Origin of the sequence: Rathayibacter sp. AY1F8, from assembly GCF_002932165.1 — a bacterium.
Lineage (GTDB): Bacteria > Actinomycetota > Actinomycetes > Actinomycetales > Microbacteriaceae > Rathayibacter.
Genome location: NZ_PSVB01000006.1, coordinates 1 through 113,123, shown reverse-complemented (window position 1 = coordinate 113,123; position 113,123 = coordinate 1). Strand labels below are relative to the sequence as shown.

Sequence of the window (113,123 nt, the reverse complement as noted above, 5' to 3'; positions counted from 1 at the left end):
CGCCTCACCGGGGCGTGCCGATTCCGCTCCCGGCGCGCGGCTTGGCATGATGTCGGGATGACCGCTCCCTTCCCCCGAGCCCGCGAGTCCCGTCCCGGCTACGACACGGCCGAGGTCGACTCCTTCCTCGCGTCGGCGCGCGAGGCCTACTCGCAGCTCTCCGGGGGACCGGCGGACCTCCGCGCCGCCGACCTGCGCCACACCGCGTTCACCCTGCGCAAGGGCGGCTACTCCGCCCCCCATGTCGATGCGGCGCTCGAGCGCCTCGAGGACGCCTTCGCCCTGCGGGAGCGCCAGTACGCGATCGCGGCCCGGGGCGAGGAGGCGTGGCTCGCGGACGCGCGGTCGACCGCCCAGGAGATCGTGAACCGGCTGGCCCGCGCTCCCCGCGAGCGGTTCACCCGGGCCGGCGCTCTCACGACGGGCTACAACATCCGCCAGGTCGACGCCTTCGCCGACCGGATCTCCGGGTACTTCCGCGACGGATCGGTGCTGACCGTGGACGACGTGCGGACCGTCTCCTTCGCCCCGCAGCGCGGCGGGTACGCCGAGGCGCAGGTCGACCTGCTGCTCGACACGGTCGTCGACGTGATGCTGGCGGTCCGCTGACCGGAGCCGGATCTGCTGGCCGATCAGGTCATCGTCCGTTATGCTTTCGTAATCGTGGCTCAGCATCCTCAGACCTCCGTCGCCCACACGCCCGCGAACCGCACCAGCGGTCGCCCGGCGGTCCCGCACCAGACCCCGGTGCGGCGCTCCTGGGCTCGGATCCCGGTGACGGTGCTGGCCTTCACGGCGTCGATCGCGTTCGCCATGGTGAACGTCGTCGATCCGTCCAGCGGCGCGGTCGCCTCCCCCTACTACCAGGCCCCGGCGCGCTTCAACGGCGACTCCGCGCAGCGGCTCGTCGTCGCGGACGCCGTCGAGCGGACCGTCCAGCGCGACTCGTTCGGCGCCGAGGCGAAGCCGACGCCCACTCCGACCCCGACGCCCACTCCGACCGAGACTCAGACCGCTTCCGCGACCGTCGACGAGGAGGAGTCGGGCTCCGCCGAGGCCGAGACCGCCGCTCCCGTCCAGCGCGCCGCCGCTCCGGATCCCGGATCCGCGAAGGCGATCGCCTACGACATGATCGTGCAGCGCGGCTGGGCCGACAGCGAGTACGACTGCCTCGTCCTCCTCTGGAACCGCGAGTCCGGCTGGAACGTCTACGCCGAGAACAAGTCCAGCGGTGCCTACGGCATCCCGCAGGCACTCCCCGGCAGCAAGATGGCGTCGGCCGGCTCCGACTGGGCGACCAACGCGAGCACCCAGATCACCTGGGGCCTCGGCTACATCTCCGGCCGCTACGGCTCGCCCTGCGGCGCCTGGGCCCACTCCGAGTCGGTCGGCTGGTACTGATCGTTCCCCTCCGCTCGGCACCGCGTCCGGCGGGCTGAGGCTCTCGCTACCCTGGTGCCGTGGATTACGCGCTGCTCGGGGTCGTCGGGATCATCACGGTCGTCACCGTCGCGCGGTTCTCGAGCCGCCTCGGGATCGCCGCACCGCTGCTCCTGGTCGTCATCGGTATCGGCGCGTCCTACCTCCCCGGGGTCCCGGACATCGAGGTCGAGCCTGAGCTGATCCTCGCGGGCGTGCTGCCGCCGCTGCTGTACTCGGCCGCGATCCAGGTGCCCCTCACCGACTTCCGGCGGAACCTGCGCTCGATCTTCGGGCTCTCGGTGCTGCTGGTCGTCGTGACCGCCCTCGTGGTCGGCGGCTTCCTCTACCTCGTGTTCCCCGATCTGAGCCTGCCCGCAGCGATCGCTCTGGGCGCCGTCGTGAGCCCGACCGACGCGGTGGCCGCGACCTCGATCGGCAAGAAGCTCGGACTCCCGCCCCGCCTGGTGACGGTGCTCGAGGGCGAGAGCCTCGTGAACGACGCGTCGGCGCTGGTGCTGCTGCGCGCCGCGACGGCTGCGGCGGCCGTGGTCGGCGCCTCCGTCACGACCGACGCGATCGACGTGGGCGAGGTGGGGGTCCTCTTCGTCTACTCCGTCCTGATGGCGATCGTCCTCGGACTGGTGATGGGCGTGCTCACCGTCTTCGTGCGCTCGAAGCTGCGGGACCCGGTGCTCGACACCGCCGTGTCCTTCGCCGTGCCGTTCCTGGCCTACATCCCGGCCGAGGAGCTGGGCGCGTCCGGGGTGCTCGCCGTCGTGGTCACCGGGATCTACACGGGGCACAACAGCGCGCGCTTCCTCTCGCCGCAGTCGCGGATCAGCGAGCGGGTGAACTGGCGGACGGCGCAGTTCCTGCTCGAGAACGGCGTCTTCCTGCTCATGGGCGCCGAGATCAAGGCGATCGTCTCCGGGGTCGTGGACCCGGGCGAGTTCGGAGTGGGCACCGCGGTGCTGCTGGGTCTGGCCACCGTGGTCATCCTGATCGTGCTGCGGGCCCTCTTCGTATGGCCGCTGCTCCTGTGGCTGCGCAGCTCCGGTCGGCGGGCGGAGCGGATCAACCGGCGGCTGGCGGTGGGCCTGATGCGACTGCGCAACAGCGCCACCAGCGACGAGCGCTTCCGGCGGCGGCAGGTGCGAGCGGAACGGCTCTACCTCCGGCGCGAGACCGACCTGGCCGCGACCACGAGCGAGGCGTTCGGCTGGCGCGGCGGTGTCGTCCTGTCCTGGTCCGGGATGCGCGGCGTGGTCACGCTCGCCGCGGCCCAGTCGCTGCCGGACGAGACTCCCTACCGCTCCCAGCTGATCCTGATCGCCTTCACCGTCGCCGTCGTGACGCTGCTCCTGCAGGGTGCGACGCTCCCGACGCTGATCCGGCTCACCGGCATCCAGGGCACCGACGGAGAGGCCGACCGCCGCGAGCTCGCGACGCTGCTCGACGAGGTCGCGGCCACGGGCATCCAGGCCCTGCCCGAGGCGGTGGCGGAGCTGCCCGACGGCGAGGCGGGCGAGCGAGTGCTCGAGCGCGTGCGCCGCGACACTCTGACCCGCTCGCAGGTGGCGTGGGAGCAGGTCGGCCGCGCGGAGGACGCGCCGCTCGGCCCGCACGCGCAGTACCTGCGGCTGCGCCGAGCGGTCCTGCTCGCCGAGCGGGAGGCGCTGCTGGACGCCCGGGGGCGCGGGGTCTACTCCTCGCGGACGCTGCGGCGGGCGCAGCTGATGCTCGACGCCGAGGAGACCCGGCTCGAGATGGACGACAGCTCCCACTGACGGGAGGGGCACGGCGGCGGCCTCCTAGACTGGGGGGATGCCGCGCAGCAACAGACCCCGGGGCGGCCGCCGTGACGACGACGACGAGCAGCGCGACCTCTCGCAGATGCTCGCCGGCTTCCGGCGCACCGAGTTTCACGCCGGCCGGGAGTGGAACGTCCAGCCCGTCTCCGCAGCGCGGGCCGTGAAGACCTACCTCTGCCCGGGCTGCGGGCTCACCATCGACATCGGCCAGCCGCACCTGGTCACCTGGCGGGCCGACGGTGCGCTCGGCGACGCGGCCGACCTGGCCGGCCGCCGTCATTGGCACACGCACTGTTGGAGAATCCGAGGAGCACGATGACCCACGAGATCCGCGGAGGCGTCGTCCTCCCCGCCCGCCGCGAGGACATCGAGCTGCACACGGCCGACGGGCTGACCCTTGTCGGGGAGCTCGCGCTGCCCCTGGAGCGCGAGCCGGTCGCGACCCTGGTCACCCTGCATCCGCTGCCCACCCACGGCGGCTTCATGGACTCGCACATCCTGCGGAAGGCCGCCGCCCGCCTGCCCGCGCTCGCCGACCTGGCGGTCCTCCGCTTCAACACCCGCGGCACCACGTCGCCGCGCGGCACGAGCGAGGGCGCGTTCGGACACGGCACCGAGGAGCGCGCCGACGTCGCCGCAGCCCTGGCGCTCGTCGCGGACCGCGGACTGCCGCACCCCTGGCTGGTCGGCTGGTCCTTCGGCACCGAGCTCGCGCTGAAGTGGGGGAGGGAGCACCCCGTCGAGGGAGCGATCCTGCTCTCGCCGCCGCTGCACCGCACGAGCGCGGAGGAGGTCGCCGCCTGGGGCGAGGACGGCCGCCCGCTCGTGGCGCTCGTCCCGGAGTTCGACGACTACCTGCGGCCGGAGGCGGCCGCCGAGCGCTTCGCGAGCGTGCCGCAGCTGGACCTCGTCGCTGTGGAGGGCGGGAAGCACCTCTGGGTCGGCGAGGCGCAGACCCGGCGCGTCCTCGACGAGATCGTGCGGGTGGTCGCGCCCGCCTCGTCCCCGCTGCCGACGGAGTGGGCGGGTGAGCTCGGCTGAGCCCGCCCGCGCGGCGGCCGCCTAGCGGCCGGACGAGCCGCCGTCGGAGCCGCTGCCGTCAGGGCCGCTGCCGTCGGAGCCGTCGCCGTCGCTGTCGTCCGCGAGTCCGTCGATGTGCCCGATGAGCCCGCGCAGTCCGGACACGTAGCCGGCGATCGCGTCGCGCTCGGTGCGGATCTCGTCGAGGCGCCGCTCGGCGGTGTCCATCAGCTCGCGGCTGCGGCGCTCCGCGTCCGCGACGAGCTTCTGCGCCTGGTCGCGCGCGTCGTCGAGGAGGGCGTCGGAGTCGTCCTGGGCCTTCCGGCGCAGTCGCGTCGTGTCGTCGAGGGCGTCGCTGCGGAGGGCGTCCGCCTCGAGGCGCTTGTCGTTCGCGCGTCGGATGGCGTCGGCGAGCTGCAGGTTCGACTCGTCGAGGTAGCGCTGGGTCTGCGCGACGGCCTCCTGGTGGCGGAGCAGGTCGTCGCGGTCGGCCTCCTCGCGGCGCGCGGCGAGCTCGACCACCAGGTCGATCCGGGCCTGCTCGACCTCGCGCGAGAGCGCAGCGGCCTCGTCGGCGGACGCGGCGCGCAGGCCCGCCAGCTCGGCGTCGAGCACGGCGACGGCCTCGGCGCGCTCCTGGGTGAGCCGGGTGCGCTGGTCGGCGATCTCGCGCGCGCCCTCGGCGCGGACTGCGGCGACCTCGGCGTCGAGCGCGGCGCGGGTCGAGAGCACCTCGGCCTCGACCGCCGCGCGCGCCTGGGCGACCTCGGCCTCGACGGCCGCCCGGAGCCGGTCCACCTCGGAGGCGACCTCGGCCCGCAGGAGCTCGTTGGCCTGGGCGAGGCGGGCGGCCTCGGCGCGGGCGACCTCGATCTCGCGGGCGGCGACGGCGCGCATCTCCGCGGCCTCGCGCTCGGCTTCGGAGCGGATCGCGGCGGCCTCGCGCTTCGCGGTGGCGCGGGTCTCGGCGGCCTCGGTCGCCACGGTGCCGCGGATCGCGGCGGCCTCGCGGACGGCGTCCTGCGTCATCACGTCGCGGTCGTCGGCGGCCTTGCCGAGCGTCGCCGCGGCCTGCGCCTCGGACTCGTCGCGGGTCCGGTCAGCACGGCGGCGCGCCTCGGTCACCAGGCGCTCGGCCTCGTCGCGCGCCTCCTGGAGGATGCGGTCGCCGTCGTCGCGGGTGGAGCGGCGGAGGGCGGAGGCGTCGTTCTCGGCCTGGGCGATGATCCGCTCGGACTGCTCCTCGGCCACGCGCAGGGTGTGCTCGAGCTTGGCGCCCAGGCCGGCGTAGGTGGGAGTGCCGACCTGCTGCAGCTCCTTCTCGAGGCCCTCGATCCGGGAGGACAGGCGCTTCACCTCGCGGCCGCTCTCGGCCGCCTGGGTGTTCGAGTGGATGAGCTCGCGGCGCAGGCCCTGGACGGCCTTGTCGACCTCGTCCCGGTCGTAGCCACGGAACACCTGGGTGAATTCGGCCTCGTCGTTCGCCACGTCGTCTCCTTCAGAGCAGGACCGCGGTGGGGCTCGCGGCACTGGGAAAGTGTATTCAGCAGGGAGGCCGCGGCCGGGGCGACACCCGCACCGCGCGCCGCTCGGGCCGCACTCTCGGCTTATCCCGGGCATCGGAGCGAGGGCATCGGCTATCGTGGACTGTCTTTGTCTGTTGCCGTCGCGCCCCGGTCCGGCTGCGTACCCCGAGCCGGCCCCGGCCGTCACCCCGATCCGGCAACGCAGGAGGAGTACTTTCGTGCGGTTCGTCTTCGCCATCATCGCCACCGTCATCGCTGCCGCGATGATCGTGCTCGGCATAGGTCAGCGGACGGTCTGGGCTCCTCCGGAGTCCCTCACCTCCGAGACCGCACTCGACTCCTCCGCTCCCTACGCGGTCATCGACGGCAGCACCCTGGGCGCCAACCCGGGCCGCCAGACGATCACGGTCGAGGGCAGCGGCGACCTCGTCGTCGCCTACGCACCGACCACCGACGTGCTGGGCTGGGTGGGCGGCTCGAGCTACGACGCCATCGGCTACGAGCGCGCCGACGACACCCTCACCTCCGCGGAGGAGACGGGGGAGCGCGTCCAGCTCTCCTCCGACGTCGAGACCGCCGACGCGGCGGTCGTCGATCCGCGCGGCTCCGACCTCTGGCTCGAGGAGTTCGAGGGGAGCGGCAGCGTGACCCTGGCGCTCGACGTGCCGGTGGACGTCTCCATCCTCATCGCGAGCGACGGCACCGCGCCGGCAGCCGACTCCGTGCGCGTCAGCTGGCCCGTGGACACCGCGACGCCCCTCGCCGGCCCGCTGCTGCTCGGAGGAGCCGTGTTCCTCCTCCTCGGCCTCGTCCTCTACATCTGGGCCTTCGTCCACCTGCGCCGCCAGCACGGCCCGCGCCGGAAGGGACCGCAGGGCCGGATCCCCCGCGGTGCCCGCCGTCCCCGGCCGCGTGCCGGGATCCAGGCCTCCACGGCGTCGCCGGCGCCCTCGCGCCGCCGGATGGCCCTGGTGCTGCCCGTCGTCCTCGGGACGACCGTCCTCCTCTCCGGCTGCAGCTCCGACTACTGGCCTGATCTCGCCGCGGGCGCGAGCGAGGCGCCGACCGCGTCCGCCACGGCGACCGCGGGGGCAGAGCCGGTCTCGGCCGAGCCGACCCCCGTGGTCACCACGCAGCAGGCGGAGGCCGTCGTCGCCGAGGTCGCCGACGTCGCGTCGCGCGCCGACGCCGCCCGGGACGCCGGGATCCTCGCCGAGCGCTTCCAGGGCGAGGCGCTCACCGAGCGCACCACCAACTACGACGTCGTCGCCAAGGGCGGGACGATCGACCCGCCGCAGACGATCCCGGCCTCCCCGGTGAGCCTGGTGCTCCCGCAGGACACGGAGTCGTGGCCGCGCCTGGTGACCGCCGTCGTGCAGAACTCGACGGACTCCACCCAGGCCCCGATCGCGCTGATGATGAGCCAGGCGAGCCCGCGCGTCGACTACAAGGTCGACTACGCCATCTCGCTCGAGGCCAACGCGCGCATCCCCGACGTCGCGCCCGTCACCGTCGGCACGTCGATCGTGGCGCCCGACTCGCGCCTGATGAAGCTCGCCCCGCAGTCGGTCGGCTCCGCGTACGCGGACGTGCTCGCCAACGGCGACTCGAGCCAGTACGCCGAGCTCTTCGCGGCCGACGGCGACACCCTCCGGGGGCAGGTCGGCGTCGACAAGAAGAACGCCGACCGCGAGGCGCTGCCGGACACCGCCTCGATCGAGTTCTCGAACGCCGCCGGCACGTCGCCGACGATCGCGCTCGCGACGAACGACTCGGGGGCCCTCGTCGCGGCGAGCATCGCCGAGACGTCGACCGTCCGCCCCACTGCCGAGGGCTCGACCGTCTCGACCTCCGGCGCCTCGCAGACCCTGCTGGGCACGGACAAGTCGACGACCGGCATCGAGACCACCTACGGATACCAACTGCTGTTCTACGTACCGCCCGTCGGATCGGAGGAGAAGATCGTGATGCTCGGATGGAGCCAGGGACTCGTCTCGGTGGTGCAGCTGCCGTGAGCACCGTCCCGCCCCTGCCCGGAAACCTCCGCGGCGCCGTCGACCTCTCGTCGCTGGTGAACCGCCGCACCCCGCCCGCCGCCTCCGCCGGCGCCCCGGCCGCGCCCGCCGCTCCCGGAGGCGCGCCCGGCGCGAATCCGCTGCTGCTGACCGCCGGCGACGCCGAGTTCGACCAGGTGGTCCAGCTCTCGTCGCGCGTGCCGGTGATCGTCGACCTGCGCGGCTCCTGGTCGGACCAGAGCCAGAGCATGACCGCGCTGCTCGAGAAGGTCGTCGTCTCGTACGCCGGCGCGTTCGTGCTCGTCGGGGTCGACGTGGAGTCGAGCCCGCAGCTGGCGCAGGCGTTCCAGGTGCAGTCCGTGCCGACGGTCGCCGCGATCATCGGCGGCCGCCCGGTGCCCCTGTTCAGCGGCCTCGTCGCCGAGGAGCAGCTGCGCGACCTGCTCGAGCAGGTCCTCCAGCTCGCCGCTCAGAACGGTGTGACGGGCACGGTGCCGGTGGAGGGAGCCGCTCCCGCCGAGGGCGCGGAGCCCGAGACGGAGCCGCTGCCGCCGCACCACCAGGAGGCCTACGACGCGATCGACCGGGGCGACTACGCCGCGGCGATCACCGAGTACGAGACCGCCATCGCGCAGAACCCGCGCGACGACCTCGCGGTCGCCGGTCTCGCTCAGGTGCGGCTGCTGGCCCGCCTCCAGGGCCGCACGCTCGACGACATCCGCTCGACCGCCGCGGCGGAGCCGTCGAACCTCGACGCGCAGCTCGCCGTCGCCGACCTCGACGTCTCGGGTGGCCACGTCGAGGACGCCTTCGACCGACTGCTCTCGATGTTCCCGCGCCTCGACGCCGAGGGGAAGGCCGCCGTCCGCGCTCGTCTCCTGGAGCTCTTCGAGATCGTCGGCCAGACCGACCCGCGCGTCACCAAGGCTCGGGCCCGGCTCACCGGCCTCCTCTACTGACGCCGGCCGGAACGCCGAGAGGCCGCCCGCTCGCGACGATCGTCGCGGCGGGCGGCCTCTTCCGTGCGGGGACCGATCAGTCGGCGGGTCGCAGGTAGAGCACGGCCAGCGGGGGCAGGACCAGCTCGGCGGAAGCCGGGCGGCCGGCCCACGGCTCCTCGCGAGCCTCGACCGCTCCGAAGTTCCCGACTCCGCTGCCGCCGTAGATCTCGGCGTCCGTATTGACGAGCTCCTCCCAGCGGCCGGCCGTGGGCAGGCTCACGCGGTAGCCGTGCACGGGCGAACCCGAGAAGTTGGCGATGACGGCGATCGGGCGACCCTCGCTGTCCTTGCGCAGGAACGAGACGACGTTGGCCGCCGCCGCGCCGCCGTCGATCCACTCGAAGCCCGACTGCTCGTGGTCGAGCTCCCAGAGCGACGGCGAGTCGCGGTACACGCGGTTCAGCTGACCGACGAGGCTCCAGAGACCGCGGTGGCTCGGCTGATCGAGGATCCACCAGTCCAGACCGCGCTCCTCGCTCCACTCGGAGTACTGGCCGAACTCCTGGCCCATGAAGAGGAGCTGCTTGCCGGGGTGCGCCCACATGAAGGCGAGGTAGGCGCGCACGTTCGCGAGCTGCTGCCAGTGGTCGCCCGGCATCTTCTGGATCAGCGAGCCCTTGCCGTGCACGACCTCGTCGTGGCTGATCGGCAGGACGAACTTCTCGCTGAAGGCGTAGACGAACGAGAAGGTGATCTCGCCCAGGTGGTACTGGCGCCACAGCGGATCGTTCGCCATGTAGTCGAGCGAGTCGTGCATCCAGCCCATGTTCCACTTGAGCCCGAAGCCGAGGCCGCCGGAGCTGGTGGGCTGGGTGACGCCGGGCCAGCTCGTCGATTCCTCGGCGATCATCATGATGCCGGGGTGCAGCTTGTAGGCCGTGGCGTTGACCTCCTGGAGGAAGCTGATCGCCTCGAGGTGCTCGCGTCCGCCGTACTGGTTCGGCAGCCACTCGCCCTCCTTGCGGGAGTAGTCGAGGTAGAGCATCGAGGCGACGGCGTCCACTCGCAGGGCGTCGACGTGGAACTCCTCGAGCCAGAACAGGGCGTTCGCGACGAGGAAGTTGCGCACCTGGGTGTGCCCGAAGTCGAAGACGTAGGTGCCCCAGTCCATCTGCTCGCCGCGGCGCCAGTCCGGGTGCTCGTAGAGCGGCTCGCCGTCGAAGCGGGCGAGGGCGAAGTCGTCCTTGGGGAAGTGCCCGGGCACCCAGTCGACGATGACGCCGATGCCGGCCTGGTGCAGACGGTCGATCAGGTACTTGAGGTCGTCGGCCGTGCCGAAGCGGCTCGAGGCGGCGTAGTAGCCGGTGACCTGGTAGCCCCAGGAGCCGCCGAACGGGTGCTCGGCGAGCGGCATGAACTCCACGTGCGTGAAGCCGAGCTCGGTGACGTACTCGATCAGCGGGTCCGCGAGGTCGCGGTAGCCCAGTCCCGGACGCCAGGAGCCGAGGTGCATCTCGTAGACGCTGAGCGGCTGCGTGTGCGGATCGACCGAGGCTCGCTTCTCCATCCAGCCGGAGTCGCCCCACTGGTGGTGCGAGACGGGGACCTTGGACGCCGTCGCGGGCGGCACCTCCGTGGCGCGGGCCATCGGGTCGGCCTTGCGGACCCAGTGGCCGTCACGCGAGAGCAGGTCGAACTTGTAGGAGGCTCCGGGCTCGACGCCCGGGACGAAGATCTCCCAGACCCCGGTCGTCCCGAGGTTGCGGAGGGAGTGGCCCTCGCCGTTCCAGTCGTTGAAGTCGCCGACGACCCGAGCGGCCTGGGCGTGCGGGGCCCAGACGGCGAAGCTCGTGCCCCAGACCCCCTCGTGCTCGCGGTGGCGGGCACCGAGCGCCTCCCAGAGACGCTCGTGGCGGCCCTCGCCGATGAGGTAGAGGTCGAAGTCGCCGACCGTCTTCGAGAACCGGTAGGGGTCCTCCGCGGTCCACTCGCCGCCGCCGCCGTAGCGGGCCTCGACCGTGTACGCCTGCGGACCGAGGACGTGGAAGCCCTGCCAGATCCCGTCGCTGAGGTGGCTCAGCTCGACGCGGGCGCCGGTGGCGAGCACCACGGCGACCTTCTCGGCGAGCGGGCGGCGCACGCGGACGACCGTCACCGGGTCGGAGACGCCGGGGGCCGCGACGAGGTGCTGGCCCAGGACGTCGTGGGGGAGCGCGTTGCTGCCGGTGGCGAGCTGCTGCAGCACCCACTCCGGGATGTCGGGCAGCGCGATCGCCGCGGTGCCGTCGACGGGGCCCGAAGCGGTCGCGGGGTCCGCGGTCGTCTCGGCGGGGCCGGCGGTCGTCTCGACGGGAGCGGCGCTGTCGGCTGCGACGGAATCGGCGGCGTCCGTGTCGTCGGGCAGGTCGCCCTCGGCCCCGCTGCCGACCGGAGCGGACTCCGCGTCGTCGGCGTCGCGCTCGACGGTCACGGCGTCGTCGCCCGCGACCGGCTGAGGCGCCTCCGGGACCGTCTCGACCGCGTAGCTGCGCGCGTTCTCGCCGTCCGCTCCGGGGTGCTGTCGTGCGTCGGACGCCGCGTCGGCGACGTGCGCGCCGTGGCCGGAGGTGGTCGCCGAGCTGGTGCCCGTCGTGGGGACCGTCTCGGCGTGCGCGCCGAGGCCCGCCTCCTCGGCCGGGCTCGTGCCCTCGGGGGTGGTTCCGCTCATCGCTCGTCCGCCTTCACGCTCAGGATGTGCACGGGCTCGACGAACGAGTCGAGCCGCACGTAGTCGTCGCTGCCCCAGGTCCAGACGGCGCCGGTGATCAGGTCCTCGACCTCGAAGGTCGCGCTCCAGTCGAGCCCGATCGCGGGCAGGTCGAGGTGGACCGTGGTCTCGCGGGCCGAGTGCGGGTCGGTGTTGACGACGACGATGATCGTGTCGTCGGTCCCGGTGCCCGTGAACGCGGCCTGCAGGTGCTTGGAGTAGACGAGGATCGCGTCGTCGTCGCTGCCGTGCACGTGCAGGTTCCGCAGCTGCCCGAGTGCGGGGTGCGAGCGCCGGATCTCGTTGAGGCGCGTGATGTACGGCGCCAGCGAGCGGCCCGACTCCTCGGCGCCGGCCCAGTCGCGCGTCTTGTACTCGTACTTCTCGTTGTCGATGTTCTCCTCGGCGCCGGGGCGAGCGACGTTCTCGACCAGTTCGTAGCCGGCGTAGACCCCCCACAGCGGCGACGCGGTCGCGGCCAGGGCCGCCCGCACCTTGTACGCCGAGCGGCCGCCGTACTGGAGGTACTCGGTGAGGATGTCCGGAGTGTTCACGAAGAGGTTCGGCCGCATGTAGTCGGCCGTCTCGTGGGAGATGCTCGTGAAGAACTCGCCGAGCTCCTCCTTGGTGTTGCGCCAGGTGAAGTACGAGTACGACTGCTGGAAGCCGACCTTGCCGAGCGCGCGCATGATCGCGGGGCGGGTGAACGCCTCCGCGAGGAAGACGACCTCGGGGTGCTCGGCGTTGACCTCGTGGATGATCCACTCCCAGAAGTCGAGCGGCTTCGTGTGGGGGTTGTCGACGCGGAAGATCCGCACGCCCAGGTCGATCCAGTGCCGCAGGACCCGCAGCGACTCCTGACGGATGCCCTCGGGGTCGTTGTCGAAGTTGATCGGGTAGATGTCCTGGTACTTCTTCGGCGGGTTCTCGGCGTAGGCGATCGAGCCGTCGGGGAGCGTCGTGAACCACTCGGGGTGGCTGGTGACCCAGGGATGGTCGGGCGAGGCCTGCAGGGCGAAGTCGAGGGCGAGCTCGAGGCCCGCGGCCTCGACCGCGGCGTGGAAGGCGCGGAAGTCGTCCTCGGTGCCGAGGTCCGGGTGGATCGCGTCGTGGCCGCCCTCGGCCGAGCCGATCGCCCACGGCGAGCCGGGGTCGTTCTCGCCGGCGTCGAGCGTGTTGTTCGGGCCCTTGCGGAAGGAGCGGCCGATGGGGTGGATCGGCGGCAGGTAGACCACGTCGAAGCCCATCGCGGCCACAGCGGGGAGGCGGTCGATCGCGGTGCGGAAGGATCCGCTGGTCACGGTCCCGTCCTCGTGGCGCACGGCGCCCTCGGAGCGGGGGAAGAACTCGTACCAGGCGCCGACGCCGGCGCGGGTGCGCTCGACGTGGACGGTGCGCGGCTCCGAGACGCTGGTGAGGCTCATCACCGGGCGGGCGTCGAGCGCGCCGTGGACGGCGGGATCGGTCGCCGCGGCGAGGCGCTCCTCGGCGCTCAGCGTGGTGTCGCCGACGCGGGCGGCGGTGTCGGAGAGCAGGCTGCGCTCGCCCTCGGGCCGCGAGGAGTCGTCGGCGCCGCTGCGCAGCAGGCCCTCGCCGATGGCGAAGGTGACGTCGATGTCCAGGCCGGCCGGGATCTTGACCTCGGCCGTGTGGAGCCAGGTCGCCCAGTCGTCGGCGTAGGCGCGGATGCGGTAGCTCCAATCGCCCTCCTCGTCGAGGGCCACGAGGCGCCCGTAGCGGTCGGTGCCGGTCGCGAGGAGCGACATGCGGTGCTCCGACTCGGCCCCGGACGGCGAGCGCAGCAGGAGGTCGACGCCGATGAGGTCGTGCCCCTCGCGGAAGGCCGTGGCAGCGAAGGGGACGACCTCGCCGACGAACGCCTTCGCGGGCCAGCGGTCGTCCTCGAGCCGCGGCTGCGGGTCGATGATCGGCAGGCGCTCGGCCCGGACGCGGTAGCCGCTCCCGGTCGTCGCGGTCGCCGGCGACGCGTGGGGTGCGTCCGCGGTCACCGGGGCGGCCGGTGCACTGTCGGCCGCGGGGGGAGCAGGAGTCGCCTCGGGGGCGGCGGCGGGCGCCGGAGCGGCCGTCTCGGGAGGCGCCGACGCCTCCTGGGGTGCGCGTCCGCGACCCGCTCGCCGTGCGTCCTTGCCGTTCTGAGCCTTGCCGAAAGGTATCTGAGCCACGTCACGACAGTAGCGACCGGCGGCGGCTCGCACACGACGGTTGCGCCCGCGCTCGGGCCTGTGCAAACGGACCCGGGGAGCGCGTGCCGGAGGGTGGCGGCGGGTCCGCGTCCCGCCGATCCGCGGTGGTCGGGGTCCGCTAGGGTGACCGAGCGCGACCGCCCCGGTGCTCCGCGACCGGGCGCTCCGGGGTCCGCAGAGAGTCGAGGGGTGCCGTGAAGGCGATCCGCCGCTTCATCGTCCGCTCCGTCCTCCCGCCCGAGCTCTCGGCTCTGGGCGATCTGGCGGGCAATCTCCGCTGGGCCTGGCACGAGCCCGCCCGGCGCTTGTTCGAGCGGGTCGATCCGGAGCTGTGGCGGCGCGGGGGAGCGGACCCCACCGCTCTGCTCGGAGCAGTGAGCCCCGAGCGCCTCACCGAGCTGGCGGGGGACCAGGGTTTCGTCGACGAGGCGTGGCGCCTCCGCGACGAGCTGGAGCGCTACCGCACCGAGCCGCGGTGGTACCAGTCGCTGCCGGAGTCCGCCCCGCGCTCGATCGCCTACTTCTCGCCGGAGTTCGGCATCGCGGCGGCGCTGCCCCAGTACTCCGGCGGACTCGGCATCCTCGCGGGCGACCACCTGAAGGCCTCCTCGGACCTGGGCGTGCCGCTCACCGGCGTGGGCCTCTTCTACCGGTCGGGCTACTTCTCGCAGAAGCTCTCCGCCGACGGCTGGCAGCTCGAGTCCTACCCCTCGCTCGATCCCGACGGGCTGCCGCTGCGCGTCGTCCGTCTCGCCGACGGCTCGCCCGCCCGCATCGTGCTGGCGCTCCCCGAGGGACGCGCGCTCTACGCCCGGGTCTGGCGCGCGGAGGTCGGCCGGGTGACCCTCCTCCTGCTCGACACCGACATCCCCGAGAACGAGGACTCGCTCCGCTCCGTCACCGACCGCCTCTACGGCGGCGGGGGCGAGCACCGCCTGCTGCAGGAGCTGCTGCTGGGCATCGGCGGGGTCCGCGCGCTCGAGCTCTGGGCCGAGGTCTCGGGCGGCGTCCTCCCGGAGGTGTTCCACACCAACGAGGGGCACGCCGGCTTCCAGGGGCTCGAGCGCATCTCCGGCCTGATCGGCGCGGGCCTGGACTTCGACCAGGCTCTCCAGGTGGTGCGGGCGAGCACGGTCTTCACCACGCACACTCCCGTGCCGGCGGGCATCGACCGCTTCGACCGCGGGATGATCGAGGAGTACTTCTCCACGGAGCTGCTCCCGGGCGTGCAGGTCGAGGACGTGCTCGCGCTGGGCGCCGAGCCGGGGGACTCCGGGACGGCGTTCAACATGGCGTACATGGGCCTGCGGCTCGCGCAGCGCTCCAACGGCGTCTCGACGCTGCACGGCGAGGTCAGCCGCTCGATGTTCTCGAGCCTCTGGCCCGGCTTCGAGACGGCGGAGGTGCCGATCGGCTCGGTGACGAACGGCGTCCACGCGGCCACCTGGACCGATCCGATCCTCCGGCGGCTCGCGGAGGAGCGGCTCGGCACCGACGACACGACGCGGGCCGACTGGGCCTCGGGCTCGCTCGGCGACACCGAGCTGTGGGCCGCGCGCCGGGCGATGCGGGAGCAGCTGGTGCGGGACGCCCGCCGCCGGGCCGCCCGCTCCTGGCGCGAGCAGAACCCGGGCGGCCTCCCGCCGGCCTGGCTCGACGAGCTGCTGGACCCGGACGTGCTCACCATCGGCTTCGCGCGGCGGGTGCCGACCTACAAGCGGCTGACCCTGATGCTCCACGACCCCGAGCGTCTGCGCGCGCTGCTCACCCACCCGCAGCACCCGATCCAGATCGTCATCGCGGGCAAGTCCCACCCTGCCGACGAGGAGGGGAAGCGCCTGATCCAGCGGCTCGTCCGCTTCGCGCAGGAGCCGGACGTGCGCCGCAGGATCGTCTTCCTGCCGGACTACGACATCGCGATGGCGCAGCTGCTCTACCCGGGCACCGACGTCTGGCTCAACAACCCGCTGCGCCCGCTCGAGGCGTGCGGCACCTCGGGGATGAAGGCGGCGCTCAACGGCTCGCTCAACCTCTCGATCCTCGACGGCTGGTGGAACGAGTACTTCGACGGCGAGAACGGCTGGGCGATCCCCTCCTCCGACCGCGCGCTCGACCCGGAGGCCCGCGACACGCTCGAGGCCGAGGCGCTCTACGAGCTGCTCGAGACCGAGGTCGTGCCGCGCTACTACGAGCGTGACCACGACGGCGTGCCCCGGCGGTGGGTGCGGTCGATCCGGCACACCCTCGCGACCCTCTCGCCCGAGCTCTCCGCCGAGCGGATGGTGCGCCAGTACGTCGAGGCGCTCTACTCGCCGGCCGCCGAGGCCGGGCGCGCCGTCGCCGCCGACCACTTCGAGCCGGCCAAGGAGCTGGCGACCTGGAAGCGGCGGGTCCGCGCCGGCTGGCCCGGGGTCGCGGTCGCGTCCGTCGAGTCCGGCGGGATCGACGCGGTGCCCCAGCGCGGGGACCGGCTCGCCGTGCGGGCGGGCGTGCGCCTGGGCGAGCTCTCGCCGGCGGACGTCTCGGTCGAGGTCGTCTACGGGACGACGTCCGCTGACGGCTCGCTCACCGAGGTCCGCCACCACGAGCTCGAGGTGGTCGAGGAGTCGGGTGCCGTGGTGCCGGCCGACGCGGTCGGGCGCGTGCCCTACGCCGGAGTGGTCACCCTCGACCGCAGCGGCTCCTTCGGCTACACCGTCCGCGTCGTGCCGCGGCATCCCCTCCTGGCCCGCTCCGCCGAGCTGGGACTGGCCGCCGCCGCCGGCTGACCCCGCCCGGTCCCTCTCCGCGAGATGCCGCTCCGGTGCGCCTTCCTCGGCGTCTCGCGGACCGGAGTGGGATCTCGCGGGAGGAGGACGGCGCATCGAGCGAAACGGCGCCCGGAGGAGGACGGCGAGGGATCGGGGGTCAGCGCGCGATGTCGGCGAGGAGGGCGGCCGTCGCGGCGACGAGGTCGGCGGGGGTGAGCTCGATGTCGAAGCCCCGGCGCCCGCCCGACACGAGCACCGTGTCGTGGAGCTCGACGGTCTCGTCGATCACGGTGCGATGCCGCGTCCTCTGCCCGAGCGGCGAGATGCCGCCGAGCACGTAGCCGGTCCGGCGCTGGGCCAGCACGGGGTCGGCCATCGCCGCCCGCCTGCCTCCGACCGCGGCCGCGAGCTCCTTCAGCCCGAGGGAGCCGGTGACGGGCACGACGCCCACCACGAGCTCGCCGTCCACGTCGACCATCAGGGTCTTGAACACACGCTCCGGCTCGACGCCGAGCGCCTCGGCCGCCTCGAGCCCGTAGCGCGTCGTGGCCGGGTCGTGCCGGTACTGGCGGGGAGTGAAGGGGACGCCCGCCGCCGTCAGCGCGACGGTCGCCGAGGTCCCCGGCCCGCTCCGCGCCATCAGGCGTCCTGCTCGGCCGCCGGCCCGTGCGCGGCGAAGAGCTGCATCGAGGTGCCGGCCACGCGGATGACCTGCCCCGGCTCGAATGACTCGCCGTGCTCCAGCGGCTCCGGCTCCTCGCTGTTCCACAGGCGCGTGTAGCCGGTGACCCCCTCGCCGTCGGCGAGCACGACCGTGGTGTCCTCCTCGACGCCGTGCACCACCAGCAGGACGCGGTCCGGCTCGCCCTCGACCGGCGTCGAGGCGGCGAGGTACTGCAGCGTCCGGTTGGCGGCGGAGGTCCAGTCGTGCTCGCTCATCCCGCGCCCGTGGGCGTCGAACCACGTCATGGTCGTGGCGCCCGGCTCGCTCGCGTCGCCGCTGCCGTAGCGGGAGGGACGCAGCGCCGGGTGCTCACGCCGCAGGCGCAGCAGGGTGCGCGTGTGCGCGCGGAGCGCGAGCTGCCAGTCGGCCAGGCCCTCCCAGCGCACCCAGGTCAGGTCCGAGTCCTGGCAGTAGGCGTTGTTGTTGCCGCGCTGGCTGCGCCCGGTCTCGTCGCCCGCCGTGATCATCGGCACGCCGGCCGACAGCAGCAGGGTGCCGAGGAGGTTCCGCATCGCCTTGCGCCGCGCCAGCGTGATCCGCTCGTCGGTGGTGGGGCCCTCGAAGCCGTGGTTGAAGGAGCGGTTGGTGTCGGCTCCGTCGCGGTTCGACTCGCCGTTGCCGATGTTGTGCTTGACGTTGTACGAGACCAGGTCCGCCAGCGTGAAGCCGTCGTGCGCGGTGACGAAGTTGACCGACGCGAGGGGGCCCCGCTCCGCCGAGAAGGTGTTGGAGGAGCCCGAGAGCCGGGTCGCGAAGCCGCCGATGCCGACGGGGGCCGTGCCGGCGCGGCGGGCGTAGTCGATGTCCGAGAGCCAGAAGTTGCGGGCGCGGTCGCGGTAGCGGTCGTTCCACTCCGACCACCCGGCCGGGAAGTTCCCGGTCTGCCAGCCGCCCATTCCCACGTCCCAGGGCTCGGCGATCATCTTCACGCCGGCCAGCGCCGGATCCTCGACCGCGGCCCGCAGCAGCGGGTGGTCGCTCCGGAAGTGCGCGATCTCGTCCCGGCCGAGGGTCGCGGCCAGGTCGAGCCGGAAGCCGTCGATCCCGACCTCGCCCGACCAGTAGCGCATCGAGTCCAGCGCGAGGCGCTGCGCCGCGGGCCGGCCGAAGTCGATCGTGTTCCCGCAGCCGGTGACGTCCACGTAGTGGCCCTCGGGCGTCTGGCGGTACCAGCCGGCGTCGTCGATCCCGCGCAGGCTCGACATCGGCCCGCCCGGCCCCTCCTCGGCGGTGTGGTTGTAGACCACGTCCAGGATCACCTCGAGGCCGGCCTCGTGCAGGAGCTTCACCATCCCCTTGAACTCGCGGAGCACCGCGGTCGGTCCGCCGCGCTGCGCGGTGGAGGAGGCGTACGAGGCGTGCGGGGCGAAGAAGTTCAGCGTGTTGTAGCCCCAGTAGTTGGTCAGCCCCTGCCGCAGCAGGCGCTGCTCCGACACGAACGCGTGCACGGGCAGCAGCTCGACCGCCGTCACGCCCAGATCGAGCAGCGCCGAGACCGTCGACTCGTGCGCCAGGCCGGCGTAGGTGCCGCGCAGCTCCACGGGCAGCGCCGGGTTCAGCCGGGTCAGCCCCTTCACATGCGCCTCGTAGATCACGGTGCGGTCCATCGGGGTGCCGGGCCGGGAGGAGGAGCCCCAGTCGAACGCGTCGTCCACGACGACCGAGCGCCACTCGTTCTCCGCCACCCGGTGCAGGCCGCGGGAGTACGGCTCCAGCAGGGCCCGGCGGGGGTCGAAGCGGTGCCGGGGGCCCGTCGGCCCGTCGACGCGCAGGGCGTAGCGGCGGCCGGGGGCCAGCAGATCGGAGCGCGCGGACCAGACCGCGGCGTCGTCGCGCGCCAGCGGGACCGTGCGGGTCACCCAGGTCGGGTCCTTCTCGTCGTACAGCAGCAGATCGACGGCGCTCGCGCTCTCGGACCAGACCCGCAGCTCACCGCCCTGATCGTCCACGGTCACGCCGAGCCGGGCCAGGGGATCGTGAGAGGTCATGCGACTTACAGTAGTGACGGGCACCGGCTCCCTCCGTGCCCCGACGCGGGACGAAGGGCTGCTGTGATCTACCTCGACCACGCCGCGACCACCCCGCTGCGCGCCTCGGCGCTCGCCGCGTTCGCGGAGGCGTCCGCCCACGGCGGCAATCCCTCCTCCGTCCACGGCTCCGGCCAGGAGGCGCGCCGCCGGCTGGAGGACGCCCGGTCGGCGCTCGCCGGGGTGCTCGGCTGCGAGCCGATCGAGGTGATCCTCACCGCCGGCGGCACCGAGGCGGTCAACCTCGGGATCAAGGGCCTCTACTGGCAGCGCCGAAGCGAGGACCCGGCTCGCGTCCGGGTCCTGGTCGCCGAGGGGGAGCACCACGCGACGCTCGACTCGGCCGCCTGGCTCGCCGAGCACGAGGGCGCCGTCCTCGAGCGGCTGCCTCTCGACGACGAGGGCACCCTGCGGCCGGAGGCGCTCGCCGCGGCGCTGGAGGAGGACCCCGGCTCGGTCGCCCTGGTCACGGTGCTCTGGGTCAACAACGAGATCGGGACGATCAATCCGATCGCCGAGCTGGCGGCGGCGTGCGCCCGCGCCGGCGTCCCCCTCCACGTCGACGCGGTCGCCGCCCTCGGGCACGTGCCGCTGCGGATCGCCGAGATCCGCCGCGCCTCCGGCTCCGGGCGCGGCGCGGGACTGGCCGCCGTCAGCGTCTCGGGTCACAAGGTCGGCGGCCCGATCGCGACCGGTGCGCTCGTGCTCGCCCGCGACGCCCGCCTGGTCCCGGTGCTGCACGGAGGCGGACAGCAGCGGGGCGTCCGCTCCGGCACCCAGGACGTGCCCGGCGCCGCGGCCTTCGCCGCCGCCGCGGTCGAGGCGGACGCCGAGCTGTCGGCGGAGGCGCAGCGCCTTGCCGCCCTGCGCGACCGGCTCGTCGCGGGCGTCCTCGCCGCCGTGCCGGGGGCGACCCTGACCGGGCCCGCCCTCGACTCCGGACGCCGGGTCGCCAACAACGCGCACCTCGCCTTCCCCGGTGCGCAGGGCGACTCCCTCCTCTTCCTCCTCGACACCGCGGGCGTCTCCGTCTCGACCGGGTCCGCCTGCACGGCGGGGATCCCGGAGCCCTCGCACGTGGTCCTCGCGCTCGGGCGGAGCGAGGAGGAGGCCCGCGGGGTGCTCCGGATGACGCTCGGCCACACCTCGACCGACGCGGACGTCGACGCCCTCCTGGCCGCGCTGCCCGCCGCCTACGCCCGCGCCGCCCGAGCCGGACTCTCGAGCCGCGCGGTGCTGCCCGCCTGAACCCCTGCCGGCCGCGCCCGCGGGAAACGTAGACTCGCACGGTGAAGGTTCTGGCGGCGATGAGCGGTGGAGTGGACTCGGCGGTGGCCGCGGCCCGCGCGGTGGAGGCGGGGCACGATGTGGTGGGCGTGCACCTCGCCCTGAGCAGGATGCCCGGCACGCTGCGCACCGGCAGCCGGGGGTGCTGCACGATCGAGGACTCGATGGACGCGCAGCGCGCCGCGAACGTCCTCGGCATCCCGTACTACGTGTGGGACTTCTCCGAACGGTTCAAGCTGGACGTCGTCGACGACTTCGTCGCCGAGTACTCGGTGGGCCGCACCCCGAACCCCTGCATGCGCTGCAACGAGCGGATCAAGTTCGCCGCCCTGCTCGAGAAGGCTCTCGACCTCGGCTTCGACGCGGTCTGCACCGGCCACTACGCCTCCCTCCGCACCGCCGCCGACGGCTCCCCGGAGCTCCACCGCGCGAGCGACGAGGCGAAGGACCAGTCCTACGTCCTCGGCGTGCTGACGGAGCAGCAGCTGCGGCACTCGATGTTCCCGCTCGGCTCCACGCCGTCCAAGGCGATCGTGCGCGCGGAGGCGGCCGAGCGGGGCCTCAGCGTCGCGAGCAAGCCCGACAGCTACGACATCTGCTTCATCCCCGACGGCGACACCCGCGGCTGGCTCGCCGAGCGCGTCGCCCCCGAGACCGGAGCGGTCGTCGATCGTGACGGCGCGGTGGTCGGCTCCCACGAGGGCGCTCACGGGTACACGGTGGGCCAGCGCCGGGGCCTGCACCTCGGCGTCCCGGCGCCCGACGGCCGGCCGCGCTTCGTCCTGGAGGTGCGGCCGGTGAGCAACGAGGTCGTCGTCGGTCCGCGCGAGGCGCTGCGCATCGGCGAGATCGCCGGCGAGCGGTTCACCTGGGCGGGGGCCGCTCCCGAGGACGCGGACGCGCCCTTCCGCTGCGACGTCCAGATCCGCGCCCACGCCGACCCGGTCCCCGCCTCCGCGGTGGTGTCGCACGTCGATGGCAGGGTGGAGCTCGTGATCACTCCGGACTCGCCGCTCGACGGCGTCGCCCCCGGCCAGACGGCCGTCGTCTACCTCGGCACCCGCGTGCTGGGCCAGTGCACGATCGACCGCACGGTCGCGGCCGACGCCGCGGTGCTCCGGTGAGCGCCGTCGAGCCCGCCGCCCGCGTCGAGGAGCTGCGGGCGCGGATCCGGTCGGCGAGCGACGACTACTACGCGGCCGACTCCTCGCCGCTGTCCGACGCCGAGTACGACGCCCTGGTGCGCGAGCTCGCCGCGCTCGAGGCCGAGCACCCCGAGCTCGCCGCCGAGGACTCGCCGACGCGGACCGTCGGCGGGATCGTCGGAGCGGGCCTCGCCCCGATCGACCACGCCGAGCGGATGCTCTCCCTCGACAACGTGTTCTCGGCCGAGGAGCTGCGCGAGTGGTGCGAGAAGACGGTGGCCTCGGCCGACCGCCCCGTCGCCTGGCTCACGGAGCTCAAGATCGACGGGCTCGCGATCTCCCTCCACTACGAGGACGGCCGCCTCGTCACGGCGGCGACCCGCGGTGACGGCCGCACCGGCGAGGACGTCACCGTCAACGCCCTCCGCGTCGCGGGCATCCCCGAGCGCCTCTCCGGCGAGGGCCACCCGGCACTCGTCGAGGTCCGCGGCGAGGTCTTCATCCCCGTGGCCGCCTTCGCCGAGCTGAACGCCCTCCAGGAGACGCTGCGCGACGAGGCGGTCGAGGAGGCGCGGACCCGCTGGTCGTCCCGCCCGCCCGCCACCCGAGGCGTCTTCGAGGAGGAGAAGGCGCGCACGAGCGCACTGCGGCGCTTCCCGACCTTCGCCAACCCGCGGAACGCGGCGAGCGGCGGCCTCCGCCAGCAGCTCGACAAGAAGTCGGGTCTCGACCTGCGCGCCGGCGAGGCGCGCGTCGGCTCCCTCGCGCTCTACGTGCACGGCATCGGCGCCTGGCCGGACCCGCCGGTCGCGACCCAGTCCGAGGTCTACGGGCTCCTCTCCTCCTGGGGACTGCCGGTCAGCGGCCACAACCGCGTCTCGGCCTCGGTGGAGGAGGTGCTCGCCTTCGTCGACCGCTACGGCCGCGAGCGGCACTCGGTCGAGCACGAGATCGACGGCGTGGTCGTGAAGGTGGACGAGCTCGAGCTGCACGACGAGCTCGGCGCCACCAGCCGGGCGCCGCGCTGGGCGATCGCCTACAAGTACCCGCCCGAGGAGGTCCACACGAAGCTCCTCGACATCGTCGTGAGCGTCGGGCGCACCGGCCGCGCGACGCCGTTCGCCCAGATGACCAAGGTGAAGGTCGCGGGGTCCGAGGTGCGCCAGGCCACGCTGCACAACGCCGACGTGGTCAAGGCCAAGGGCGTGCTCATCGGCGACACGGTCGTGCTGCGGAAGGCCGGGGACGTCATCCCCGAGGTGCTCGGCCCGGTGGTGGAGCTCCGCGACGGCTCCGAGCGCGAGTTCGTGATGCCGACGCAGTGCCCCGAGTGCGGCACCACGCTCGCTCCGGCCAAGGAGGGCGACGTCGACCTGCGCTGCCCTAACGCGGAGTCCTGCCCCGCGCAGGTCCGCGGGCGCGTCGAGCACATCGGCAGCCGCGGCGCGCTCGACATCGAGGCGCTCGGCGAGGTCAGCGCCGCCGCCCTGACCCAGCCCCTGGTGCCCGCCGAGCCGCCGCTGCGGACCGAGGCCGGGCTGTTCGAGCTCACGGTGGCCGATCTCTTCCCGATCGAGGTCGTCGTCCGCGACTCCGAGACGGGTCTGCAGAAGCTCGACGCGAAGGGCGATCCGAAGGTCGTCACGCCCTTCAAGCGCAAGCGGCAGCTCGCCAAGGACGGCGCCTTCGACCCGGAGGCGGGAGCCTTCGCGGGGGACGCCGCCTCCGTGCCCTCCACCAACGCCCTCCGGCTGATCGAGAACATCGAGCGGGCGAAGACCAAGGAGCTGTGGCGCCTGCTGGTCTCGCTCAGCATCCGGCACGTCGGCCCGGTCGCCGCGCGCGCGCTGGCGGGCTACTTCGGCTCGCTCGACGCGATCCGCGTGGCGAGCCGCGACGAGCTCGCCGCGGTCGACGGGGTGGGCGGGATCATCGCCGACGCCCTGATCGCCTGGTTCGAGGTCGACTGGCACGTCGAGATCGTCGACCGCTGGGCCGCGGCCGGAGTGCGCTTCGCCACGCCCGGCCACCCCGGTCCCGGTGCCGCGGACGCCGCTGGCGGGGTGCTCGCGGGTCTCACGGTCGTGGCGACCGGCAGCCTGGAGGGGTACTCCCGCGAGGGGGCGCAGGAGGCCATCCTCGCAGCCGGCGGCAAGGCCGGCTCGAGCGTCTCCAAGAAGACCGACTACGTCGCCGCCGGTCCCGGCGCCGGCAGCAAGCTCGGCAAGGCCGAGGCCCTGGGGCTCCGGATCATCACCGCGGCCGAGTTCCACCTCCTGGTGACGGAGGGACCGGACGCGATCGCGCTGCCGGAGGAGGCGTCCGCCGACGCTCCGGAGGAGGCCGCCGCCGGCCCGGACGGGGACGTCGCCGGCGCATCGCGCTCCGACGCCTCGCCGGAGGATGACGCCGTGCCGGAGACCGACGCCGTCCCGGACGCGGCCGCCCCGAGCACGGAGGAGCCGACCGGGCCCGATGCCTGACGCGGGCGGCGGGGAGCGGCGTGCGTTCCTGCGCCGCTCCCTCGCCGACGCAGCGTCGCTCGCGCTCGACGCCGCGGCTCGGCCGACCACCGCCGAGCGTCGGACCGCCGAGGTGCTCGGGCGGATCGACCACGTGGTCGTGCTCTCCTTCGCCGGCCGCAGCCGCGACCAGGTCCTCGGCGCGCTCGACGACACGGACGGCCCGGTGTTCACCGGCGGCACGGACGCCGTGATGACCGCGCCCGGCCCGGACGATCCTCCGGGCGCGCGCTTCGCCCCCGAGATGCTGCCGGTGCACGCGCTCCTCGCCACGGCCTTCGCCCGGGCCGACCACTGGCGCGCCGACGGCCGCGATCCGCTGCCGGCGGCCCTGCGCGCGGCCCGGGAGACCGGCACCGGCTGGGCTCTCGCGGTCGACGAGCGGCAGGGCGTCTCGACCACGCTCCTCGCCGATCCGGAGTGGCCCCACCGCGATCCGGGCGCCGCCGGCTCCCGCGGCGGGCGCCTCCTTCCCATCGACGCGCTGGCCGCCGAGGCCGCAGCCGGCACCCTGCCTCCGCTCGTCCTGGTCGAGCCGCGGTCCCTCGTCGATCCGGCCGACTTCGCCGACGCCGCAGCCGCCGGCACCGATCGATCCGCTGATGCGCGCCTCGCGGAGCAGCTGCTGCACGTCGTGTTCGACGCCGTCCGCGACGGGGAGCGGGCGGGGCGGCGGATGCTGCTCCTCGCCACCGCGCGGGGGAGCGCAGGGCGGCCCGGCACGGTGCCGGCGCTCGTGCTCGCCTCGGCCGTCCCCTCGGGTGCACGGATCGGCGTGCCGCTCGGTCCGGAGACTCCCGCGCAGCTCGTCCGCGCCCGGGCGGGCGTGCGCCGAGCGCTCGTCGATCCGCAGGTCCGAGAGCTGGCCGCACTCCTCAGCGGTCCCGACCGCCCCCTCGCGCGCTGGCCCCGCACGGCGCCGGCTTTCGCGCCGCCCGCGCCGGTCGGGCGGCGCCTCCGCGACGCGGCCCGCCGCGCGCACGTCGACCCCGAGCCGGAGGCCGGACTGCTCGCCCGCGTTCGAGCCGCCGTCCCGGGCGCGTCGCTACACTCCGAGCAGGCGCAGGCGGCGCAGGAGAGGCGGCGGAGATGACCAGCGAGCGGACTCCCTCGGAGCACGACGACGGAGCTCCCCGCTCCCGCTCGCGCCGCCGCTTCCTGGCCGGCACCGCCGCCGCCGGAGTCGGAGCCGGAGCCCTCGCCGGCGGCGCGATCGGCGCGGCCGTCGCCTCCGGCCCCCGCCGCGAGGAGGAGCCGCGACTGCCCGCCCGCACGGAGCCGGGATTCGACCACGTCGTCGTGATCATGTTCGAGAACCGCTCCTTCGACAACGTCCTCGGCCGCCTCTACGGACCGGACGACCTGCCCGCGGGCGAGAGCTTCGAGGGCCTCCTCCCCGAGGAGCGGACCAACACCAGCGCCGGGGGACTGACCGTCGGCACGCACGTCTACGAGGGCGCCACCGACTCCGTGATGCGCCAGCCCGACCCGGACCCGGGCGAGGAGTACCCGCACGTCAACACTCAGCTCTTCGGCACGGTGGATCCGCCCGAGAACGCCGGCCGCACCGTCGGCGCCATGACCGCGCCCTTCAACGCGCCCGCCGACGCCTCCGCCCCGACGATGAGCGGCTTCCTCGAGGACTACGTCCAGCACCTGAGGGTGATGAAGAAGGGGCAGGAGCCCACGGCGGAGGAGGCGCGGACGATCATGGGCGGCTTCTCGCCGGAGATGCTGCCCGTCTTCTCCACCCTCGCCCGCGAGTTCGCCGTCTTCGACCAGTGGTTCTGCGCCGTCCCCTCCCAGACCTTCTGCAACCGGTCCTTCCTGCACGCGTCGACCTCGCACGGCTTCGTCACCAACAAGCAGAGCGGCGGCTACGAGAAGTGGCTCGCGGACGACCTGGCCGACGCGCCGACGGTGTTCAACCGCCTCGAGGAGGCGGGGAGGACCTGGCGCGTCTACTTCGACGCGCTGCAGGTGGTCTCCTACACCGGCTTCCTGCACGCGCCGGTGCTCGAGAAGTACTGGAAGACCCACTTCTCGACGATGGACCGCTTCTACGCCGACGTGGAGAACGGCGAGCTGCCCGACTACGCCTTCCTCGAGCCGCGGCTCGTCTTCGACCACAACGACATGCACCCGCCGACCGGCGTCCTGCACGAGGACGAGGTCGACGGCACGCCCGTCTACGACAGCGCGCTGTCCGACGTCCGCGCCGGCGAGCTGCTGCTGCACCAGGTGTACTCGGCGATCCGGGAGAGCGCGAGCACGACCGGCTCGAACGCGGTGAACACGCTCCTGCTGGCGACCTTCGACGAGCACGGCGGCCTCTACGACCACGTCCCCCCGCCGTCGGCGACTCCGCCGGGCGACGGCCGCGAGGGCGAGATGGGCTTCGCCTTCGACCGGCTCGGCTGCCGCGTGCCGGCGATCGCGGTCTCGGCGTACACGAGGGCCGGCACGATCGTGCACGACGAGCTGCACCACGGCGCCGTGATCCGGACCCTCAGCGCCCTGCACGGCCTCGAGCCGCTGACCGCTCGCGACGCCTCCGCCCCGGACCTCTTCGGGGTGCTGACCCTCGACGAGCCGCGGCAGATCGGCGACTGGCCGACCACGGTGCCGCAGTACCTGCCCCCGAACCCCGAGTCGGCACCGGCGCATCCAGCGCACGTGAACCGCGACAAGCCGCTGAGCCCGCCCGCCGTCGGCCTGATGGGCCTGCTGCTGGCCCGGTACGGCGAGCCCGGCGAGGACCTGCCGACCACCTACGAGGGCGCGTACAACGCACTCCTGAAGCACGGCGCCAGCCTCTTCGGCGGCCCCTGACGGGCGGGCGGCACGGGCGGAGGCGGTGCGGGCGCGCCGAGTAGACTGGCGGCCGGAAATCCCCCCGAACCACCAGACGGAGACGCATGTCCGAGATCACGGCCGACACGGTCGCCCATCTGGCCCAGCTGGCCAGGATCGACCTCACTTCCGACGAGATCGGGAGCCTCACCAGGGAGCTCGGCCAGATCGTCGACTCCGTGCGCGCGGTCCAGGCCGTCGCCACGCCCGACGTGCCGGCGACCAGCCACCCGATCCCGCTCGAGAACGTCTTCCGGCCCGACGTGGTCGGCGAGACCCTCACGCTCGAGCAGGCGCTCTCCGGCGCGCCCGAGCACGACGGCAGCCGCTTCCAGGTGTCCGCGATCCTGGGGGAGGAGCAGTGAGCGCGCACGGCGACGAGCTCGTCCGCCTCAGCGCGTCCGCCCTCTCCGGGAAGCTGGCCGACGGCTCGGTCTCCTCGGTCGAGGCCACCCGCGCCCACCTCGAGCGCATCGACGCGGTCGACGGAGCGGTCCACGCCTTCCTCCACGTCGCGCGGGAGGGCGCGGTCGCGTCCGCCGAGGCGATCGACCGCCGGCGGGCCGACGGCGAGTCGCTGCACCCCCTCGCCGGGGTGCCTCTCGCGGTCAAGGACGTCATCGTCACGAACGACATGCCGACCACGAGCGGCTCCCGCATCCTCGAGGGCTGGCGCCCGCCCTACGACGCGACCGTCATGCGCAAGGTGCGCGAGGCCGGGCTGGTCCCGATCGGCAAGACCAACATGGACGAGTTCGCGATGGGCTCGACCACCGAGCGCAGCGCCTACGGCCCCACCCACAACCCGTGGGACCTCGACCGCATCCCCGGCGGCTCCGGCGGCGGGTCCGCCGCGGCCGTCGCGAGCTACGAGGCGCCCCTGGCCCTCGGCTCCGACACCGGGGGATCGATCCGTCAGCCCGCGCACGTGACCGGCACCGTCGGCGTGAAGCCGACCTACGGCGGCGTGTCCCGCTACGGAGCGATCGCGCTCGCCTCGAGCCTCGACCAGATCGGCCCCGTCTCCCGGACGGTCCTCGACTCCGCGCTGCTGCACGACGTCATCGCGGGCCACGACCCGCGCGACTCGACGTCGCTGCGCGACTCCTGGCCCTCCTTCGCCGACGCGGTGCGCCGCGCCGACGTGACGGGCCTCCGGATCGGCGTGGTCAAGGAGCTCGACGGCGGCGAGGGCTTCCAGCCCGGCGTGCTGGCGCGCTTCCACGAGGCGCTCGAGATCCTTCAGGGCGCCGGAGCCGAGGTCGTCGAGGTGAGCCTCCCGAGCGTCGAGCACGCGGTCGCCGCCTACTACCTGATCCTCCCCGCGGAGGCCTCCAGCAACCTCGCCAAGTTCGACTCGGTCCGGTTCGGCCTCCGGGTCACGCCGGAGGGCGGCGGCACGGTCGAGCAGGTCATGTCCGCGACCCGCGAGCAGGGCTTCGGCCCCGAGGTCAAGCGCCGGATCATCCTCGGCACCTACGCCCTCTCGGCCGGCTACTACGACGCCTACTACGGCAGCGCGCAGAAGGTCCGGACCCTGGTGCAGCGGGACTTCGACGCGGCCTTCGCGGACGTCGACGTGATCGCCTCGCCGACGGCGCCGACGACCGCCTACCGCCTCGGCGAGAAGCTCGACGACCCGCTGGCGATGTACCGCGGCGACGTCGCGACCATCCCGGCGAACCTGGCCGGCATCCCCGGCATCTCCGTCCCCGCCGGCCTCGCCGACGAGGACGGGCTGCCTGTCGGCATCCAGTTCCTCGCTCCCGCCCGGGAGGACGTGCGCCTCTACACCGTGGGCGCCACGCTCGAGGCGCTGCTCGAGGAGAAGTGGGGCCGCCCGCTCCTCGCGCAGGCCCCCGACCTGACCCACTCCGTGCTCTCCGCGACCGAGGAAGGTGCCGTCTGATGGCCTCCGCGCACACGTCCGCTCCCGAGCTGATGGACTACGACGAGGTCTTCGAGACCTTCGAGCCGGTGCTCGGCTTCGAGGTGCACGTCGAGCTCAACACGAAGACCAAGATGTTCTCGGACGCGCCGAACGAGTTCGGGTCCGAGCCCAACACGAACGTGACCCCGGTCGACCTCGGCCTCCCGGGCTCGCTGCCGGTCGTGAACGAGCAGGCCGTCCGCTACTCGATCAGCCTCGGCCTCGCCCTGGGCTGCTCGATCGCCCCGTCCAGCCGCTTCGCGCGCAAGAACTACTTCTACCCGGACCTGGCGAAGAACTACCAGATCTCGCAGTTCGACGAGCCGATCGCCTTCGAGGGCTTGGTCGAGATCGAGCTGGCCGACGGCTCGCTCGTGCAGATCCCGATCGAGCGCGCGCACATGGAGGAGGACGCCGGCAAGCTCACGCACGTCGGCGGCGCCACCGGCCGCATCCAGGGCGCCGAGTACTCGCTCGTGGACTACAACCGCGCGGGGGTCCCGCTCGTGGAGATCGTCACGAAGCCCATCTACGGCGCGAGGAAGAGCGCGCCCGAGTACGCGAAGGCCTACGTCGCGACGATCCGCGACATCGTGCTGGCGCTCGGCATCTCGGACGCCAAGATGGAGCGCGGCAACCTGCGCTGCGACGCGAACGTCTCGCTCCGCCCGATCGGTCAGGAGAAGCTCGGAACCCGCACCGAGACCAAGAACGTCAACTCGCTCCGCTCGGTCGAGCGCGCCGTCCGCTACGAGATCCAGCGCCAGGCGGCGATCCTCGCCGCGGGCGGCACGATCACGCAGGAGACGCGCCACTGGCACGAGGACACCGGCCGCACCTCCGCGGGCCGGCCCAAGAGCGACGCCGACGACTACCGCTACTTCCCGGAGCCCGATCTGCTCCCGGTCAAGCCGAGCCCCGAGCTGATCGAGGAGCTGCGCGCCGCGCTCCCCGAGAAGCCCGCCGACCGCCGTCGCCGCCTCAAGCAGGAGTGGGGCTTCACCGACCTCGAGTTCCAGGACGTCGCCAACAGCGGCCTGCTGGTCGAGATCACCGAGACCGTCTCCGCGGGAGCCGCTCCGCAGGCGGCCCGCAAGTGGTGGACCGGGGAGATCGCGCGCCTCGCGAACGCGGCGGGCGAGGACCCGGCCTCCCTGGTCACCCCGGCCCAGGTCGCCGAGCTCGCCGGTCTGATCGAGAGCGGCACGCTGACCGACCGCCTCGCCCGCGAGGTCCTCCAGGGCGTCATCGCCGGAGAGGGCACCCCGCAGGAGGTCGTCGACGCCCGTGGACTCGCGGTCGTCTCGGACGACGGAGCGCTCATCGAGGCGATCGACGCGGCACTGGCCTCGCAGCCCGACGTGCTCGCGAAGATCCGCGACGGCAAGGTGCAGGCCGCCGGTGCCGTGATCGGTGCCGTGATGAAGGCCATGAAGGGGCAGGCCGACGCTGCCCGCGTCCGCGAGCTCGTCCTGGAGCGCGCGGCCGGCTGAGCCGGTGCGCGGGGAGGTGCGGTCATGAGCGGTGGAACCGGCGACGCGCCCCTTCCCGCGCGGCTCGAGCTGCCGGCGGGCGCCCTCCTGCGTCCTCTCGTCTCGAGCGATGCGGACCTCCTGCACGCGGTGATCGGCGAGCAGCGACCGTGGCTCGCGGCTCTCCTCCGCGGGGACGATCCGGCCGCCCTGCCGTCGGCGTCCCTCGGCGACGACGTACGCGGTCTCCTGCGCCTCGAGGAGGAGTCGCGTGCGGGCAGAGCGCACGCGTTCCTGCTCGTCGGCCCGGACCGCACCGAGGCGCTGGGCGCTCTGAGCGTCCGGCCCGGCGGCGGCGACTCCGCCGAGGCCTCCTGGTGGGTCGTCCCCGCCGTCCGGGGCTCGCGGCTCGAGGAGGAGCTCGACGCCTACGCGCGCCGCTGGCTCCAGCAGCACTGGCCCTTCGACACGGTCACCACGCCCGACAACCACCCCGACGATCCCGCCTCCCTGGCCGGGGCGAACATCGTGGCGCTCGTGCCCGTCGCGCCGGAGCGCACGGCCCTCCCCGACATTGACCCCGCCTCGGCGGCGCTCCTCTGGGCGGAGTACCGCTCCACGCATCCGGGAGTCGACGAAGCGCTCCCGCCGGTCGAGTCGTTCGGCGACAGCACGGCGATGGCGGACGAGCTGCTGGGCCTCGTGCGGCGCGGAGTGAAGACGGCCACGGCGTCCCTCGCCGAGGAGGGGGCGCCCGTCGCGGGCGACCACTGGATCGTCTGCGACGGCGCGGGAGCGGCGCGTGTCGTCCTCGTGACGGACGAGGTGCGGACCGGTCCGCTCGACTCCGTCGACGACGCGTTCGCCTGGGCCGAGGGCGAGGGGGACCGCACGCGCGCCTCCTGGCTCGACGGCCACCGCCGCTACTTCGCCCGCGTCTCACCGGGCGGCCTCGGCGACGTGGTCTTCGAGCGCTTCCACGTGGTCTGGCCGGAGGCCGACGCCGAGCGCGCGGCCGCCTTCGCCCGCTCGGTCGGAGCGTTCCGGCCCGAGGAGCTCGACGGGACTCCCTCGCAGACCTAGGGGGTTTCCCGGATGCCCCGCTCAGGCGCCCTGCGCCAGAGTGGGGTCATGGCTACTCTCGTGCGCCCCCGTCGGGGCAGGATCATCGCCGGCGTCTGTGCCGGTCTCGCCCGCCGATTCGGCTGGAGCCCCTTCGTGGTGCGTCTCCTGTTCGTGCTCTCGTGCCTCCTCCCGGGGCCGCAGATCATCGCCTACCTCGTGATGTGGGTGGTCATCCCGAAGCAGAAGTGACCGAGGCCCCCGCTCCGAGCAGCCTCTGAGAGAACGCTCAGCACCCGGAGCGGTGGGAGGCCTACGGTGGCGGTGTGCGTCCGTCGGGCGCCGAGGAGGAGATCATGGGATTCCTGGACCGACTGCTGGGCCGCGACGAGCAGCCCGAGAGCGCACGCCGCTCGACGTACGCGCCGCCGCAGGCCGCGGACCGCAGGCCCGAGTACGGCTCTCCTCCGGCGACGTCTCCGCGCACCGACGATGAGCGTGCCATCGAGCGCTACCGCTACCTCCTCCGCACCGCGCCGCCCGAGGCGATCGAGCAGGTGCACCGCGAGGCCTTCGAGCAGCTGACCCCGGAGCAGCGCCAGCAGGTCTTCCGAGAGCTCAGCGAGGGGGCCCCCGTCGGCGACGCGCCGAAGGACGATGACCCCCGCACGCTCGCCCAGTCCGCCACGCGGAGCGAGCTGCGCCAGCCCGGATTCATGGAGCGGCGCTTCTCCGGCGGCGGAGGCATGGGCTTCGGCGGCGTCCTCGCCTCCTCGATGCTCGGCACGATCGCCGGGTTCGCGATCGGCTCGGCCATCGCGGGCGCGTTCCTCCCCGACGCGGGAGGCGACTACGCCGGCGGTGACGGCGGGGGAGACGCCTCGGCCGACGGCGGAGCGGATGCGGGAGGTGCGGACGCCTCCGGTGCGGACGCCGGAGACGGCGGCGGCTGGGGCGACTCCGGCGGAGGCGACTTCGGCGGGGGCGGCGACTTCGGAGGCGGCGACTTCGGCTTCTAGCCTCGTTGCAGAGGGCCCCCGATCACGGACAGTGGTCGGGGGCCCTCGCTCGTTCCGGGCTAGTCCTCGTCGGTCAGCATCGCCTTCACCTGGCGGCGGAGGACCTTGCCGATCATGCTCCGCGGCAGCTCGTCGACGACGGTGATCCGCTTGGGCACCTTGTAGGGCGTCAGCGCCTCCCGGACGGCCTTGCGGGCGGCTGCGACGTCGAGCTGCGCGCCCGGCTCCAGGACGACTGCCGCCGCCACGGACTCGCCGCTGCGCGGATCGGGCAGGCCGACCACCGCCACCTCCTTGATCTCGGGCAGGCGGAGCAGCACCTCCTCCACCTCGGACGGCGAGACGTTGAAGCCGCCCGTGATCACGAGCTCCTTGATCCGGTCGACGATGCGCACGAAGCCGTCCTCGTCGATCGTCGCGATGTCGCCGGTGCGGAACCAGCCGTCACCGGTGAAGGTCGCCGCCGTCTCGTCGGGCTTGCGGTGGTAGCCCCGGAACACCTGCGGACCGCGCACGACCAGCTCGCCCTGCTCGCCGGTCGCCACCTCCGTGTCGGGATCCTCGGGGTCGACGATCCGCACGTCGGTGCCGGGCAGCGGGAGCCCGACCGTCCCGGCGCGTCGCGTCGGACCGACCGGGTTGGCCATCAGGACCGGAGAGGTCTCCGAGAGGCCGTAGCCCTCGACGAGCGTGCCTCCGGTCAGCGCCTCGAACGACTCGACCAGCGCCGGGTCGAGCGGCATCGCGCCGGAGATGGCGATCTCGATGCCGCGGAGGGAGACGCCCCGCTGCTGCGCGCTGCGCGCCAGGCGCTCCGCGATCGGCGGAACGGCCGGGAGGAAGGTGGCGGGGTGCTTCTTGACGACCTTCAGCACCAGCTCCGGGTCGAACTTCGGGAACAGCACCAGGCGCGCGCCCATGCTCATCGCGAAGGTGAGGCAGAGCGTCAGCCCGTAGGCGTGGAACATGGGGAGCACCGCGTAGACCACGCAGTCGCCGCGGCGGACCGTCGGCACCCAGGCGCGCGACTGGGCGGCGTTCGCCGTCAGGTTCGCGTGGGTCAGCTCGGCGCCCTTGGGCGTGCCGGTCGTGCCGCTCGTGTACTGGATGACCGCGAGGTCCTCCGCGACCGGGCGCGGGTGCGCCGGGTCGATCCGCCGCCTCAGCAGCGACTCCCACTCGATCGCACCGCGGACCGGCCCGGTCAGCGCGGCGCGCGACTCCCGGGCCTTCTTCAGCGGCAGGCGGAGGGCTGCGCGCATCGAGGCGGGCATCGCGCGGGTGAGGTCGACGGCGACGACGGTCTCGACGCCGAGATCGGCCGGGAGGTCCTGCACCGTCGGCACGACGCGGTTCCAGGCGATCGCGACACGAGCGCCGTGGTCCTCGAACTGGTGGCGCAGCTCGCGCGGGGTGTAGAGCGGGTTGTGCTCGACCACCACGGCGCCGAGCCGGAGGACGGCGTAGAAGGCGACGACGTGCTGCGGGCAGTTCGGGAGGACGAGGGCGACAGGATCGCCCGCGCGGACGCCCAGGCGGCGGAGGCCCTCTGCGGCCCGCTCCACCTCGTCGGCGAGCTGGGAGTAGCTGGTCGAACGGCCGAAGAACTCGAGCGCGACCTGGTGGGGATACCGCTCGGCCGACTCGGTGACGATGTCGACGAGCGAGCCGGTCGGGAGCTCGAGCTCCGTCGGCACGCCGGGCGCGTAGCTGCGGATCCAGGGGCGGGGCGGGTGGGTGCTCACCCGCCCCACTCTAGGAGGAGGTGCCGGGGCTCAGGCTCCCTGAGCCACCGCGTCCTCGATCGGGGTGGGACCGGAGACGATCTCCCACGTCTTCGCGATGGAGGTCGGCTGCGCCAGGGCGGCGATCACCGTGGCGGCGACGTCCGCTCGGGGGATGCTCCCCTTCTCGACGGAGGTGCCGAGCGTGATCGTGCCGGTGCCCTCGTCGTCCGTCAGCCCGCCCGGGCGGAGGATCGTGTAGTCGAGGCCGGAGTCGCGCAGTGCCGCGTCGGCGTCGCGCTTGGCCTCGACGTAGGCCTTCCAGCCCTCCTCCGTGTCCTCGGGGAGCGGCTCGTCCACACCGATCGCGCTGACCTGCACGAAGTGCTGGACCCCGACGATCGCGGCGGCCTTCTGGCTGAGGACGGACGCCCCCAGGTCGACGGTGCGCTTGCGCTCCGGGCCCGAGTCGGGTCCGGCTCCGGCGGTGAAGACCATGCCGTCGACGTGGCCCAGCGCCTCGGCGAAGGCCTCGGGCGTCGTGTCCTCGAGGTCGTGCACGAGCGGCTCGCCGCCCAGCCGGACGATGTCCTCGGCGTGATCGGGGTTGCGGATCACTCCGACCGACTCGTGGCCGGCGTCGTAGAGCAGGTGCAGGATCTGCTGCCCCACCTTGCCGTGGGCTCCGATGACGGCGATGCGTGTCATGGACGTTCCTCTCCTCGTCGGGGCGGGTCGCCCCGTGTTCGTGGTCCCCTCCATCCTGCCGCGGCGTCCCTGGACGCCCCCAGGCCTTGACGGCGTCCGGGCGCCGGGCCGTCAGGCGGCGAGGCGGTCGTCGCGTCCGGTGATGGCGAGCAGGCGGCTCTGGAGGGAGGCGGCGTCGTCGACCGGCACGGGCGCGGCGTAGAGGCCGCTCGCGCGCAGGGTCTCCTCCTGGGGTGCGAAGAGCTCCCAGACCGCTGCGACGAGCTCCTCGTCCAGCCGCTCGTCGCTGCCGGTCGCGCGGGCGAGGTCCCAGGCGTGGACGGTCACATCGGCCGTCTGCTCCTGCAGCAGCTCGACGGCGCTGACGGTGTCGCGCCCCAGCTGCACGGTCGCCGCCGGGTCGACGGTGCGGACAGCGACGCGCAGGCGGTCGGTCACGCGGCGCCACTCGCTCCTCAGATCGGTGGCGACGGACTCGAGTCGCAGCGCCGACTCGTCGCCGCCCGAGAGGAGCGTGTGCGCGCGCTGCTGCTCGCGGACGACGTGCAGCACGAGCGCGCGCGTGTCCCACTCGGTGTCGGGCGTGGGGGCCGACCAGTCCTCGACGGCGCTCAGCCGGAGCTCGAAGGCGCGGTGGGCGCGGTCCTGCAGATCGAGCCAGCGGCTCATCTCGGCGCCGGGGCCGGTCTCGGTGGCGGTGGGGGAGTCGGGCTGCTCGTGCGTCATGGTCTCTCCGGAGCGTCGTGGTGCTCGGGTCAACCGCGAGTGGTCGGCGCTCATTCCCGGCCGGCCCGCGCGCAGCGGTCGAGCGGCCGATGTCGGTGGTGCGTGCGAGCATGTCCCAGGGCGTGGGCGAGCAGGACGGAGCGGCGTGAGCAAGCAGGACGGCACGGCGTGAGCGAGCAGGACGGCACCGCGTGAGCAAGCAGGACGGCACGGGGCGGCAGGTCACGACCGAGCCCTTCGACGACCCGCGCGCGAGCATCATGCACATCGACATGGACGCGTTCTTCGCCTCCGTCGAGCTGCTCGACCGGCCGGATCTGCGCGGGAGGCCGGTCATCGTGGGGCACCACGGAGCGCGCTCCGTCGTCACAGCGGCGACCTACGAGGCGCGCCGCTACGGCGTCAACTCGGCGATGCCCATGGCGGTCGCCCTCCGCCGCTGCCCGCAGGCCGTGGTCCTCGAGCCGCACATGGAGCGCTACCGCGAGGCTTCTCGCCGCGTCATGGCGATCTTCGACTCCTTCACGCCGCTGGTCGAGCGCCTGAGCATCGACGAGGCGTTCCTCGACGTCGCGGGTGCCCGCCGCATCTCGGGCTCGCCGTTCGCGATCGGCACCGAGATCCGCCGCCGGGTGCACGCCGAGCTCGGGCTGACCTGCTCGGTCGGGATCGCCAGCACCAAGTTCGTCGCCAAGCTCGCCTCCGGCCGCTCCAAGCCCGACGGTCTGCTGGTCGTCCCCGCCGACGGCGTCCGCGAGTTCCTCGATCCGCTGCCCGTGAGCGCGCTGTGGGGAGTCGGCGCGAGCACGGAGGAGGCGCTCGTCCGCCGCGGTCTGCGCACCGTCGCCGACGTCGCGACCACCCCGCTGCCGTCGCTGGTGTCCGCCCTCGGCGAGGCGACCGGGAGGCGCCTGCACGCCCTGGCGAACGGGGTGGATCCGCGGCCGGTCGACACCCGCCAGATCGAGAAGAGCGCCGGACACGAGATCACGTTCGCCGACGACGTGGCCGACCCCGAGCTCGTCCGTCGTGAGCTGCTGCGGCTCTGCGACAAGGTCGCCGTGCGGATGCGCCGCTCGGGAGTGCGCTGCCGCACCGTCGCGGTGAAGGTGCGCTTCGGCGACTTCAGCACCCTCACCCGCTCCCGCACGCTCGTCGAGGCGACGGACGTGGCCCGGGTCCTCTACGAGGCCTCCTCCGCGCTCCTCGAGGCGGCCAACCCGATGCGGCGGCCCGTGCGGCTGATCGGCGTGCGCGGCGAGCAGCTGGTCGAGGGCGACGACGTCGCGTTCTCCCTGTGGAGCGACTCCGACGACTGGCGCGACGCGGAGCTCGCGGTCGACGGCGTGGCCGCCCGCTTCGGCTCCGGGGCCGTGCGTCCCGCCTCGCTCCTGTCCCGGTCGGCTCCCGAGTCGGCCAAGGGGATCGACCTCGGCGACACGCTCGCTACGCGGAACCGATCGTCAGACTGATCGGGCGGTGGTCGGAGCCGTTCGGCGGCAGGACCGCGACGGTCGCGGCGGTGACGCCGTCGGCGAGCGCGTGGTCGAGCGAGACGAGCGGCAGCAGGGACGGCCAGGTCGCCGGGAAGCCGACTCCGCCCGTGCGGACGAGACCCGCCTCCGCCAGCACCGGAGCGAACAGGTGGTCGTCCGTCGGCGTGTTGAAATCGCCGATGACCAGTGTCCGCTCCGACGCGTCGTCTCGAAGAGCGGTGGCGAGGTTCGAGAGCATGGTGTCCCGCTCCTCGTGGTCGCCCGGCCGGAACGAGGCCAGGTGCACCACGAACAGGCGCGCGCTGCCGACCGGCGTGTCGACGTCGACGGCGAGCGCGCGCTCCCAGCCGAGACCGAGGTCGAGCGGCTCCTCGTCGGTCAGCTCGGTCCGGCTCCAGACGCCGACGGTGCTCGAGACGGACGAGTACGGGTACTCGTCGGCCAGCTCGGCGTCGACCGCGTCCACGGCGTCTCCGTCGAGCTCCTGCAGCGCGATCACGTCGGGGCCGCGGGCGGCGAGCGAGGCGGCCAGCCCACCGGCGTCGCTGCTCGTCTCGATGTTCTGGCTGACGACGGTGAACGAGCCGGAGCGCACGGCCGGCGCCGGAAGCGCGACCGGCAGCACCAGCACGCCGTAGACCATCGCCAGCACGGTGACCGCGGCCGCCGTCCGGCGCGACCGGAGGGCCGCCGCGGCCGCGATGAGGAGCAGCACGAGCAGCCCCGTCCAGGGGATCCCGACCTCGAGGACCGACAGCCAGCCGATCGGATCGGGCAGCGCGCGGTGGAAGGCGAGGAAGGCGGCGAGCATGAGGCTCGCGACCGCCACCGCGGCCGAGCGCACGGGGCGGCGGCGGCGGGTGCGGGCGGACATCCGTCGATCATGGCAGCAGGTCCCCGGAGGTCCATGGACGAGTCCTGTGCGCCCCGGCGGGCCGCTTGTCGCCGCGGAGAGCCGCGGAGTACCGTCGCACCATGCCCAACATCGCAGTCTCCCTGGCCGACACCGTCACCACCGCGGGTACCGCGACGATCTACGGCGAGCCCGTCACCGTCGACGGCGTCTCGCTCGTCCCCGTCGCCCTCCGCTGGTTCGGTTTCGGCGGAGGCAGCGGCTCCGAGGACGGCCAGGAGGGCGGCGGCGGAGGCGGCGGCGCCACGGTCATCCCGATCGGCGCCTATATCAAGGACGACCTCGGCCTGCGGTTCCAGCCGAACGTGATCTCGGTCCTCGCCGTCGGCATCCCCTTCGTGTGGGTGACCGGCAAGGCCCTCGCGCGCATCATCCGCGCCCTCAAGAAGTAGCCGGAGCGGCCCCGCGTCAGCTGGCGCGCTGCTGGCGCGCGGGGTACCACTTCTTCTTCGTCCGGCCGAAGCCGACGATCAGACGCTCGGCGTCGTCCGGCCGGCGGGGGTCGTAGATCACCGCGGCGGGCTCACCGGCCATCCACGCGTCCCCCCGCTTCAGCGGGTATTTCTGCGCGCGCTTCTCCACACCCTCGGCGGTCCGGTAGACGACCAGGAGCCTGCCCAGATCCCGTGCCGAATCGCGATCGCCGCGTGCCGGATCCGGCCCGACGACGCGCGCCGGCACCCGCGTGCCGTAGCTGAGCAGCTCGCGGCGGATCCGCGCACGGCGCTGCCAGAGCAGGGCCTGCAGCAGGACGATCAGCAGCACGGCCAGGACGACGACCACCGACCACGACATGACGTCTATGATTGCCGACGAACACGGGAGTCCGGTGCACCGGGCTGAGAGGAAGGCAGCAGCCTTCGACCGTCGAACCTGATCTGGGTCATGCCAGCGAAGGAACGTTTCGATCTCCTCTTACCAACCCGTGCCCTCCATTCGCTTCCACGAAAGGGCACGTCAGTGCAGAACACGAACGCGCAGAACACGAACGCGCAGAACACGAACGCGCAGAACCTCACCTCCTCCGCCCCGGCCCGGCGCGATCTGCGCTGGCGGGTCGTCGACATCGTGGTGGCGAGCGTCGTCGCCGTCGCGAGCGGGATCGTCTTCTGGGCCTGGGGCCTGGCGACGAACGTCCTCGGCCTCGCCTTCGAGTTCCTGCCCGGGCTCGGCGGGCTCCTCGGCGGCGGCTGGCTCTTCGCCGGCGTCCTCGGCGGCCTGATCATCCGCAAGCCCGGAGCCGCGCTCTACACCGAGCTGGTCGCCGCGGCCGTGTCGGCTCTGATCGGCACCCAGTGGGGCTTCACCGTGCTGATCTCCGGACTCGTGCAGGGACTCGGCGCGGAGATCGTCCTGGCGCTCTTCCTCTACCGCAGCGGCCGTCCGCTCGTCGCGATGCTGGCCGGTGCCGGTGCGGGGCTCGCCCTCGCGATCAACGACCTGCTGTCGTACTACGCCGTCAACGACGCGCTCTTCAAGACCGTCTACGTCGCCTCCTCGATCGTCTCGGGCGCGCTCCTGGCCGGGCTGCTGTCCTGGTTCGCGGTGCGGGGGCTCGCGGCCTCGGGAGCGCTGGACCGCTTCGCCTCCGGGCGCGAGGGCCGGACGGTCGAGGGAGCCGGCGCGGGCGCTCGATGAGCGGCGCTTACGTCCGGGCGCGGGGCTGGAGCTGGCGGCACGCGGGACGCTCCCGCGACGCCCTCTCCGGCCTCGATCTCGCGCTGGAGCCGGGGGAGCGCGTGCTGCTCCTCGGCCCCTCCGGCGCGGGAAAGAGCACGCTGCTGCACGCCCTGGCCGGCGTCCTCGGCGGGGAGGAGGACGGCTCCGCGGCCGGCGAGCTCGAGATCGACGGAGCGGCGCCGCTCACCCGGCGCGGTGTCGCCGGGCTCGTGCTGCAGGATCCGGACACTCAGGCGGTCCTGGCGCGGGTCGGCGACGACGTCGCGTTCGCCTGCGAGAACCTCGGCGTGCCGCGCGAGGAGATCCCCGCGCGGGTGCGGGAGGCACTCGGCGACGTCGGGCTCGACGTGCCGTTGGACCACTCCACCTCGGCGCTCTCGGGCGGGCAGAAGCAGAGGCTCGCCCTGGCGGGTGTGCTCGCCATGCGTCCGCGGCTCCTGCTCCTCGACGAGCCCACCGCCAACCTCGATCCGGACGGTGTACGCGAGGTGCGGGCGGCGGTGGAGCGCACGGCCGCCCGCACGGGGGCGACGCTGATCGTCGTCGAGCACCGGGTCGACGTGTGGGTCGGCCTCGTCGACCGGGTCGTGGTGCTCGGGCGGGACGGCGCGGTCGTCGCCGACGGCGCTCCAGTCGAGGTCCTCGATCGAACGCACGACGTGCTCCGCGCCTCCGGCGTCTGGCTGCCCGGTGACACCCCCGCCCGGCGCGGGGCGAGCGTGCTGCCCTCGCCCGCCGCCCTGAGCGCGCACGACCTCGCCATCGGCCGGCCCGTCCTCGGGCGCCGCCGCTCGACCATCGTGGCCTCGGGGCTCGAGCTCGCCGTCGACTCCGCGCGGGCCACGGCCGTGCTGGGACCCAACGGCGCGGGGAAGTCGACCCTCGCGCTCACGCTGGCCGGTCTCCTGCCGCCGGTCGCGGGGCGGGTGACCGCCTCCAAGTCGCTCCGCGCCGGTGCGGGCCCGGAGCCGATCCGCTGGACCTCGGCTCAGCTCGCCGGACGGATCGCGATGGTGTTCCAGGAGCCGGAGCACCAGTTCCTCACCGCTCGCGTGCGCGCCGAGCTCGCGCTGGGCGCCCGCGACGAGACGGAGCGGCATCGGGCGGAGGAGCTCCTGGAGCGCCTCGGCCTCGCGCACCTCGCCGACGCCAACCCGTTCACCCTCTCCGGAGGCGAGAAGCGGCGCCTGGCCGTCGCGTCCGCCCTCACCCGGTCGCCGTCCGTGCTCGTCCTCGACGAGCCGACGTTCGGGCAGGACCGCCTGACCTGGGAGGTGCTCGTCGACCTCCTCGCCGATCAGCGCGACGCGGGCACGGCGGTGCTCGCCGTCACCCACGACGAGGCGCTGGTGGCCGCCCTCGCCGACTCGGTCGTCACCCTCGGCGCCCGCGAGGTGGTGTCGGGATGACGCTCCTCGACTCCGTTCCCGCGCGCAGCCGGATCGCCCGGGCCAACCCGGTGGCCAAGCTCCTCGCCAGCCTGGTCATCGCGTTCGCGCTCCTCCTCACGGTCGATGCGGTCTCCGCGGCGACGGCGCTGGCGCTCGAGCTGCTGGTTCTGCCCTTCGCGGGGCTCCGAGCGGGTGAGCTCGTGCGGCGGACGGCTCCCGTCTGGATCGCGGCTCCGCTCGCCGGCCTCTCGACAGTCCTCTATGGGCGCGACAGCGGCGCCGTCTACGCGGAGTTCCTCATCGTGTCGGTCACAGAGGGATCCGTCGCCCTCGGGCTGGCCATCGCGCTGCGCGTCCTGGCGATCGGACTGCCGAGCGTGGTCCTCATCGCCACCACCGACCCGACGGACCTGGCGGACGGCCTCGCGCAGATCCTGCGCCTGCCCTCGCGCTTCGTGCTCGGCGCTCTCGCCGGCATGCGGCTCGTCGGTCTGCTCGTCGACGACTGGCGCACCCTGTCGATGGCCCGCCGGGCCCGTGGGGTCGCCGACGGCCGCGGGCCCGTCGAGGCGCTCCGCAGCCTCGCGGCCCGCACGTTCTCGCTGCTCGTGCTGGCCATCCGGCGGGGGAGCAGGCTCGCGACGGCGATGGAGGCGAAGGGCTTCGGCTCCGGCGTCCCGCGCACCTGGGCGCGGCAGTCGCGCCTCGGAGCCGGCGACCTCCTGCTGCTCGCGGGCGGAGTGCTGATCGCTGCCGTCGCCGTGACCGCCGCCGTCGTCACCGGCTCCTGGAGCTTCGTCCTGCATGGCTGAGCGGATCCTGCCGCTGACGGATCACACGGCGGGCGACCTCGCCCGCTCCGTGATCGCGCGGCGTCGTCGGACGGTGCTGCTGGACGGACCGAGCGGCTCCGGCAAGTCGACGTTCGCGCGCGCGCTGGTCGAGCAGCTCCGTCTCGCGCCGGCGGCATCGTCGGTCGCGCTCGTGCGGATGGACGACCTCTACCCCGGCTGGACGGGCCTGGACCGGGCGTCGCGGGAGACGGCCGGGACGCTCGTCCGCCCCCACGGCCTCGGCCTCGCGGCGCACTGGCGGCCCTGGAACTGGGCCGCGGGGACGACGGCCGGGCGCCGCGTCGTCCGCGAGACGCTTCTCGTGCTCGAGGGCTGCGGATCGGCCGGCGCCGCCGCGCGCCGCCACGCCGATCTGGTGGTCTGGCTCGAGGCCGACGACGAGGTGCGGCGCGTGCGCGCGCTCGAGCGCGACGGCGAGCTCTTCGCTCCGCACTGGGACGCCTGGGACCGCGACTTCCGCTCCTACTGCGCTCGGGATCGGCCCCGGGAGAACGCCGACCTCGTGCTGGACACGGGCGGCGGGGGAGCGGTGCGCGGCTGAGGGGTCCCCGCCGAGCGCGGCGACGAGCGGATGCCGGTGGGAGGCTCTCCCTCGGCGGCGGTCAGGCCCAGCCGAGCTCGTGCAGCCGGTCGTCGTCGATGCCGTAGAAGTGCGCGATCTCGTGGACGAGCGTGACGTGGATCTCGTCGCGCAGCGCGTCCAGATCGTCGCACGCGGCGAGGTGCGGCTCGCGGAACAGCACGATGCGGTCGGGCATCTCGCCGAAGCCGTAGCGCTCGCGCTCGGTGAGGGCGACGCCGTCGTAGTAGCCGAGCAGATCCAGGGTCCCGTCCTCGGGCCGGTCCTCCACGACGAAGACGACGTTGTCGAGCCCGTCGACCATGTCGTCCGGGAGCGCGTCGAGCTCGGAGATCACCAGGGCTTCGAAGGCGTCCTCGTCCAGCTCGAGCATCCGGGACCTCTCTGCGTCGGCGATCGCTGCCGGTCGCCGGATGTGCGAAGAGGCCCGGAGTCGGAACTCCGGGCCTCTTCCGCTGCATGCACAGCCACTGGGGTGAGTAACGGGGCTCGAACCCGCGACCTCCTAGACCACAACCAGGCGCTCTGCCAACTGAGCTATACCCACCAGGAGCGTGTTCCGGCGGGGTGACCCGCCGAAGCAACTGTACGAGAGTACTACATCCGCGAGGCGAACTCGTCCACGACGGCGGCCGACACGGCCTGCACCTCGGCGGTGCTCGGCCCCGGCTGCTCCACGAACACGGCACGGCGGTAGTACTGCAGCTCTCGGATGCTCTCGAGGATGTCGGCGAGAGCGCGGTGTCCGCCGTGCTTCTTGGGCGCGTTGAAGTAGATGCGCGGGAACCAGCGCCGTGCCAGCTCCTTGATCGTGCTGACATCGACGTTGCGGTAGTGCAGGTGGCCGTCGAGGCGCGGCATGAACTTCGCGAGGAAGGCGCGGTCGGTGCCGATCGAGTTGCCGGCGAGGGGGGCCTGCTGCTCCGCCGGGACGTGCTTCAGCACGTACTCCAGCACCTCGTACTCGGCCTCCGCGACGCTGACGCCGGAGGGGATCTCGACCAGCAGCCCGGAGGTCTCGTGCATCGACCGGACGAAGTCGCCCATGTTCTCGAGCGCGGTCGCGTCGGGCCGGATGACGAGGGAGAGCCCCTCGTCGAGCGGGTTCAGCTCGAAGTCGGTGACGACGACGGCGATCTCGACGAGCTCGTCGACGGAGAGGTCGAGCCCCGTCATCTCGCAGTCGATCCAGACAAGACGGTCGGGGGCGCTACTCATGCGGGGCAGTCTATCGGCGGCCGCCGACACCCGGTCCGGCCGTCCCGCTCCTCCTACACTGGACCCTCGTGATCACGCTCGCCTGCTGCCTCCTGATCGTCAACGCCGTGTGGAACGCGATCGTCTGGCCGCCCTTCCTCCGCCGCGTCCGCAAGGACCCGCGGGCGCGCGACGCGGACGGCCGCGCGACGACCTTCCTCCGCGTGCACACGGTGCTCATCGGCGTGTCGCTCGCCCTCGCCGTGGTCTCCCTGGTCGTGGGAGTGCTGGGACTCGTCCGGGGCGCCTAGGCCCCGGCGGGCGCGGCCCCTGCGCTTCGGTATCGTGGTCGCAGTCCGCCCCCGTAGCTCAGCGGATAGAGCAGGAGCCTTCTAATCTCTTGGTCGCAGGTTCGATTCCTGCCGGGGGCACCATCGGATCGGGAGCGCGCCGGTCGCCGTCCCTAGTCTTGTCCCGGTGGCGTGCGGATCAGCGTCGACGCCTCGCGCCCGTCCTTCGACCGCGTCGCGGCCTCTCCTCGGGCGGCGCTGCGCTCCTCCGAGGAGTGACGCCCGGCACCCACGGGGTTTTCCTCCGCTCCGGTGACCCTCGGACGAGGACTCGCGGTCGCTCTACCAGTAACGCACCGGCAAATCGGAGGCAACACCGGCGTGTTTCCCACCCGAAGTCGTTTGAGTGTCATTCAGGCACCTAGTCTTGTGGTGTCCGGAATTACAACGACGTAACGAACGGAGGTACGACCATGCTGCTCCTCGCCATCCTCGGTGGAATCGCCGTCGCGTGGACGATCGTCGCGGCGCCCCTCGCCGTACTGGTCGGCCGAGTCGCCCGTGCACGTGATGCACACAGCTAGTCAGTACACGCACCGCCCGCACCACGGAGAAGGCCCCGATCGCACTCGCGATCGGGGCCTTCTTCTCGTGGTCGGGAGCACTCAGACCGAGCTGCGGTCCTGGCCTCGGTCGTCGTCCGAGGCGGACCGCTCGAACCGGGCCTCGTCCGCCCGGACGACCGCCTCGTCGTCGGCCGGCACGTCGTCGCGGTCTCCGTCGGCCGGAGCCGACGGCGTCGCGTCGTGCTCCGCGTCCGGCTGCGGCTCGGCGGCAGGAGCCGAGCGCTGCGGGTCGACGGGCGGCAGCTCCTCCACGGGACGCTCGCGCGACGGCACCTCCAGGCGGTCGACGTCGGCGAGCAGGCGGCGGGTCTCCTCCTGCGAGGCGTCCCCGGCCGACGCGGGGAGGACGATCGTGGGCGTCTGCGGGGCTGCAGAGCCGGAGGCGGAGCCCGCGCCGACGACGACCGGTGCGACGGCGGTCGGTGCGGCGGCCGGGGGAGCGGTGCGCTGGGGAGCGGCCTCGGCGGTGCTCGCGGCCCGATCGGACGACGGAGCGGACTCGGCGGAGCGGTCTCGACCCGTCTCCGAGAAGCGCCAGCGCTCGAGGTCGGCGAGGAAGGCCTTCCGGGCGCGCCCGGGCTTGTCCCGCCACTGCACGAGGCGGTCGCGGAACTCGCCCACGCTCGCCTGCGTCTGGTAGCCGCCGGTGCTCGACGTGTGCTTCAGCTCGGCGAGCTCGTGAGCGGCCCAGTTGGCCGCGACTCCGGAGCCCTTGACGGGCAGGAGGCGCAGGTGCGTCTCGGCCTGCGCGGACGCGCGGTCGCTGAGGACGCGCTCCGGGCTGCTGAGGACGTTCCAGGCCGAGGCGTCGACCGCGGCGTCGACGAGCGTCGCGATGACCGCGTTCTTCCGCTCGTGATCCTGCTGACGGATGAGGCGCGCGATGGAGGCCCGGAAGACGGAGCCGATCACGATCGCTCCGACCACCACGGCCAGCAGGACCACAGCGGCCGTGAAGACCGCCTGGTGCCCGTCGCTCGTGCGGATCCAGGACATGAACTCGTTCCACCACTGCATGGGGCGAACGCTATCCGGGGCGGTCGCCGCCGCCCGTTCGGCACGCCGCCGACCGGGCGGATCGGCGCGTCAGGCGACGCGGAAGACCTCGATCGCGTCGTCGACGCTCCAGAACTCGCCGAGCTCGGCGCCGGCGGGCATGCCCGCCCGCAGCAGCCGGGCGCGGTACCGCTCGCCGAGCGGATCCTCGACCAGCTCGATGTGGCCGACGACGGCACCCGAGCCGGTGCTCACGCGCCACAGCCGGGCGTTGACCCGGGTGAGCGTCGGCGGGGTGCGGGTGGCGTGCAGCGTGGACAGGGACATCGGTTCCTCCTGCTCGAGTCTCGGAGCACCCACCGGCCGAGTGCTGTCGCAGACTACGGCCGACCACCGACATCCCCGCCGGGGCGTCAGCGCAGGGTCGTCCCGTGCACCGCGAACTCCTCGATCGCGTCGATCTCCTCCTGCGAGAGGGGGCCGGCGTCCAGCGCGGCGACGTTCTGCTCGAGCTGCGCGACGCTCGACGCGCCGATGATGGCGCTCGTGACGGTGGGCACCCGGAGCACCCAGCTCAGGGCGAGCTGGGCCAGCGACTGGCCGCGCTGCTGCGCGATCGCGTTCAGGCCGCGGGCGCGTGTCAGGTACGCCTCGTCGATCCGGTCGGAGGAGAGGAAGCGCGACGTCGCCGCGCGGGACCCCTCCGGCACGGTGCCGTCGAGGTAGCGGTCCGTCAGGAGCCCCTGCGCCAGCGGCGAGAAGACGATGCAGCCGGTGCCGAGCTCGTCGAGCACGGGGAAGAGGCCGTCCTCGGGTCCGCGGTCGAAGAGCGAGTAGCGGGGCTGGTGCAGGAGGAGCGGCACTCCGCTGCCCGCCAGTGCCGCCTGCGCGGCCCGGGTCTGCTCGGGCGAGTAGTTCGAGATGCCGGCGTAGAGCGCCTTGCCCGACTCCACCGCCGAGACGAGAGCGCCCATGGTCTCCTCGATCGGAGTCTCCGGGTCCGGCCGGTGCGAGTAGAAGACGTCCACGTAGTCGACGCCGATCCGCTGCAGGCTCTGGTCGAGCGAGGAGAGCAGGTACTTGCGCGAGCCGCCGTCCCCGTACGGGCCGGGCCACATGTCGTATCCGGCCTTGGACGAGATGACGATCTCGTCTCGGTACGGGCGGAGGTCCTCCGCGAGGATGCGGCCGAAGGCCGTCTCGGCGGCGCCGTAGGGCGGTCCGTAGTTGTTCGCGAGGTCGAAGTGGGTGACGCCCAGGTCGAACGCGCGGCGGAGGATCGCGCGCTGCGTGTCGAGGGAGCGGTCGGATCCGAAGTTGTGCCAGAGGCCCAGCGACAGGGCGGGCAGCAGCAGGCCGCTCCGTCCGGTGCGTCGGTAGTCCATGCGGTCGTAGCGGGCGGGGGCGGCGTCGTAGCTCACGCCGCGACTCTATTGCAGGGGGCGGATCCGCGGAATGCAGGGGGCGGTGAGCGTGTTGGACCGACTGACGCCTCCGGCACCCCGGACGCGTCGACGCGACAGGAAGTGAGTCACACGCAATGCGCACATTCGTACTCGCCGGAGGATGCTTCTGGTGTCTGGACGCCGTCTACCGCGTCCTCGACGGCGTGACCGACGTCGTCTCCGGCTACACCGGCGGCCGCACGACCGAGCCCGACTACGAGGACGTCTGCTCCGGGCGCACCGGCCACGCCGAGGCCGTCGCCGTCACCTTCGACCCCGAGGTCATCCCCGAGCAGGTCGTCCTCGACGTCTTCTTCACCCTGCACGACCCGCGACAGCTGAACCGCCAGGGCAACGACGTCGGCACGCAGTACCGCTCGGCGATGTTCTACTCCTCCGACGAGGAGAAGGAGCTGTTCGAGACCGCGCGCGACCGTGCGTCCGAGTGGTGGGACGGCCCGATCGTCACCGAGATCTCGCCGCTGGGCGTCTACTACCCCGCCGAGGACTACCACCAGGACTTCTTCGCGAAGAACCCGGGCCAGGGCTACTGCATGGCGGTCGCACTGCCCAAGGTGAACAAGATCCGCAAGTCCTACTCGAGGTACATCATCGCATCGTAACGCTCCTCCACAGGGGACGATCCGCTCGTCCTCTCCCCAGAAGGGCCCGCCTCCACCTCGGAGGCGGGCCCTTCGTCGCGACACTGGCCCTGCGGCGCCCGAGTGGTACCAGCCCCCTCCGCCCGGGCGCCGTGCCCGTCGCAGCCGTGGCGGGGCAGGAGTAGAGAGGACACGACCATGACCGACACCCTGACCGTCATCGGGACCATCGGCACCGAGCCCCGGAGCATCGACACCTCCAGCGGCACCGCGATGACCAGCTTCCGGCTCGCCTCGACGCAGCGGCGCTACGACCGCTCGGAGCAGCGCTGGGTCGACGTCTCGACCAACTGGTACACCGTCACCGCGTTCAACGGCCTGGCCGGCAACGCGCTGTCCTCCCTGTCGCGCGGCGACCGGATCCTGGTCACCGGGCGGCTCGGGGTGAGGGCCTGGGAGGCGGGAGGCAAGGCCGGTACCGATGTGGTCCTCACGGCCGAGGGCATCGGGCACGACCTCGCCTGGGGGACCAGCAGCTTCACGAAGACCGTCGGGCGCGCCTCTGCTCCCGCCCCCGCCGCCGAGCCCGCGTGGAGCGAGGAGGCGCCGCGCGAGGGCGCCGCGGCGGGGGACTGGGGCGCGTCGGGCCAAGACCGCGGTGATGCCGTGCCCGAGCCGCCGGTGGCGGCGGGCGTCGGCGGAGGCGCTCCCGGTCTCTCGGTAGGATCCGGGGAGACCCCGTTCTGATCCGGGGGACCGGAGCGAGAGCCGTCCCGGTCGGGAGGAGCCGGGCGTGACACGGAACCGAGCGGCCCGCATCGCGCTCGTGCTCGGCGGTCTCGCCGTCTGCCTCTCCGGTTGCACGTCGCCGTCGGCGCCGGACCCCGTGGTGTCCTCCTCCGCGGCCGAGGCGCCGGCACCGGCGGAGTCCGCCGCACCCGTCGCCTTCGTGCCGGGCGGGACGACGGAGCAGAACCTCCCCGTGTTCGAGCAGACCCTTCGCGCGGCGGCCGAGCCCGATCCGGAGGTGAGCGGCTCCAGCGTGGTCGACGCGCTCGTCGCGGCGGGGTTCTCCCGCGAGTCGATGCAGCTGACAGCGGACGAGACCTCGGTCGGACTCGACGCGGACTCGGTGCAGGTCTCCGTCAAGCTCGGGGAGTCGTGCCTCATCGGCCAGTACGGCCCGAAGAGCGGCGGGGTGCGGGCGGTGATCGCGGCACCGATCGCGACCGGCGCCTGCCTGGTCGGCCGGACCGTACCGATCCAGCGCTGACGCGCTCGCCTCGACCGGGGTCCGCTCCGCCATGAGCCCCGGTCGGGGTCGGAAGGGACGAAAGGATCCTCGACAAGGCCCCTCGCCCGTCGAGTCCGAGAGCGCCCGGTGTTCGCCCGACGCTCCTGCAGGACCACTCCGACCGGTGCGGATCCGAGCGTGAGCACAGCCTCGTGCGAGCGGACCGGTCGACGATCCCGGTGGTCGGCGGCGCCCTCCCCTCCCCGGGACGCCGCTCCGCACGGTTAGGCTGCCCTGACCGACACGTGGGCCCCAGCGCGGGCACCGCGACGGACGTGCCGACAGGAGTGCTCGGCACGAGGACCACGACGAGGGGGAACTCGCCATGACCACATCCCGACCGCAGACGACGACGCGAGCGAGGTGGAGGCGCGCCGCCATCGCGGTCGCGAGCACGGCAGCCGTCGTTCTCGGAGTGACGACAGGAGCCGGAGCGGCTGCCGCAGCGGAGACGCGTTTGCAGACGAAGCCCTACCCCTACAGCTGGTCGACCACCGAGACGTTCTCGGCCGCTCAGACCGCTCCCGTGGCGGGAGATGTCACCGGGCTCGACGTCACGCTGTCCGACTCCGCCCGGCCGACGGGGAGGTACCCGGCGTTCACGACGTACAACTGGGTGATCGGCGACTACGCCCTCACAGGGTCGGTGGAACTCGACCCCGGGGATCGCACCTTCCTCATCGACCTGAAGCGGCCCCTCTCCTCGTTCGGCGGTGGGACTGTCGCCCTCCAGATCACGGCGCAGAAGCCGCCGCTGGAGGAGAAAGAGACTCCGATCGGCCAGCCGGTCGACAGCGGCTTTGAGCTGACCACGTCGGCCACCCTCTCCGTCGCCGGAGCCTCCGGCGCCGGCGGTGTCGGCGGGGTCGACCTCAGCAGCAGCGCACAGACGCTCCAGCGGAGCGCCGCGTACTTCGCGTACGAGAAGGTCGACACGGCTCTGGACGTCAAGGGTGGCGACACCGTCGTCCTCGAGTCCAACCGGGACGACTTCTACGACCTCCAGGGGCTCGCCGCCTATGTCGGTCCCAGCAGGACCGAGCGGATCCCCGCCCAGGTGAGTACGAACAGCAGACGGTCCGCGGTCACCGTGACGATCCCCTCGAGCGCCTACGACGCCTACAAGGACCGCGCCAGCAGCCTGGTCCAGGTCACCGGCGTCAGCAACGGCAGGGTGGACCAGCCCCGCGGAGCGACCATCACGTCGGACGCCGCGGTCCGCGTGACGGGAAGCGGAGCCACCACCCCGCCGGTCACGCCGTCCCCGACGGCCACCGCGACCACCCCGCCGGTCACGCCGACCCCGACCACTCCTCCGGTCACGCCCACGCCGACCGCAACGCCGACCGCCCCGCCCGCCGGCTCGCCGGCCGTCTCGCGCATCTCGGGCACCGACCGTCAGGGCACCGCGGTCGAGGTGTCCAAGCGCACCTTCCCGGCGAACGTCCCCGTCGTCTACGTCGCCACCGGGCAGAACTTCCCGGACGCGCTCAGCGCCGGACCCGCCGCGGCCAAGGCGGGCGGGCCGCTGCTCCTGGTCGACCGCGACTCGATGAGCCAGGTCGTCCGCACCGAGCTGACGCGTCTCAAGCCCGCGAAGATCGTCGTCGTCGGCTCCGAGCTCAGCGTCGGCAGCCAGGTCTACAACGACCTGGCCGGGTATGCGCCGAAGGGGAAGACCACACGCATCGGCGGAGTCGACCGCTACGACACCTCGAAGCTGATCCTCCAGGACGCCTTCAGGGGCGGCTCCTCGATGGCCTGGCTGGCCACGGGCGAGAAGTTCCCCGACGCCCTGAGCGCCAGCGCCGCAGCCGGCGCGAATCGCGCTCCGGTGGTGCTGACCAACGGAACCGGCTCCACGGTGGACCCCCTCACCCAGCAGATCATCAGCGGCCTCGAGGTCAGTAGCTTGACGATCGCGGGCTCGACGCTCTCGGTCAGCGCCGGCATCGAGCGCTCGATCACGGGCCCGGTGATCACCCGCATCGGCGGGACCGACCGGTACGACACCTCGGAGAAGCTGAACAAGGCGGCCTTCACCTCGGCGACGACCGTCTACCTCGCGACCGGTGAGAAGTTCCCCGACGCCCTGGCCGGAGCCACGGCGGCGGGCTACACCAGGAGCCCGCTCTTCGCGGTCCAGCCCACCTGCGTGCCCCGGGCGGTCCTCGCCGACATCACCGCGTCCAAGGCGACGCAGGTGATCCTGCTCGGCAGCACGGACACGCTGTCCGAGGCGGTGGAGCGCCTGACGCCCTGCAGCTGATCCGCACCGTCGTCCGCTGACGCGATCCGCCCTCCCCACCGGCCCGGCCGGAGCGGAGGGGGGTTCGCGTTCAGGCGCTCCCTCCGACGCGGACCGGCGAGTTCCCGTTATCCTCGACTGGTGCGGACGGTCCCGCGGCCTGCGCTCCGCGTCGGCCGGGGCCCGGCGTCCCGCCCCGGTCCGAGCCTCCGTCAGCGCCTCCGCGCGGAGCAGGGGACCGGCGGGCGACCCGACTCCGCGCAGACCGACGGACTTGAGGACTGGGCATGGCTGAATACATCTACTCGATGGTGCGCGCGCGGAAGGCGGTCGGCGACAAGCTGATCCTGGACGACGTCACCATGTCGTTCCTGCCGGGAGCGAAGATCGGCGTGGTCGGGCCCAACGGCGCCGGCAAGTCGACGATCCTGAAGATCATGGCGGGGCTGGACACGCCGAGCAACGGCGAGGCGCGGCTCAGCCCGGGCTACACCGTCGGCATCCTGATGCAGGAGCCCGAGCTCGACGAGACCAAGACGGTGCTCGAGAACGTCCAGGAGGGCGTGGGCGAGATCAAGGGCAAGATCGACCGCTTCAACGAGATCTCCCTCGCGATGGCCGACCCGGACGCCGACTTCGACAGCCTCCTCGCCGAGATGGGGACCCTGCAGGAGGCGATCGACGCCGCCGACGCCTGGGACCTGGACTCGCAGCTGGAGCAGGCGATGGACGCGCTGCGCACCCCGCCGGGGGACTCCCTCGTCACCAACCTCTCGGGTGGCGAGAAGCGCCGCGTGGCGCTCACCAAGCTCCTCCTGCAGAAGCCCGACCTGCTGCTGCTCGACGAGCCCACCAACCACCTCGACGCCGAGAGCGTGCTCTGGCTCGAGCAGTTCCTCTCGAAGTACCCCGGCGCCGTGCTCGCCGTCACCCACGACCGGTACTTCCTCGACAACGTCGCGGAGTGGATCGCCGAGGTCGATCGCGGACACCTCTACCCCTACGAGGGCAACTACTCGACGTACCTCGAGAAGAAGAGCGCCCGCCTGGAGGTCCAGGGCAAGAAGGACGCCAAGCTCGCCAAGCGGCTCACCACCGAGCTCGACTGGGTGCGCAGCAACGCCAAGGGCCGTCAGGCCAAGTCGAAGGCGCGCCTGGCGCGCTACGAGGAGATGGCGGCCGAGGCCGAGAAGACGCGCGTGCTCGACTTCGAGGAGATCGTCATCCCGGTGGGCCCCCGTCTGGGCTCCCAGGTCATCGACGCGAAGAAGCTGCACAAGCAGTTCGGCGAGCGCGTCCTCATCGACGACCTCAGCTTCACGCTGCCCCGCAACGGCATCGTCGGCGTCATCGGCCCGAACGGCGTCGGCAAGACCACGCTCTTCAAGACGATCGTCGGCTTCGAGCCGCTCGACTCGGGCGACCTGAAGATCGGCGAGACGGTCGACATCTCCTACGTCGACCAGAGCCGCGGCGGCATCGACCCGCAGAAGAACCTGTGGGAGGTCGTCTCCGACGGGCACGACTACATCACCGTCGGGAAGACCGAGATCCCCTCCCGCGCCTACGTCTCGCAGTTCGGCTTCAAGGGCCCGGACCAGCAGAAGAAGGCCGGCGTCCTCTCCGGCGGCGAGCGGAACCGCCTCAACCTCGCGCTGACGCTCAAGCAGGGCGGCAACCTGCTCCTGCTCGACGAGCCCACCAACGACCTCGACGTCGAGACCCTGGGCAGCCTCGAGAACGCGCTCCTCGAGTTCCCGGGCTGCGCCGTGGTCATCACTCACGACCGGTGGTTCCTCGACCGCATCGCGACCCACATCCTCGCCTACGAGGGCACCGAGGAGGACCCGGCCAACTGGTACTGGTTCGAGGGCAACTTCGAGGCGTACGAGGAGAACAAGATCGAGCGCCTCGGCCCGGACGCGGCGAAGCCGCACCGCTCCGCGTACCGCAAGCTCACCCGCGACTGATGCGCCTGCACGTCGCCATCCCGCTGCGCTGGTCGGACTTCGACGCCTACGCGCACGTGAACAACGCCGAGATGCTGCGCCTGCTCGAGGAGGCGCGCATCCAGGCGTTCTGGAAGCCGGACTCGCCGCAGCCCGGCGGGATGGCGACGGCGGTGCTCGACGCACGGCCGGGCGCCGAGTCGATCAGCCTCATCGCCCGGCAGGAGATCGAGTACCTCGCGCCGATCCCGTACATGCGCGCGCCGATCGACGTGGAGCTGTGGATCGGGCGGATCGGCGGGGCGAGCCTCGAGGTCTGCTACGAGCTCTACTCGCCCGCCGGCGTCGTCCCGCGGGTGCTCTTCACGAAGGCGGCCACCACTCTGGTGCTGGTCACGGCCGCGACGGGCAGGCCCCAGCGCATCCCGGAGGAGCTCCGCGAGGCGTGGGGCCCCTACGTCGAGGAGCCCATCACCTTCTCGAAGCGGGGCTGAGCTCAGCCCAGGGGGACGCGGACCATGCCCTCCTGGGCGACGCTCGCCACGAGCACGCCCTCCTGCGTGTAGATGCGCCCGAGCGAGAGCCCGCGTCCGCCGGACGCGCTCGGCGCCTCCTGCACGTAGAGGAGCCACTGGTCCACGCGCGCGGGGCGGTGCCACCACATCGCGTGGTCGAGGCTCGCTATCCGCAGGCCCGGCGTCGTCCACGCCGCACCGTGCCGGCGGAGCGTGGATTCGAGGATCGTGTAGTCGCTCGCGTAGGCGAGGGCGGCGCGGTGCAGCATCGGATCGTCCGGCAGCGGTCCGAGCGAGCGCATCCACACGCTCTGGTGCGCGACCCGCTCGGGGTCGGCCCGGAGGTACACCGGCTGCTCGACGTGCCGCACGTCGAAGGGGCGCTGCGTGGCCCAGAAGCTGCCGACCGGGTGGTCGACCCCCGCGAGGATCTCAGCGGTGCTCGGCAGCGACTCCGGGTCGGGGATCCCCTCCGGCATCGGCGCCTGGTGGTCGAGGCCCTCGTCCTCGGTCTGGAACGAGGCGATCATCGAGAGGATGGGGCGTCCGTTCTGGTAGGCCTGCGTCCGACGGGTGCAGAAGGAGCGCCCGTCGTGGATCCGGTCGACCGAGAACGTGATCGGCAGGGAGACGTCTCCGGGGCGGAGGAAGTACCCGTGCATCGAGTGCACGGAGCGCCCCTCGACGGTGCGACCGGCCGCGATGAGCGACTGCGCGAGGACCTGGCCGCCGAAGACCCGCCCCTCGGGCATCCACTGCGAGGGACCCGTCGAGATGTCCTCGCTGGTGCGGGCGCCGGTGTCCGTCAGGTCGAGCGCGGTGAGGAACGAGGACAGGGGATCGGGCACGGTACCTCCGGGGTGTCGGGCGGTCGGGCGAGCGGCCTCGGGTAAGTTTATCGACGCGATGAGTTCGTCCTTCTCCCTGGCGGATCCGCCCAGCCTGTCGGATCTGCGCGTCTTCCTCGGCCGTTCGGCCCGGGTCGAGGACGGTGCGGTCCGGCTCCTCGCCGACGACCACGTGCTGGCCGCCTACACGCCGATCCTCCAGCCCCGCGGTCTGCTCGACCGCTCCGCGACCGTGCTGGGCCTGCGCGTCTTCGCGCTCGACGAGCCCGCCGGCTTCGACCGGGTCGTGCCGATCCGTGCGCTGTCGGACCGCCTCGCCCGCCTGCAGTGGGAGCCGGGCGGAGCGGACGGCAAGCCGGTCGTCCTGCCCGACGGCGACGACGCGACGGCGGGGCCCTGGGCGGGCGTCTCCCCGCCCCGCGGCGGCTGGACCCGGCGCGAGCCCGTGGACCCGGGCTTCCTGGAGCGCGTCGCGCGCGAGGGGATCGACGAGATCGCGGCGGCCGTCGGCTCCGAGACGGGCGAGCAGATCGTCGGCCGCGTGCGGTCGAGCGTCTGGGGCCGCCCGCTCGACGGCCTCGAGGACGTCCCGGCGGGAGCGGCGTTCGCCCTCTTCGCGCTCGGGTTCCTCGGCGCCGACGACCCGGTCGCCCTGCTCGAGAGCGGCGCCTGGCGCCGCCTCACCTCACGGCGCGGACACGTGCTGGTCCGCACCCCGGGCTGAGCGGCTACTCCTCGAAGGTGTTCACCATCGCGTGGGCGGCGCGCTCCAGGTAGTCCCAGAGCAGGGCGTCGTCGGCCGGAGCGAGCTCGAGATCGTCGACGGCCGTCCGCATGTGCTGGAGCCAGTGGTCGCGGGCCTCGGGGTTGATCCGGAACGGCTGGTGCCGCATCCGCAGGCGCGGGTGGCCGCGCTCCTCGCTGTAGGTGCCCGGGCCGCCCCAGTACTGCTCGAGGAAGCCGGTCAGCCGCTGGATCGCGCCCTCGAGGTCGTGATCGGGGTACATCGGCCAGAGGACCTCGTCCTCGCGGACGCCCTCGTAGAAGCGGCGGACCAGGCGCTCGAACGTCGGCCGGCCGCCGATGTGCTCCCAGAAGCTGCGCAGCGGAGGCGTGCCGCCGATCTGCAGGCCGCTCACGAGCGCGCTCCCGTCGGGCCGGAGGTGCTGCCGCCGTCCTGGGGCGGCGTCCCGCTCCCGCGCCGCAGCGCGCGGGGGAGCCGCACGGGCTTGCCGTGCTCGGTGCTGATCGTGGGGGAGGGCGTGGTCCGCGGCGGCTTGGCGCCTCCGACGCTCGTCGCCCCCTCGAAGCCCTCGAGGACGACGGTGGCCAGCGAGGGGAGCTTCACGTCGAGCGCGTCGAGCGACTTCTTCAGGCGCAGGCGCAGCTCGCGGGCGACGTCGTCCTTGGCAGTGGTGCGGGTCTTGACCACGACCCGGATGACCAGGGCGTCGTCGGCGATGGACTCCAGGCCCCAGAGCTCGGGCTTGTCGATGATCCGGGCCCGCCAGCGACTGCTCGCCGCCAGCTCGTTCGCTGTCGCGAGGACCGTGGACTGCACCTGCTCGAGGTCCGTCTCGTAGGGCACGGCCAGGTCGACGATGACGCGCGACCAGCCCTGCGACATGTTCCCGACCCGGACGATCTCGCCGTTGCGGACGAACCAGAGGGTGCCGTTGACGTCGCGGATCTGCGTCACCCGGACGCCGACCGACTCGACCACGCCCGTCGCCTGCCCGGTGTCGACGACGTCGCCGACCCCGAGCTGGTCCTCCGCGACCATGAACAGCCCGTTGAGGACGTCCTTGACGATGTTCTGCGCGCCGAAGCCGAGGCCCGCGCCGAGGGCGGCCGTCAGCAGGGCGAAGGAGCCGATGAGGTCCTTGTCGATCGTCGTCACGATCATGACCAGGGCGATGACGACGATCAGGATCGAGCTCAGGTTGTTGAGGATCGACCCGAGCGTGCGCGTGCGCTGCACCACCCGCACGGCCGCGAGCGGCGACGCGGCGATCGACTGGGTGTCCTCGACGCGCTGGCGGCGCTTCACTCCCGACACGATCTGGTCGACGACGCGGCCGATCACGAAGTGGGCGATGACGCGCACCAGCAGCGCGCCCAGCACGATCCCGAGGATCGCGACCACCTTCCAGAAGGGCTCGGACTCGAAGAAGGAGACGGTGGCGGCGACAGGGTCCGGGGTGGAGGTCTGAAGAAGCAGCATGACCGCTCCAGGCTACGGGACGCCTCCCTCCGAGACGGGTGCACGAGCCCCGAGCGCGTATAGATTCGAGGCGGGTCCGCTCGGACCCGGACACCGCCCTGGGAAGGACGCCCGATGCTCCACTCCACCCGGACTCCCGCCGAGAAGCGCCGCCTCTTCCGCGAGCGCCTCGCCTCGGGCGAGCTGCTGCAGCTGCCCGGCGCGTTCACTCCGCTCTCCGCGCGCCTCATCGAGGCGAAGGGCTTCGACGGGATCTACGTCTCGGGCGCCGTGCTCTCGGCCGAGCTGGGGCTGCCGGACATCGGGCTCACCACGCTCAGCGAGGTGGCCGGCCGCTCGCAGCAGATCGCGCGCCTGACCGACCTGCCGGTCCTCGTCGACGCGGACACCGGCTTCGGCGAGCCGCTGAACGTCGCGCGGACGGTGCAGATGCTCGAGGACGCCGGAGTCGCGGGGCTGCACATCGAGGACCAGGTGAACCCCAAGCGCTGCGGGCACCTCGACGGCAAGGCGGTCGTCGACGAGGCGACCTCGGTGCGGAGGATCGCGGCGGCCGTCGACGCGCGCCGCGACTCCGACCTGGTGATCATGGCCCGCACCGACATCCGCGCCCTCGACGGCCTGCCGGCCGCGATCGACCGCGTCAAGCGCCTCGTCGACGCCGGAGCAGACGCGGTGTTCCCCGAGGCGATGCGCGACCTGTCCGAGTTCGAGGCCGTGCGCGCCGCGATCGACGTGCCGATCCTGGCCAACATGACCGAGTTCGGCAAGAGCGAGCTGTTCACCGCGCAGCAGCTCGCCGACGTCGGCGTGAACGTCGTGATCCACCCGGTCTCGCTGCTCCGGATCGCGATGGGCGCCGCGATGCGGGCACTCGACGCCCTCAAGGCGGAGGGCTCGCTCCGCTCGGAGGTCCCGGGCATGCAGACGCGCGCCGAGCTCTACGAGCTCCTCGACTACGCCTCGTACAGCCGCTTCGACGAGGGCGTCTTCGACTTCTCGCTCGCCGACCACTACGGCGCCTGAGCGCGCCGACCCGCACGAACCGGCGGCGCTCCCCGGCGCCGCCGCCCGCCTCTCGCGAAGGAGCGAAGGATGAGCACGACCGATCAGGACATCCGCAAGGGACTCGTGGGGGTCGTCGTCGACACGACGGCCGTCTCGAAGGTCGACCCGGCGTCGAACTCGCTGCTCTACCGCGGCTACCCCGTGCAGGAGCTCGCGGCGGGGACCTCGTTCGAGGACGTGGCCTGGCTGCTCTGGCACGGCGAGCTCCCCACTGCGGAGGAGGCGGCCGGGCTGGCCGCCGCGGAGCGGGCCCACCGCGCCCTGGCCCCCGAGGTGCGCACCGTGATCGACCTGCTACCGCTGTCGGCGCACCCGATGGACGTGGTGCGGACGGCGGTGAGCGTCCTGGGCGCGCTCGAGGAGGATCCGGACGCCGACGCTCCCGAGGCCGTGCTGGAGCGCTCCGTGCGGCTCTGGGCGGCACTGCCGGCGATCGTCGCCTACGCTCAGCGCCGCCTGCGCGGCCTCGAGCCGATCGATCCGCGCGACGACCTCGACTACTCCGAGAACTTCCTCTGGACGACCTTCGGCGAGGTGCCGGAGCCGGTCGTCGTCGACGCGTTCCGCGTCTCGCTGGTGCTCTACGCCGAGCACTCCTTCAACGCCTCGACCTTCACGGCCCGCGTCGTGACGTCGACGCTGTCGGACGTCCACTCCGCCGTGACCGCCGCTGTGGGAGCGCTCAAGGGACCGCTCCACGGCGGGGCGAACGAGGCCGTGCTGCACGTGCTCGACGAGGTCGGCACCGGACCGGAGGCGGACCGGCGGTCCCGCGAGTGGCTCGCCGAGGCTCTCGGACAGCGCCGGAAGGTCATGGGGTTCGGCCACCGGGTCTACAAGTCGGGCGACTCGCGGGTGCCGACCATGGACGCCGCTCTCCGGCGGCTCGCCGAGCACGAGGGGGCCGGCGAGATGATGGAGCTGTATGACGCTCTGGCCGCGGCGATGGCCGAGCGGACGGGGATCCTGCCGAACCTCGACTACCCGTCCGGCCCCGCCTACCGGCTGATGGGCTTCGACACCGGGATCTTCACTCCGCTGTTCGTCGCCGCGCGGGTGGTGGGCTGGACGGCCCACGTGATCGAGCAGCGGGGCTCGAACGCGCTCATCCGGCCGCTGTCCGCCTACGACGGGGCGGAGCGCCGCTCGGTCCCGCAGCGCTAGGCGCCGGGAGCGGGGAGAGCCGCCCGGTCCCGCAGCGCCGAGCGCCGGGGGACCGGGCGGCTCGCTGTCAGCCCCGGGTGTCGCGCTCCTGGGCGCGGAGCGCACGCTCCACGCCGGCCAGGTTCTCGATCACGAGTCGGCGCAGCGCCGGGACCTCCGGGTTCGCGTCGAGCCAGGCGCGGGTGGCGTCGACGATCTCCTGCGAGGGCGTGGCGGCCGGGTAGAAGCCGACGACCAGGTACTCGGCGATCTTGTAGCTCTTCGACTCCCAGAGGGTGCGGAGGGCGTCGAAGTAGACCGGGACCATCGCGTCGAGCAGGCGCGGGTCGGCGGCGCGCTGGAAGCCCAGGCCCGTCGAGCGGACGATCGTGTTCGGTGCCGAGTCGTCGGCCGTGACGGAGTCCCACGCCGCGCGCTTGGCCTCCGCGGTCGGCAGTGCGGCACGGGCGTGCGCGGCCGACTGCTGGCCGGTCGCCGTGTTGTCCGAGGCGAGCGCCGCGTCGATGTCGTCCGCACCGGCCCGCCCGCCGGCGACGAGAGCGATCAGCAGCTCCCAGCCGAGGTCGGTGTCGATGTCGAGGCCGCCGAGTGCGGTGGAGCCGTCGAGCAGCGCCTGCACGGCCTCGAGGTGCGCCGGGGTGGACGCGATCGCGGCGAAGAACTTCACGAACTGGAACTGCGCGTCGCTGCCCGGCTCGGCGCTCTGCGCGAGCGTCCACAGCTGATCGCCCGCCTCCTCGACGACCTCGGCCCGGTACTCCGGAGCGACGTACTGGGTGGCGGTGGCGACGAGCTGGTTGAGCACCGTCCGCAGGGTCGTGGACTCGGTCTCGGTCGCGACGTTGCCCAGGACGAGGCGGACGAAGTCGCGCGGCGCCGACTCGGCGTCGCGGGTCGAGTCCCAGACCGAGCCCCAGACCAGCGAGCGGGCCAGGGGGCTGTCGATGCTCGCGAGGTGCTCGACGGCCACGGCGAGCGAGGCGTCGTCGAGGCGGACCTTCGCGTAGGCGAGGTCGTCGTCGTTGAGCAGCACGAGCGCCGGACGGGTGCGGCCGATCAGCTCGGGCACCTCGGTGCGCTCCCCGTCGACGTCCAGCTCGAGGCGGTCGACGCGGACGAGGCGCTCGCCCTCGAAGTCGTACAGGCCGATCGCCAGGCGGTGCGGGCGGATCGTCGGGTACTCCTCGACCGCGGTCTGCAGGATCGCGAAGGACGCGATCGCTCCGCTCTCGTCGACCGCGATCTCGGGGCGGAGCGTGTTCACGCCGGCCGTCTCGAGCCACTGCGCCGACCACTCGGTGAGGTCGCGCCCGCTGGTGGCCTCCAGCTCGACCAGCAGGTCGCGCAGCTCCGTGTTCGAGAAGGCGTGCTTGACGAAGTACTCGTGGACGCCGGCGAGGAACTCCTTCTCGCCGACCCACGCGACGAGCTGCTTGAGCACCGAGGCGCCCTTGGCGTAGGTGATGCCGTCGAAGTTGACCTGGACGTCCTCGAGGTCGTTGATGGTCGCGACGATCGGGTGGGTCGAGGGCAGCTGGTCCTGGCGGTAGGCCCAGCTCTTCTCCATCGCGGCGAAGGTGGTCCACGCCTCGGTCCACTCCGTCGCCTCCGCGGTGGCGAGGGTGGAGGCGTACTCGGCGAACGACTCGTTGAGCCAGAGGTCGTTCCACCACTTCATCGTGACCAGGTCGCCGAACCACATGTGGGCGAGCTCGTGGAGGATCGTGACGACCCGGCGCTCCTTGATCGCGTCCGTCACCTTGGAGCGGAACACGTAGGTCTCGGTGAAGGTCACCGCTCCCGCGTTCTCCATCGCGCCGGCGTTGAACTCGGGGACGAACAGCTGGTCGTACTTCGCGAACGGGTACGGGACGCCGAACTTCTCCTCGTAGAAGGCGAAGCCCTGCTTCGTCTTCTCGAACACGTAGTCGGCGTCGAGGAAGGGCGCGAGCGAGGCCCGGGCGAAGACCCCCAGCGGGATGGTGCGGCCGTCGGAGGAGACGAGCGAGTCGGTCTCGACTACGTAGGGTCCGGCGACGAGGGCCGTGATGTAGGAGGAGATGCGCGGGGTGGGCTCGAAGCTCCAGGTCGCGATCCCCTCGCCCGCCGGGACCGGCTCGGGAGTGGGCTGGTTCGACACGACCTGCCACTGCGCGGGTGCGGTGACGGTGAAGCGGAACTCGGCCTTGAGGTCCGGCTGCTCGAACACCGCGAAGACGCGGCGGGAGTCGGGCACCTCGAACTGCGAGTACAGGTACACCTCGCCGTCGACGGGGTCGACGAAGCGGTGCAGGCCCTCGCCCGTGTTGGTGTAGAGCATGTCGGCGACGACGGTGAGCTCGTTGTCCGCAGCCAGGGCGTCGAGGCGGATCCGGACGCCGTCGGCGACGTCGGCGGGGTCGAGCTCCGCGCCGTTGAGGGTGACGGAGTGGACCGTGCCCGTGACGGCGTCGATGAAGCTCGAGGCGCCCTCGGTGGCGGAGAAGCGCACCGTGGTGGTGCTTAGGAAGGTCTCGGCTCCCCGGGTCAGGTCGAGGGCGATGTCGTAGTCGTGGACCTGGATCAGCGAGGCGCGCTCCTGCGCCTCGCTCCGGGTGAGGTTGTCTCCTGGCACGGGGGTGCTCCATCCGTTCGTCTCGGGCGCTGCCGCGGGCGCCGGGGTGCGGGCGCCGCCGATCCACCCTAGAGCTGCCGGGACCCGCCGTGGAGCCCCGTGGCGCCGATCCTGCGGAGCCGCCGGGGAGCGCGGACGCGGCCCCGGCGAGCGGCGTAGCGTGTCCCCATGACCTCTGTGACCTTCTGGTTCGACCCCTCCTGCCCGTGGGCCTGGATGACCTCGCGATTCGTGGACGAGGTGACCCCCGCGCGCGACCTCGACGTGCAGTGGCACATCATGAGCCTCGCCGTCCTCAACGAGGACAAGGACGTGGACGACTCGTACCGCGCCTTCCTCCCGCGCGCGCTGCGCTACACGCGCCTGGTCGCCGCCGTCGCCGAGCGCGAGGGCCGCGAGCACGTCAAGCCGCTCTACGACGCGCTCGGCACCCGGATCCACCCGGGCGGGCGCACCGACGTCGACGCGGTGATCGCCGAGTCGCTCGCCGAGCTCGGCCTGCCCGCGGAGCTCGCCGCCCACGCCGACTCGGACGAGTACGACGAGCCGATGCGCGCCTCCCACTTCGACGGGATCGAGCGGGTCGGCCAGGACGTCGGCACCCCGGTCATCGCGATCGGCGACGTCGCCTTCTTCGGCCCCGTCATCTCGCCGATCCCGAGGGGCGAGCAGGCGCTGACCCTCTGGGACGGCATCGTCGCCGCCGCCTCCTTCGACGGCTTCTTCGAGCTCAAGCGCTCGCGGACCCGCGACCCGCAGTTCGACTGAGCCGACCCGCGGTACTCTGGCTCCCGGCCCGGGCACCGCGGGTCCCAGACGGCTCTTCCGGAGGAGTTCTCTCGTGCGCATCCACATCGCCACGGACCACGCAGGGCTGGACTTCAGCCGTCACCTGATCGAGCACCTCGGCGCCGCCGGTCATGACGTGATCGACCACGGCCCCACGTCCTACGACCCGCTGGACGACTACCCGTCCTTCTGCATCAACGCCGCCGCCGCGGTCGTCCGCGATCAGGAGGCGGGGGTCGAGGCTCTCGGCGTCGTCTTCGGCGGCTCGGGCAACGGCGAGCAGATCGCGGCGAACAAGGTCGCGGGCGTGCGCGCGGCGCTCGTGTGGAATCTGAGCACCGCCGTGCTGGCCCGCCAGCACAACGACGCGAACGTCATCTCGATCGGGGCCCGCCAGCACTCCGTCGAGGAGGCCACCGGCTTCATCGACGCGTTCGTCGCCGAGCCCTTCACCTTCGAGGAGCGGCACGTGCGCCGCATCGCGCAGCTCGCCGAGTACGAGGCCACCGGCGACATCGCCGGCCGGGTCGTCGACTCCGCCGCGAAGGAGCGCTGAGTGCCCGAGGGGCACTCCGTCCACCGGATCGCCCTGCAGTTCGAGCGCGACGTCGTCGGGCACCGCGTCGCGACCAGCAGCCCCCAGGGTCGCTTCACCGAGGGAGCCGCGCTCCTCGACGGGCGCGAGGTCCTCGAGTCCACGGCCGTCGGCAAGCACCTGCTGCTGCGCTTCGAGGGCGACCTGACGCTGCACGTCCACCTCGGCCTCTACGGTGCGTGGGACTTCCTCGGGCACGTCTCGCCGCTGTTCCCGGACGGCAAGGCGGGCAGCAGCATCGGCGCTCCCCGGCGCCGCCGCGCCGTGCGCCTCTCCGAGACGGAGCACGAGACCGACTCCGATCTCGACGAGTTCCCGCCGCCGCCCGTGGGCGCGGTGCGCGTGCGCATCATGACGGAGGAGACGGTCGCCGACCTGCGCGGCCCCACCGCCTGCGAGGTGATGGATCCCGCCCAGGTGGAGGCCCTCCTCGCCCGCCTCGGTCCGGATCCGGCCGACGACGACTCCGACGAGGCGCGCGACCGCTTCGTGAACCGGCTCCGCAGGACGGCGACGCCGGTCGGGCTGGTGCTGATGGACCAGTCCGTGGTCAGTGGCATCGGCAACATCTACCGCGCGGAGCTGCTCTACCGCGCCGGCCTCGACCCGCACACTCCCGGCAAGCAGGTGCCGCTGGAGCTCGCACAGGAGCTGTGGCGGGACTGGGCGGACCTGCTCGAGGACGGCATCCGGACCGGGATGATGATCACGCGCCGCGGCCTGACGAAGACCGAGCGCTCGAAAGCCGTCCGCAGCCGCGCCGAGCGCAACTACGTCTACAAGCGCGAGGGCTTGCCCTGCCGCGTCTGCGGCACGAACGTGCTGCTCGAGGAGATCGGCGCGCGCAAGCTCTACTGGTGCCCGGTGTGCCAGTCGTGAGCGCGGGTGGAGAGCGGTCGGCCCGGTCGCGCACCCGCCGAGCCGTCCGCCCCGCGCTCCGCGAGGCCGCCCGATGACCGGCGGTCTCCTGCTCCGGGGCGCCCGCCTCCTCGGCTCGTCCCGACCCGGTGCCGTGCTCCTGCGCGACGGCCGCGTGGAAGCGGTCGGACCGGACGCCGCCGCCGCCCCGGGCGACGAGGTGCGCGACCTCGACGGGCGCTGGGTGCTCCCCGGCCTCTGGGACGAGCACGTCCACTTCTCCCAGTGGGCGATGACGGCACCGCGCCTGGACGTCTCGTCAGCCGACTCGGCCCGCGGAACGGCGGACGCGGTCCGACGTCGCCTGGCGGAGGAGCCCGGTACCGGCACGCTGATCGGCTTCGGCTTCCGCGACGGCCTCTGGCCGGAGCCGCCCACGACCGCGCTCCTGGACGAGGTCTCTCCGGAACGGCCCGTCGTGCTGATCAGCGGCGACCTCCACTGCGCCTGGCTGAACTCCGCCGCGTACCGGCGCTACGCCGTCGCTCCCGAGCCCGAGCTGCTGCGCGAGGACGCCTGCTTCGAGCTCGTCACCGCACTCGGCGCCCTCGGCGACGACGAGCTCGACGCACTCGCCGACGCTGCGGCGCGGCGGGCTGCGGCTCGCGGGGTGGTCGGCGTCGTCGACCTCGAGATGCGCTGGAATGTGGGGGACTGGCCCCGTCGCGTCGCTGGCGGAGCACGCTCCCTCCGCGTCGACACCGGCGTCTACCGCGACCACCTCGACCGCGCCCTCGCGGAGGGACTGCGCACGGGCGACGAACTCGACGGCGGTGACGGCCTGCTGCGGATGGGCCCGCTCAAGGTCCTGATCGACGGCTCCCTCAACACGAGGACCGCCTACTGCGCCCACCCCTACGCCGACCACGACGGCAACGGCGTCCTCACCGTGGAGCCCGCCGAGCTGGACGAGCTGCTCGCCCGCGCGGCCGCCGGGGGCATCCGCTCCACCGTGCACGCGATCGGAGACGCCGCGGCGACGCTGGCTCTGGACGCGCTCGGCCGGGTCGGCGGGGGCCGGATCGAGCACGCTCAGCTGCTCGCGGAGACCGACCTTCCGCGGTTCGCCGCGCTCGGCGTGGAGGCCGGAGTGCAGCCCGCGCACGCGCTCGACGACCGCGAGGTGGCGGAGCGGTACTGGCCGGGACGCACCGGCCGGGCGTTCCCGCTGCGCTCGCTGCTCGACTCCGGGGCCCGCGTGGTGCTCGGCTCGGACGCTCCGGTCGCTCCGCTCGACCCGTGGGTCGCGATCTCGGCCGCGGTCGCGCGGGCGCTGCCGGGCGACGAGCCCTGGCATCCGGAGCAGCGGGTGAGCGTCGAGGAGGCGATCGTCGCCTCGACCCGGGTGCGCCGGCTCACGCCCGCGGCCGGCGATCCCGCCGATCTGGTGGTGGTCGACCGCGATCCGCTCGCCGCCGATGCAGGAGCCCTCCGATCCATGCCGGTCGCCGCGACCCTCCTGGCGGGCCGCTTCACGCACGGCGGCTGACCCGCGCCCGTCGCGACTCCGGCTGCTCCGGATCGCGCGGACGGGCCGGGGAACGACGACGGCCCGCGGGATCCGAGGATCCGCGGGCCGGTCGAGGCGTGGTGCTCAGCTCTCGCTGACGTGGGCGAAGAGGAACCAGCGGTCCTTCTCGAGGCCGCGGCCGATCTCGATCGCGACGTCCTGGCTGCTCGCGTCGATCTCGGCGAGCTCGGCGATCGCCGTGTTGACGGTCGCGATGGCGACGTCCATCTGGCGGATGATCTCGACGATCGCGTTCTCGGAGCGCTGGAAGCCGGGGGTGAGGGGTTCGGACTGCGTCGCCGAGGCGACGGTCTGGATGCGGGCGTCGACCGGGAGGCCGAGGGCGACGACGCGCTCCGCGGCGAGGTCGGCCCACTCGATGGCGCGGCCGACGATCGCGTCGAGCAGCTCGTGGACGCCGATGAAGTTGGCGCCGCGGACGTGCCAGTGCGCCTGCTTGCCGTTGACGGCGAGCGCGGTCATCTCGACGACGACGGGGCTGAGGAACTGGGCGACTCCGGATGCGACATCCGGGTTCGACGAGGTGAGCGACGTGACAGACGTGGTGGACATCGTCTGGTCCTTTCGAGAGGGGGTGACTGATCGTCAACAGTACGCAGATCCCCCGGCGCCGCAAGGAAGCGCAGGCTCGGCTCAGTCCGGTGAAGGACAGGCTCACCTCTGTCGCGGAGGGGCGTCACGGGGGCTTCCCCCCGGGTGCCCGGAGCCGTGCCGCCGGTACGCTCGACCGGGTCGCGGCGGCGGCGGGAGCGGACAGGAGGCGCGGATGAGCGGAGCATCGACGGCCCTCGGCGAGGCCTCGCGCGCCTACCTCCGGCTCTGGCGCGGACTGCCCCGGGAGGTGCTCGCGCTGGTGGCCGCGATCCCGGTCGCGCTCCTCGGCGCCTTCTGCGCCGGCGTCGCGCTGGCCGTCGCGCTCGGGCTCGTCGGAGTCCTGATCGGCCTGGTGTTCCTGCCCGCCGCCCTCTACACGGCGCGCTTCTTCTCGCGGGCCGCCGTCGGCCTCGACGTGCTGGCCGGACGGCCCGCCGTCCCCCGGCCGCAGTGGCGGCGACCGCCCTCCGCCGTCACTCCCTCGACCTTCGCCCTCTACGGTCCGGTGATCGACGGGCACTACTGGCTCGCTCTCCTGCACACGCTCGTCGTGGCTCCGGTGCTCGCGCTGCTGTCCGGACTGCTCCTCGCGCTGTGGACCTGGGCGGGCCCGGGCACGGTGGCCGCCGCGCTCACGGGGGCCCCCGGTCCGGCCCGCCTGCTGGCCGAGAGCGGAGCAGCTCTGCTGGGCGCCCCGCAGCCTCCGGCGGGACTGGTCGCCGCGGCGACGGTCGCCACGACCGTCCTCTTCGTCTCGACCCTGCCGTTCGCCACCCGCGGCCTCTCCCTCCTGCACTGGCTGGTCGACCGTCTCCTGCTCGGCCCGTGGGAGTCGGAGGCGCTCCAGCGCGAGGTCGCCGAGCTGAGCGCCTCCCGCGGCGCAGCCGTCGCCGCCGAGGACCGCGCGCTGCGCCGGCTCGAGCGCGACATCCACGACGGCCCGCAGCAGCGCCTGATCCGGGTCCAGATGGACCTGGCCTCGGCCCGCAACCGACTCGCCGCCGACCCGGAGTCCGCCGCCCGCCTGGTCGACGAGGCTCGCGAGCACGTGCGCGCCGCGCTCGACGAGCTGCGCGCCCTCTCCCGCGGAGTGGCGCCGCCGATCCTGCAGGACCGGGGCTTCGAGGCGGCGGTGCACTCGCTCGCCGAGCTCAGCCCGGTGCCGGTCGAGGTCCTCACCGAGCACCCCGTGGCGGACGTCCCGCCCGAGGTCGAGCGCAGCGTCTACTTCGTCGTCGCCGAGCTGCTCGCCAACGCCTCCAAGCACTCCCGTGCCCGATCGGTGCGGGTGCACCTCGACACCCGCGACTCCGGCACTCCGGGGGAGCGCTGGCTCGACGCCTGGGTGGTGGACGACGGAGTCGGCGGGGCGTCGCCGGTCGCCGGTCACGGTCTCGAGGGGGTCGGCGGGCGCGTCCGGGGCCTGCGCGGGATCCTGAGCGTGGAGTCGCCGGTCGGCGGGCCGACCACGGTCGGGGTGCACGTCCCCTACCGCCCGGCCGCCCTATCCTGAGGGCGTGCCCGTGATCCGCGTCGCCATCGCCGAGGACTCGGTCCTCCTGCGCGAGGGCCTGGTCCGCCTCTTCGAGGACGCGGGGTTCGCCTCCGTCGGCGCCTTCGGGGACGCGGACGCCCTGCTCGCCGATCTGGCGCGGGACCCGGCCGGGGTCGACGTCGCCGTGCTCGACGTCCGGATGCCGCCGACCTTCCGCGACGAGGGCGTCCGCGCGGCGCTGGAGATCCGCCGGCGCTACCCGCAGGTGTCGGTCCTGCTGCTCAGCCAGTACGTCGAGGTCACCTACGCGCAGGAGCTGCTCGGCTCCGGCGACGGCGGACTCGGCTACCTCTTGAAGGACCGGGTCGCCTCCGTGGAGGAGCTGCGCGACGCCGTCGAGCGCGTCGCAGCGGGCGGAACCGTCCTCGACCCGCAGGTCGTCGCCTCGCTCCTGCAGCGCAACCGCGACCCGCTCGCCTCGCTGACCCCGCGGGAGCGGGAGGTGCTGGAGCAGATGGCCCAGGGGCGCACGAACGCGGGCATCGCCTCCGCTCTCTTCGTCGGCGTGGGCGCCGTGGAGAAGAACGTGACCGCGATCTTCCAGAAGCTCGGGCTCGAGGACTCGGGCTCCGACCACCGGCGGGTGCTGGCGGTCCTCGCCTTCCTGCGCGCCGGGCGCTGACCACCGGAGAAGAGGAGAACCCGATGCCGTCGAGTCCTGCGGAGGGCGCCCGCGTCCTCGCCCTGACCGGGGGACGCGCCCCGGAGATCGCCGACACCGCGTGGGTCGCTCCGGGCGCCACCGTGATCGGCTCCGTGCGCCTGGGGGAGCGGGCGAGCGTCTGGTACGGCGCCGTCCTGCGCGCCGAGCACGCGCGGATCGAGCTCGGCGCCGGCAGCAACCTCCAGGACGGCGTCGTCGTCCACGTCGACGCCGACTACGACGCGGTCATCGGCGCCGGAGTCTCGGTCGGGCACAACGCCGTGCTGCACGGCTGCACCCTCGAGGACGACGTGCTGGTCGGCATGAGCGCGACCGTCCTGAACGGGGCCGTCGTCGGCACCGGCTCGCTGATCGCCGCGGGCGCCGTCGTCCTCGAGGGGACGGTCGTCCCGCCGGGCTCGCTGGTGGCGGGCGTCCCCGGGAGGGTCCGGCGGGAGCTGACGGAGGAGGAGCGCGAGGGCATCCGCCGGAACGCCGCCTCGTACCTCGCCCTGACGGAGGAGCACCGCGGCGCGGTCGGCTGAGCACGCCCGGAACGACGAAGAGCCCCGGACATCCGGGGCTCTTCGAGAGGAGAGGGGCTGACGAGAATCGAACTCGCATCATCTGTTTGGAAGACAGAGGCTTTACCACTAAGCTACAGCCCCGAATCGCTGGTCTGACGACCGCGAACCGGTGCGACCGGGTCTCTCGACCGGGCACCAGGACAGCGTAGTACATCGCGCGAGCACCGTGGACACCCCGGTCGTCCTCCGCCGCGCGGTTCCGGTCGCCGCTGCCGCGGTGCAGTACACTTGCGAAGGCCATTTCGGCGTGTCGCGCAAGCGCACGTGCGGGGACGGCTCGACGAGAGTCTCACGCACGGTGCCCAGGCCCGCGCATCCGGGGCGTAGCTCAGCTTGGCTAGAGCGCCCGCTTTGGGAGCGGGAGGTCGCAGGTTCGAATCCTGTCGCCCCGACCACGAGTACTCATCGTGACGACATCGACCCGTGACGACCGTCATCCGGCGCCGACACCAACCAGCACAGGAGATCCCCTCACGTGAAGACCACGGTAGAACAGCTGAGCCCGACCCGCGTGAAGCTCGCGATTTCGGTCACCCCGGACGAGCTCGGCCCCAGCATCACGCACGCCTACGGCCACATCGCCGAGCAGATCAACGTCCCCGGCTTCCGCAAGGGCAAGGTCCCGCCCGCCATCGTCGACCAGCGCGTCGGCAAGGCCGCGGTGCTCGAGCACGCGGTCAACGAGGGCCTCGACGGCTTCTACCGCGAGGCCGTCCGCGAGACCGAGGTCCGCCCCCTGGGCCGCCCGCAGGCCGACATCGTCGCCTGGCCGAGCGACAAGGACTTCACCGGCGACCTCGAGCTCGCCATCGAGGTCGACGTGCGCCCCGAGATCACCGTCCCGGACTACGACGGCATCGAGCTCACCGTCGAGGCGGCCGAGGTCACCGACGCCGACGTCGACGCCGAGCTGGACAAGCTCCGCAGCCGCTTCGGCACCCTGGTCACCGTGGACCGCCCGGCGAAGACCGGCGACTTCGCGCAGATCGACCTGGTCGCCTCCATCGACGGCGTCGAGGTCGACACCGCCAACGCCATCTCGTACGAGCTCGGCTCGGGCGAGCTGATCGAGGGCATCGACGAGGCGCTCGACTCGCTCACCGCGGGCGAGAGCACCACGTTCACCGCTCCGCTGCTCGGCGGCGACCACGCCGGCGAGCAGGCCGAGATCGCCGTCGCGCTCACCGCCGTCAAGGAGCGCGAGCTCCCCGAGGCCGACGACGACTTCGCGCAGATCGCCAGCGAGTTCGACACCATCGCCGAGCTGCGCGAGTCGCTCAAGGAGCAGGCCGCTCAGCAGAAGACCTTCGGCCAGGGCGGCGAGGCCCGCGAGAAGCTCGTCGAGGCGCTGCTCGCCCTCGTCGAGGTCCCCGTGCCCGCCGGTCTCGTCGAGGACGAGGTGCACCGCCACCTCGAGGGCGAGAACCGCCTCGAGGACGACGAGCACCGCGCCGAGGTCAAGGAGGCCAGCGAGAAGACCTTCAAGACGCAGATCCTCCTCGACCACGTCGTCGAGCAGGAGAAGGTCCAGGTCAGCCAGGACGAGCTCACGCAGTACCTCATCCAGGGTGCGGCGCAGTACGGCATGGAGCCGAACGAGTTCATCAAGATCCTGTCCGAGAACAACCAGATCGGCCAGATGGTCGGCGAGGTCGCCCGCAACAAGGCGCTCGCGATCGTCCTCGGCAAGGCGAAGGTCACCGACACCGAGGGCAACGCCGTCGACCTGACCGCGTTCACCGCGGTCCCCGGTGACGACGAGGCCGTCGAGGCCTCCGACGAGGCCGTCGCCTCGGACGAGACCGAGGTCGCGGAGGAGGCTCAGGCCGACGCCGACGCCGACGCCGAGGTCCCCGCCGAGCACGTCGCCGAGGAGCCCGCCGCCGAGGAGGAGCCCGCCCCGGCCCCCAAGAAGAAGCGCGCGCCGGCCAAGAAGAAGGCCGCCGCTCCCGCCGAGGAGACCCCGGCCGCGGAGTAGTCGCCGCGAGCACGTCAGGAGCCGCCCCCCGATCCGTCGGAGGGCGGCTCCTCTCGTTTGGGGGGCTCCGGTCCGCCCCGGGCGAACACGGGCGACTCCCGCTCCGCCCCGGGCGAACACGGCCGGATCGGCCTGGCGGCGTCCGATAGATTCGCTCCGAAGCGACAACTGAAACGGAGCAATACATGGCCGACATGGTTATGCCCAACAGTGTTTTCGACCGCCTGCTCAAGGACCGGATCATCTGGCTCGGTTCCGAGGTGCGCGACGAGAACGCGAACGAGATCGCCGCGAAGCTCCTGCTCCTGGCAGCCGAGGACTCCGAGCGGGACATCTACCTCTACATCAACTCGCCCGGCGGCTCCATCACCGCGGGCATGGCGATCTACGACACGATGCAGTTCGTCCCGAACGACATCGTGACCGTGGGCATCGGGATGGCGGCCTCCATGGGCCAGCTGCTCCTCACCGCCGGAACCCAGGGCAAGCGCTACATCACCCCGAACGCGCGGGTGCTCCTCCACCAGCCGCACGGCGGCTTCGGCGGCACGGCCTCCGACATCCAGACCCAGGCGCAGCTCATCCTCGACATGAAGAAGCGCCTCGCCGAGATCACCGCCAAGGCGACCGGCAAGACCGTCGAGCAGGTCAACGAGGACGGTGACCGCGACCGCTGGTTCAGCGCCGAGGAGGCCCTCGCCTACGGCTTCGTGGACCACATCCGCTCGTCGGCGACCGACGTGGCCGGCGGTGGCGGAACCGCCATCGACGAGTAGTCCAGCGAACGCGCCGAGAGATCAGGAACAGACAATGACCACACCCACCTTCGGCGGAACGGCGTTCGGCTCCGGAGCCGCACCGTCCTCGCGCTACATCCTCCCCACGTTCGAGGAGCGCACGGCCTACGGCTACAAGCGCCAGGACCCGTACGCCAAGCTCTTCGAGGACCGCATCATCTTCCTCGGAGTCCAGGTCGACGACGCCTCCGCGGACGACATCATGGCCCAGCTCCTCGTGCTCGAGAGCCAGGACCCGGACCGCGACATCGTCATGTACATCAACTCGCCCGGTGGCTCCTTCACCGCGATGACGGCGATCTACGACACGATGCAGTACATCCGCCCGCACATCCAGACGGTCGTGCTCGGCCAGGCCGCCTCGGCCGCCGCCGTGCTCACCGCCGCGGGAACGCCCGGCAAGCGCCTCGCGCTGCCGAACGCGCGCATCCTCATCCACCAGCCCGCCGTGCAGCAGGGCGGGGGCCAGGCCTCGGACATCGAGATCCAGGCCGCCGAGATCATGCGCATGCGCGAGTGGCTCGAGGAGACGCTGTCGCACCACTCGAACCGCTCGATCGAGCAGGTCAAGAAGGACATCGACCGCGACAAGATCCTCGGCGCGAGCGACGCGCTCGAGTACGGGCTGATCGACCAGGTGCTCACCAGCCGCAAGAGCCTCCCGGCTCTCACGGCGTAGGGCGTCCAGGAGGGGCCGGGTGGCGGAGCGATCCGCCGCCCGGCCCCTCTCTGCGTCCTCCGTCGCCGTAGCAAAGCGCCACACGAGGCGCAAGGCACGGCGAATCCGGCCCGCCTGCCGAGCCCTCGCGGCTCAGCGGCTAGGCTCGGAGCAGTGTCAGGGGGCTCGTCCCGCTCGCACCGGCCGGAGCTCCGGGCTCCGTTGCACGACCGACCGACGCACGACAGACGCACGACAGACGCACGACAAGGAAGTGGGGCATCCCCGTGGCACGTATTGGCGAAAGCGCCGACCTGCTGAAGTGCTCCTTCTGCGGCAAGAGCCAGAAGCAGGTCCAGCAGCTCATCGCGGGACCGGGCGTCTACATCTGCGACGAGTGCGTCGAGCTCTGCAACGAGATCATCGAGGAGCGCCTCTCCGAGTCGAGCGAGGAGACGAGCCACGAGTTCGACCTCCCGAAGCCGAAGGAGATCTTCGGCTTCCTCGAGGAGTACGTGATCGGGCAGGAGCAGGCCAAGAAGGCCCTCGCCGTCGCCGTGTACAACCACTACAAGCGCGTGCGGGCCCGCAACACCATCACCGCCGCCGACGCGATCCACGACGAGGTCGAGATCGCCAAGAGCAACATCCTGCTCATCGGCCCCACGGGCTGCGGGAAGACCTACCTCGCCCAGACCCTCGCGAAGCGCCTCAACGTGCCCTTCGCCGTCGCGGACGCCACGGCCCTCACCGAGGCGGGCTACGTCGGCGAGGACGTCGAGAACATCCTCCTCAAGCTCATCCAGGCCGCCGACTACGACGTCAAGCGTGCCGAGACCGGCATCATCTACATCGACGAGGTCGACAAGATCGCGCGGAAGGCCGAGAACCCCTCGATCACGCGCGACGTCTCGGGCGAGGGAGTGCAGCAGGCGCTGCTCAAGATCCTCGAGGGCACCGTCGCCTCCGTGCCCCCGCAGGGCGGGCGGAAGCACCCGCACCAGGAGTTCATCCAGATCGACACGACGAACGTCCTCTTCATCGTCGCCGGCGCCTTCGCCGGACTCGAGGACATCATCTCGTCGCGGGCGGGCAAGCGCGGCATCGGCTTCGGCGCCCCGCTGCACAACAAGGAAGACGAGATCAACATCTTCAGCGAGGTCCTCCCGGAGGACCTGCACAAGTTCGGGCTGATCCCCGAGTTCATCGGGCGCCTCCCCGTCGTCACGACGGTCACGCAGCTCGACCAGGACGCGCTCATGCAGATCCTCACCGAGCCGCGCAACGCGCTCGTGAAGCAGTACCAGCGGATGTTCGAGATCGACGGCGTCGAGCTCGAGTTCGACCGGGGCGCTCTCGAGGCCATCGCGGACCTGGCGGTCCTCCGCCAGACCGGAGCTCGCGGACTGCGCGCCATCCTCGAGGAGGTGCTCGGCCCGATCATGTTCGAGGTGCCCTCCTCGGACGAGGTGGCGCGCGTCGTCGTCACCCGCGCCGCGGTGCTCGACAACGCGGCCCCGACGATCGTGCCCCACGCTCCCCGTCGCCAGGAGAAGAGCGCCTAGTCGCTCCCCGCCCCGCTCTGCCAGTTCACCGCGATTGGCCCGGCGGATCGTCGGGCGAGGCGCTCCCGCTTCCCTAACCTGGCGGAGCGCGCCGACGGCGCGTCCGGTCGCCTCGGTGCCGGTCGATCCTCCGGGAGGCTCCGCCATCGTCCAGCCGCTGCTCGCCGGGATCGTCGCCGCCCTGACCGGCTTCTCGAGCTCGTTCGCGATCGTGCTCGCCGGGGTGGTCTCGGTGGGCGCCACCGACGTGCAGGCCGCGTCGGGCCTCCTCGCCGTCTGCGTGCTGCAGGGGGTCCTCTGCATCGTGCTGAGCATCCGCTACCGCGTGCCGATGACCTTCGCCTGGAGCACGCCGGGCGCCGCCCTGCTGGCCGCGACCGCGACGCTCCCCGGCGGCTTCGACCGCGCGGTCGGGGCGTTCCTGGTCGCCTCCGCTCTGCTGGTGGTCACCGGGCTGTGGCCGGCGCTCGGGAGGCTCGTCGCGCGCATCCCGCGGCCGCTCGCGAACGCCATGCTCGCGGGCATCCTGTTCCCGCTCGTCCTGGCGCCGGTGCGCGCGGCGGTCGAGATCCCCGCGCTCGCGATGCCGGTGATCCTGCTCTGGCTGCTGCTCCTGCGGCTCCTGCCACGCTGGGCGGTGCCGGCCGCGATCGCCCTGGCGATCGTGCTGCTGATCGTGACGGACGGCGCGGCACTCGCCGGTGCGCCGCTGCTCCCCGTGCCGCAGTTCGTCGCTCCGGTGTTCGAGATCGGAGCGATGGTCGGGATCGGCCTGCCGCTCTACGTGGTCACCATGGCCGGGCAGAACATCCCGGGCATCGCGGTGCTGACGAGCTTCGGCTTCGCGGCCCACTCGCGTCCCGGGATCGTCTCGACCGGCGCTCTCTCCGGGGTCTCGGCGGTCTTCGGCGGAGTGCCGATCAACTACGCCGCGCTCAGCGCCGCGCTGACCGCGGGTCCCGAGGCCTCGCCGCGGCCGGAGCAGCGCTGGGTCGCCTCGGTCTCGGCGGGCGCCTCCTACCTCGTGCTGGGCGTGTTCGCCGGAGCGGCCGCCGCGCTGGTGTCCTCCGCGAGCCCGCTGCTGATCGAGGCGGTCGCCGGTCTGGCGCTGCTGGGGGTGTTCGTGTCGGCGGTGCAGGCCGCTGTGGAGGAGGCGCGGCTGCGGCTGCCGGCGGCGGCGACGCTCCTGGTCACCGCCTCCGGCACGACCATCGCGGGGATCGGATCGGCGTTCTGGGGCCTGGTCGTGGGACTCGTCCTCCTCGCCTGGCTCGTCCCCCGGCGCCGCTAGAGGAGGCCGCGGCGCGCGAGCAGCGGCTCGGTCCGCGCATCCCGCCCGCGGAACGCGCGGTACGCGTCGAGCGGATCGCGGGAGCCGCCGAGCTCGAGCACCCCGCGGCGGAAGCGCTCGCCCGCCGAGCGGTCGAGGCCGCCGTTCTCCTCGAACCACTCGACCGTGTCCGCGTCGAGGATCTCGCTCCAGACGTAGGAGTAGTAGCCCGCGGAGTAGCCGCCGGAGAAGACGTGCGCGAAGTACGTGCTGCGGTAGCGGGGCGGCACGGCGGGAAGGAGGAGGCCCGCGCCGTCGAGCACGTCGCGCTCGAAGGCGGCCGCGTCGCGCGGCTCGACCGGGGCCGGCAGGGAGTGCCAGGCGAGGTCGAGCAGGGCGGACGCCAGGTACTCGCTCGTCGCGAAGCCCTCGCCCCACAGCGCGGACGCCTCGAGGCGCTCGACGGTCCCCGCGGGCAGGGCCTCGCCGGTCTCGACGTGGCGGGCGTACTCGGCGAGGAGCCCGGGGCGGCGCACCCACGTCTCGTTCACCTGGCTCGGGAACTCGACGAAGTCCCGGAACACCGCGGTACCGGCGAAGCGCGGGTACCGCGTGCTCGCGAACAGGCCGTGCAGGGCGTGCCCGAACTCGTGGAAGAGCGTCTCCACCTCGTCGAGGCTGAGAAGGGCGGGCTCGCCCGGGCCCGGAGCCGACAGGTTCAGGTTGTTCACGACGACGGCGGAGTCGCCGAGCAGTGAGGTGCGGCTGGACAGGGAGTTCATCCACGCCCCGCCGCGCTTCGAGTCGCGGGTGAAGGGATCGAGCAGGAACAGGCCCAGCGGCGTCCCGTCCTCCTCGTGCACCTCGAACACGCGGACGTGCTCGCTGTAGCCGGCCAGGTCGCTCCGCTCCGAGAAGCGGACGCCGTAGAGACCGGTGGCGGCGGCGAACACGCCGTGCCGGAGCACCCGCTCCAGCTCGAAGAAGGGACGCAGTGCGCTGGAGTCGACGGAGTAGCTCTCCGACCGCACGCGCTCCTCGTAGTAGGCGCGGTCCCACGCCTCGATCGTGAAGCGCGGCGCTCCGGCGGCGTCGTGCTCGGCGTCGGCGGAGGCCTGCATCCGCTCGAGCTCGATCCTCGCGTTCCGGGCGGCGGGAGCGGCGAGCTCGCGCAGCAGCGACAGGACGCGCTCCGGCGAGCCCGCGGTCTGGCCCGAGATCACGAACTCGGCATGCGAGGCCGCGCCCAGCAGAGCTGCGCGCTCGGCCCGCAGCGCGACGATCTGCTGCAGGGTCGCGGTGGTGTCGTGCGGCCCGCCTTCCGCACCGCGGCCGACAGAGGCGCGCAGGACGCGCTCGCGGACGCCGCGGTCGCGCAGACGCGCGAGCCAGGGGTGGCCGGAGTAGAGGGGAAGGGTGATCAGCCAGCCGTCGACGCCGCGGTCGGCGGCGGCGCGCGCGGCGGCCGAGACGTCGGACTCGTCGAGCCCGTCGAGGCCGGCGACGTCGTCGAGGAGGACGGCCCGGTCGTTCGACTCGGCGAGCAGATCCTTCTCGAAGCGCGTGGTCAGGGTCGACAGCTGCTCGTTCAGCTCGCCGAGCCGTGCCTTCCCCGCGTCGTCGAGGAGCGCACCGGAGCGCTCGAACCCGGTGATCCTCCGCTCGAGGAGGTAGGCCGTCTCGGCGTCGAGGTCGAGCTCCGTCGACTGCTCGGCGAGAGCGCGGAGCCGGGCGAACAGGCGCGGGTCGAGGCTGATCGCATCGCTGTGGGCCGAGAGCAGCGGAGCGAGCTCGGCCTCCAGAGCGTCGGTGAGCGGAGTGCGGTCGGAGGCGGCGACAGTGAAGAAGACGGCGCTCACCCGGCGCAGCTCGCGGCCCGCCCGCTCGAGGGCGACGAGGGTGTTCTCGACGGTCGGCGGCTCGGAGGCGCCGGCGATCGCGTCGATCTCGGCGCGGTGCCGGCGGAGGGCCTCGAGGAACGCCGGGCGGTAGGCCTCGGGGTCGACGGCGGCGAAGTCGGGGAGCCCGTGGGGGAGTCTGCTCGGCTCGAGCAGGACGGCGACGGGATCGGGAGCGCTCATCCTGCGAGCCTAGAGCGCGAGCGGGGGAGAGGGCTCCGGCTCAGGATCGCAGGACGCGCGCGCTCACCGGGCTCGGCGACCGCGCCGCGAAGGGGCGTCAGCCCCAGTCGTCGTCGTCCTCGCCCTCCACGCGGCCCTGCGGCTGCGTGATGTAGGCAGCGTCCTCGGCGGGACGGTAGGTGATCGTCGTGCCGTCGTCGAGTTCGAGCACGGGCCTGCCCTCGAGCCAGGTGAGCGTCCAGCGCCAGTCGGCGGTCGCCGTGCCGGCCGCGGCGAGCTCGCCCTCGACGTCGCCGATGGCGGTGACGACGATCTCGGGGAGGGTCTGCGGCGGCACCTGGCCGACCGACCAGCGGGTTCCGAGCTGCATGGGAGGGGTCCTCTCGACGGTGGGGAGGGAGGCGGGACCATTCCCGCCTCCCGGGAGCGGCGCTACGCCTCGGTCTCGAGCTCGATGCCGACCGCGAGGGCGTCGCCCTCGGCGAAGTCGAGCGCCGCGATCCTGCCGACGGCCGCGAGGTCTCCCGCGGCGAGCCGGAGGGACGCGACGAGCTCGGCGGGCGCCGTCACCAGGGCGGAGCGGGCCGGCGTCTTCTGCGAGGCCTTCGCATCGGTCTTCGCGCGCCGGATGGCCGTGAGGACCGAGCTCGCCGCGGCCAGGACGGCGGGGTCGCCGCCCAGGCCGTCGACGGTCGGCCAGGGGCGCAGGTGCACCGAGTCGTCGTGCGACCACGACCAGGTCTCCTCCGTCGCGAACGGCAGGAACGGCGCGAACAGGCGCTGGAGGACGTCGAGCGCCCGGTGCAGGGCGGCCGCGGCGGACGCGCCGTCCTCGCTGTACGCGCGCTCCTTCACCAGCTCCAGGTAGTCGTCGCAGAACGTCCAGAAGAACGCCTCCGTCGTCTCGAGGGCGCGGGCGTGGTCGTAGTTCTCGAGCGCCGTCGTCGCGTCGGCGACCACGGTGTCGAGGGTGGCCAGCATGCTGAGGTCGAGCGGGTCGGTGACCTCGGCGCCCTCGGCGAGAGGGAAGCCGTGGATGAACTTCGCCGCGTTGAGGATCTTGATCGCCAGTCGGCGGCCGATCTTGATCTGCGTCGGGTTCTGCGGGTCGAAGGCCGCGTCGGTGCCCAGGCGCGAGGAGGCGGCCCAGTAGCGGACCGCGTCCGAGCCGTGCTGCTCGAGCATCGCGGCGGGAGTGACCACGTTGCCCTTCGACTTCGACATCTTCTTGCGGTCGGGGTCGACGATGAAGCCGGACACGGTCGCCGTGCTCCACGGGGCGCGGCCGTCCTCGAGCTGCGAGCGCAGGAGGGTAGAGAAGAGCCAGGTGCGGATGATGTCCTGGCCCTGCGGGCGCAGGTCGTAGGGAGCGACCAGCTGCCAGAGCTCGTCGTCGCGCTCCCAGCCGCCCGCGAGCTGCGGGGTCAGCGAGGAGGTCGCCCAGGTGTCCATCACGTCGAGCTCGCCCTGGAAGCCGCCCGCCGCTCCGCGCTGGTCCTCCGAGTAGCCGGGGGCCGGGTCGCTGGAGGGATCCACCGGCAGCGCCGCCTCGTCCGGCACGATCGGGGAGTCGAAGACGGGGTTGCCGTCGCCGTCGAGCGGGTACCACACCGGGATCGGCACGCCGAAGAAGCGCTGGCGCGAGATCAGCCAGTCGCCGGAGAGGCCGTTCACCCAGTTCTCGTAGCGGACGCGCATGAACTCCGGTACGAAGCGCACGTCGCGGCCGAGCTCCAGCAGGCGCTCCTTGAGCACCGCGTCGCGAGCGCCGTTGCCGATGTACCACTGGCGGGTCGACACGATCTCGAGCGGCTTGTCGCCCTTCTCGAAGAACTTGACCTGGTGCGTGATGGGGCGCGGGTCGCCGACCATCTCGCCGGACTCCTTCAGTAGCGCCACGACGGCCTGCTTCGCGGAGAAGACGGTCTTGCCGGCGAGCTGCTCGTAGGCGGCGCGGCCCCCGTCGCCCGTGATCGCGGCGGGCGCCTCCGAGATCAGGCGGCCGTCGAAGCCGATGATCGCGCGGTTGGGCAGGTCGAGCTCGCGCCACCAGACCACGTCCGTGATGTCGCCGAAGGTGCAGATCATCGCGATGCCCGAGCCCTTGTCCTTCTGCGCGAGGTGGTGCGCGAGCACCGGGACCTCGACGTCGAAGAGCGGCGTGCGGACGGTGGTGCCGAACAGCGCCTGGTAGCGCTCGTCGTCGGGGTGCGCGACGAGGGCGACGCAGGCGGGCAGCAGCTCGGGACGGGTCGTCTCGATGAAGACGTCCTCGCCGTCCTCGCGGTGGAAGCCGAGGCGGTGGTAGGCGCCGGGCTGGTCCTTGTCCTCGAGCTCCGCCTGGGCGACGGCGGTCCGGAAGGTGATGTCCCAGAGCGTCGGGGCCTGCGCCTGGTAGGCCTCGCCTCGGGCGAGGTTGCGGAGGAAGGCGCGCTGCGAGGCGGCCTGCGACTCGTCGCCGATGGTCCGGTAGCTCTGCGACCAGTCGACGGACAGGCCGAGGGCCCGCCAGACGTCCTCGAACTGCTTCTCGTCCTCGACGGTGAGGCGCTCGCACAGCTCGACGAAGTTGCGGCGCGAGATCGGCTTCTGGTCGGCGGCCTTGCTGCTCTTGTTGTCGCCGCCCTCGAACGGAGGCGTGAAGCCGGGCTCGTAGGGGAGCGTCGGGTCGCAGCGCACACCGTAGTAGTTCTGCACGCGGCGCTCGGTGGGCAGGCCGTTGTCGTCCCAGCCCATCGGGTAGAAGACGCTCTTGCCGCGCATCCGCTGGAACCGCGCGACGACGTCGGTGTGCGTGTAGGAGAAGACGTGCCCGATGTGCAGCGACCCGGACGCGGTGGGCGGCGGGGTGTCGATCGAGTAGACGTCGGCGCGGGTGAGGCCGGTGCGGTCGAACCGGTAGGTCCCGTCGGTCTGCCAGCGGAGGCCCCACGTGCCCTCCAGGCCCTCGAGGGCGGGCTTCGCGGGGAGGCGGTCGGCGAGGGTCATGATGCTCCGGTTCGCTATGGGCGGCACCGTGTCGGTGGTGATGGTGCCTGGATGGGGGCTCCGGGGCGAGTCGCCCGCCGGCCGCGACGATTCTACCGGAGCGGCGGGAGCCGGGTCAGTCGACGACGGGGGTGAAGCCGGGTCAGTCGACGACGGGGGTGAAGCCGGGTCAGTCGACGACGGGGGTGAAGCCGGGTCAGTCGACGACGGGGGCGAAGCCGGCGCGGACGGGCGCGAGCGCCTCGTCGAGATAGGGCACGAGCTCGCCGCGGGTGGGGCCCCCCGCGGCCCAGGCCTGCACGGCCGCCACCGCGGCTCCGACGCTCGCGTAGGCGATGGCACGCGAGAGGTGCGAGGGCAGCGGGCGCGCGCTCCGCTCCTCCACGAAGCGGGCGATCACGGCCGCCTGCCGGGCGAGGCGGCCGAGGGCCGACGCCTGCAGCTCGTGGACGCTGCCGATCATGTCGGACTGGGTGAGCACCCACGGCACCGTCGCGGGTCCGAAGCCGGAGCCGATCGCGAGCAGCGCGTCGCCGAGCGCGTCCATCACCGGCGCCTCTGCCGCCGTCTCGGCCAGCGCCTCCGGGAGCTCTGCCAGCCGGTCGTCGACCAGCACCCAGAAGACGTCGCTCTTGGACTCGAAGTAGTTGAAGAAGGTGTTGCGCGAGACCCCCGCCCGCTGGGCGATCTGCTCGATCGTCGTGCCCGCGTAGCTCTGCTCGACGAAGAGGTCCAGAGCGGCGTCCTCGAGCATGGAGCGCGACGACGCACGGGGCCGTCCGCGCTGCACTCCTCGCACCATGAACCGCTCCTGCTCCGCTTCCCCCGACGCGCTAGGATAGCGCCGGACGACTTCGACCCGGCCATCACCGGTGAGTCTCCGGAAGAACGGCGCCGGCTCCGGCCTGCGCCCAGTAGACCCGGACGGGTGCGGCCCGTGACAGCCGATCGAGTGGGAACGCGTCAGCGGGCACTCCTCCGGGAGCGACCGGCCGACCGGTCCAAGCGAGGTGGTACCGCGACCCGGCCCGGGGTCTGAGATCCGGGCGGGCCGTCCTCGTGCAGACCAGCAGCACTGCCAGGAGACCGCACGTGACCTACCCCCTGACCCCGCCCACCCCGCACGGAGCCGAGCCCGCCGAGGGCTCCGCGTTCGGCCGGGGCGTGTCCCCGTCGCCGCGCTTCCCCGAGATCGAGGAGCGCGTGCTCGCGTACTGGAAGGCGGACGACACCTTCCAGGAGTCGATCCGGCAGCGCGAGGGAGCGCCGGAGTGGGTCTTCTACGACGGCCCGCCGTTCGCCAACGGCCTGCCGCACTACGGGCACCTCCTCACCGGCTACGCCAAGGACGTCTTCCCCCGCTTCGAGACCATGCGCGGACGGCAGGTGCACCGCCGCTTCGGCTGGGACACCCACGGCCTGCCCGCCGAGCTCGAGGCGGAGCGGCAGCTCGGCATCACCGACAAGTCCCAGATCGAGGAGATGGGCGTCGCGGCCTTCAACGCCGCCGCGAAGGAGTCGGTGCTGCGCTACACCGGGGAGTGGCAGGACTACGTCACCCGCCAGGCGCGCTGGGTCGACTTCGACGACGACTACAAGACGCTCGACCCCACCTTCATGGAGTCGGTGATCTGGGCGTTCAAGCAGCTCTACGACAAGGGCCTCGCCTACGAGGGCCACCGCGTGCTGCCGTACTGCTGGCGCGACCAGACGCCGCTCTCGAACCACGAGCTGCGGATGGACGACGACGTCTACAAGATGCGCCAGGACCAGACGGTCACCGTCACCTTCCCGCTGGTCGGCGAGACGGCGGAGGCGCTCCAGCTGACGGCGGTCCGCGCTCTCGCGTGGACGACGACGCCGTGGACGCTGCCGACGAACCTCGCGCTCGCCGTCGGGCCCGACATCGAGTACGCGGTCGTCCCCGCCGGCCCGAACGGCGCGGCCGACGGCAGGGGCGAGCCCGAGGAGCGCGAGCTCTCGGCCGAGTACCTGCTCGCCATCGACCAGGTCGGCGCCTACGCGAAGGACCTCGGCTATCCGGACGCGGAGTCGGCCCTGGCCGCCGTCTCGCGCACCCACCGCGGCTCCGAGCTCGAGGGGATCAGCTACGACCGCCTCTGGGACCACTACGCGGACACCGAGGCCTGGGGCACGCAGAACGCGTGGCGCATCCTCGTCGCCGACTACGTGACCACCAGCGAGGGCACCGGCATCGTGCACCAGGCGCCCGCCTACGGCGAGGACGACCAGAAGGTCTGCGAGGCGGCGGGCATCCCCGTCATCATCTCGGTCGACGACGGCGGCCGCTTCCTGCCGCAGATCAGCGAGGTCGCCGGTCTCCAGGTCTTCGACGCGAACAAGCCCCTCACGCAGCTCCTGCGCGCGGACCACCGGCTGCTCCGCCAGGCGAGCTACGAGCACTCGTACCCGCACTGCTGGCGCTGCCGCAATCCGCTGATCTACAAGGCGGTCTCGAGCTGGTTCGTCCGCGTCACCGCGATCCGCGACCGCATGGAGGAGCTCAACCAGGAGATCACCTGGGTCCCCGAGAACGTCAAGGACGGCCAGTTCGGCAAGTGGCTCTCGGGCGCGCGCGACTGGTCCATCAGCCGCAACCGCTACTTCGGCTCGCCGATCCCGGTGTGGAAGAGCGACGACCCGGAGTACCCGCGGATCGACGTCTACGGCTCGCTGGACGAGCTGGAGCGCGACTTCGGCGTGCGCCCGGACGACCTGCACCGGCCGTTCATCGACGAGCTGACCCGCCCGAACCCCGACGACCCGACCGGGCGCTCGACGATGCGCCGGATCAGCGACGTCCTCGACGTCTGGTTCGACTCCGGATCGATGCCCTTCGCCCAGGTGCACTACCCGTTCGAGAACGCGGACTGGTTCGACACCCACAACCCGGCGGACTTCATCGTCGAGTACATCGGGCAGACACGCGGCTGGTTCTACACGCTGCACGTGCTCTCCACCGCGCTCTTCGACCGCCCGGCGTTCCGCAACGTGGTCAGCCACGGCATCGTGCTGGGCAACGACGGGCAGAAGATGTCCAAGTCGCTGCGCAACTACCCGGACGTGGCCGAGGTCTTCGACCGCGACGGCTCCGACGCCATGCGCTGGTTCCTGATGTCGAGCCCGGTCCTCCGGGGCGGCAACCTCGTCGTGACGGAGGAGGGCATCCGCGAGGGCGTCCGCCAGGTGCTGCTGCCGCTGTGGAGCACCTGGTACTTCTTCTCCCTCTACGCCAACGCCTCGGCGGGCGGCGGCTACGAGGCGACCAGGCGCACCGGCTCCGAGGACGTCCTCGACCGCTACCTGCTGGCCAAGACCCGCGATCTGGTCGAGACCGTGACCGGCCGGCTCGAGGCGCTGGACTCCACGCTCGCGGCCGCCGCGCTCCGCGACTTCAGCGACGTGCTCACGAACTGGTACGTGCGCCGCTCCCGCGACCGCTTCTGGCAGGGCGTCGACGAGGACGGCCGCGGATCGGAGGCGTTCGACACGCTCTACACGGTCCTCGAGACCGTGTGCCGCGTCGCCGCCCCGCTCCTGCCTCTCGTCACGGAGCAGATCTGGCAGGGCCTGACCGGCGGCCGCAGCGTCCACCTCACCGACTGGCCGGAGGCGGACGAGTTCCCCGCCGACCCGGCGCTCGTGCACGCGATGGACGCGGTCCGCGGCATCTCGTCCACCGCGCTCTCCCTCCGCAAGCAGGCCGGGCTCCGCGTCCGCCTGCCGCTCGCGCGCCTGACCGTGGTGGTCGCCGACGCCGCCGAGCTCGCGCCGTTCGAGGCGATCCTCCGCGACGAGCTGAACGTGAAGGAGGTGTCGCTGGTGCCGCTGGTCGACTCCAGCGCCGCCGACTACGGCGTCACCTCCCGTCTCGCGGTCAACGCGCGCGCCGCCGGGCCCCGGCTCGGCAAGGGCGTGCAGACCGTGATCAGGGCCGCCAAGGCCGGCGACTGGAGCGAGACGGACGGCGTCGTCACCGCCGGCGGCGTCGAGCTGGTCGAGGGCGAGTACGAGCTCACGCTCGAGGTCGGCGGCTCGGCCGGCGACGACCGCGCCATCGCCCTGCTCCCGCGCGGGGGCTTCGTGCTCCTCGACACGGCGACCACCCCCGAGCTCGAAGCGGAGGGGCTCGCCCGCGACCTCATCCGCGCGGTGCAGGACGCCCGCAAGGCGGCCGGGTTCGAGGTCAGCGACCGGATAGTCCTGGAGGTCGTGCTCGACGAGCCGAGCCTGCAGGCGCTCGAGCCGCACGCGCTCTGGATCGCGGAGGAGACCCTCGCGACCGGATGCGCGTTCACTCCGCTCACCACGGCTCTCGAGGGCGGCGAGGGCGCGATCGCCGTCGGCCCCGCGGGCACCGCCATCATCCGCGTCGAGAAGGTCGAGGCCGCCGATGTCTGATCCGTTCGAGCCGGACGACGCCGACCGCGCGGCCGCCGACGCCGTCTACGCCGCGCTGCTGGAGCGCCTGGGCGAGGCGAGCGTCCGCCCGCGCCTCGCTCCGACCCGGCGCGCCGTCGAGATCCTCGGCGACCCGCAGCGCGCCTACCCGGTGATCCAGATCGCCGGAACCAACGGCAAGACCTCGACCAGCCGGATGATCGAGAGCCTGCTGCGCGCCCACGGGCTGCGGGTGGGCCTGTTCACCAGTCCGCACCTCGAGCGCTTCAACGAGCGCATCGTCATCGACGGAGAGCCGATCTCGGACCGGAGCCTCGCCGACAACTGGCAGGACGTCGAGCCGTACCTGCGGATGACCGACGCCGAGCTGGCCGAGCAGGGCGAGGCGCCGCTGTCCTTCTTCGAGGCGATCACCGTCCTGGCCTACTCGGCCTTCGCCGACGCGCCGGTCGATGTGGCCGTCGTCGAGGTGGGGATGGGCGGCGAGTGGGACTCGACGAACGTCGCCGACGCGCAGGTCGCCGTCTTCACGCCGATCGCCCTCGACCACACCGACCGCCTCGGCTCGACGATCGAGGAGATCGCGCGCACCAAGTCGGGCATCGTCAAGCCGCTCGCCTCGGTGGTCTCCGCGAGGCAGGTCCCGGAGGCGGAGGCGGTGCTGCGGCACGCGGCCGAGGCCACCGAGTCGACGATCGTCGTCGAGGGGGCGGAGTTCGACGTCGAGTCGACGACCGTCGCCGTCGGCGGCCAGGTCGTCACCGTCCGGGGACTCGTCACCACGTACGAGCAGCTGCTGCTGCCGTTCTTCGGCGACCACCAGGCCGAGAACGCCGCCGTGGCCGTCGCCGCGGTCGAGACGTTCCTGGGAGGCGGGACGCAGGAGCTCACCGGCGACGTCCTCGACGAGGGCTTCGCCGCCGCGACCTCCCCGGGCCGCCTGCAGCTCGTCGGACTCGCTCCGCGCACCGTCGTCGACGCGGCGCACAACCCGCACGGGGCCGCGTCCCTCGCCGCCGCTCTCGGCCGCTACTTCGACTTCGACCGCGTGACGGCCGTCCTCGGCGTGCTGGCCGAGAAGGACGCCGAGGGGATCCTCCGGGAGCTCCGCCCCGTGGTGGACGAGCTGATCGTGACCACGGCGCCGAGCGATCGGGCGATGCCCGCCGAGGAGCTCGCCGCGCTCGCCCGCACCGTGTTCCCGGAGGAGGCGGTCCGCGTCGCCGACGACCCGCTGGGTGCTCTCACGGCCGGCCGCGTCCTCGCGGCGCGCACCGACAAGGGCGCTCTGCTGGTCACGGGCTCGATCACCCTCGTCGGCCGCACGATCACCGCGGCCCGCGACGAGAACTGGCTGGGCGCATGAGGGCCGGACGCCCGCGGCGCTCGCGGACCGTCCGGGAGAGCCTCGGCTCGATCGTGCTCGGCTTCGAGGCGGTCATCGTCTTCCTCGCCACCCTGGTGGCCTTCGGGCTGAAGGCGGCCGACCCCGTGGTCGTGCTGGTCGGGGGAGCGGTGGTCTGCCTCGCGCTCGTCGCCACTCTGGGCCTGCTGAACCGGCCGGTCGGCTTCCGCATCGGCTGGGTGCTCCAGTTCGTTATCGTGGCCTCGGGCCTGCTGGTCCCGATCATGTACGTGATCGGCGCCGCCTTCGTGGCGCTGTGGACGTACTGCATGGTGACCGGCACCCGCCTCGACGCTCAGACGCGCCGGGCGGCGGAGCCCACCGACCCCACCGAAGGAGACCGCTGAACCATGGCCACCCAGGAGACCCTCGTCCTCGTCAAGCCCGACGGCGTCGCCCGCAACCTCACCGGCGAGATCCTCCGCCGCATCGAGGCGAAGGGCTACTCCCTCGTCGACGTGAAGCTCGTCGAGGCCGACCGCGAGCTGCTCGCCGCCCACTACGCCGAGCACGAGGGCAAGCCCTTCTACGAGCCGCTCGTCGAATTCATGGAGAGCGGCCCGATCGTCGCCCTGCGCATCGCGGGCGACCGCGTGATCGAGGGCTTCCGCGCCCTCGCCGGCACCACCGACCCGACCACGGCCGCTCCCGGCACCATCCGCGGCGACCTCGGCCGCGACTGGGGCCTCAAGGTCCAGCAGAACCTCGTGCACGGGTCCGACTCCGAGGAGTCGGCCGCGCGCGAGCTCGGCCTCTGGTTCGCCTGAGCCGCTCGGCCGCCTGCCTCTGACGACGTCCGTCAGAGGTAGGCGAGCACGTTCAGCCTCACCTGCGCGACCACCGCGATCAGCAGGTAGCAGAGCAGCGTGATGAACGGGACCCAGCCGTAGGCGGCACCGGCGAAGCGGCGCACCCCGGCGGGGACGGGGAACACGCCCTCACGGAGGTTGCGGAGCGTGACCAGCCAGAAGCCCGGGATGACGACGGCCCAGGTGAGCATGCACCAGGGGCAGAGGGTTCCGAGCGCGAAGACGCTCGTCGCGATGAGCCAGCCCACGAACACCAGGGCCAGCAGGAAGCCGACGTTGAAGGCCGCCCAGAACCACCGGTCGAACCGGGCGCCCGCGAGCAGGCCCAGCCCCACCACGATTGGCGCGATCCAGGCCGCCAGGCCGATGAGGGGGTTCGGGAAGCCGAAGACCGCGCCCTGCGCCGAGTTCAGGTTCGCACTGCACTGCACGAGCAGGCTGAAATCGCAGCCGAGGCCCGCATCCGGGTTCTCGAGAGCGGCGAACTTGTCGTTCGTGAGGGCGAAGGCGGCGGTCCAGCCGATCACGCCGAGGACGATCAGCAGGACGGCGAAGACGACGGGGCGCTGCTGGGTGGGGGCGTCGCGCACCCCGGGATCGCTGGACACCGGGGGATTATGGCACGCGCCGGATCGGCGCCTCTGGGAATGCGTGCGATAATCGGAGCCGTCGGTCCGGGGGACCCCGCATCGACGCGAAGAAGGTTTACCGGGCGAGTACCGGGCCACAGGAGATCGACAGCGTTCCGCGAATGGACGCGCCGGATCTCCGCTCCGCCGGGAGTCGACCGCAGGTCGCACCGCGGGGGAGCGCGTGTCGGATAGTCAGTTCCGAGTGTGCAGCTGCAACCGGAGTCCCGCGCCACGAGCGCGACGGGACCGGGGGAGCGGAAGGATTCGCGGCGGGCCGAGGCCCCTCGCACGAGAGAAGCATCCGGGAAGACGACGCGGCGGACGACCCGGCCGAGGAGTGCACCAGGAATGGTGGAAGACAACAGTACGAGCGGATCCGATCCGGACCGCGACGAGCCCCGCAGCGGGGCCAGGAAGATCAGCCGCCTCTTCGGTGGCCGCCGGGCGACCCGGCGGACCGAGTCGAGCGCGCCAGCGACAGGGGAGACGATCATCGACAGCAACGAGACCGACCAGACCGGAGCCGAGGGCACCGAGCTGCCCGAGACCGGGAGCGCCGCGGAGGCGGCCGAGCCGTCGACGTCGACGGGCGCGGTGTTCTTCAACGCCCTCCCGCAGACCCCGGGCGCCGAGCAGGAGGAGCCGCGACGGCCCGCACTGCCGAGCCCGTCGCTGCTGTTCCAGGCGCCGGTCCTGCCCGACTACGTCGAGCTGGCTCCGCTGCCTCCCCGCGGTGCGCCGCTGGGCGTCCAGGAGGAGCGCGAGAGCCCGGCCGAGGAGCAGGGCTCCGTCCGCCGCCGCTCACGCCGCCGCAGCGGCGAGAGCGAGAGGTCCGGCTCCGACGACCCCGAGAACACCGTCGTCCGGGTCCGCCAGCCGCGCGAGCCGCGCGAGGCCCGCGAGCCCGAGCTCATCACCGAGCCGCAGCGCATCAAGGGCTCGACCCGCCTCGAGGCCAAGAAGCAGCGCCGCCGCGACGGCCGCGACGCCGGCCGGCGCCGCACGGTCGTCACCGAGTCCGAGTTCCTCGCTCGCCGGGAGGCCGTCGACCGCGTCATGGTCGTCCGCTCCAAGGAGGACAGCATCCGCATCGGCGTGCTCGAGGACGGCGTCCTCGCCGAGCACTACGTCGCCCGCTCGCAGGAGGCGTCGCTCATCGGCAACGTCTACCTCGGCCGCGTGCAGAACGTCCTCCCGAGCATGGAGGCCGCCTTCGTCGACATCGGACGCGGGCGCAACGCCGTGCTCTACTCCGGCGAGGTCGACTGGGACGCCGCGAACAACGCCGGCGGCCCCCGCCGGATCGAGCTCGCGCTCAAGCCCGGCGACCGGGTCCTCGTCCAGGTCACGAAGGACCCCGTCGGCCACAAGGGCGCCCGTCTCACGAGCCAGATCTCGCTCCCCGGCCGCTACCTCGTCTACGTGCCCAACGGCTCGATGAACGGCATCTCGCGGAAGCTCCCGGACACCGAGCGCGCCCGCCTGAAGAAGATCCTCAAGGAGGTGCTGCCCGAGAACGTGGGCGTCATCGTCCGGACCGCGGCCGAGGGCGCCACGGAGGAGCAGCTGACCGTCGACGTCGAGCGCCTGACCGCGCAGTGGACGGCTCTCAGCGCGAAGGCCGCGACCGGGCAGGCTCCCGCTCTCCTGCACAGCGAGCCGGACCTGCTGATCAAGATCGTCCGCGACGTCTTCAACGAGGACTTCGAGAAGATGGTCATCGCCGGCGACGACGCCCGCGAGACCATCGAGCTCTACCTCAGCCAGGTCGCACCCGATCTGCTCGAGCGCGTCGAGGTCTACACGGGTGAGAAGGACGCGTTCGACGAGTTCCGCATCACGGAGCAGATCGAGAAGGCGCTGGAGCGCAAGGTGTGGCTGCCCAGCGGCGGCTCGCTCGTGATCGACCGCACCGAGGCGATGACGGTGGTCGACGTCAACACCGGCAAGTTCGTCGGCTCGGGCGGGAACCTCGAGGAGACGGTCACGAAGAACAACCTGGAGGCGGCCGAGGAGATCGTCCGCCAGCTGCGCCTGCGCGACATCGGCGGCATCATCGTCGTCGACTTCATCGACATGGTGCTCGAGTCCAACCGCGACCTCGTGCTCCGCCGCCTGGTCGAGTGCCTGAGCCGCGACCGGACGAAGCACCAGGTCGCCGAGGTCACCTCGCTCGGCCTCGTGCAGATGACCCGCAAGAAGTTGGGCCTGGGCCTGCTCGAGACCTTCAGTGAGAACTGCGAGATCTGCGCCGGACGCGGCGTCATCGTCCACCACGACCCCGTGCTCAAGCACCGGTCGACCGCCGCTCCGCAGCAGGAGCAGCGCCGCCGGGGCAAGGGCGGCGAGCAGCAGCCCGCCGCCTCCGGGCGCTCGAACGGCGGGCAGAACGGGCAGGGCGCGCCGGCGACCAAGCCGATCAGCACCCACGCCATCACGGACGACGCGAAGAACGCGCTCGCGCAGATCGCCGCCAGCACCATCCACCCCCAGGCAGTGCGCCAGGCGGCGGAGGAGGCGGCCGCGCTGGTCGAGGACGCCGCCGAGACCGTCGAGGCCATGGCGCCGGAGGAGTCCGCCACGGCACCCGAGGAGCAGCCGTCCGAGCCGAGCCGTCGCGGCGAGCGTCCCGCCCGGGGCGAGCGCCGTCGTCGCAGCCGCGACCGCGAGCCGCGCCAGGAGGCCGCCGAGACGGCGACCGTCGAGTCGGCTCCCGTCGAGACCCCGGTCGAGAAGGAGATCGAGCCGGCCGCTGCCGCGCCGATCCTCGACATCCCGATCGCGCCGGTCACGCCTCCGCGCCGCGTCCGCAGCGAGGTCGCCGAGCACCTGCTCGACTCCGTGCTCGACGCTCTGCCGGCTCCGAAGCAGCCCGGCCAGGGCCGTGCGAAGAGCCGGCGCGTCACGACGGCCGCGCTCACCGGAGTCGCGGTCATCCCCGAGCAGACCCCGCGCCGCGCCGACCAGTAGCGCGACCCGGTGTCAGGAGGGCCCGGTGCCCGGCGAGAGCCGGCGCCGGGCCCTCTCGGCATCCCGGTCGCGCCCGCGGACGCGGAGCCCGCTCCGCCTCAGCCGCTCGACCAGCTCCCGCGCGCCGACGGGGACCGCGCCCGCGGCGACGAGCTCGTCGATCCGCTCCTCGGGCACGTCGTAGTGGTCCAGGTCGAAGCCGCGCTCGGGCACGCCGAGACGGCGCGCGAAGTCGTGGAGCTCCTCGAGCGAGACGTCGCTCACGAGGTGCGCCCACAGCCGGCCGTGCGCCGGCCAGCGCGCGCCGTCGACGAGGATGACCATTCCCCGATCGTAGGCGGCGCGCCGTCCGTCCACGCGCCTCCTCCTCGACTATCGTGACGGGGTCGCCGGTCGGGTGGACACGGCTTCGCAGTCGTGTGCGTTTGACCGTGGAGCGCGGATCCCGTACTCTTGACCGTTGGTGTGGCGCGATCCATGTGCTCACGCAGATTTCCGTTGTCGCTCCGCCCCTCACGGGGCGCGGGCCGCGGTGCCGGTTCCCTCGTGTCGTGAGGAGACGGGTACGAACCGGAAGACCGGGGCTCAGCCCCGTCCCTACAAGCCCCGGACGAGGCCTCCGCTCCGTCCAGACGAGAAACAGGTACGAGAAGTGGTTTACGCAGTTGTGCGCGCCGGCGGTCGGCAGGAGAAGGTCGAGGTCGGCACCATCGTGACGATGGACCGCGTCAAGGCCGACGAGAACGGCACCGTGCAGCTTCCTGCCGTGCTGCTCGTCGACGGTGAGTCGATCACCTCGGACGCGGCGACCCTCGCGGGCGTCACCGTCACCGCCGAGGTGCTCGAGGACCTCCGTGGTCCGAAGATCATCATCCAGAAGTTCAAGAACAAGACCGGTTACAAGAAGCGCCAGGGGCACCGTCAGGACCTCACGCGCGTCAAGGTCACTGGCATCAAGTAGTCCTGCAAAGGAATTGAGCTGACCTGCGGAGCGAGCCATCGCCCTGCAGGGCAACAGCACGGGGCTGCGGCCCCCCGGTCTCGAGGAGATGAGAAATGGCACACAAGAAGGGCGCGAGCTCCACTCGCAACGGTCGCGACTCGAACGCGCAGCGTCTCGGCGTCAAGCGCTTCGGCGGCCAGGTCGTGAACGCGGGCGAGATCATCGTCCGCCAGCGCGGCACGCACTTCCACCCCGGCGCGAACGTCGGACGCGGTGGCGACGACACCCTGTTCGCCCTCTCGGCGGGCGCTGTCGAGTTCGGCAGCAAGGGCGGCCGCAAGGTCGTCAACATCGTGGCGGCCGCCCAGTAGGGTCGACCTCCTCGGCCGCACAGGCACAGGACGCAAGGGGCGGGCTTCGGCTCGCCCCTTGCGCGTCTACCGGGGCACAGCCCCCCGGCGCCGGCATCCCGGCGCCGCACGCACTCACGGACGGATTCACACCATGGTCACCTTCGTCGACAACGTCACGCTGCATCTGCGTGCCGGCCACGGCGGCAACGGCTGCGTCTCCGTCCGTCGCGAGAAGTTCAAGCCGCTCGCCGGCCCCGACGGCGGCAACGGCGGGCACGGGGGCGACATCGTCCTCGTCGCCGACCCGCAGACGACGACGCTGCTCGCCTACCACCGCCACCCGCACCGCAGCTCCGAGAACGGCGGTCCCGGCATGGGCGACCACCGCGCGGGCGGGAACGGCGAGCTCATGGAGCTCCCCGTCCCGGTCGGCACGGTCGTCAAGTCGCCGGACGGCGACCAGCTGATCGACATGGACGAGCCCGGCCTACGGTTCGTCATCGCTCCGGGCGGGCAGGGCGGGCTCGGGAACGCCTCTCTCGCCACCACGAAGCGCAAGGCGCCCGGCTTCGCGCTGCTCGGCACGCCGGGCTGGGAGGGCGACGTCGTCCTCGAGCTGAAGACCGTCGCGGACGTCGCGCTCGTCGGATTCCCCTCGGCGGGCAAGTCGAGCCTCGTCGCGGCGATCTCGGCGGCCAAGCCGAAGATCGCGGACTACCCGTTCACGACCCTCGCGCCCAACCTCGGCGTCGTGCAGGCGGGGGAGTCGCGGTTCACCGTCGCCGACGTGCCCGGTCTCATCGAGGGCGCGAGCGAGGGCAAGGGCCTGGGCCTGGAGTTCCTCCGCCATGTCGAGCGCTGCACCGCGCTCGTCCACGTGCTCGACTGCGCCACGCTCGAGCCCGGCCGCGACCCGCTGACCGACCTCGACATCATCCTCGGCGAGCTGGCGGCGTACCCCGTCGGCGACGGACAGGTGCCGCTGATCGAGCGCCCGCAGCTGATCGCGCTCAACAAGGTCGACGTGCCCGAGGCCCAGGAGCTGGCCGACTTCGTCCGGGCCGACCTCGAGGGCCGCGGCTACCGCGTCTTCGAGATCTCGACGGTCAGCCACTCGGGACTCCGCCAGCTGACGTTCGCCCTCGCCGAGATCGTCGAGAAGCACCGCCTCGAGCTCGCGGCTGTGCCGCGGGTGGAGCGCATCACCATCCGCCCCCGCGCCGTGGACGAGAAGGACTTCGAGATCCGGGTCGAGGGCGGCTCGTACGGCAACGTCTACCGGGTCCTGGGCACCAAGCCCGTGCGCTGGGTGGCGCAGACCGACTTCACGAACGACGAGGCCGTCGGCTTCCTCGCCGACCGCCTGGCCAAGCTCGGAGTCGAGAACGGCCTCTTTTCGGCCGGAGCGGTCGCCGGCTCCACCGTCGTCATCGGCCCCGGCGACGGCGTCGTCTTCGACTGGGAGCCGACCCTCACCTCGACGGCCGAGCTCATCACCGCGCCCCGCGGAACGGACCTCCGCCTCGAGGACAACCGGCGCAAGACTCGCAACGAGCGTCGCGAGGACTACTTCGAGCGGATGGACGCCAAGGCCGAGGCCCGCGCGGAGCTCGAGCGCGAGCGCCAGGGCGGCGTCTGGCGCGTCGCCGACGAGGGCGACGGCACGGAGGCCGGCGAGGAGAGCTGACTCCCGCCGCCGGGGTCGTCTGCCTCTACACTGGCCGGATGCCGCAGACGACCCCCGACAGCAGTGCGCTGACCGAGCGGTTCGCCGCTTCCCGTGCCGCGTCGCGCTCCCTCCGCAGTGCGACCACCGACCTCAAGAACCGGGCTCTGCTCGCCATCGCCGACGCGGTGCGCTCGAGCGCCGCGCGCGTCGTCCCGGCGAACGAGCTCGACCTCCAGCGGGGTCGCGAGAGCGGGATGAGCGCGGGCCTGCAGGACCGCCTCCGCCTCGATGCGGCGCGCCTGGGGTCCCTCGCCGACGCCGTCGTCGCGGTCGTCGGGCTCACCGATCCGGTCGGGCAGACGGTGCGGGGATCGAACCTGCCCAACGGCGCCTCCCTCACCCAGGTGCGGGTCCCGTTCGGCGTCGTCGGAGCGATCTACGAGGCGCGCCCGAACGTCACCATCGACATCGCGGCGCTCGCCCTCAAGAGCGGGAACGCCGTGATCCTGCGTGGAGGCACGGCCGCGGAGAACACGAACCGCGTCCTGGTGGAGCTGCTGCAGGAGGCCGTCGCCTCCGTCGGCCTGCCCGCCGAGCTGGTGCAGACGGTCGACGACCACGGCCGCGAGGGCGCGAAGGCCCTCATGCGAGCGCGCGGCTACGTCGACGTCCTGGTGCCGCGGGGGAGCGCCGGCCTCATCGAGTCGGTCGTGACGGAGTCGACGGTCCCCGTGATCGAGACGGGCGCCGGAGTCGTCCACGTCTTCCTCGACGCCAGTGCCGACGAGCAGTGGGCCGTGGACATCGTCCACAACGCCAAGGTGCAGCGTCCGAGCACCTGCAACGCCCTCGAGACCCTCCTCGTCCACCGCGACGCCGCCGAGCGCCTCCTCCCGCCCGTGCTCGGCCGGCTCGCGGAAGCGGGAGTGACCGTGCACGGCGACGAGCGCGTCGCGGCGCTCTGGCCCGACGCGGTGCCCGCCACCGACGAGGACTGGTCCGCGGAGTACTACTCGCTCGACGTCGCCGTCGCGATCGTCGACGACCTCGACGCCGCGATGGCCCACATCGACCGGTACTCCACCCACCACACCGAGTCGATCGTGACGAACGACCTCCGAAGCGCCGAGCGCTTCCTCGCCGAGGTCGACTCCGCGGTCGTGATGGTCAACGCCTCCACCCGCTTCACCGACGGCGGGGAGTTCGGGTTCGGCGCCGAGGTCGGCATCTCGACGCAGAAGCTGCACGCTCGGGGCCCCATGGGCCTTCCCGAGCTGACCAGCACGAAGTGGCTGCTGCGCGGCGCGGGACAGGTCCGCACCTAGCGCCCGGACCGGCGATCCGGCGTCGAGCGGCGTCCGGGTAGACTCGTCTGAGCCCCGCCGGGGCGACCACGACCTCCAAGGAGCACTGCATGTCCCTCGCGACGACCGTCCTCGCCGAAGCAGCGGCCCACACGGAGCTGCCGTTCCCCCCGATCGTCTTCGGCCTGATCGCCGCCGTCGCCTTCACGGCCCTCGGCTTCGTCACCTGGAGCTACCGGGACGTGGCGAACCGCCACTCGCACAAGACCGGTGCCGGCTCCCACGACCAGCACGGTCACGGACACTAGGCGGGGAGCCCAGCGATCGTGACGTCCGCCGCGAGCGGAGGCCCGCGGCGTCCGCGCATCGGCGTGATGGGCGGCACCTTCGACCCGATCCACCACGGTCACCTGGTCGCCGCCTCCGAGGTGGCCCAGTCGTTCGACCTGGACGAGGTCGTCTTCGTGCCCACCGGCCAGCCGTGGCACAAGAAGACGGTGACCTCCGCCGAGCACCGGTACCTGATGACGGTGATCGCGACGGCGTCGAACCCGCGCTTCACCGTCAGCCGAGTCGACGTGGACCGCATCGGCACGACCTACACGATCGACACCCTGCGCGACATCCACGCCGCGCACCCCGACGCCGAGCTGTTCTTCATCACCGGCGCGGACGCGGTCGCTCAGATCCTGAGCTGGAAGGACTACGACGAGCTGTGGGAGCTGGCCCACTTCGTCGCCGTCAGCCGGCCGGGGCACGTCCTCAACGTTTCGGGATTGCCGGCCCAGGACGTATCCTTGTTGGAGATTCCGGCACTGGCGATCTCCTCGACCGACTGTCGGAGCCGCGTCAACCGGGGTCATCCGGTCTGGTACCTGGTTCCCGACGGTGTCGTCCAGTACATCTCGAAGCACCACCTGTATCGGAGCACGTCATGACAGTTCAGCCCGAGGAGAAGCCGCTCACCCGGCGCGAGATCCGCGAGCGCGAGAGGCGCGAGGCCGGTGCGGCCACGACCGCCGCCGTTCCGACGACGTCCCGCCGAGCTGCCACCGCGACCGCCACCACCGCCGGCGACATGCCGGTGCTGACCCCCACCCAGGCCCTGCGGATCACCCCCGTCGAGCCGAGCCCCGCGAGCGAGCCCGACCTGCGCACCTCCTCGATGGAGATCGTCGCCACCGAGAACGCCACGGGCCGCCAGCTGACCCGTCGGGAGCTGCGCGCACTGCTGGCGCAGCAGCAGGCGGAGAAGGTCGCCGCCGCACCGGAGGCGGAGCCGCCCGCCGACGAGGAGCGGTCCGACGACGAGCGCTCCGACTACGTCGAGGGCGCCCTCGAGCGCGCCTCGGCGCTCCCGCCGACCGGGTCGGTCCCCGTGATCGAGGCGGCCGACGAGTCCCGTGATGCGGAGCCGGTGCCCGAGGGCGCAGCGGAGCAGGAGCCGGAGGGCGACGAGGACGTCGTCACCGAGGACGCCCCCGAGGCGTCCGAGGAGGAGGCGGACGAGTCCGCCACCGATGCGACCGCGGACGCCGACGCGGCCGAGGTGCACGAGGCCGAGATCGAGAGCTCCTCCTCCGACGACGAGACGCCGTCCGCGGACGCCTCCGACGAGCGGGACGCGGACGACGAGCAGCCGACGGCCGGCGAGCAGCCCGAGCAGCCGCACCTGAACACCGCGCTCTTCGCGTCGGTGGGCGGATCCCTCGACATCGCCGACGAGAAGGCCACCGAGATCACCGGGAGCTTCGAGCCGCCGATCGAGCACCTCGCCATCACCGAGGAACTCGACAGCAAGTCGAAGGAGGAGGTGGACGCCTCGTTCGACTCCCTCATCGCGAGCGGAGTCGCCGCCACCGGTGCCGTCACCACCACCAACGCGCTGATCCTGCCGACCACGGGCCCCGGCGCGACAGTCGGCACGGACACGGGGGAGATCCTCGTCACCGGCTCGTTCGACCTCCCGCGCAGCCTCGGCTCCACGGGCCAGCACCCGAACCTCTACGACTCGCCCGATGTGGACCGCTACGTCGACCGCATCGACCGCGAGCAGCCCGTCGGCGAGTCCGAGCCGGTCCGGGCGTCCAGCGCCGTCTCCACCCACGCCGCCGGCACCTCGATGATCGCGCCGCAGAAGCGCGCCGGCGTGAGCGTCCCGGTGGTCCTCGCGATCACCGCGGCCGTCCTGCTGGTCGGCGCGATCGCGCTGTTCATCGGCGGCTTCGTGCTCAACATCTTCTGATCTCCACCACCGACACTGAAGGCTTCATGACTGCGACCGATTCCGCCCGCGCCCTGCTCCAGCTCGCGGCCACCGCCGCCGACTCCAAGGGCGGTGAGGACCTCGTCGCCCTCGACGTCTCGGGGCCGCTGCCGCTGGTCGACATCTTCCTCCTCGCCACCGGCCGCTCCGAGCGCAACGTGGTCGCGATCGCGAACGAGGTGGAGGACCGCCTGAACGACTCCGGCGCCAAGCTGCTGCGCCGCGAGGGCCGTGCGGAGGGCCGCTGGATCCTCCTCGACTTCGGCGACCTCGTCGTGCACGTCTTCCACGAGGAGGACCGCATGTACTACTCGCTCGAGCGCCTCTGGAAGGACTGCCCGACGGTGCCGTTCACCCTCGAGCAGCCCGTCGCCGTCGACTCGTCGACGTCCTCGAACTGACGAACACGCCCGGCGACAGCGCTCGATTTCACTTCACGCGAATCGTGTTGTAGTTTATTCGAGTTGCTTCCGCCGGGCGGAGACAGCGAAAGACAGTACGAAGCAAGACAGAACACAACACGGGTCCGTGGCGCAGCTGGTAGCGCACCTGCATGGCATGCAGGGGGTCAGGGGTTCGAATCCCCTCGGATCCACCGAACAGGTCCGCACTCCTCCGGGAGTGCGGACCTTCGTCGTTCACGGCGCTACAGGGTCTGGCGCCGTCCTGTCCGGCTCAGGCCGGTCATGACCGTACCCGCCCGGCCGCCGGGTCCCCCTGCTGGTCACGCACGCGTCGGCCCGACCGGCTCCACATGGCCGCCGCATCCGGCGAGGAATCCGGAGAGCTCGCCCCAGGCGTCCTCCCCGATCGTGGTGTTCGGGCGCCGTGCGAGATCGGCCAGAGCGTCCGTCAGCTCGTCGACTCCCGTCACGATCCTCGTCCGTGCCGCTCCCGTGCCCTGCCATCCGGGCGCGTACGTCCTGACGTCGGGGTGGCTGTAGAGCACGGCCGTCTCGAACCACGGCGTGGGCAGACCGTTCAGGGCCAGGTGCTCCTTGAGCCTCGCGGCCTGGATCCGGACCTGCCGGGCGGGGACGTGCTGCTCGACATGCGTGCGCACCGTCCACCGCGACACCGTCCCCGGTGCGATCTGAACCGCGAAGGCCTCGGGCAGGGCGTCCTCGTCGAGGAGGACGCCGTAGGAGGGGTGGACAGTACCGGGTCGCACGCCGTCGAAGACGACCCCCTGCCAGTACTTGGCCTCGATGATGAGCGCGCCGTGCCGGGTGAGCAGCAGATGGTCGATCTGCGCGAGGAAGCGGCGCGTCGTGCGCGCGTCGACCGGTACGAAGACGACGTTCGTGGCGAGGACGCCGGACAGCCCCGCCGAGGCGCACGCCTCCCGGATCAGGGTGTGCGAGACGGCCTCGCTGCTCCAGGTCCTGGCGAGCGCGTCACGGGTCTGCTCGACCTCCTCCTGCGCCGTCTCGAGCTCGTTCCGACTGAGGTCGCGCTCGGCGTCGCGCGCGCGCGTCAGTGCCTTGAGCGCCGCCTCGTGGCTCCGGTCGCGCTCGGCGATCGTGCGCTGGTGCTCCTCCGCGGCCTCCTCCGCCGCCGCTCTCGCCGCAGTGCGCCGTCGGCGGCCGGTGACGACCGTGATGAGGAGGGCCAGGAGCAGGGCGGCCGCGACGGCCCAGGGCAGGTACTCGTTCATGGTCCCCAGGCAAGCACGGACCACCGACCGTGCGCCGCCACGGCTCCTGATCGCGCCGTTCGGCGGACCGGCCGCGGTGCGCTCGCTCGTGCCCTGTCCGGACGTCTTCGTCGGCGTCCGCCTGCGCGCGCGGTGGAGACGCCGACCCTGCGCCGGCCGATCGCGCAGGCGGAGCCCTACCGCCGCCTGGCGGACGCGATGCGCGACCAGCACGAGGTCCGGCTGACCGGCGTCGAGGGCACGCTGCTGGGCTTCGTCGGCCCGCAGCCGTTCCAGGGGATCAGCGTCGCCGGCCTGCACACGCACGTCGTCGACACCACCGGCGGGATCGGCGGCCACGTGCTCGCCGCCTCCGGAGTCGCGGGCCTGATCGAGATCGAGCGGTACGGCGGCATCACCCTCCTCCTGCTGGAGTCGGACGACCACCCGCGAGCCGGCTTGGACGCGGCGGCCGACGCCGGGATCCGCGCCGTGGAGACCGACCACCCGCCCTGAGCGGCCCTACCCTGGACGCATGCCCTCACTGCGCGACGTCCACGCCGTCATCGACCGTCTCTGGCCCGAGGCGGCCGCCGAGAGCTGGGACGCGCCCGGCCTGGTCACCGGCGACCCCGACGCCGCGGTGGAGCGGATCCTGCTCACGGTCGACGTGGTCTCCGACACCGTCGCGGAGGCCGTCGACGGCGGATACCAGCTCCTGGTCGCGCACCACCCGCTGCTGCTGCGCGGCGTCACCTCGATCGCCGAGGACGGCTACAAGGGCCGCCTGCTCGCGGACCTCGTCCGGGGCGGCTGCGCACTGATCTCGGCCCACACGAACGCCGACATCGTCGCGGACGGCGTCTCGGACGTGATCGCGACCCGCCTCGGCCTGACCGGCACGACTCCGCTCGTCCCGGGCGCCGACCCGTCGGTCGGGCTCGGCCGGGTGGGCGACCTGCCCGAGGAGGTGACGCTCGGACGCCTGGCCGGAGCCGTGGCCGAGCTCCTGCCGGCCACCGCAGGGGGAGTGCGGGCCGCGGGCGCCTACGAGACGCCCGTGCGCCGCGTGTCGCTCTGCGGAGGAGCGGGGGACTCGCTCCTGGACGCTCCCGCCGTCCGCACGAGCGACGTCTTCATCACCGCCGACCTCCGGCACCACCCGGCCTCCGAGGCGCGCGAGAAGGCCCTGCACGGCACCGGGCCCGCCCTCATCGACGTCTCGCACTGGGCGAGCGAGTGGCTGTGGCTCGACGTCGCCGCGACCGCGCTGCGGGAGGCCCTGCCCACGGTCACCGTCGAGGTGAGCGAGACCCGCACCGACCCGTGGGATTTCGCGATCGTGCACTGACCCGCCGCGGGCACGGGAGAATGGACGCGGCGCGCCCGTACTGCGCGCCGGGAACGAGGACCGCCACGTGAAAGCCAGCCCCGCACACCAGCGCGAACTCCTGACTCTGGCGAGTCTGGACACGAGGGGCGCGCAGCTGCGCCACGCCCTCGCGACGCTCCCGCAGATCGCGCGGATCCAGGCGATGCAGGCCCGCGACAACGAGACCCGCCGCTCCCTCGCCGAGCGCACAGGGCGCCTCGAGGACGTGCGCACCGAGCTCGGGCGCATCGAGTCCGACGTCAGCGTGGTCGAGAAGCGGCTCACCCGCGATCGCGACCGCCTGCAGACCGCATCCGCGGCCAAGGACATCGCCGCGCTCGAGAGCGAGATCACCTCCCTCGTGAAGCGACGGGGAGACCTCGAGGACATCGAGCTGACCCTGATGGAGCGGATCGAGGGCATCGAGTCCGAGGTCGCCGCGGCTCAGGCCGAGCGCGACGAGGTCGTCGCCTCGCTCGGGACCCTCGCCGAGGAGCGCGACGCGCAGGCCGAGAAGCTCCGCGACAAGCAGGAGGCGCTCGCCCGGGACCGGGCGGACCTGGTGACGACCCTTCCGGAGGACCTGGTCGAGCTGTACGAGAAGCAGCGCGCCCGCTACGGAGTCGGCGCGGCCCTCCTCCGCGGGAAGGTGTCGGAGGGGAGCGGCGTGGCCCTCACCGAGTCGGACCTCTCCTGGATCCGCGCCTCCGCTCCCGACGAGGTCGTCCTCTGCCCCGACAGCGGCTGCATCCTGGTGCGCGGCGAGGAGTCCACCCTCGCCTGAGCCGTACACTGGACGGGCGAACGGGCCGGCAAGACGGTCGCGTCATCGCGGCGAGAGCCGTGGTGCCGAGGAACGTCCGGGCTCCGCAGAGCAGGGCGGTGGGCAACACCCACCCGGGGCGACCCGCGAGACAGTGCCACAGAGAACAGACCGCCGTCGGCTCCGGCCGGCGGTAAGGGTGAAACGGTGGTGTAAGAGACCACCAGGGGCCGGAGTGATCCGGTCCGCTCGGTAAACCTCGCCCGGAGCAAGGTCAGACAGAGGACGATGCGGCTGCTCGTCGGGTCCTCGGGTAGACCGCTGGAGGGTCACGGCGACGTGGCTCCGAGAGAGATGGCCGTCCAGCGCCCGCCGAGAGGCGCGGCGTGAACAGAACCCGGCGTATCAGCCGACCCCTTCGCCACGAGATGCCCCGCCCCGGCGGGGCATCTCGCGTCTCCGCCGGTCGCCGAGGTCGCGCTCCCGCCCGCAGGCAGCGCGACGGCCTGCCGTGGCGGTTCCCGGGTCTCGACACACCCTTGCGCGGCTACTCGTCAGGACTGACGCGGTCCATCTCTCGCGCGGCCTCCTGCGGACGACGCGGTGCAGCACGACGTCCGGCAGGCGCCGATCCCGGAGGACGGTCCTGAGACGCCGCTGCGGATCGCCGCCGAGGACCGGGTGCCCCCGCCCCGTCGTGGCTCACCGCGACCGCTGGACCCCGAAGGTCCGATCATGTCCGTGCGCCATGGCGCCACGCACCAGGCGAACCGGCGAAACGCGTGCCAGCGTTTCGCCGTAGCCGTCCGCACCCCGCTCCCCGGAACGCGTCACCTCCCGAGGCCGACCGCGCCTCGGCGGGCGGGGACCGCCGAGGAAAAAGACTCAGCCCCGCCCTGCGAGCGCGGCCGCGCCGAGGATGCCGGCGTTGTTGCGGAGCGCCGCCGGGATGATCGGGGTGCGCAGGTCGAGCAGCGGGAGGAACTCGTCGTGGTGCTTGGAGATGCCGCCGCCGACGATGAAGAGATCGGGCCAGAGCAGCGCCTCGAGGTGGGAGTAGTAGCGCTGCAGGCGCTTCGCCCAGTGCTTGTAGTCGAGGTCGTCGCGCTCCTTGGCGGCGAACGAGGCCTTCTTCTCGTAGTCGCCGCCGTGGATCTCGAGGTGGCCGAGCTCGGCGTTGGGGATGAGGATCCCGTCGTGAATCTGCGCCGTCCCGATGCCGGTGCCGAGGGTGGTCATGATGACCAGGCCCTTCTTGTCCTTCGCCGCTCCGAAGCGCGACTCGGCGTAGCCCGCCGCGTCGGCGTCGTTGACGAAGAAGATGTTCCGGCCGATCGCGTCCTCGAACAGCTTCTCGGCCTCGAGGCCGATCCACTCGTCCGACACGTTCGCCGCCGACATCGTCCGTCCGTGGACGACGACGGCGGGGAAGCAGATGCCGACCGGGGTGTCCGAGGGCAGGTCCGGGATCTTCTCGAGGATCTGCTGGACGGTGGCGACGATGTCCTTCGGCGTGCCGCCCGGGGGAGTGGCGAGCTTCATCCGGTCGCTGAGCAGAGTGCCCGCGGCCAGGTCCACCGAGGCCCCCTTGATGCCCGTTCCCCCGATGTCGATCCCGATGGCGGTCGCCGCAGCAGTCATAGCGGCCATGCTAGCGAAGGGCGGGGGTGCGGACCGACGCGGGCTGCGGCGTAGGATCGCGGCATGGCTGACGGCGACGCGAACTCCTGGTGGTACAACCTCAAGGCCGGCACGGTGGAGCAGGGATTCGTGTCCCCCTCCGTCGACCGGGTGGGACCCTTCTCCTCTCGCGAGGAGGCGGAGCACGCCCTCGAGCGGCTGCACGAGAACAGCCGCAAGTGGGCCGAGGAGGACGCCGCCGAGGACCGCTGACGGCGGTTACTCGTAGCTGTGCTCGGCGCCGGGGTAGGCGCCGGACTCCACGTCGTCCCGGAACGCGGTGACCGCTCCGGTGAGCACGCCGCGCAGATCCGCGTACTGCTTCACGAAGCGGGGGATGCGGCCGGTGGTGAATCCGGCGAAGTCCGTCCACACGAGCAGCTGTCCGTCGACGTGCGGTCCCGCTCCGACTCCGATCGTCGGGATGCGCAGCTCCTCCGTCACCTGATGTGCCGCGTCCGCGGGCACCATCTCGAGGACGACGGCGAACGCCCCGGCCTCCTGGACGGCGCGCGCGTCGGCGAGCAGCTGCTCGATGCCCTCGCCGCGCCCCTGGACCATGTGACCGCCGAGCCCGTGCTCGCTCTGCGGCGTGAAGCCGATGTGCGCCATCACGGGGATGCCCGCCTCGACGATGCGCCGGATCTGCTCGGCGGAGCGGACTCCGCCCTCGAGCTTCACCGCGTGCGCGTGCGTCTCCTTCATGAAGCGGAACGCCGTGTGCAGCGCGTCGTCGGCACCCGACTCGTAGGAGCCGAAGGGCATGTCGGCGACGACGAAGGCGCGCTCGACGGCTCCGGCGACGGCGCGCGCCAGCGGGATGAGCTCGTCGACGGTGACGGGCAGAGTGGTGTCGTAGCCGAGCACCGTGTTGCCGGCGGAGTCGCCCACGAGGAGGAAGTCGATCCCGGCGTCGTCGAAGATCTTCGCCGTCAGCTGGTCGTAGCTGGTCAGCCCGGTGATGCGGACACCGGAGTCCTTCGCGTTCTGGAAGTGGCGGGTTCGAACGCGTTTCACGGGCTGCGCTGACATGGGCGCCAGTCTACGGCGCACCTCGGGCGCCCCGCGGGCCCCGGTCGGAGGCAGTAGCCTGAGGGTCGAAACAGGAGGGGTCTGGATGGACAAGCAACGGGACTTCGTTCTTCGCACCATTGAAGAGCGAGGGATCAAATTCGTTCGCCTCTGGTTCACCGACGTCGTCGGCACGCTGAAGTCGGTCGCGATCGCGCCGGCCGAGGTGGAGGGCGCGTTCGCGGAGGGGCTCGGCTTCGACGGCTCCGCCATCGAGGGCCTCACCCGCTCCTTCGAGGCCGACGTCCTCGCGCATCCGGACCCGTCGACCTTCCAGATCCTCCCGTGGCGCGGAGAGATCGACCCGACGGCGCGGATGTTCTGCGACATCACGACGCCCGACGGCCAGCCCGCCGTCGCCGACCCGCGCAACGTGCTCAAGCGCACGCTGGCGAAGGCGGCCGAGCGCGGGTTCACCTTCTACACGCACCCCGAGATCGAGTTCTACCTCCTCAAGTCGTCGTCCTTCGGCGCCGAGGGTCCGGAGCCGGTCGACTCCGCCGGGTACTTCGACAACGTCCCCGGAGGCACGGCGCACGACTTCCGCCGCCGCTCCGTGCGCATGCTGGAGGATCTGGGCATCTCGGTCGAGTTCAGCCACCACGAGGCGGGCCCCGGCCAGAACGAGATCGACCTCCGCTACGCGGACGCGCTCACCACGGCCGACAACATCATGACCTTCCGCACCGTGATCAAGGAGGTGGCGATCGAGCAGGGCGTCTACGCGACGTTCATGCCGAAGCCGCTCTCCGGGCACCCCGGCTCGGGCATGCACACGCATCTCTCGCTCTTCGAGGGCGACGTGAACGTGTTCTACGAGCAGGGCGCCCAGTACCAGCTCTCGAAGCTCGGCCGTCAGTTCATCGCGGGCCTGCTCAAGCACGCCCCCGAGATCACCGCCGTGACGAACCAGTTCGTCAACTCCTACAAGCGGCTCTGGGGCGGCGACGAGGCGCCCAGCTACGTCTCGTGGGGCCACAACAACCGGTCCGCCCTCGTGCGCGTTCCGCTCTACAAGCCCAACAAGGGGCAGTCGTCGCGCATCGAGTACCGGGCTCTGGACTCCGCGGCGAACCCCTACCTGGCGTACTCGCTGCTCCTGGCGGCCGGGCTCAAGGGCATCGAGGAGGGCTACGAGCTCCCGGCCGAGGCCGAGGACAACGTGTGGGCCCTCTCGGACGCGGAGCGCCGGGCGCTCGGCTACGGCGCTCTGCCCGCCAGCCTCGACCGCGCCATCTCGCTGATGGAGGAGTCCGAGCTCGTGGCCGAGACGCTGGGCGAGCAGGTGTTCAACTTCGTGCTGCTCAACAAGCGGAAGGATTGGGCCGAGTACCGCGCCCAGGTCACGCCGTACGAGCTGCGCAGCAATCTCGAGATGCTCTGACGCCTCGGCCATGCCCCGTGAACGCTCCCTCCGCGATGTCGCACGCCTCGGCTTCGCCGCGCTCGGCGAGACCGGGGCGCGGCTGGCCGAGGCGGAGGAGCTCGCCGGGCGGCAGCTCGAGTCGGTGCTGCCCTCCTTCGCCCGGGTGGCGGACCCGGACGAGGCGCTGCTCGCTCTGATCGACCTGCTGCGGCGGCACCGCGACCGGATGGACGCGGTCCTCGCCGACGACGAGGCCCTGACCCGGCTGCTTCTGGTGGTGGGGGCCTCCTCCGGCCTCGCCGACTTCCTCCAGCGCCGGCCCGACGAGCTGGCCAGCGTGCTCGAGCCGGTGCGCACGCTCCCCGGGCGCGCCGAGATGAAGGCCGAGCTGCTCGAGTCGGTCGGCGCCGTCGACGGCTTCTCGTCGCTCCGGGAGGAGGCGGGCTGGACGGCGCTGCGCGTGCGGTACCGCCGCCTCCTCACCAGGATCGTCGTCCACGACCTGAGCCAGGCCGACCCCGTCGCGGCGATCGACCGGGTGACGAGGGCGCTGGCCGACCTCGCCGGAGCCGCGCTGGAGGCGTCCCTCGCCGTGGCGCGGACCGAGCTGGTCGAGGGCACGGGCCCGGGTCGTTTCGGCCGCGACGAGGTCGCCGCCACCCGCTTCGCCGTCATCGGCATGGGCAAGGCGGGAGCGTCCGAGCTCAACTACGTCAGCGACGTCGACGTGATCTTCGTCGCCGAGGGCGACCCGGAGAAGGAGCTGACGAACGCCCGTGCGATCGACGTGGCCACCCGGCTCGCCGTGCTCCTCATGCGCGGGACCTCCGCGCTGGCGATGGAGCCGGAGCTCTGGGAGGTCGACCCGAACCTGCGCCCGGAGGGCAAGCAGGGCGCGCTCGTGCGCACCCTCGAGTCGCACATCACCTACTACGACCGGTGGGCGAAGAGCTGGGAGTTCCAGGCGCTGCTCAAGGCGCGCCCGCTCGCCGGCGACCAGGAGCTGGGGCGGGCGTACGTCGACGCGGTCGCGCCCAAGGTCTGGTCGAGCGCCTCCCGCGAGAACTTCGTCGAGTCGGTGCAGCGGATGCGGGAGCGGGTCACCGAGAACATCCCGCAGAACGACGTCCACTACCAGATCAAGCTCGGGCCCGGCGGACTGCGCGACATCGAGTTCACGGTGCAGCTGCTCCAGCTCGTCCACGGGCAGACCGACGACGAGATCCGCATGCCCGGGACTCTGCTCGCCCTAGGCGCCCTCGCCGACCGCGGGTACATCGGCCGCTCCGCCGCGGAGGAGTTCGCGCAGGACTACCGGGCACTCCGGCTGCTCGAGCACCGCCTCCAGCTGCGGCGCCTTCGGCGTACGCACCTGATGCCGCGGGACGAGCACGAGCTGCGGACCCTCGCCCGCTCCAGCGGGCTCGCCCGCACGGCGGAGGAGCTGCTGAGCGTCTGGAACGGGATCAAGCACCGCGTCCGGGGCCTGCACGAGCGCCTGTTCTACCGTCCGCTGCTCTCCGCGGTCGCCGCGCTCTCCGACGGCGGTGCCGAGCTGTCCACCGGCCAGGCGGAGGCGCGCCTCGCCGCTATCGGCTTCGCAGACGCCCGCGGGGCGCTCGGTCACATCGCCGCGATGACCTCGGGCGTCTCGCGCCGCGCGAGCATCCAGCGCCACCTCGTGCCGGTGATGCTGCAGTGGTTCGCCGACGGACCGGACCCCGACTACGGCCTGCTCGCGTTCCGGCGCCTCAGCGACGCACTGGGCGGGACGCCCTGGTTCCTCCGGATGCTGCGCGACTCGTCCGGAGCCGCCAAGCGGCTCACCACGGTGCTCTCCGGATCGCGCTTCGTCGGCGAGCTGCTCGACCGCATCCCGGAGTCGGCGGCCTGGCTCGAGGACGACGACGCCCTCCGCCCCCGCAGCGCCGCCCAGCTCGCCGAGGAGGTGCGCGCCGTGCTCGCCCGGCACGAGACGCCCGACGCGGTCGCCTCGGTCCTCCGCTCGATGCGCCGGCGCGAGGTGCTGCGGACCGCCATGGGTGGCGTGCTCGGCCTCAGCTCGATCGAGGAGATCGCGACCAGCCTCACCGACATCATCAGCGCACTGCTGGGCGGCGTGCTCGCCGCCATCCGGCGCGGCAGTGCGACCCGGCCCGGCGCCGACGCGGAGTTCGCGATCATCGGCATGGGCCGGTACGGAGGGGCGGAGCTGGGGTTCGGCTCCGACGCCGACGTGATGTACGTCCAGCGACCCGGCACCGCCGAGCCGCACCAGGCCCAGCTCTACTCGCAGTTCGTCGTCGCCGAGCTGGTCCGGCTCACGGAGGACTCCCGCCTGCCACTCGACCTCGACGCCGACCTGCGGCCCGAGGGCAAGAACGGGCCGCTCGTGCGCTCCCTCGACTCCTACCGCGCCTACTACGCCCGCTGGTCGCTGACGTGGGAGGCGCAGGCGCTGCTCCGGGCGCGGGGAGTAGCGGGGGACCAGGCGCTCATCGAGGACTTCGAGGAGCTGGCCGACGGGGTCCGCTACCCGGGAGCGGTCTCCGACCGTGACATCCGCGAGGTGAAGCGGATCAAGGCACGGGTCGAGAGCGAGCGTCTGCCGCAGGGCGCCGACCCGCGCCGTCACCTCAAGCTCGGCCGCGGATCGCTGAGCGACGTCGAGTGGCTGGTGCAGCTCCTCCAGCTGCAGCACGCGCGGCGGACCCCGGCGCTCCGGACGACCTCGACCCTCACCGCCCTCGCGGTCGCGGATGAGGAGGGCATGATCGGCCCGCAGGACGCGGATCGGCTGCGCGCCGCGTGGATCCTCGCGTCCCGTGTCCGCTCGGGCACCACGCTCTGGGGCAACCGCACCAGCGACGTCCTCCCGACCGACCGCCGGCAGCTCGAGGGCGTCGCGCGCCTGCTGGAGTACCCGGCCGGGTCCGCGACGGCGCTCGAGGACGACTACCTCGGCGTGACCCGCCGCTCCCGCGCGGTCTTCGAGCGCCTGTTCTACGGGCCGGCCGCGGGAGACGCTTCCTCCTACCGCTGACGCCCGCGCGCCGGGGACGGCGAAGGGCCGCCCCTCCGAGGAGGAACGGCCCTTCGGCAGTGCTGCGGGATCAGACCCCGTAGTACAGCTCGAACTCGAACGGGTGAGGACGCTGCGCGAGGGGCTTGATCTCCTTCTCGCGCTTGTACTCGATCCAGGTGTCGATGAGCTCCTGAGTGAACACGCCGCCCTGGAGGAGGAAGTCGTGGTCGGCCTCGAGGGCGTCGAGCGCCTCGCCCAGGGTCGCGGGGACCTGCGGGATGAGCTTCGCCTCCTCGGGGGGCAGCTCGTAGAGGTCCTTGTCGACCGGCTCGTGCGGCTCGATGCGGTTCTTGATGCCGTCGAGGCCCGCCATCAGCTGGGCGGCGAACGCGAGGTACGGGTTGCCGGAGGCGTCGGGCGCACGGAACTCGATGCGCTTGGCCTTCGGGTTCGTGCCCGTGATCGGGATGCGGATGGACGCGGAGCGGTTGCCGGCCGAGTAGACCAGGTTGACCGGCGCCTCGAAGCCCGGGATCAGGCGGTGGTACGAGTTGACCGTCGGGTTCGTGAACGCGAGGACGGCGGGGGCGTGCTTGAGCAGGCCGCCGATGTACCAGCGCGCGAGGTCCGAGAGACCGCCGTAGCCGTTCTCGTCGTAGAAGAGCGGCGTGCCGTCGTTCCACAGCGACTGGTGGGTGTGCATGCCCGAGCCGTTGTCGCCGAAGAGCGGCTTCGGCATGAACGTGGCGGTCTTGCCCCACTGCTCGGCCGTGTTCTTGACGATGTACTTGAACTTCAGGATGTCGTCCGCCGCGTGGACCATCGTGTCGAAGCGGTAGTTGATCTCGGCCTGGCCGCCGGTGCCCACCTCGTGGTGCGAGCGCTCGAGGATGAGGCCGGCGTCGATCAGCTTGAGGCAGATGTCGTCGCGGAGGTCGGCCTGCTTGTCGACGGGGCTCACCGGGAAGTAGCCGCCCTTGTAGGGCGTCTTGTTGCCGAGGTTGCCGCCCTCCTCGACGCGTCCCGAGTTCCAGGCGCCCTCGACCGAGTCGACGGAGTGGAACGCGGAGTTCTGCGTGATCTCGTAGCGGACGTCGTCGAAGATGTAGAACTCCGCCTCGGGGGCGAAGAACGCGGTGTCGGCGATGCCGGTCGACGCGAGGTACTTCTCGGCCTTCTTCGCGACCTGACGCGGGTCCTTGGAGTAGATCTCGCCGTTGCGCGGGTTGTAGATGTCGAAGACGAGGATCAGCGTGCGCTCGACGCGGAACGGGTCCACGTAGGCGGTGGTCACGTCAGGGATCAGCTGCATGTCCGATTCGTGGATGTTCGCGAATCCGCGGATCGAGGACCCGTCGAAGAGCTGACCAACGGAGAAGAACTCCTCATCGACAGTCGAGGCGGGGATGTTGAAGTGCTGCTGGACACCGGGGAGATCGGTGAACCGGATGTCGAGGAACTTGACGTCCGTGTCCTTGATGAACGAGAGCACCTCGGAAGAATCTTTAAACATGCAAAGGTCTCCAATGGCGTAACGGGGTGCTGCAGAGCGCAGCCGTTCCAGGGTAGTGACGGGGGGTTTCCCCACCGTGTCCCTGTTGTTTCCGACATGTTACGGGGCCCGTCCGGGGTCGGGCTCCACGTCGTCTGCCGGACCACCCGCTCCTCGGTCCGCTCCGAGACGCCGCGGATAGGATCGGAGGATGCCAGCCGCCGACCGCAGGACCTTCGCCGACGCCGCCCCGAGCTCGTACCCGGGGGAGCGTCTCGGCCTCCCCCGAGAGGGCCGCCTCTCGGTCGGACGGTCCGGCCGCCGCATCGCCGCCCTGGCCGTCGACTTCGCCGTCGCCGCTCTGCTGTCGCTCGCGTTCTTCGACTACGACCGCTGGGCGAGCCTGCTGCTGTTCGTCCTGCTGCAGGTCGTCTTCATCCCCACCATCGGCGGCAGCATCGGGCACCGCCTGCTCGGGATGCGCGTCATCCGTCTCGGCGGGGGCTGGGTCGGCGTGTGGCGCCCGATCGTGCGCTCTGTGCTGCTGGCCGTGCTGGTGCCGGCGCTCGTCTGGGACTCGGACCAGCGCGGCTTCCACGACAAGGTGGCCGGGACGGTTCTCGTCCGCTACTGACGTGCCGCAGACGAAGCAGGCCGGCCGGGAGAGATCCCGACCGGCCTGTCGCGTCGTGCGTCAGCGCGATCGCTGAGGGCGCACCTTGAAAGGGTCGACGCCCTTCGGGATGGGCAGCGACGTGTTGAGCGAGGAGAGCCGGTTCTTCACCGCGAGGACCTCGGCCTTGGTGAGGACCTTCTTCGTCTTCGAGAGGCGGCTCGGCACCTTGTGCAGCGGAGTCGCATCGGCGTCGGAGCCGACGTGCACGAAGGTGACGGGGACGTTCGGCAGGATCCGCGACACCTTGCGCCGCTCGTCCTCGAGCATGCGCTTGGTCCGGGAGGCGGGGCCCTCCGCGATCAGCACGACGCCTCCGCGGCCGACGGCGCGGTAGACGGCGTCCTGGGTCTTGCCGTTGACGGCGACGGGCATCTCGCCGCCGGTCCAGGTGCCGCGCAGTCCGCTGCGCAGGACGGCGCCGACCGCGCCGGGCTGCCCGGCGATCTGCCCGTAGGCGGCGCGCTCGGCGCGGCGCGAGAGCACGGCGAGTCCGGCGACCAGGCCGGCCATCACGCCCACGATGATCCACAGCGCGATCACGAAGCCGTTGCCGTTGCCGAGCAGGATGCCGAGGAGCACGCCGAGCAGGATCGGGAGCAGGAGCGCGAGGAGGATGATCCAGACGGCGCTGCTGTCGTAGCGGCGGGTCATCTGGAACACCTGCCACATCTGCTTGAGACGTCCGGGTTCCTTGACCGCCTTCGTCGACGGTTCCGTGCTGCGTGCCATGACGTCAAGGATACCGAGCGGGAGCGCGGCGGCGGACCCCGGACGCGGATCCGACTCCTCCACAGAGGGCACGCGCGCCGATCCCTCCACCGATCGGGATAGACGGGCGTCCTCCGCCTCGGCCTGCGGTCAAGCTCGCCTCATGACGAGCAGCGGGACGGTCCAGGGCCGGAGGATCGGCGGAGCGCGGACGGGGAGGCGGTGGACGCCTGCACCGGGTGCCGCACCGCCGGCCGAGCGGACGATGCGGCCGCGGGAGGCCGAGGCGCTGCAGGCGTCGCCGGTGGCTCGGCTCGCCGAGCACCGCCACCGCGAGAGCATCGTCCGGGTGGAGTCGTCTCCGAGGAGGTGCATCGTCTCGACCGCCCCTCCCGTCGTCGCCACGCTCGAGAGGTTCCTGCGGGTCGAGCGGGGGATCGGACTCGGCGCCGCGGTCACCCTCCTCGCCCCCGTGGTGGGCGCGGTCCGCTCGGCCGCGCTCGAGGGAGCATGGCTGGCTCCGACGACGGACGACATCGGCTTGACGGAGGAGGGTCGGCCCCTGCTGCTGCTGACGACGCCCGCCGTCGACACCCCGCGTGCGGCGCGCGACGCGCTGCAGCGGGTCCTGGAGCGCCTCGGAATGCTCTGCCCGGAGCTGCCGGTCGCCGCCCTCGCGCGGCACCGCGACCTGCTGGCGCTGGAGGGCAACCTCTACGGACTCGCTGATCCGCAGGGGATAGGCGAGGCGGTGCGGGCGCTGCCGACGTCCGGCGCGGATGCACGGGGTCGGGAGGCGGTGCCCGCTCCGGCTGCCCGGCACAGGCGGGTCCATCCGCTCGACGGCTGGCAGGACCGCCTCCGGGCGTTCGTCGTCCGGCGTCGGGGACCGCTCTCCGTCGGGACGGCGATCGTGCTGGGAGCGGTGCTCGCCGGTTCGCTCGCGGGCGGGCCCGATCGGCAGGTGCAGGATGCGGAGGCGTCGACCGCAGTCGCGCCCGTTCCGGCTCGGTCGGCTCCGCCGGCGGTGGCGACCGCGGCACCGCCGGCTCCGGTCGCGGCGACCTCACTCGACGCCGAGCAGGCGGCGGAGGTGCTGATCGACGCGGTGCGCGCGTGCGGGGACCGGGAGTGCGCCCGCGGTCTGGTCACGGCGGACTCGCCGCTCGGCGACGCAGCGGACGGCCCCGCCTCCGCTGTCCCGGCGACGGGGGAGGCGTCGGCCGTCCTCGTCGACGTGAACGGGGCATCGGCGGTCGTGCACCTCCGGACGGCCCCGGGGACGACAGCGGCCTCCGTCCTGATCATCAGGACGGAGGCCGGCTGGCTCATCCGCGACGTCTACACCGGAGCGGCCTCGTGAGAGGCGCGCTCAGGGGGAGCGTGTCAGATGCCGAGGTCGTTCTCGAACGAGCCCTCCTCGAGGCGCTCCTTGATCGCGACCAGGAAGCGCGCCGCGTCGGCTCCGTCGACCGTGCGGTGGTCGTACGAGAGCGCGAGGAAGACGGTCGAGCGGATCGCGATGGCGTCAGTACCGTCCACCTGCACGACGGCCGGCTTCTTGGTGACGATGCCGGTGCCGAGGATCGCGGTCTGCGGCAGGAACACGACGGGAGTGTCGAACAGGGCCCCGCGCGAACCGGTGTTGGTCAGCGTGAAGGTGCCGCCGGCGAGCTCGTCGGGCTTCAGCTTGTTGTTGCGGGTGCGCTCGGCGAGGTCTCCGATGGTGGAGGCGATCTGCGCGAGGTTCAGCTCGGACGCGTTCTTGAGGACCGGGGTCAGCAGGCCGCGCTCGGTGTCGACGGCGATGCTGATGTTCTCGTGGTCCGGGTAGACGATCGACTCGCCGTCGAGGGTCGAGTTGATCACCGGGTAGGCCTTGAGCGCCTCGGCCGCCGCGAGGGCGAAGAACGGGAGGAAGGACAGCTTGGCGCCGGTCTTCTCCTGGAAGCTCTTCTTGACCGAGTCGCGGAAGCGGGCGACCGCCGTGACGTCGACCTCGATGACCGAGGTGAGCTGGGCGCTCGTCTGCATCGACTCGACGGCGCGCTGCGCGAGGACCTTGCGCAGGCGCGACATCGGCTGCGTGGTGCCGCGGAGGGGGGAGGTCTCGAGCGGGGTGCGCGCAGCCTTGGCGGCGGCGGCGGCGGGCGCCGAGACCGGGGCGGCCGGAGCCGACTTGGCGGCCTCGACCGCGTCGAGGACGTCCTGCTTGCGGATGCGGCCGCCGACTCCGGTTCCCGTGAGGGTGGAGAGGTCGATGCCGTTCTCGCCCGCGAGCTTGCGCACGAGCGGGGTGACGTAGCCGGGGTTGGAGTCGGTCGGCTCCGGGGAGGCGGTGGGCGCGGCGGCAGCGGGCGCAGGCGCGCCCACCGCCTCCCCGG

At 72.5% G+C, this 113,123-nt stretch carries 100 protein-coding genes, 5 tRNA genes, 1 other RNA gene and 1 riboswitch; of the genes, 72 read left to right on the top strand and 34 right to left on the bottom strand.

Annotated features, from left to right (window positions below; all coding sequences use genetic code 11):
• Positions 1–57 precede the first annotated feature (57 nt).
• From C5C35_RS07075 to C5C35_RS07055, 5 genes are read left to right on the top strand one after another with little or no spacing between them, the layout of a single operon-like run.
• A complete protein-coding gene (locus C5C35_RS07075) occupies positions 58–609 on the top strand; it encodes a DivIVA domain-containing protein (RefSeq protein ID WP_104226865.1) in 552 nt (183 codons plus the stop codon).
• Between the two features lie 54 nt (positions 610–663).
• Complete coding sequence (locus C5C35_RS07070) at positions 664–1,401, top strand: lytic transglycosylase domain-containing protein (protein ID WP_244229431.1); 738 nt, start codon at positions 664–666, stop codon at positions 1,399–1,401.
• 59 nt (positions 1,402–1,460) lie between these two features.
• Entirely contained in the window at positions 1,461–3,209 is a 1,749-nt protein-coding gene (locus C5C35_RS07065) for a sodium:proton antiporter (protein WP_104262835.1), read from the top strand.
• A 37-nt stretch (positions 3,210–3,246) separates the two neighbouring features.
• Complete coding sequence (locus tag C5C35_RS07060; RefSeq protein ID WP_181134120.1) at positions 3,247–3,552, top strand: hypothetical protein; 306 nt, start codon at positions 3,247–3,249, stop codon at positions 3,550–3,552.
• Positions 3,549–4,274, top strand: coding sequence for an alpha/beta hydrolase (locus tag C5C35_RS07055; RefSeq protein WP_104262834.1), 726 nt, complete (start codon positions 3,549–3,551; stop codon positions 4,272–4,274). The genes C5C35_RS07060 and C5C35_RS07055 overlap by 4 nt, the downstream gene beginning before the upstream one ends.
• Before the next feature lie 21 nt (positions 4,275–4,295).
• On the opposite strand, the gene C5C35_RS07050 is transcribed toward C5C35_RS07055, so the two are convergent.
• Entirely contained in the window at positions 4,296–5,741 is a 1,446-nt protein-coding gene (locus C5C35_RS07050; RefSeq protein ID WP_104262833.1) for a DivIVA domain-containing protein, read from the bottom strand.
• 256 nt (positions 5,742–5,997) lie between these two features.
• On the opposite strand from C5C35_RS07050, the gene C5C35_RS07045 reads away from it, so the two are divergent.
• Together C5C35_RS07045 and C5C35_RS07040 are read left to right on the top strand one after the other, a co-directional pair.
• Positions 5,998–7,794: a hypothetical protein gene (locus C5C35_RS07045; RefSeq protein WP_104262832.1), complete on the top strand. Its 1,797-nt coding sequence runs from the start codon at positions 5,998–6,000 to the stop codon at positions 7,792–7,794.
• Positions 7,791–8,753 (top strand): tetratricopeptide repeat protein, encoded by a 963-nt coding sequence (locus tag C5C35_RS07040; protein WP_104262831.1) that lies wholly within the window; start codon positions 7,791–7,793, stop codon positions 8,751–8,753. The genes C5C35_RS07045 and C5C35_RS07040 overlap by 4 nt, the downstream gene beginning before the upstream one ends.
• Before the next feature lie 76 nt (positions 8,754–8,829).
• Here the strand turns inward: C5C35_RS07040 and glgB are convergent, their stop codons facing one another.
• Together glgB and C5C35_RS07030 are read right to left on the bottom strand one after the other, a co-directional pair.
• Positions 8,830–11,442 carry a 1,4-alpha-glucan branching protein GlgB gene (gene glgB / locus C5C35_RS07035; protein WP_104262830.1) on the bottom strand — a complete coding sequence of 871 codons (2,613 nt, stop codon included), beginning with the start codon at positions 11,440–11,442 and terminating at the stop codon, positions 8,830–8,832.
• Positions 11,439–13,409 carry an alpha-1,4-glucan--maltose-1-phosphate maltosyltransferase gene (locus C5C35_RS07030; protein ID WP_258062298.1) on the bottom strand — a complete coding sequence of 657 codons (1,971 nt, stop codon included), beginning with the start codon at positions 13,407–13,409 and terminating at the stop codon, positions 11,439–11,441. The genes glgB and C5C35_RS07030 overlap by 4 nt, the downstream gene beginning before the upstream one ends.
• A 470-nt stretch (positions 13,410–13,879) precedes the next feature.
• Here C5C35_RS07030 and glgP point away from each other — a divergent pair, with 470 nt between their 5' ends.
• Positions 13,880–16,453: an alpha-glucan family phosphorylase gene (gene glgP, locus C5C35_RS07025; RefSeq protein WP_104262829.1), complete on the top strand. Its 2,574-nt coding sequence runs from the start codon at positions 13,880–13,882 to the stop codon at positions 16,451–16,453.
• Between the two features lie 139 nt (positions 16,454–16,592).
• Here the strand turns inward: glgP and ybaK are convergent, their stop codons facing one another.
• The gene (gene ybaK / locus C5C35_RS07020) at positions 16,593–17,075 is read right to left on the bottom strand and encodes a Cys-tRNA(Pro) deacylase (RefSeq protein WP_104262828.1); all 483 of its coding nucleotides are present in this window, start codon (positions 17,073–17,075) and stop codon (positions 16,593–16,595) included.
• Positions 17,075–19,147: a glycogen debranching protein GlgX gene (gene glgX, locus C5C35_RS07015; RefSeq protein WP_104262827.1), complete on the bottom strand. Its 2,073-nt coding sequence runs from the start codon at positions 19,145–19,147 to the stop codon at positions 17,075–17,077. The genes ybaK and glgX overlap by 1 nt, the downstream gene beginning before the upstream one ends.
• Positions 19,148–19,213: 66 nt before the next feature.
• Between glgX and C5C35_RS07010 the strand changes: the two genes are divergently transcribed.
• The 11 genes from C5C35_RS07010 to C5C35_RS06960 all read left to right on the top strand — a co-directional run bounded on the left by C5C35_RS07010 (position 19,214) and on the right by C5C35_RS06960 (position 32,476).
• A complete protein-coding gene (locus tag C5C35_RS07010) occupies positions 19,214–20,434 on the top strand; it encodes a cysteine desulfurase family protein (RefSeq protein WP_104262845.1) in 1,221 nt (406 codons plus the stop codon).
• 41 nt (positions 20,435–20,475) lie between these two features.
• Positions 20,476–21,597 (top strand): tRNA 2-thiouridine(34) synthase MnmA, encoded by a 1,122-nt coding sequence (gene mnmA / locus C5C35_RS07005; RefSeq protein WP_181127379.1) that lies wholly within the window; start codon positions 20,476–20,478, stop codon positions 21,595–21,597.
• Positions 21,594–24,101, top strand: a complete 2,508-nt coding sequence (gene ligA, locus C5C35_RS07000; protein ID WP_146084573.1) for an NAD-dependent DNA ligase LigA — start codon at positions 21,594–21,596, stop codon at positions 24,099–24,101. Before mnmA ends, ligA begins: the two co-directional genes overlap by 4 nt.
• Positions 24,094–25,233 carry a hypothetical protein gene (locus tag C5C35_RS06995; protein ID WP_104232512.1) on the top strand — a complete coding sequence of 380 codons (1,140 nt, stop codon included), beginning with the start codon at positions 24,094–24,096 and terminating at the stop codon, positions 25,231–25,233. The genes ligA and C5C35_RS06995 overlap by 8 nt, the downstream gene beginning before the upstream one ends.
• Positions 25,230–26,972 carry an alkaline phosphatase family protein gene (locus C5C35_RS06990; protein WP_104262825.1) on the top strand — a complete coding sequence of 581 codons (1,743 nt, stop codon included), beginning with the start codon at positions 25,230–25,232 and terminating at the stop codon, positions 26,970–26,972. Before C5C35_RS06995 ends, C5C35_RS06990 begins: the two co-directional genes overlap by 4 nt.
• A gap of 86 nt (positions 26,973–27,058) precedes the next feature.
• Positions 27,059–27,358 (top strand): Asp-tRNA(Asn)/Glu-tRNA(Gln) amidotransferase subunit GatC, encoded by a 300-nt coding sequence (gene gatC, locus C5C35_RS06985; protein WP_104223877.1) that lies wholly within the window; start codon positions 27,059–27,061, stop codon positions 27,356–27,358.
• Positions 27,355–28,902 (top strand): Asp-tRNA(Asn)/Glu-tRNA(Gln) amidotransferase subunit GatA, encoded by a 1,548-nt coding sequence (gene gatA, locus C5C35_RS06980; RefSeq protein WP_104262824.1) that lies wholly within the window; start codon positions 27,355–27,357, stop codon positions 28,900–28,902. Before gatC ends, gatA begins: the two co-directional genes overlap by 4 nt.
• Positions 28,902–30,416 (top strand): Asp-tRNA(Asn)/Glu-tRNA(Gln) amidotransferase subunit GatB, encoded by a 1,515-nt coding sequence (gatB, locus tag C5C35_RS06975; protein ID WP_104262823.1) that lies wholly within the window; start codon positions 28,902–28,904, stop codon positions 30,414–30,416. Before gatA ends, gatB begins: the two co-directional genes overlap by 1 nt.
• A 24-nt stretch (positions 30,417–30,440) precedes the next feature.
• Positions 30,441–31,478, top strand: a complete 1,038-nt coding sequence (locus C5C35_RS06970; RefSeq protein ID WP_104262822.1) for an ASCH domain-containing protein — start codon at positions 30,441–30,443, stop codon at positions 31,476–31,478.
• A gap of 48 nt (positions 31,479–31,526) precedes the next feature.
• Complete coding sequence (locus tag C5C35_RS06965; RefSeq protein ID WP_104223873.1) at positions 31,527–31,709, top strand: PspC domain-containing protein; 183 nt, start codon at positions 31,527–31,529, stop codon at positions 31,707–31,709.
• Positions 31,710–31,813: 104 nt separating this feature from the next.
• Positions 31,814–32,476 (top strand): hypothetical protein, encoded by a 663-nt coding sequence (locus C5C35_RS06960; protein WP_104262844.1) that lies wholly within the window; start codon positions 31,814–31,816, stop codon positions 32,474–32,476.
• Between the two features lie 59 nt (positions 32,477–32,535).
• Here C5C35_RS06960 and C5C35_RS06955 read toward each other — a convergent pair whose 3' ends face one another.
• The 3 genes from C5C35_RS06955 to C5C35_RS06945 form a co-directional block, all read right to left on the bottom strand.
• On the bottom strand, positions 32,536–34,221 hold the full coding sequence (locus tag C5C35_RS06955) for a long-chain-fatty-acid--CoA ligase (protein ID WP_104254939.1): 1,686 nt from the start codon (positions 34,219–34,221) through the stop codon (positions 32,536–32,538).
• 30 nt (positions 34,222–34,251) lie between these two features.
• The gene (locus tag C5C35_RS06950; protein WP_104223727.1) at positions 34,252–34,908 is read right to left on the bottom strand and encodes an SDR family oxidoreductase; all 657 of its coding nucleotides are present in this window, start codon (positions 34,906–34,908) and stop codon (positions 34,252–34,254) included.
• A gap of 111 nt (positions 34,909–35,019) precedes the next feature.
• On the bottom strand, positions 35,020–35,634 hold the full coding sequence (locus C5C35_RS06945; RefSeq protein ID WP_258059445.1) for a TIGR03086 family metal-binding protein: 615 nt from the start codon (positions 35,632–35,634) through the stop codon (positions 35,020–35,022).
• A 191-nt stretch (positions 35,635–35,825) separates the two neighbouring features.
• On the opposite strand from C5C35_RS06945, the gene dinB reads away from it, so the two are divergent.
• Positions 35,826–37,106, top strand: coding sequence for a DNA polymerase IV (gene dinB, locus C5C35_RS06940; protein WP_104262821.1), 1,281 nt, complete (start codon positions 35,826–35,828; stop codon positions 37,104–37,106).
• On the opposite strand, the gene C5C35_RS06935 is transcribed toward dinB, so the two are convergent.
• Positions 37,081–38,004 carry an endonuclease/exonuclease/phosphatase family protein gene (locus tag C5C35_RS06935; RefSeq protein WP_104262820.1) on the bottom strand — a complete coding sequence of 308 codons (924 nt, stop codon included), beginning with the start codon at positions 38,002–38,004 and terminating at the stop codon, positions 37,081–37,083. The two genes, dinB and C5C35_RS06935, sit on opposite strands and share 26 nt — an antisense overlap.
• Positions 38,005–38,105: 101 nt before the next feature.
• Here C5C35_RS06935 and C5C35_RS06930 point away from each other — a divergent pair, with 101 nt between their 5' ends.
• Positions 38,106–38,435, top strand: coding sequence for a hypothetical protein (locus tag C5C35_RS06930; protein WP_104223724.1), 330 nt, complete (start codon positions 38,106–38,108; stop codon positions 38,433–38,435).
• 16 nt (positions 38,436–38,451) lie between these two features.
• Here C5C35_RS06930 and C5C35_RS06925 read toward each other — a convergent pair whose 3' ends face one another.
• A complete protein-coding gene (locus C5C35_RS06925) occupies positions 38,452–38,838 on the bottom strand; it encodes a DUF3592 domain-containing protein (protein ID WP_104223723.1) in 387 nt (128 codons plus the stop codon).
• A 14-nt stretch (positions 38,839–38,852) separates the two neighbouring features.
• A riboswitch (TPP riboswitch) is annotated at positions 38,853–38,960 on the top strand.
• A 43-nt stretch (positions 38,961–39,003) separates the two neighbouring features.
• Here C5C35_RS06925 and C5C35_RS06920 point away from each other — a divergent pair.
• From C5C35_RS06920 to C5C35_RS06905, 4 genes are read left to right on the top strand one after another with little or no spacing between them, the layout of a single operon-like run.
• On the top strand, positions 39,004–39,681 hold the full coding sequence (locus tag C5C35_RS06920; protein ID WP_104223722.1) for an ECF transporter S component: 678 nt from the start codon (positions 39,004–39,006) through the stop codon (positions 39,679–39,681).
• A complete protein-coding gene (locus C5C35_RS06915) occupies positions 39,678–41,132 on the top strand; it encodes an ABC transporter ATP-binding protein (RefSeq protein WP_104262819.1) in 1,455 nt (484 codons plus the stop codon). The genes C5C35_RS06920 and C5C35_RS06915 overlap by 4 nt, the downstream gene beginning before the upstream one ends.
• Positions 41,129–41,926 carry an energy-coupling factor transporter transmembrane protein EcfT gene (locus C5C35_RS06910; RefSeq protein WP_104223720.1) on the top strand — a complete coding sequence of 266 codons (798 nt, stop codon included), beginning with the start codon at positions 41,129–41,131 and terminating at the stop codon, positions 41,924–41,926. Before C5C35_RS06915 ends, C5C35_RS06910 begins: the two co-directional genes overlap by 4 nt.
• Positions 41,919–42,509: an AAA family ATPase gene (locus C5C35_RS06905; protein ID WP_219812296.1), complete on the top strand. Its 591-nt coding sequence runs from the start codon at positions 41,919–41,921 to the stop codon at positions 42,507–42,509. The genes C5C35_RS06910 and C5C35_RS06905 overlap by 8 nt, the downstream gene beginning before the upstream one ends.
• Positions 42,510–42,570: 61 nt before the next feature.
• Here C5C35_RS06905 and C5C35_RS06900 read toward each other — a convergent pair whose 3' ends face one another.
• From C5C35_RS06900 to orn, 3 genes are all read right to left on the bottom strand, one after another.
• Positions 42,571–42,921 carry a metallopeptidase family protein gene (locus C5C35_RS06900; protein ID WP_104223719.1) on the bottom strand — a complete coding sequence of 117 codons (351 nt, stop codon included), beginning with the start codon at positions 42,919–42,921 and terminating at the stop codon, positions 42,571–42,573.
• A gap of 98 nt (positions 42,922–43,019) precedes the next feature.
• Positions 43,020–43,095, bottom strand: a tRNA-His gene (locus tag C5C35_RS06895).
• 50 nt (positions 43,096–43,145) lie between these two features.
• Positions 43,146–43,766 carry an oligoribonuclease gene (orn, locus tag C5C35_RS06890; RefSeq protein WP_104223718.1) on the bottom strand — a complete coding sequence of 207 codons (621 nt, stop codon included), beginning with the start codon at positions 43,764–43,766 and terminating at the stop codon, positions 43,146–43,148.
• Positions 43,767–43,834: 68 nt separating this feature from the next.
• On the opposite strand from orn, the gene C5C35_RS06885 reads away from it, so the two are divergent.
• Positions 43,835–44,056 carry an SCO4848 family membrane protein gene (locus C5C35_RS06885; RefSeq protein WP_104223717.1) on the top strand — a complete coding sequence of 74 codons (222 nt, stop codon included), beginning with the start codon at positions 43,835–43,837 and terminating at the stop codon, positions 44,054–44,056.
• A 47-nt stretch (positions 44,057–44,103) separates the two neighbouring features.
• Positions 44,104–44,179 (top strand) — tRNA-Arg (locus tag C5C35_RS06880).
• A 521-nt stretch (positions 44,180–44,700) separates the two neighbouring features.
• Here C5C35_RS06880 and C5C35_RS06875 read toward each other — a convergent pair.
• The 3 genes from C5C35_RS06875 to C5C35_RS06865 form a co-directional block, all read right to left on the bottom strand.
• Entirely contained in the window at positions 44,701–45,678 is a 978-nt protein-coding gene (locus C5C35_RS06875; RefSeq protein WP_104223716.1) for a hypothetical protein, read from the bottom strand.
• A 69-nt stretch (positions 45,679–45,747) separates the two neighbouring features.
• Positions 45,748–45,984, bottom strand: a complete 237-nt coding sequence (locus tag C5C35_RS06870; RefSeq protein ID WP_104223715.1) for a hypothetical protein — start codon at positions 45,982–45,984, stop codon at positions 45,748–45,750.
• Positions 45,985–46,070: 86 nt separating this feature from the next.
• Positions 46,071–47,078: an aldo/keto reductase gene (locus C5C35_RS06865; protein ID WP_104223714.1), complete on the bottom strand. Its 1,008-nt coding sequence runs from the start codon at positions 47,076–47,078 to the stop codon at positions 46,071–46,073.
• A gap of 119 nt (positions 47,079–47,197) precedes the next feature.
• Here C5C35_RS06865 and msrA point away from each other — a divergent pair, with 119 nt between their 5' ends.
• The 6 genes from msrA (at position 47,198) to C5C35_RS06835 (ending at position 53,689) form a co-directional block, all read left to right on the top strand.
• Positions 47,198–47,725 (top strand): peptide-methionine (S)-S-oxide reductase MsrA, encoded by a 528-nt coding sequence (gene msrA / locus C5C35_RS06860; RefSeq protein ID WP_104262818.1) that lies wholly within the window; start codon positions 47,198–47,200, stop codon positions 47,723–47,725.
• Between the two features lie 177 nt (positions 47,726–47,902).
• Positions 47,903–48,451: a single-stranded DNA-binding protein gene (locus C5C35_RS06855; protein WP_104223711.1), complete on the top strand. Its 549-nt coding sequence runs from the start codon at positions 47,903–47,905 to the stop codon at positions 48,449–48,451.
• A 46-nt stretch (positions 48,452–48,497) separates the two neighbouring features.
• On the top strand, positions 48,498–48,977 hold the full coding sequence (locus C5C35_RS06850) for a DUF6993 domain-containing protein (protein WP_104262817.1): 480 nt from the start codon (positions 48,498–48,500) through the stop codon (positions 48,975–48,977).
• A gap of 346 nt (positions 48,978–49,323) precedes the next feature.
• Complete coding sequence (locus C5C35_RS06845; RefSeq protein WP_104262816.1) at positions 49,324–51,267, top strand: cell wall-binding repeat-containing protein; 1,944 nt, start codon at positions 49,324–49,326, stop codon at positions 51,265–51,267.
• A gap of 266 nt (positions 51,268–51,533) precedes the next feature.
• Positions 51,534–53,216 (top strand): energy-dependent translational throttle protein EttA, encoded by a 1,683-nt coding sequence (gene ettA / locus C5C35_RS06840; RefSeq protein WP_104223708.1) that lies wholly within the window; start codon positions 51,534–51,536, stop codon positions 53,214–53,216.
• Entirely contained in the window at positions 53,216–53,689 is a 474-nt protein-coding gene (locus tag C5C35_RS06835) for a thioesterase family protein (protein ID WP_104223707.1), read from the top strand. The genes ettA and C5C35_RS06835 overlap by 1 nt, the downstream gene beginning before the upstream one ends.
• Positions 53,690–53,691: 2 nt before the next feature.
• Here C5C35_RS06835 and C5C35_RS06830 read toward each other — a convergent pair whose 3' ends face one another.
• Entirely contained in the window at positions 53,692–54,558 is an 867-nt protein-coding gene (locus C5C35_RS06830; protein WP_244230637.1) for an acyl-CoA thioesterase II, read from the bottom strand.
• A 58-nt stretch (positions 54,559–54,616) separates the two neighbouring features.
• On the opposite strand from C5C35_RS06830, the gene C5C35_RS06825 reads away from it, so the two are divergent.
• Positions 54,617–55,282, top strand: a complete 666-nt coding sequence (locus tag C5C35_RS06825) for a hypothetical protein (protein WP_104247302.1) — start codon at positions 54,617–54,619, stop codon at positions 55,280–55,282.
• 4 nt (positions 55,283–55,286) lie between these two features.
• Here C5C35_RS06825 and C5C35_RS06820 read toward each other — a convergent pair whose 3' ends face one another.
• Together C5C35_RS06820 and C5C35_RS06815 are read right to left on the bottom strand one after the other, a co-directional pair.
• Positions 55,287–55,697, bottom strand: coding sequence for a globin (locus C5C35_RS06820; RefSeq protein ID WP_308470963.1), 411 nt, complete (start codon positions 55,695–55,697; stop codon positions 55,287–55,289).
• A complete protein-coding gene (locus C5C35_RS06815; protein ID WP_104262815.1) occupies positions 55,694–56,782 on the bottom strand; it encodes a mechanosensitive ion channel family protein in 1,089 nt (362 codons plus the stop codon). The genes C5C35_RS06820 and C5C35_RS06815 overlap by 4 nt, the downstream gene beginning before the upstream one ends.
• A 114-nt stretch (positions 56,783–56,896) precedes the next feature.
• Here C5C35_RS06815 and prpB point away from each other — a divergent pair, with 114 nt between their 5' ends.
• A complete protein-coding gene (gene prpB / locus C5C35_RS06810; protein ID WP_104262814.1) occupies positions 56,897–57,808 on the top strand; it encodes a methylisocitrate lyase in 912 nt (303 codons plus the stop codon).
• A gap of 69 nt (positions 57,809–57,877) precedes the next feature.
• Positions 57,878–59,014: a bifunctional 2-methylcitrate synthase/citrate synthase gene (locus C5C35_RS06805; protein WP_104262813.1), complete on the top strand. Its 1,137-nt coding sequence runs from the start codon at positions 57,878–57,880 to the stop codon at positions 59,012–59,014.
• A 67-nt stretch (positions 59,015–59,081) separates the two neighbouring features.
• Here the strand turns inward: C5C35_RS06805 and pepN are convergent, their stop codons facing one another.
• Positions 59,082–61,628 carry an aminopeptidase N gene (gene pepN, locus C5C35_RS06800; RefSeq protein WP_104262812.1) on the bottom strand — a complete coding sequence of 849 codons (2,547 nt, stop codon included), beginning with the start codon at positions 61,626–61,628 and terminating at the stop codon, positions 59,082–59,084.
• Positions 61,629–61,796: 168 nt separating this feature from the next.
• Here pepN and C5C35_RS06795 point away from each other — a divergent pair, with 168 nt between their 5' ends.
• The 4 genes from C5C35_RS06795 to C5C35_RS06780 all read left to right on the top strand — a co-directional run bounded on the left by C5C35_RS06795 (position 61,797) and on the right by C5C35_RS06780 (position 65,419).
• Positions 61,797–62,396: a disulfide bond formation protein DsbA gene (locus C5C35_RS06795; RefSeq protein ID WP_104262811.1), complete on the top strand. Its 600-nt coding sequence runs from the start codon at positions 61,797–61,799 to the stop codon at positions 62,394–62,396.
• A gap of 73 nt (positions 62,397–62,469) precedes the next feature.
• Positions 62,470–62,973 (top strand): ribose-5-phosphate isomerase, encoded by a 504-nt coding sequence (locus C5C35_RS06790; protein ID WP_104223700.1) that lies wholly within the window; start codon positions 62,470–62,472, stop codon positions 62,971–62,973.
• Positions 62,974–63,891 (top strand): Fpg/Nei family DNA glycosylase, encoded by a 918-nt coding sequence (locus C5C35_RS06785; RefSeq protein WP_104262810.1) that lies wholly within the window; start codon positions 62,974–62,976, stop codon positions 63,889–63,891.
• Positions 63,892–63,964: 73 nt separating this feature from the next.
• On the top strand, positions 63,965–65,419 hold the full coding sequence (locus C5C35_RS06780; RefSeq protein WP_104226732.1) for an amidohydrolase: 1,455 nt from the start codon (positions 63,965–63,967) through the stop codon (positions 65,417–65,419).
• Positions 65,420–65,524: 105 nt separating this feature from the next.
• Here C5C35_RS06780 and C5C35_RS06775 read toward each other — a convergent pair whose 3' ends face one another.
• Positions 65,525–66,013 carry a Dps family protein gene (locus C5C35_RS06775; protein WP_104226731.1) on the bottom strand — a complete coding sequence of 163 codons (489 nt, stop codon included), beginning with the start codon at positions 66,011–66,013 and terminating at the stop codon, positions 65,525–65,527.
• Between the two features lie 214 nt (positions 66,014–66,227).
• Between C5C35_RS06775 and C5C35_RS06770 the strand changes: the two genes are divergently transcribed.
• The 3 genes from C5C35_RS06770 to C5C35_RS06760 are packed head-to-tail and all read left to right on the top strand — an operon-like array spanning position 66,228 to position 68,798.
• A complete protein-coding gene (locus C5C35_RS06770) occupies positions 66,228–67,568 on the top strand; it encodes a histidine kinase (protein WP_104247298.1) in 1,341 nt (446 codons plus the stop codon).
• A gap of 4 nt (positions 67,569–67,572) precedes the next feature.
• Entirely contained in the window at positions 67,573–68,232 is a 660-nt protein-coding gene (locus tag C5C35_RS06765) for a response regulator transcription factor (protein ID WP_104247297.1), read from the top strand.
• Between the two features lie 23 nt (positions 68,233–68,255).
• Positions 68,256–68,798 (top strand): gamma carbonic anhydrase family protein, encoded by a 543-nt coding sequence (locus C5C35_RS06760; RefSeq protein WP_104223695.1) that lies wholly within the window; start codon positions 68,256–68,258, stop codon positions 68,796–68,798.
• 52 nt (positions 68,799–68,850) lie between these two features.
• Here C5C35_RS06760 and C5C35_RS06755 read toward each other — a convergent pair.
• Positions 68,851–68,921: transfer RNA gene (locus C5C35_RS06755), tRNA-Gly, on the bottom strand.
• Between the two features lie 236 nt (positions 68,922–69,157).
• On the opposite strand from C5C35_RS06755, the gene C5C35_RS06750 reads away from it, so the two are divergent.
• From C5C35_RS06750 to C5C35_RS06725, 6 genes are all read left to right on the top strand, one after another.
• A tRNA-Pro gene (locus tag C5C35_RS06750) sits at positions 69,158–69,235 on the top strand.
• A gap of 80 nt (positions 69,236–69,315) precedes the next feature.
• A complete protein-coding gene (gene tig / locus C5C35_RS06745) occupies positions 69,316–70,818 on the top strand; it encodes a trigger factor (RefSeq protein ID WP_104262809.1) in 1,503 nt (500 codons plus the stop codon).
• 185 nt (positions 70,819–71,003) lie between these two features.
• On the top strand, positions 71,004–71,594 hold the full coding sequence (locus tag C5C35_RS06740; RefSeq protein WP_097165884.1) for an ATP-dependent Clp protease proteolytic subunit: 591 nt from the start codon (positions 71,004–71,006) through the stop codon (positions 71,592–71,594).
• A 34-nt stretch (positions 71,595–71,628) separates the two neighbouring features.
• A complete protein-coding gene (locus tag C5C35_RS06735; RefSeq protein WP_068253282.1) occupies positions 71,629–72,294 on the top strand; it encodes an ATP-dependent Clp protease proteolytic subunit in 666 nt (221 codons plus the stop codon).
• Between the two features lie 266 nt (positions 72,295–72,560).
• A complete protein-coding gene (gene clpX / locus C5C35_RS06730) occupies positions 72,561–73,838 on the top strand; it encodes an ATP-dependent Clp protease ATP-binding subunit ClpX (RefSeq protein ID WP_104247278.1) in 1,278 nt (425 codons plus the stop codon).
• Positions 73,839–73,953: 115 nt separating this feature from the next.
• Positions 73,954–75,129, top strand: coding sequence for a benzoate/H(+) symporter BenE family transporter (locus tag C5C35_RS06725; protein WP_104262808.1), 1,176 nt, complete (start codon positions 73,954–73,956; stop codon positions 75,127–75,129).
• On the opposite strand, the gene C5C35_RS06720 is transcribed toward C5C35_RS06725, so the two are convergent.
• The 4 genes from C5C35_RS06720 to C5C35_RS06705 form a co-directional block, all read right to left on the bottom strand.
• Positions 75,126–77,189: a M3 family metallopeptidase gene (locus C5C35_RS06720; RefSeq protein WP_104262807.1), complete on the bottom strand. Its 2,064-nt coding sequence runs from the start codon at positions 77,187–77,189 to the stop codon at positions 75,126–75,128. The two genes, C5C35_RS06725 and C5C35_RS06720, sit on opposite strands and share 4 nt — an antisense overlap.
• Before the next feature lie 97 nt (positions 77,190–77,286).
• Complete coding sequence (locus C5C35_RS06715; RefSeq protein WP_104223690.1) at positions 77,287–77,559, bottom strand: hypothetical protein; 273 nt, start codon at positions 77,557–77,559, stop codon at positions 77,287–77,289.
• Positions 77,560–77,621: 62 nt separating this feature from the next.
• Positions 77,622–80,177 carry a valine--tRNA ligase gene (gene valS, locus C5C35_RS06710; RefSeq protein WP_104262806.1) on the bottom strand — a complete coding sequence of 852 codons (2,556 nt, stop codon included), beginning with the start codon at positions 80,175–80,177 and terminating at the stop codon, positions 77,622–77,624.
• 196 nt (positions 80,178–80,373) lie between these two features.
• A complete protein-coding gene (locus C5C35_RS06705; protein ID WP_104247273.1) occupies positions 80,374–80,979 on the bottom strand; it encodes a TetR/AcrR family transcriptional regulator in 606 nt (201 codons plus the stop codon).
• A 290-nt stretch (positions 80,980–81,269) separates the two neighbouring features.
• Here C5C35_RS06705 and ileS point away from each other — a divergent pair, with 290 nt between their 5' ends.
• The 4 genes from ileS to ndk are packed head-to-tail and all read left to right on the top strand — an operon-like array spanning position 81,270 to position 86,771.
• On the top strand, positions 81,270–84,599 hold the full coding sequence (ileS, locus tag C5C35_RS06700) for an isoleucine--tRNA ligase (protein ID WP_374953114.1): 3,330 nt from the start codon (positions 81,270–81,272) through the stop codon (positions 84,597–84,599).
• Entirely contained in the window at positions 84,592–85,965 is a 1,374-nt protein-coding gene (locus C5C35_RS06695; RefSeq protein ID WP_104261256.1) for a folylpolyglutamate synthase/dihydrofolate synthase family protein, read from the top strand. The genes ileS and C5C35_RS06695 overlap by 8 nt, the downstream gene beginning before the upstream one ends.
• Positions 85,962–86,351 (top strand): DUF4233 domain-containing protein, encoded by a 390-nt coding sequence (locus C5C35_RS06690; RefSeq protein WP_104262805.1) that lies wholly within the window; start codon positions 85,962–85,964, stop codon positions 86,349–86,351. The genes C5C35_RS06695 and C5C35_RS06690 overlap by 4 nt, the downstream gene beginning before the upstream one ends.
• A gap of 3 nt (positions 86,352–86,354) precedes the next feature.
• On the top strand, positions 86,355–86,771 hold the full coding sequence (gene ndk / locus C5C35_RS06685; RefSeq protein WP_104223686.1) for a nucleoside-diphosphate kinase: 417 nt from the start codon (positions 86,355–86,357) through the stop codon (positions 86,769–86,771).
• Between the two features lie 32 nt (positions 86,772–86,803).
• On the opposite strand, the gene C5C35_RS06680 is transcribed toward ndk, so the two are convergent.
• Positions 86,804–87,421 (bottom strand): vitamin K epoxide reductase family protein, encoded by a 618-nt coding sequence (locus C5C35_RS06680; protein WP_258066381.1) that lies wholly within the window; start codon positions 87,419–87,421, stop codon positions 86,804–86,806.
• A gap of 372 nt (positions 87,422–87,793) precedes the next feature.
• On the opposite strand from C5C35_RS06680, the gene C5C35_RS06675 reads away from it, so the two are divergent.
• Positions 87,794–90,415: an Rne/Rng family ribonuclease gene (locus tag C5C35_RS06675; protein ID WP_104262804.1), complete on the top strand. Its 2,622-nt coding sequence runs from the start codon at positions 87,794–87,796 to the stop codon at positions 90,413–90,415.
• Between the two features lie 12 nt (positions 90,416–90,427).
• Here C5C35_RS06675 and C5C35_RS06670 read toward each other — a convergent pair whose 3' ends face one another.
• On the bottom strand, positions 90,428–90,739 hold the full coding sequence (locus tag C5C35_RS06670; RefSeq protein ID WP_104247269.1) for a DUF4031 domain-containing protein: 312 nt from the start codon (positions 90,737–90,739) through the stop codon (positions 90,428–90,430).
• A gap of 328 nt (positions 90,740–91,067) precedes the next feature.
• On the opposite strand from C5C35_RS06670, the gene rplU reads away from it, so the two are divergent.
• From rplU to C5C35_RS06625, 9 genes are all read left to right on the top strand, one after another.
• Positions 91,068–91,376 (top strand): 50S ribosomal protein L21, encoded by a 309-nt coding sequence (gene rplU / locus C5C35_RS06665; protein WP_104223682.1) that lies wholly within the window; start codon positions 91,068–91,070, stop codon positions 91,374–91,376.
• 95 nt (positions 91,377–91,471) lie between these two features.
• A complete protein-coding gene (gene rpmA / locus C5C35_RS06660; RefSeq protein WP_068209107.1) occupies positions 91,472–91,729 on the top strand; it encodes a 50S ribosomal protein L27 in 258 nt (85 codons plus the stop codon).
• A 133-nt stretch (positions 91,730–91,862) separates the two neighbouring features.
• A complete protein-coding gene (obgE, locus tag C5C35_RS06655; protein ID WP_104223681.1) occupies positions 91,863–93,398 on the top strand; it encodes a GTPase ObgE in 1,536 nt (511 codons plus the stop codon).
• A gap of 38 nt (positions 93,399–93,436) precedes the next feature.
• Positions 93,437–94,705: a glutamate-5-semialdehyde dehydrogenase gene (locus tag C5C35_RS06650; protein ID WP_104262803.1), complete on the top strand. Its 1,269-nt coding sequence runs from the start codon at positions 93,437–93,439 to the stop codon at positions 94,703–94,705.
• A gap of 89 nt (positions 94,706–94,794) precedes the next feature.
• Positions 94,795–94,992, top strand: a complete 198-nt coding sequence (locus C5C35_RS06645; RefSeq protein WP_104223679.1) for a hypothetical protein — start codon at positions 94,795–94,797, stop codon at positions 94,990–94,992.
• Between the two features lie 18 nt (positions 94,993–95,010).
• On the top strand, positions 95,011–95,622 hold the full coding sequence (gene nadD / locus C5C35_RS06640; protein WP_104223678.1) for a nicotinate-nucleotide adenylyltransferase: 612 nt from the start codon (positions 95,011–95,013) through the stop codon (positions 95,620–95,622).
• Entirely contained in the window at positions 95,619–96,929 is a 1,311-nt protein-coding gene (locus C5C35_RS06635; protein WP_104262802.1) for a hypothetical protein, read from the top strand. The genes nadD and C5C35_RS06635 overlap by 4 nt, the downstream gene beginning before the upstream one ends.
• Before the next feature lie 26 nt (positions 96,930–96,955).
• A complete protein-coding gene (gene rsfS, locus C5C35_RS06630) occupies positions 96,956–97,351 on the top strand; it encodes a ribosome silencing factor (protein WP_104223676.1) in 396 nt (131 codons plus the stop codon).
• Between the two features lie 121 nt (positions 97,352–97,472).
• Positions 97,473–97,545: transfer RNA gene (locus tag C5C35_RS06625), tRNA-Ala, on the top strand.
• A gap of 129 nt (positions 97,546–97,674) precedes the next feature.
• On the opposite strand, the gene C5C35_RS06620 is transcribed toward C5C35_RS06625, so the two are convergent.
• Entirely contained in the window at positions 97,675–98,607 is a 933-nt protein-coding gene (locus tag C5C35_RS06620) for a nuclease-related domain-containing protein (protein ID WP_146084572.1), read from the bottom strand.
• 132 nt (positions 98,608–98,739) lie between these two features.
• Here C5C35_RS06620 and C5C35_RS16945 point away from each other — a divergent pair, with 132 nt between their 5' ends.
• The 4 genes from C5C35_RS16945 (at position 98,740) to rnpB (ending at position 101,142) form a co-directional block, all read left to right on the top strand.
• Positions 98,740–99,102 (top strand): acetolactate decarboxylase, encoded by a 363-nt coding sequence (locus tag C5C35_RS16945; protein WP_181134115.1) that lies wholly within the window; start codon positions 98,740–98,742, stop codon positions 99,100–99,102.
• A 19-nt stretch (positions 99,103–99,121) separates the two neighbouring features.
• Positions 99,122–99,937, top strand: coding sequence for a Nif3-like dinuclear metal center hexameric protein (locus tag C5C35_RS06615; RefSeq protein WP_104247263.1), 816 nt, complete (start codon positions 99,122–99,124; stop codon positions 99,935–99,937).
• 67 nt (positions 99,938–100,004) lie between these two features.
• A complete protein-coding gene (locus tag C5C35_RS06610; protein ID WP_104226713.1) occupies positions 100,005–100,742 on the top strand; it encodes a zinc ribbon domain-containing protein in 738 nt (245 codons plus the stop codon).
• A 21-nt stretch (positions 100,743–100,763) separates the two neighbouring features.
• Positions 100,764–101,142, top strand: an RNA gene (gene rnpB, locus C5C35_RS06605) — RNase P RNA component class A.
• 464 nt (positions 101,143–101,606) lie between these two features.
• On the opposite strand, the gene ppgK is transcribed toward rnpB, so the two are convergent.
• Entirely contained in the window at positions 101,607–102,362 is a 756-nt protein-coding gene (gene ppgK / locus C5C35_RS06600; protein ID WP_104223672.1) for a polyphosphate--glucose phosphotransferase, read from the bottom strand.
• Positions 102,363–102,425: 63 nt separating this feature from the next.
• Here ppgK and C5C35_RS06595 point away from each other — a divergent pair, with 63 nt between their 5' ends.
• Positions 102,426–102,614: an SPOR domain-containing protein gene (locus C5C35_RS06595; RefSeq protein WP_104223671.1), complete on the top strand. Its 189-nt coding sequence runs from the start codon at positions 102,426–102,428 to the stop codon at positions 102,612–102,614.
• A 6-nt stretch (positions 102,615–102,620) separates the two neighbouring features.
• On the opposite strand, the gene panB is transcribed toward C5C35_RS06595, so the two are convergent.
• On the bottom strand, positions 102,621–103,433 hold the full coding sequence (gene panB / locus C5C35_RS06590) for a 3-methyl-2-oxobutanoate hydroxymethyltransferase (protein WP_104262800.1): 813 nt from the start codon (positions 103,431–103,433) through the stop codon (positions 102,621–102,623).
• Between the two features lie 85 nt (positions 103,434–103,518).
• Between panB and C5C35_RS06585 the strand changes: the two genes are divergently transcribed.
• Positions 103,519–104,856: a glutamine synthetase family protein gene (locus tag C5C35_RS06585; RefSeq protein WP_068253236.1), complete on the top strand. Its 1,338-nt coding sequence runs from the start codon at positions 103,519–103,521 to the stop codon at positions 104,854–104,856.
• 10 nt (positions 104,857–104,866) lie between these two features.
• Positions 104,867–107,881 (top strand): bifunctional [glutamine synthetase] adenylyltransferase/[glutamine synthetase]-adenylyl-L-tyrosine phosphorylase, encoded by a 3,015-nt coding sequence (locus C5C35_RS06580; RefSeq protein ID WP_104262799.1) that lies wholly within the window; start codon positions 104,867–104,869, stop codon positions 107,879–107,881.
• Between the two features lie 70 nt (positions 107,882–107,951).
• On the opposite strand, the gene glnA is transcribed toward C5C35_RS06580, so the two are convergent.
• A complete protein-coding gene (gene glnA / locus C5C35_RS06575; protein WP_104223668.1) occupies positions 107,952–109,376 on the bottom strand; it encodes a type I glutamate--ammonia ligase in 1,425 nt (474 codons plus the stop codon).
• 190 nt (positions 109,377–109,566) lie between these two features.
• Between glnA and C5C35_RS06570 the strand changes: the two genes are divergently transcribed.
• Positions 109,567–109,989 (top strand): RDD family protein, encoded by a 423-nt coding sequence (locus tag C5C35_RS06570; protein ID WP_104223667.1) that lies wholly within the window; start codon positions 109,567–109,569, stop codon positions 109,987–109,989.
• Positions 109,990–110,049: 60 nt separating this feature from the next.
• Here the strand turns inward: C5C35_RS06570 and C5C35_RS06565 are convergent, their stop codons facing one another.
• The gene (locus C5C35_RS06565) at positions 110,050–110,760 is read right to left on the bottom strand and encodes a DUF4191 domain-containing protein (protein ID WP_104223728.1); all 711 of its coding nucleotides are present in this window, start codon (positions 110,758–110,760) and stop codon (positions 110,050–110,052) included.
• Positions 110,761–110,902: 142 nt separating this feature from the next.
• Here C5C35_RS06565 and C5C35_RS06560 point away from each other — a divergent pair, with 142 nt between their 5' ends.
• Positions 110,903–112,102 (top strand): hypothetical protein, encoded by a 1,200-nt coding sequence (locus C5C35_RS06560; protein WP_146082944.1) that lies wholly within the window; start codon positions 110,903–110,905, stop codon positions 112,100–112,102.
• 23 nt (positions 112,103–112,125) lie between these two features.
• On the opposite strand, the gene sucB is transcribed toward C5C35_RS06560, so the two are convergent.
• On the bottom strand, positions 112,126–113,123 hold a 998-nt coding region (gene sucB, locus C5C35_RS06555), incomplete at its 5' end, for a 2-oxoglutarate dehydrogenase, E2 component, dihydrolipoamide succinyltransferase (protein WP_104262798.1).

What these genes read in the sequence shown, in the direction of transcription:
- C5C35_RS07075 (WP_104226865.1), top strand. Translation starts at nt 58, where the DNA reads ATGACCGCTCCCTTCCCCCGAGCCCGCGAGTCCCGTCCCGGCTACGAC.
- C5C35_RS07060 (WP_181134120.1), top strand. Translation starts at nt 3,247, where the DNA reads ATGCCGCGCAGCAACAGACCCCGGGGCGGCCGCCGTGACGACGACGAC.
- C5C35_RS07055 (WP_104262834.1), top strand. Translation starts at nt 3,549, where the DNA reads ATGACCCACGAGATCCGCGGAGGCGTCGTCCTCCCCGCCCGCCGCGAG.
- glgB (WP_104262830.1), bottom strand. Translation starts at nt 11,442, where the DNA reads ATGAGCGGAACCACCCCCGAGGGCACGAGCCCGGCCGAGGAGGCGGGC.
- ybaK (WP_104262828.1), bottom strand. Translation starts at nt 17,075, where the DNA reads ATGGCGCGGAGCGGGCCGGGGACCTCGGCGACCGTCGCGCTGACGGCG.
- glgX (WP_104262827.1), bottom strand. Translation starts at nt 19,147, where the DNA reads ATGACCTCTCACGATCCCCTGGCCCGGCTCGGCGTGACCGTGGACGAT.
- C5C35_RS06995 (WP_104232512.1), top strand. Translation starts at nt 24,094, where the DNA reads ATGCCTGACGCGGGCGGCGGGGAGCGGCGTGCGTTCCTGCGCCGCTCC.
- C5C35_RS06990 (WP_104262825.1), top strand. Translation starts at nt 25,230, where the DNA reads ATGACCAGCGAGCGGACTCCCTCGGAGCACGACGACGGAGCTCCCCGC.
- gatC (WP_104223877.1), top strand. Translation starts at nt 27,059, where the DNA reads ATGTCCGAGATCACGGCCGACACGGTCGCCCATCTGGCCCAGCTGGCC.
- gatB (WP_104262823.1), top strand. Translation starts at nt 28,902, where the DNA reads ATGGCCTCCGCGCACACGTCCGCTCCCGAGCTGATGGACTACGACGAG.
- C5C35_RS06970 (WP_104262822.1), top strand. Translation starts at nt 30,441, where the DNA reads ATGAGCGGTGGAACCGGCGACGCGCCCCTTCCCGCGCGGCTCGAGCTG.
- C5C35_RS06965 (WP_104223873.1), top strand. Translation starts at nt 31,527, where the DNA reads ATGGCTACTCTCGTGCGCCCCCGTCGGGGCAGGATCATCGCCGGCGTC.
- C5C35_RS06960 (WP_104262844.1), top strand. Translation starts at nt 31,814, where the DNA reads ATGGGATTCCTGGACCGACTGCTGGGCCGCGACGAGCAGCCCGAGAGC.
- C5C35_RS06950 (WP_104223727.1), bottom strand. Translation starts at nt 34,908, where the DNA reads ATGACACGCATCGCCGTCATCGGAGCCCACGGCAAGGTGGGGCAGCAG.
- C5C35_RS06945 (WP_258059445.1), bottom strand. Translation starts at nt 35,634, where the DNA reads ATGACGCACGAGCAGCCCGACTCCCCCACCGCCACCGAGACCGGCCCC.
- C5C35_RS06935 (WP_104262820.1), bottom strand. Translation starts at nt 38,004, where the DNA reads ATGTCCGCCCGCACCCGCCGCCGCCGCCCCGTGCGCTCGGCCGCGGTG.
- C5C35_RS06930 (WP_104223724.1), top strand. Translation starts at nt 38,106, where the DNA reads ATGCCCAACATCGCAGTCTCCCTGGCCGACACCGTCACCACCGCGGGT.
- C5C35_RS06925 (WP_104223723.1), bottom strand. Translation starts at nt 38,838, where the DNA reads ATGTCGTGGTCGGTGGTCGTCGTCCTGGCCGTGCTGCTGATCGTCCTG.
- C5C35_RS06915 (WP_104262819.1), top strand. Translation starts at nt 39,678, where the DNA reads ATGAGCGGCGCTTACGTCCGGGCGCGGGGCTGGAGCTGGCGGCACGCG.
- C5C35_RS06910 (WP_104223720.1), top strand. Translation starts at nt 41,129, where the DNA reads ATGACGCTCCTCGACTCCGTTCCCGCGCGCAGCCGGATCGCCCGGGCC.
- C5C35_RS06905 (WP_219812296.1), top strand. Translation starts at nt 41,919, where the DNA reads ATGGCTGAGCGGATCCTGCCGCTGACGGATCACACGGCGGGCGACCTC.
- C5C35_RS06900 (WP_104223719.1), bottom strand. Translation starts at nt 42,921, where the DNA reads ATGCTCGAGCTGGACGAGGACGCCTTCGAAGCCCTGGTGATCTCCGAG.
- orn (WP_104223718.1), bottom strand. Translation starts at nt 43,766, where the DNA reads ATGAGTAGCGCCCCCGACCGTCTTGTCTGGATCGACTGCGAGATGACG.
- C5C35_RS06875 (WP_104223716.1), bottom strand. Translation starts at nt 45,678, where the DNA reads ATGCAGTGGTGGAACGAGTTCATGTCCTGGATCCGCACGAGCGACGGG.
- C5C35_RS06870 (WP_104223715.1), bottom strand. Translation starts at nt 45,984, where the DNA reads ATGTCCCTGTCCACGCTGCACGCCACCCGCACCCCGCCGACGCTCACC.
- msrA (WP_104262818.1), top strand. Translation starts at nt 47,198, where the DNA reads ATGCGCACATTCGTACTCGCCGGAGGATGCTTCTGGTGTCTGGACGCC.
- C5C35_RS06855 (WP_104223711.1), top strand. Translation starts at nt 47,903, where the DNA reads ATGACCGACACCCTGACCGTCATCGGGACCATCGGCACCGAGCCCCGG.
- C5C35_RS06845 (WP_104262816.1), top strand. Translation starts at nt 49,324, where the DNA reads ATGACCACATCCCGACCGCAGACGACGACGCGAGCGAGGTGGAGGCGC.
- ettA (WP_104223708.1), top strand. Translation starts at nt 51,534, where the DNA reads ATGGCTGAATACATCTACTCGATGGTGCGCGCGCGGAAGGCGGTCGGC.
- C5C35_RS06835 (WP_104223707.1), top strand. Translation starts at nt 53,216, where the DNA reads ATGCGCCTGCACGTCGCCATCCCGCTGCGCTGGTCGGACTTCGACGCC.
- C5C35_RS06825 (WP_104247302.1), top strand. Translation starts at nt 54,617, where the DNA reads ATGAGTTCGTCCTTCTCCCTGGCGGATCCGCCCAGCCTGTCGGATCTG.
- C5C35_RS06815 (WP_104262815.1), bottom strand. Translation starts at nt 56,782, where the DNA reads ATGCTGCTTCTTCAGACCTCCACCCCGGACCCTGTCGCCGCCACCGTC.
- prpB (WP_104262814.1), top strand. Translation starts at nt 56,897, where the DNA reads ATGCTCCACTCCACCCGGACTCCCGCCGAGAAGCGCCGCCTCTTCCGC.
- C5C35_RS06805 (WP_104262813.1), top strand. Translation starts at nt 57,878, where the DNA reads ATGAGCACGACCGATCAGGACATCCGCAAGGGACTCGTGGGGGTCGTC.
- C5C35_RS06795 (WP_104262811.1), top strand. Translation starts at nt 61,797, where the DNA reads ATGACCTCTGTGACCTTCTGGTTCGACCCCTCCTGCCCGTGGGCCTGG.
- C5C35_RS06780 (WP_104226732.1), top strand. Translation starts at nt 63,965, where the DNA reads ATGACCGGCGGTCTCCTGCTCCGGGGCGCCCGCCTCCTCGGCTCGTCC.
- C5C35_RS06775 (WP_104226731.1), bottom strand. Translation starts at nt 66,013, where the DNA reads ATGTCCACCACGTCTGTCACGTCGCTCACCTCGTCGAACCCGGATGTC.
- C5C35_RS06770 (WP_104247298.1), top strand. Translation starts at nt 66,228, where the DNA reads ATGAGCGGAGCATCGACGGCCCTCGGCGAGGCCTCGCGCGCCTACCTC.
- C5C35_RS06760 (WP_104223695.1), top strand. Translation starts at nt 68,256, where the DNA reads ATGCCGTCGAGTCCTGCGGAGGGCGCCCGCGTCCTCGCCCTGACCGGG.
- C5C35_RS06740 (WP_097165884.1), top strand. Translation starts at nt 71,004, where the DNA reads ATGGCCGACATGGTTATGCCCAACAGTGTTTTCGACCGCCTGCTCAAG.
- C5C35_RS06735 (WP_068253282.1), top strand. Translation starts at nt 71,629, where the DNA reads ATGACCACACCCACCTTCGGCGGAACGGCGTTCGGCTCCGGAGCCGCA.
- C5C35_RS06720 (WP_104262807.1), bottom strand. Translation starts at nt 77,189, where the DNA reads ATGAGCGCTCCCGATCCCGTCGCCGTCCTGCTCGAGCCGAGCAGACTC.
- C5C35_RS06715 (WP_104223690.1), bottom strand. Translation starts at nt 77,559, where the DNA reads ATGCAGCTCGGAACCCGCTGGTCGGTCGGCCAGGTGCCGCCGCAGACC.
- valS (WP_104262806.1), bottom strand. Translation starts at nt 80,177, where the DNA reads ATGACCCTCGCCGACCGCCTCCCCGCGAAGCCCGCCCTCGAGGGCCTG.
- C5C35_RS06705 (WP_104247273.1), bottom strand. Translation starts at nt 80,979, where the DNA reads ATGGTGCGAGGAGTGCAGCGCGGACGGCCCCGTGCGTCGTCGCGCTCC.
- C5C35_RS06695 (WP_104261256.1), top strand. Translation starts at nt 84,592, where the DNA reads ATGTCTGATCCGTTCGAGCCGGACGACGCCGACCGCGCGGCCGCCGAC.
- C5C35_RS06690 (WP_104262805.1), top strand. Translation starts at nt 85,962, where the DNA reads ATGAGGGCCGGACGCCCGCGGCGCTCGCGGACCGTCCGGGAGAGCCTC.
- ndk (WP_104223686.1), top strand. Translation starts at nt 86,355, where the DNA reads ATGGCCACCCAGGAGACCCTCGTCCTCGTCAAGCCCGACGGCGTCGCC.
- C5C35_RS06675 (WP_104262804.1), top strand. Translation starts at nt 87,794, where the DNA reads ATGGTGGAAGACAACAGTACGAGCGGATCCGATCCGGACCGCGACGAG.
- C5C35_RS06670 (WP_104247269.1), bottom strand. Translation starts at nt 90,739, where the DNA reads ATGGTCATCCTCGTCGACGGCGCGCGCTGGCCGGCGCACGGCCGGCTG.
- rpmA (WP_068209107.1), top strand. Translation starts at nt 91,472, where the DNA reads ATGGCACACAAGAAGGGCGCGAGCTCCACTCGCAACGGTCGCGACTCG.
- obgE (WP_104223681.1), top strand. Translation starts at nt 91,863, where the DNA reads ATGGTCACCTTCGTCGACAACGTCACGCTGCATCTGCGTGCCGGCCAC.
- C5C35_RS06650 (WP_104262803.1), top strand. Translation starts at nt 93,437, where the DNA reads ATGCCGCAGACGACCCCCGACAGCAGTGCGCTGACCGAGCGGTTCGCC.
- C5C35_RS06645 (WP_104223679.1), top strand. Translation starts at nt 94,795, where the DNA reads ATGTCCCTCGCGACGACCGTCCTCGCCGAAGCAGCGGCCCACACGGAG.
- C5C35_RS06635 (WP_104262802.1), top strand. Translation starts at nt 95,619, where the DNA reads ATGACAGTTCAGCCCGAGGAGAAGCCGCTCACCCGGCGCGAGATCCGC.
- rsfS (WP_104223676.1), top strand. Translation starts at nt 96,956, where the DNA reads ATGACTGCGACCGATTCCGCCCGCGCCCTGCTCCAGCTCGCGGCCACC.
- C5C35_RS06620 (WP_146084572.1), bottom strand. Translation starts at nt 98,607, where the DNA reads ATGAACGAGTACCTGCCCTGGGCCGTCGCGGCCGCCCTGCTCCTGGCC.
- C5C35_RS06615 (WP_104247263.1), top strand. Translation starts at nt 99,122, where the DNA reads ATGCCCTCACTGCGCGACGTCCACGCCGTCATCGACCGTCTCTGGCCC.
- ppgK (WP_104223672.1), bottom strand. Translation starts at nt 102,362, where the DNA reads ATGACTGCTGCGGCGACCGCCATCGGGATCGACATCGGGGGAACGGGC.
- C5C35_RS06595 (WP_104223671.1), top strand. Translation starts at nt 102,426, where the DNA reads ATGGCTGACGGCGACGCGAACTCCTGGTGGTACAACCTCAAGGCCGGC.
- panB (WP_104262800.1), bottom strand. Translation starts at nt 103,433, where the DNA reads ATGTCAGCGCAGCCCGTGAAACGCGTTCGAACCCGCCACTTCCAGAAC.
- C5C35_RS06585 (WP_068253236.1), top strand. Translation starts at nt 103,519, where the DNA reads ATGGACAAGCAACGGGACTTCGTTCTTCGCACCATTGAAGAGCGAGGG.
- C5C35_RS06580 (WP_104262799.1), top strand. Translation starts at nt 104,867, where the DNA reads ATGCCCCGTGAACGCTCCCTCCGCGATGTCGCACGCCTCGGCTTCGCC.
- glnA (WP_104223668.1), bottom strand. Translation starts at nt 109,376, where the DNA reads ATGTTTAAAGATTCTTCCGAGGTGCTCTCGTTCATCAAGGACACGGAC.
- C5C35_RS06570 (WP_104223667.1), top strand. Translation starts at nt 109,567, where the DNA reads ATGCCAGCCGCCGACCGCAGGACCTTCGCCGACGCCGCCCCGAGCTCG.
- C5C35_RS06565 (WP_104223728.1), bottom strand. Translation starts at nt 110,760, where the DNA reads ATGGCACGCAGCACGGAACCGTCGACGAAGGCGGTCAAGGAACCCGGA.
- C5C35_RS06560 (WP_146082944.1), top strand. Translation starts at nt 110,903, where the DNA reads ATGACGAGCAGCGGGACGGTCCAGGGCCGGAGGATCGGCGGAGCGCGG.